Here is a 115,343-nt window from a genome sequence, read left to right on the forward strand (position 1 = left end):
GCAGGTTGCTTACGCGTTACGCACCCGTTTGCCACTGGCCTTGCGACCCGTTCGACTTGCATGTATTAGGCCTGCCGCTAGCGTTCATCCTGAGCCAGGATCAAACTCTCCATCGTAAATAATTGTGATGAACCGAAGTTCATCTGTCTTGTTCAACCGACGACCGAAGTCGTGAAGTTGAGTTGTCTTGTGCTGACCGTTTGTCAAAGAACTTGGCGCCTGACCCGTTGGTCGAAGCGTGGTTGAGTAGTAGACTAACCGTTGTTAGTGTGTGTCTCGTTGTTTGGGAGTGCAAAGGTACGCCTTATTTCCCGATTGTCAAGTAAAAGTTGAAAAATATTTTTTGTTTGTTTTTCTTCTTTTCCTCGGTAACTGCTTGATGGTAAGTTTGTTACGACTCAGCGATCAAGTTCCCTCATTGTTTGGGAGTGCAAAGGTACGAGACTGTTTTTGGTTTGTCAAGTAAAACTGAAAATAAATTTTGCAATTGATTGTCAGGGTATTGCACGCAATGGGTTGATTGTCAGGGGCTTTCGCTTGTGGTATCAACTCATTCCCGATGTTTGGGAGTGCAAAGGTAGGTGCTTTTTGCCCCCCTGTCAAGCCCTATCCCCAAAATAATTGGCGACTTGCTAAACAGTGATTTGCAAGTCGCCAATTATCAGTGATTTAGCCATTGAAAAATGTTTAAACTTTTTTCAATAGGTGGTTCTTTTTACCCTTCGAAATGAGCACATAGCGGCCCTGTAGCCATTCGAGATCGACTGAAGAGGCAGGATCAGTAATTTTCGTTTTGTTGATACTTACCGCATTTTGTGAGATGGCTCGACGAGCTTCACCTTTCGAAGCATATATTTCGCCCCTGCTGGCGACAGATAACAGGTCTGTGATGTCTTTACTATTCGCTAATTCGTCAGCCGATACCTCCGTTTGAGGAACTCCTTCAAAAATAACGTCAAATTCATCGGTCTGGATAGAGCGCAGCGTTTCGAGCGTTGCTTTCCCAAATAGTACCTCCGACGCTTTAACGGCCAGGTTGTACCCAGCTTGCGAATGAACGCGCGTTGTCACATCTTCTGCAATTGCTTTTTGCAGTAATCTCGAATGTGGTGCTGCGTTATGCTGACGTTCCAGTTCCTCGATCTCCTCTCGTGTGAGCAGGGTGAAGACTCGAATCAGGCGGGGACAGTCGGCGTCGGTAGCGTTTAACCAGAACTGATAGAATTGGTAGGGAGATGTCATGGCAGGATCGAGCCAGACGTTCCCTCCAGCTGATTTACCAAACTTAGTCCCGTCGGCCTTCGTGATTAGCGGAGTGGTCAGTGCGAAAGCGTGGTGCTCCTCCCGAAGATCCGCCTGACCGCCTTCTTTGCGCCGAATCAGTTCCGTTCCTGTTGTAATATTTCCCCACTGATCAGAGCCACCCATTTGCAGGCGTACATTCCGGTTCTTATATAGCCAGTAGAAGTCGTATCCCTGCAGAAGCTGATACGAGAATTCCATAAACGATAAGCCGGTATCCAGCCGCTTTTTTACCGAATCCTTAGCAACCATATAATTGACAGTTATGTGCTGACCCGCTTCCCGTAGAAAATCCAGAAAGGTCATCTCTTTAAACCAGTCATAGTTGTTGACCATCTGCGCAGCGTTCGCCCCAGCGCTGAAGTCGAGGAAACGAGAAAGCTGGGTCCGGATACCTTCCTGATTGTGTCGTAGTGTTTCTTCCGACAAATAATCACGCTCCGTCGAACGCCCTGATGGGTCACCGATCATACCTGTAGCGCCACCAACCAGAGCAAATGGTTTATGGCCGGCCCGTTGCAGATGCACCAGGAGCATGACCGTGGCCAGATTGCCAATATGAAGTGACGCTGCCGTAGGATCGAAGCCAATATAGGCGGAAGTCATTTCTTTCTGAAGTTGTTCTTCAGTGCCGGGTGTCATGTCGTGCAGCATACCACGCCAGCGGAGTTCTTCGATGAAATTCATGTTTGTAAAGAGTGAAAGAGCGAGAGAGTGAAAGAGCGAGAGAGTGGTTTACAGTCATGTTTACGGACCGCTCTATCGCTCTTGCACTCTTTCGCTCTTTGAGTTCGCAAAAGTAAAATTTTATGGCAAAAGCAGGGACGAATCGCCGTAACTCAGGAAACGGTACTTATTTTCCAGCGCTTCGGCGTAGACGCGTTTCCAATCGTCGCCGATGAGGGTAGCAATCAGCAGAATTAGCGTTGAGCCGGGCTGGTGGAAGTTCGTTACAATGCCTCGGCACAACCTGACTTTATAGCCGGGTGTAATATAGATACCCGTCTGTGCTACGACGGACTCTTCGTTTTTAGTACGGAGATACGTCAGGACGGCATCTAGTGAATCGGCCACGCTCGGCTGTTGAGCCACCGGAACCTGGTAAGCATACTGCTGGTCGAGCCGAAAGGGCTCTGCTTCCTTGCGGATCAATCTGGCTCCCATCCAGTACAGACTTTCCAGCGCCCGCATGGAGGTGGTGCCAACAGCAATAATGGTGTCCTTGTGTTCAAGCAAGTGTCGAATGGTTTGCTGCGTGTATACGACCTGCTCCGTGTGCATATGGTGTTGCCTCACGTCGTCCGTTTTGATCGGTTGAAATGTACCCGCCCCCACATGCAATGTCAGGTAGTCATGGCTGATCCCGCGCTTGCTGATTGCCTCGAATACGGCAGGCGTAAAGTGCAGTCCGGCAGTGGGTGCAGCTACGGCTCCCTCCTGCTTTGAATAAATGGTTTGGTACGTATCTCTGTCGGCATCAGTTGCGTCGCGTTTGAGGTAAGGTGGCAACGGAATTTCACCCGCATACTGAACAATCTGAGCAAAGGTAAACGCGATCGGTTGCCAGCTAAGCCGAACAGCCGACTGATCATAATCGTGCCAGGAAGCCGTTAACGTAACCTCGCCGAGGGGTGTCGATAAGGTGGTTTCCAGCGTCTCGCTCGGTCGCCATCGCTTACGGTTGCCAATCATACCCTGCCAGATGGCCGAACCTGTGGCTTCCATAGCCAGTGAAATTGGTTGGTCGGCAGGGAAAGGGTTGAGCAGAAATAATTCAATGACCGCTCCCGTTGGTTTGGTGAAATGCAGTCGGGCCGGAATAACCTTCGTGTTATTGAAAACCAGAAAACTATTCTCGGGTAGCAGTTCCGGCAGATTCGAAAACTGTTGATGGCTGATGTTCCCGCCCTGATACACGAGGAGTTTTGAGGCATCGCGCCGGGCTAATGGAAAGCGCGCAATACGGTCGTCGGGAAGATCGTACTGAAACTGACTCAGCAGCAACGACTCATTCTGTTCAGTCATCTTTATCGGGCTTCATGGACAAACGAACGGGCAGCGAAACCAGCACGATAATAATGAGGGCTGTACTGAGCGGTAGCAACCAGGCATGTTCGATGGCCCGGATAGGGCGGTCAGATCGGTTAAGAAACGAAAGAACCAGCAAACCCAATCCCAGAATTGTATTGACAGAAGCGGTAAGGGCATTGAACCAGTTCTTGAAAACCTTATTCAGCTGAGGACGATCAGCCGCCCAGGCGGCCTGGTTCGGTATAGGAAGCTGGGCCGTCGGCACCTTAACGAATAACCGGGCAATAAGGTCAAGCAGCGTATTATTGACAATAAAAATGCCGATTGCCAGATAAAAAATAAACTCCCGATCGAGTGTTTGAACGGAACGGTTCAGCTCGTCGAAACGAACGGTAACCGCATCCGGATACGAAATATAGCTGCTGAATAAAGCGAATAGGAATCCGGCGATTGACACGATGCGCCAGACACGTACGAAAAAAGTACCTACTTTCATGTAAATGATTAGAATGTGCGATTTAATGGGCCATACCAACTAGCTGCTTAAATCAGGGCGCAAAGGTAAGGCTCGAACGCGGTAAATCCGTTAGCTTAGCCACTTGTTGAGCATTTAGGTTTAAGTACGTACTATGAAGATTTACACAAAAACAGGCGACAAAGGACAAACGGCGTTGATTGGTGGCCGTCGGGTAAGCAAAGCCGATTTACGGATTGATGCGTACGGTACCGTAGATGAACTTAATTCATGGATTGGACTGGTTCGTGATCAGCCCGTTAATCACGGACGAAAGGAGTTATTGAAAGAAATTCAGGACCGGCTGTTTACCATCGGGGCTGAACTGGCCACCGATCCCGAAAAAGCACCGAAGCGGGCTATGCCCGCCATTACGCCATCTGATGTCTATTTACTGGAAGAGGCCATGGACGCTATGGACGCCGAACTGCCCGAATTAAGGGCCTTCATTTTGCCCGGTGGCCATCAGGCCGTATCGTTCTGTCACCTCGCCCGAACGGTTTGCCGCCGGGCCGAACGCCTGATCATTGCCCTCAATGATACCACTGCACAAGCGGGTACCGGCGTCGACGAGTTCGTCTTGCAGTACATAAATCGCCTGTCTGACTACCTCTTCGTTCTGGGCCGTAAAATGGCACAAGAGTTGAGCACAGAAGAGGTTACCTGGCTGCCGAGAACCTAGTGTTGAGCCCGTTGCAAACCTAATTCTGTCGGACAAAGTAGTCACTAAAAAAAAGTTGTCTTGACAATTAACTTACTCAATCTAATTTTTTAGCTTTGCCACAGCCAGTTCAAAAGCGGGCTAATGTATTAACCACAAGCTGTTATGACGACGGACGTATTGCAAATTGAACTACGGAAGGCGGAACGCTCCCGTATTCAGGAGGTAGATTTTAATCACCTGCCTTTCGGAAAACATTTCTCGGATCACATGTTTGTGGCCGATTTCATAGATGGTCAGTGGCAAAATCAGACGATTGTACCGTTTGACAATTTCACGCTAAGCCCCGCTCTGTCGTCGCTGCATTATGGTCAGTCTATTTTTGAAGGCATGAAAGCGTTTAAAAACGAGGCCAACGAAGTATTTCTGTTCCGTCCTTACGCCAACTTCGAACGGATCAATGAGTCGGCCCGCCGTATGTGCATGGCTACACTGCCCGAAGAGGTGTTTATTGGTGGTCTTGAAGCGCTGCTGCGCGTGGATGCCGACTGGGTACCGGGTACACCGGACAGTTCACTGTATGTGCGTCCGTATATGTTTGCGACAGATACGTACCTGGGTGTAGCTCCGTCGAAAACGTATCGTTTCTGCATTTTTACTTGCCCCGTAGGTGCCTATTATACAAACCCACCAAAACTTAAAGTCGAGACGGAATACATTCGCTCGGCACCCGGTGGCGTTGGCTATGCCAAATGTGCGGGTAATTATGGTGGCTCGCTGTACCCGACGATGCTGGCTCAGCAACAGGGATACGACCAGCTGATCTGGACGGATGCCCGCGAGCATAAATACATTGAGGAATCGGGTACCATGAACATCATGTTCGTCATTGATGGCAAGCTGGTGACCCCGGCCACCTCCGATTCAATTCTGAAAGGTGTTACCCGGGATTCGATCTTGCAGGTTGCCCGGAGCTGGGGCATGGAGGTTGAAGAACGCCTTGTCTCTATCGACGAAATTATTGGTGCTATTGAGTCCGGTCGATTAACCGAAGCGTTCGGAGCCGGAACCGCGGTAGGGTCCTCCCCTTATTCGCTTATTGGTTACCATGGTAAAGATTACATGCTTCCTGAGTTCGCTCCCGAAGAGTCTTTTGCTGCTCGTATCAAGGATTATCTGTCCGACCTGCGCACGGGTAAAGTAGAAGACACGTTTGGCTGGATGCACCAGGTATAGATTGTACGTAACCCTTACGCAAAAGCCCCGACCAGATGGCCGGGGCTTTTGCGTTTTCAGGATTTTCCAGCTAAAAAATCCTTTTACGAAATTATCTTATTTTATGATATTATTGATTTAATACGTTATTTAGCCATACATATTCTACCTTCTTTTGCGATCAATTTTCTGCTATGTCTCGGTTCTATGTACTGATCTTTGCCTTGGCGATGTTTTACCTGACCAGTCAGGGTCAGATTCTCGTCTATCAGGAAAAGGACGGGCACATCTTTACCACCATGGACACATACGGTGCGTCCAGCGCGAATGCTACACATCACAAAATCACACAGTTGGGTAGCCCTTTTCTGACCTATCCCGTCTGGCAGGCAGGACAAGTCAGGCTAGATAGGTCCGGCAAAGTGCTTCCCTGCCAGTTGGCCTATAATCTGAATACAAACGAGGTGTTATGTCGGTTTGCCGGAGATTCGACCGTACACACCATCACTCCGGAAATGTTTACTATTGATGGCACCGAGTTTATACGAAAACGAGGTGAAATTGCCGGGATGGCTTATCAAACGTATTATTCGATCATTCATAACGGCCCAACGAAACTTCTTCGAAGTGTAAGCAGTCAATTAGATGTGTTGAATAGTGCCGAATCAATCAGCATCAGGCAGTACAAGGATCTGAATGTTAGAGACAAGTATCGGGTCATAACAAAGTACTTTATTCAGAAAGGAGAAGCCGCACCCACTCTTGTTACCCTGTCAAGAAAGTCACTTTTAGAGGCTCTTGCTGATCAGTCGGCTGGTCTGGACGCAGAAATTCCTGCCCGGCAACTGACAACAAGTGATGTTATTGATGTCCTGAATACTTATGATTCTTTGGTCGCCGTAGCCCGCAAAAACCCTCTCCACCTGAGTAAAGAGGAGGTTTTCAAACAAATTCTTCGAAATAAGATCACTTATCCAGTCTGGGCCGGCAATCAGGGAATTTACGGGCGAGTCTATGCTGGATTCGATGTCGACTCCCTGGGCCTGATCAAAAATGTGTCGATCCTCAGCCCGGATAATATTGGCTTCGGCTTTATCGCTGAAGTTAAACGGGCACTGGAAACACTGCCCAATGTCGATCCCAACTTTTGCGGCACGTATGCCCTCCCGATCGCCTTTACACTAACGAATTCTAAAGAAAACTCGGGGCCACACGCTCCCACCAATCACTTAGTCGATAACCGTCTTCAGCATCGAACCATGCTGGAAGAGGTCATCGTTCCCTTCATTATCGCTAAATCGTCGGTTATTCCCAGAGAGGTTTGGGGTTATTATAAATGAAGAGCTGCCTCGCAGCGAATCAACGCCCAGGCGGCCAAATCCATCCGTAAAAGGATAGCGCATAACTTTATCCGCCTGGGTATTGTGCGAATTCTATTTCGACGAGGCCGTTATTGCGCCTTGCGTCGGAGCGATCTTGATCGTTAAGCCGAAATCTTTACCCTTCGAAACGTCTTTTAACCGAACGGTTTCGCCTTTTTTTCCCGTCCATCCGGTGCCGCCTGCCATGGGTTTGGAAACGCCGTAGCGACTTGAAAAATAAGCGCTCAACTCCTTTTGTAGGGCCGTCACTGACTGCCGAGTGTTCAGGAACAAATCGACATCAATAGCCGACACTCTCTTATCCGTTTGATAGTAGAGTACATCAGCGGATTCGAGGTTAGTTAGTTCGACTGTGTAGCCCGTGTGCTTGGCATCGCTCTCAAACGGCTCTCCTTTTTCGGTAGCTTTGACCTTTGTAAAATCGTCGCCGAGGTTAATCCCCCGCCAATCACTATCAGGCGTCAACCCAAGCTCAGCCAGATGACCCGTTATGACCGGCGTTGAAACTGTTTCAGAACTGGTCTCCCTACTTGTTGAATCAGCCGTTTGCGCGGTCGCCTGCTGGCGACTCCGACAAGATTGCTGAACCTGCGAAACGAGTACTAGTATGATCAGTAGAGTTGTTGGCTTCATATAATTTGCAAGTATTAATATGGGAATAAAGGTACAAGTAGCCGATGATTTTACCTCACTTAACCATCTAAGCAGAAACCCTCATTCCCGTAAGCGAATTAGCCAATAGAAGCACGACCTTCTATCTGTCAACCTGTTTAGCTACGTGACGGTACGTTATCCGGCTTACTTTTTTTTGCCTGGCCGGCGGCTGTTTTTTTATCTGTTCCAGTAACTGTAATCCCGTCAGGCCATTTCCGCCCCCCCAGTGCTGTTACCTGCGTGCGTCTGCACTAACATAAGAAAAGGCAGGTCGAGTGAACGGTCAACTGTAGACGGCACCGTGTGTCATCGAACCGGATCAGGATAATTGATTACCTAGCGGCTACTTTGTGCACGAAATTTAATGAGTGGAAGACTACAACTCCTGCGCTAAATTGAAAAAGAAACCGGCTTTCCCCTGGGCGTTGATTGTTCCACTGAACCGCATCACCAGGTTGTAGAACGTTACCACATCCAGGCTCATACCCGTACCAGCCAATACTTTATTGGCCAACAGGCTTTGGTACTGTTCGGCGTAGGTACTGCTCACGTAGCCCGCATCGCCGAAAACCGTTAGGTAAGCTGAAATAGGAACTGTATTGAATTGGCGCACGTGGAGCCAGTTAAGCTGTTTTCGAACGTTAAAAAGCTGATAGCGAAGACTGTTACGCCAGATAAACGTTCGTTGCCCATCGATCACGTAAAGCTCATAACCGCGCACCATATCGGCCGAACTTCCCAACCCCCGCAGATTAAAATAGGGTTGCCGGGTAGGCCAGGTGGAACGGGCACGCAGGTTACCCGCCAGGTAGAAACGTCCGCCCAGTGACCAGTAACGAGTGGCCGATGCGGAGAGGTCCAGAAAATGAAAGTCGTCTTTTGGCAATATGCCTGATACGCCGATACCAGCCGCCACCAGCGTGCCCTGCAACGGGTACACAACATTATCGCGCCGGTCGTATCGGTAGCTGTATGACATTGCCAGAAAATGCTGCTCCGTTCGCCCATTCAGAAAATAATCCGGGTTGAGCCGGGCCAGGGTATCGGCAATGGTATTCCGGGTGTACCGCGTATCGAGCGTGTGGTAGTGGTAAAGTCCACGCCGGTGCGTTAGGGTTACCGCCCCATAAACGCGTTCCCGAAGCACGTCTTCCGATTTCGTATATACCCACTTATCAAACTGCGTCCGGTAGGGAACTTCCTTGTTGGTTACGTAACCAACATCAACGCGCAGACCAATCTTCTGGGCCAGATCAATGTAAGGCTTTGAATAAGAAAGAATTGTTCGCTGCAAAAAGCCCCGCTCAATGATAACCTGAAGTCGGTCGTTGTTGCCTGTAACGTTGCGGTAACTCAAATGAGCGCCGTAAATAACCCGACGCAAATCGCGCCCCCGGTCATACCACCATTCATTGAGATTCCGATCCGCCAGATCGAAAACGGGGTAAGCAATGAAGTACCACCGCTCTTTCATGGTGATGGTCAGATCGACCTGGGCAAGCTGCGTTGAATCGACCAGCGACGTGATCTGGGTGGTTGCATCTACCGTGATAAAGAGGGTTGTGTTGTTGATATTGCGCTGATCCCAGGCTACCCGCCCCGGCAAATCGCCCAGCCGAACGGAGTCTCCCATGCGGAGGGTCATTTCACGGAGAATAATTCGGTCGCGGGTGCGGTAGTTTCCTTTGAGGGTAATAGACCGAATAATGACTTTTCGGGTCGAGTCAGCTGTCCCGGATGCAAGAGCGGTTAAAGACGATAAGGCAAAAAATACAAGCACCGGAATCAGGATCGGCCACCTTTTCGGAATCATGCTCAAAAGTACGGCTTTTCGAAAAAATAAGACAAGAATATCTCCGTATCCTGCAAATCAGTACGTATTATTGTTGGCTCTTGACAAGGATAACCCCCGACTGTTAAATATAATACAATCCATGCAAACTGGAAACATTAAGAAACCCTCCGCTACCGCTAAACCTAATTTAAGTTTCTGGCAAATCTGGAATATGAGCTTCGGCTTTCTAGGCATTCAGTACGGTTTCGGACTGCAGCAGGCCAATATGAGTCCGATTTTTCGGTATCTGCAGGCAGACGAGGCAAACATTCCAATCCTGTGGCTGGCGGGGCCGATAACGGGTCTGATCGTTCAGCCGATTATTGGCTCGATCAGCGACCGCACCTGGTCCAACCGATGGGGGCGCCGGAAACCGTTCTTTCTGATCGGCGCTATTGTTACCAGCCTGGCGTTGTTCCTAATGCCGAATTCATCGGCGCTATGGATGGCCGCCAGTTTGATGTGGATTCTGGACACGGGTCTGAACATTACGCAGGAGCCATTCCGGGCATTTATCGGCGACAAACTCAACGACCAGCAACGTGATCTGGGGTTTGCTGTGCAGAGTTTCTTCGTCGGTTTCGGTCAGACGCTGGCGAACCTGATGCCCACCATTTTCCGGCTTCTGGGCCTGACAACAACGGCGGTAGTAGCCGCCGGCGTTATTCCCAACAGCATCAAATACCCGTTCTACATTGGTGGGCTGGCCGTATTACTTGCCGTGCTCTGGACGATATACACCACGGATGAGTACCCCCCCGACAATCTGGAAGAATTCAAGCGGGCCAAGCAGGAAAGCAGTGGCATCGGCGGAGCATTCCGGGAAATTTTTCAAGCCCTCAAGGAGATGCCTTCTACCATGAAGCAACTGTGGTGGGTTAAATTCTTTACGTGGTTTGCGTTGCCGCTGATGTGGCAGTACTTAACACTAGCAGTAGCCCGTCATGCGTTCAATGCCCCGACACCCGAGTCGCCGGGTTTTCAGGAAGGCACGGAGTGGGGCAACATCTGCTTTGCCATGTTCAATGTGGGTTGCTTCACCATTTCCTTCTTCTTACCAGCCATTGCCAACCGGATTGGCCGACGGGCGACGCACGCTGTTTTCCTGACCATCGGCGGGCTAGGCTTCCTGTCGATGTTGCTGTCGAATGACAAATACGCCTTTTTTATCGGCATGACGATGGTAGGATTGGCCTGGGGTTCTATTCTGTCCATGCCTTATGTGCTGCTCTCCAGTTCCGTTCCCGCCGAGCGGATGGGGGTTTACATGGGTATTTTCAATGGGTTTATCGTGGTGCCGCAGATTATCAATAACCTGACGGTACAGCTATTTTACCCGACGTTGCTGAAGAACGATCCCCGCAATGCACTGGCACTGGCCGGTGTCTGTCTGCTACTGGCAGCTGGTGCCTGCTTTCTGGTGAAAGAAACGAGACAGAGTGAAGAAGCGGCCTTCCCGATTGAACCAGGCGGAAATTAAGTCTAAACTTTTTCCTTTCTTTGGTCCTCTGATTGGTCAGCAGGCCGCAGGGCTATCCATGCCGGATCTTCCTGGTCAGACGATTTCGTAACTATGACGACTCCACCAAGACCTTACGCCCTCCTTGCTGTCGGCGAACTATTAGCCGATTTGATCGGCCACCATGTGTCAACCAGTTTGCTCGACGCACAGGATTTCCGGCGGTACCAGGGCGGCAGCCCGGCGAATATGGCCACAAATATGGCGCGGCTGGGCAATACAACGGCGTTGGTCGCTTGCGTAGGTGACGACAATATTGGTACCTACCTGACCCGTCAGGTTGCAGAATCGGGTGTAGATGTTCAATTCGTCACCGCCGACCCGTTGGAACCGAGCAGCATTGTGCTGGTTTCACGCACAGCGGGCACGCCCGATTTTGTGGCTTACCGCCACGCCGACTGCCAGCTTAAACCGGAACAATTGCCGGATTCCTTACTGGCGCAGGTTCAGCTGTTTCACACGACCTGCTTTGCGTTAAGCCGACAACCGGCGCAGGATACCATTGTTGATGCCGCTAAACGAGCGCGGGCCGCGGGTTGCGAAGTCAGCATTGATGCTAATTACGCACCAAGTATCTGGCCGGATCGCCAGCAGGCCTGGGGGGTTTTAAGGGATTACTGTTCAGCGGGTGCACTGGTAAAAATCAGCGAAGATGACGCCGAACGGCTCTACGGCGAACCCCAGACACCCGAACGCATTCTCAGCGATTTTCACCAGATGGGAGCGTCTATGATTTGCCTGACACTCGGCCCCAATGGTAGTCTGGTATCGTATGACAGGGGCGCCAAACAGGCCCGAATACCGGGTAAGAAGATTGATGTTGTTGATGTTACCGGTGCGGGTGATGCGTATTGGGCTGGCTTTCTGACGGCTTATCTGGATGGCTATGCGCCCGGCAACTGTGCCCACGTCGGGGCTGCGTTAGCCAAAATGAAGCTAACCCGGCAGGGACCTCTACCCGATAGAATTGACCGAAAATTGCTTTATGAACAGTTTGAATAAGCAAACAAACAGGCCACCATATAAAACGGTGGCCTGTTTGTTTGCTTAAGACTTGTTTTGACTTTTGAATGACTCGATACTCATCAACGTCTGCCAACTAGTTTTCCACTCGTTTGCTGAGTACGTAATAGTTGGCATCAATCGTCAGGGTCGTTTCATTTTTTGCAGACAGTTTCTTCCACTGAGCCGTTGGGTTTAATACGTAATAAGGTCCCGATTCACCGGCACACACTCGGACCGGCATGGCAAAACCAGCCACGCAGTTTGTCCAGCGATACTGAAACCCGCCGGCTACCGGACGGTATTCAAGCACCGGAATTTTAGTACTTCGTAAATACTGATCGAACACGGGTTTCAGCGCAAGACCCGTTTGCTGAATCATGTACTGTTCAATCTGGCTGGTCGTAACCGTCTGGTGATAGAAGGTTTTATTCATGCCACGCAGTACCTGCCGCCAGGTAGAATCGTTACCCACCAATTGCCGGATCGTATGCAGCATGTTGCCTCCTTTATAATACATATCCGACGATCCGGAGTGGTTTACGTTATAGATGCCGATAATCGGGCGGTCGTTGCGGATGTTGGCACGGCAGCCTATTACATACTGAGCACCGGCTTCTTTACCATAATAATACTCCGTAAACAGATTCTCCGAATAGTTGGTGAAGCTTTCATGTATCCACATGTCAGCCACATCTTTGTACGTGATGTTGTTGGCAAACCATTCGTGACCCGACTCGTGGATGATAATAAAATCCCAGAGTAGACCCCAGCCCGTTTGGGAAAGGTCACGACCCAGGTAGCCATTCCGAAAATGGTTACCGTACGTCACCGAACTCTGGTGCTCCATGCCGAGGTAGGGCGTTTCAACTAGCTTGTAGCCGTCTTCATAGAACGGGTACGGCCCAAACCAGTATTCAAACGCCTTCAGCATTTTTGGTACCTGCCTGAATTGCGTTCTGGCAGAATCGACATGATCGGCCAGGGCGTAATAATTTAACGCTAACGGGCCCTTCTCGCCCTGGTACTCCTCCGACCAATGCTCGTAATGGCCGATATTCAGATTGACGCCGTAGTTGTTGATCGGGTTGACCACGTACCAGTCAAACGTGCGGGTATGATCGGGATTAGTCGTTACCCGGCGCAGCCGACCGTTCGAAACGTCCATCAGATCTTCAGGAACGGTCACGCTGATAGCCATCGAGTCGGGCTCGTCGTACATATGGTCTTTACAGGGCCACCAGGCGCTGGCTCCCAAACCCTGACAAGCTGTCGCGATGAACCAGTTTCCGCTTTTATCCCGTGACCACACGAACCCACCATCCCAGGGAGGGCGTTTCGCTACGCGTGGTTTCCCGGCATAATGCACCGTTACGGCTTCGGTCTGGCCGGGCTTCTGCGGTTTCGTCAACGTTACGAAATAAGCATTGCCATCCTGCCGAACGGTAAGTGATTTACCGTCCTGCTCCACCCGTAGCACCCGCAACGGGCGCTGCAAATCAACCTGCAGCGTCTGCCCGGGTTTAAGCACCCGATACCGAATGAGGGTCGAACCACTCAGTGTACTATCGGTTGGTTGCACCCGAACCGTCAGGTGATAAAAGGCCAGATCCCACCAGGCTCGTTCGGGCGTAATAGCCCCGCGCAGGGTATCGTCGTGCGTAAATTCGTATTGCTGCGCCTGAGCCAGAACGGGCAGGGCCAGCACTAAAATTAAAGACAGGAGTCGATTCATGGGAGAAACGGCGGTTAGCGTGGACCGGGTGGGCAGTATTTCAGTAAGTAGTTGGTGTAAAGCGTTTGTAGATGCAGCGACGTTCCCGGCCCTTCGCTGATACTATGCGAACGATTCGGGTACGGCATTACCTGAAACTGCTTGTTGTACTTGACCAGTTCGTTGATCAAAACTTCTGCGTTGTCATAATGTACATTATCGTCGCCGGTACCGTGAATATAGAGCAGATTACCCCGCAGGTTCTTGGCATACGTAATTGGCGAACCCGCGATAAAGTCCTCCCGATTTTCCTGCGGCAGTCCCATGTAACGTTCCTGATAGATGTTGTCGTAGAACAGCTGGTTCCCAACGGCAGCAATCGAAATACCCGTTTTGTAGATGTCCGGATACTGGAACAGCAGGTGCAGGGTGGTCGACCCGCCCCCGCTCCATCCCCAGACCGCCACGCGGCTGGTATCGATGTAGGCATGTTGCGCGAACAGTTTTTTGGCCCCCATCGCCTGATCGCGAATGTTGAGCCGACCAATCTGCCGGTAAATTGATTTACGCCAGGCGGCCCCCTTCAGGTTTGGTGTTCCGCGGTTATCGAGCGCGACGTAGATGTACCCCGCTTTTTCCATGCCCCCCTGAAACAGCCGGTTCTGGCCGATGGAGAAATCGTCATTTACCGTGCTTCCAGCGGGCTCGCCGTATACATAGAAAACAATCGGGTATTTCCTGGTGCTATCAAAGTCCGTTGGTTTCGCCATCCAGCCATCGAGCGTTACGCCTTCGTCGGTGGTGAGTTTAAAGAAACTGACGTTCGATTTAGCAACGGGTTTCGTTCGGGCGGCAATGCTTTCCGATTCGTTAACGGCCTTATGATCGGGCAAACTAATCCACTCCCGCGACGGTGGCGTCTGGTAGTTGGTAAAGGTATGCTGGGCAAAGCGGCCATTCGATGAGATGGTGTACCCGTGCGTTCCGGCCAGCCCGGCGGGGGTTACACGCTCGGCTTTGCCTTTCCCGTCCAGACGAGTGCGGTACAGGTACCGCTGGTTGGTGTTGTCGGGTGAAGCAATAAAATAAATTTGATTGGTAGGCTCGTCAATATGGCTGATAGTGGCAATATCATACGCACCGGGTGTGAGGTTTATTTCTTTTTTACCATCTATCCCCATTCGGTACAGATGCCGCCATCCGTCTTTTTCTGATACCCAAACAAACGACTTACCGTTTTCCAGCCATTCCCACTCACTCGGGTCGTCGCGACTCCAGCGGGCTTTGCCATCAATCCAGGCTTTGTCTGTTTCCGTGTAGATAGAGGTCACGGATTGCGTTGCCGGATTGCAGATGAAAAGTTTACTCTCGTTTTGCTTCCGGTTGAGTTGCTGCACAATGACGCTGTTGGCGGCCGGAAGCCATTCCATACGAATCAGGTAATGCTGCTGTGAATCGCCGGGAATGTTGAGCCAGGTCGTCGGTGGTACGGCCTCCCGGCTACCTGATACGGATACTATTCCGATACGGGTGGGCGATGGGCTTTCACCCACTTTCGGGTATTCTACCGGCACCACATGCGAGTAGATGGAATCGGTGGTATTCAGCATCAGATAATCCCGAATCTGGGTGGCATCTACCTGCCAGTAGGCAATCTGCTTACTGTCGGGGCTCCAGCGGAAACCATCCCGGCAACCAAATTCCTCTTCGTACGCCCAGTCGAAGGTGCCATTAATACGTTTGCGTGTTCCATCCGTCGTAAGCTGGGTAATCTTACCCGTGGCAACATCCTCAACGAATAGATTATGTTCGCTCACATAACCGACGCTACGGCCATCCGGCGACAATTTAGCGTACATCAGCGACTGCGACGGGCGCTTGTTTGTGCCCGACTGGCCTAGTTGCCGGACCTGTCCACTCGCCCGGTTGATAAGGTAATAATCGCCTTTGGTATTGTACCGCCAGACGCGGGCCGTATTGGTGAAGATCAGAACCTGGGCGCTGTCGGCGGTAAAGGCGAAATCAGCAACGGGCATTGGCTGATCGCTGCCGGGCCGACGTAGTTGCTCTTTGCTCAGCAGCGTTGTTTTACGGCTGGTGCGGATATCCGTTTTAACAATTTGCCCCTGCTCCACAGCAGCGAGCGCATTGCCGTTGGCAGACCATTGCATCTGGCGGCCGGGTACCTGTGCCTGTACGCTATACGCTACCAGGCCTGCCAGCAGGGCGGGCAGAAATTTACGTGACATAAAAAAAGACGGGCTCACGGAGTGAAGTGTATGGTTGAAGTAAGCGAGCTTCAAAAATACAGCATTTTCCGGGTTCCCGCCTTTTTATAGGCTACATTAACCGTTAAACCTATTAGTTATCGGGCCGTAGAAGCCTTATTCAGATGTCTGCGTTCCTCCGCAAGTTATGTATACCAGTTGTACATCGTCAGGATTCGAGGGTTCTCGATTCTTCGGATGCGGGCAGCACAACAGGTGTGCGGTAACTGCGTACCAGAAAATAGATTCCCATTAGCACGGCCGGGATACTCAGGATTTGCCCTACGTTCAGCGGCAACGTATCTTCAAAAGGAACCTGATTTTCTTTCAGATATTCATAAAAGAAGCGCAGGCCAAAAATCCAGATCAGGAAAATTCCCAGCATACTGCCACGGGGCGTTCTTGCCTTCGCCCGGTTCCAGAACCATAACAGAATAAAAAACAGAACCAGACAGGAGAGGGATTCGTATAACTGTGCCGGATGGCGGGGAATTTTGGCGTATTCACTATTATTCATGAACACAAACGCCCAGGGCACATCGGTAGGCCGACCAACGATCTCGGAATTCATCAGGTTACCGAAACGGATACAGGCTCCGGCCAGAGCAACCACAATAACGATACGGTCTGTTACCCATAAGAACGTCTGGTTCGTTAATTGACTTTCTTTCCGGCGGGAGTATAACCACAGGCCAAGTAAAATACCAATCGCAGCTCCGTGACTAGCCAAACCCGCAAAAGGCGGGGTGATAACGGTTAGCGGATGATGAAGCAGGACTTCCGGTTCATAAAACAAAAAATGACCGATCCGGGCACCCAGAATGGTGGACACAACCATATAGATAAGCAACGTGTCGGTATCGGCAACGGGTTTGTTTTCCTTTTTGAAGATATAGCTCATGATCTGCATTCCAATCAGGAAACCCAGGGCAAAAAGGAGACCATACCAGCGAACCGAGAACGAACCGATGTGAAAAATTTCGGGATTGACTTCCCAAATAACGTATTGAAGCATACAATGAATAAGTTTCAGGTCTACCGTTTTGGGGTTACGGATATCGGATGAGTGCCAGCACATGGTGCCTTTGCCTAGCCTAAACCACAAACCCAAGATCGATGACCGATATTGGGCAAAGATAGGGATTGCGGGAAAGTTTTTGGCCGTTTTCGTGTTGATCGGTTTATGATGAAGTTAATTTTAATTGGCCTCGTTAAAGGGTACCAGGCCATTGTGTCACCTTACTTCCCGAATGCCTGCCGTTATACACCGACCTGCTCCCAATATACGGTGGAGGCCATTCGAAAATATGGTGCTCTGCGGGGTGGCTGGCTGGGACTGAAACGGATCGGTAGCTGCCATCCGTGGGGCGGTCATGGCTATGACCCGGTGCCCTGACCAGAGCCAGTCAGGCATTCTGGCTGACATTTTGGCTTGTACTCCAGATTTGCTCGATTTTTGACGAGTCGCTGACAACTACGGATTAACGACTTACGCCAATGATTGGAATTACTGCCGATAACAAACTGAAACGCCTGATTATTGTAGGCGACCGGGTCCTGATCAAACCGAAGGACCCGTCTGAGCGTACCAACAGTGGCTTGTACCTGCCGCCAACGGTACAGGAAAAAGAGCAGGTTCAATCTGGGTACGTTATAAAGGTTGGCCCGGGTTATCCGATACCGTCCGCGTCGGACGAAGAGCCCTGGAAAGAAACTGAAGAAAAAGTAAAATACATGCCTTTACAGGCACAGGAGGGCGATGTTGCACTGTATTTACAGCGTAACGCCATCGAACTGGATTACGAGGGTGAACGGTATGTTATTGTCCCGCAAGGCTCTATTCTGATGCTGGAGCGGCTGGAAGATCTGTAAACGTAACAGCAAACACTATGAGACGCTATTGGTTGATATCTTTAACAATCCTCCTTATCGGATTTACCCTTACTATGGAAAGTGTAGCGAATCAGCAGAAATCGCTTAAAGCGATATTAACCGAGAAGAAAGATCATCGGCGCGTGTTATTGATTTACGGACGCGACGATGCACAGCATTATACACTTGAACAACAGGAAGCCCTGAACGAAGTACGGGATGGTCTGGCCGAGCGCGATCTGGATGTGATCGTACTGGTATCGTCGCTGGTGATGGAGCCCGACCGCCAGTTTCTCATGCATGACTTCAAGCTGAACCCGGCCAATGGTTTTGTCGGCTGGTTGATTGGAAAAGATGGCGGCATCAAAAAGACGTACTCAAAGCCCGTTACCGCGAAAGACCTGTTCCAGACAATAGACAGCATGCCCATGCGAAAGCAGGAAAGCAAACAGTAAGATAGAAACGATCAGGCTCTATTACGGTAAAATCGACCAACACGCACGATAACTCATATTGTGCGTGTTGGTCGATTTCATTTACTGCATCACTGTTCGCCAAACTTGGCAGCTTCGGTAATACCTTTCCACGTATCCGTACGAAACGGTATAGCCGGAAAATTTTCCTGGTTGTACAAGTTCACATCGCCATTATCGTCAGCCCATCCGTAACGAACGGCAACCGGTGTCGCTACGGAATCCGCGTGAACGACGACCGAGTTACCCTGAATTTCGGCTTTAGCATAATAGAATTTCTGATCCGCGCCGGCTACTTCAAAGCCTCTCAGGTAACCGTATCTATCCTTGGCGATCAACCCGCTGCCTACATTACCGAACGTTAACGTGACCCGATTCCCGGCAACGGTCATTTTGTTGAACTGTGGCCCCCGTGAAGGTTCGTTGCCCTTCTCCCCCTCTTTACCATAAGCCACGCGCATGGCTTCGGCCGCTAAACGATTCCCGACATCCAGCTTGTTTTTGGGATGAATGTCGTTCCGTTCGCCAATATCCGATGTAACAGCCATGCCTGTGTTGGGCAACTGAAGCGTTAATGTCTGCGCTTCGCGAAGCTCGGCCCAGTTACTACCCTGTCTGCTATCGCCGTTGCCAGCATTGAAGCTGGCCAGCTGTACAAACAGGAACGGAAAATCGTACCCCCAATGCCTGCGCCAATCCTGAATCATTAAGGGGAATGTTTTGCGGTACTGATACGCCCGGCCTGCGTTCGACTCACCCTGATACCAGATGGCTCCTTCAACGGCATATGGTATCAGCGGGTTTATCATGGCATTGAACAGTTGCGTAGCGAACGTGTTTGGCCCCGGCTTATACGAGGACGCAAACACGCTGGCAACGCGGTATTTCCATTTGCCTGCCAGCGGAATGGTTAAGTTATCGTTAGCCAGTTTGAGTTGTTCAGGACGGCCCATTAGGCCACCGCTCCCGTCGGTATCCGTAACCCGAATCGCCACCACATTCCGTCCGGACTTCAGTAAGCCATCGGGTATCGCATAAGCGCGGGCTTTCCCGCCTTTTGTACTACCTACCAGCTGACCGTTTATAAATGTTGAGTCATTGTCGGCAACAGAGTCGATGTAAAGTACCATTTTCTGGTGGTTGCTCCCGTCCGGAATAACAATCTCCTGCCTGAACCAGACAACGCCATCCAGCGTCGGTAACCCACCCCATTCCCAGTCTCCAGGCATGTTCATCGTTTTCCACTCGCTGTCATTCAGCGTAGCACTGGCCCAGGTTTGTTCATCGGCGGCTGTTGGCAGACTACCCTGCTGCGCGTTGATCAATGCCTGCGTCCGGGCAGCTCCACGCTGAATAACTTCGTCGCTAGTAGCAGGGAGCTTACTGGCAACCAGCCGAAGTTCGTCGTTCTGGTTCATTGCTTCGCGGCTCGTCCAGGTTTCGGAGTGCGTGCCGCCCCAGGATGTGTTGATCAACCCAATGGGTACGTTGAGTTCTTTCTGTAATTGCTTGGCAAAAAAGTACCCAACCGCGGTAAACTGGGGGGCCGTTTCGGGTGTGCAGATACTCCAGCTTCCGTCGATATTGTCTTTTGGTGTTAAGCTGATAGCCTTCTTAACCAGCAACTGTCGAATGGTGGGATAATTGGCCACCGGAATTTCCGTTTTGGCGTTGGCGGCTGCACTCAGCGGCCACTCCATATTCGATTGCCCGGAACAAATCCATACTTCGCCCGCCAGTACGTCGTCAAATGTGACGGTATTGTTTTTTCCCTTAACCAGCAGTTGGTAAGGTCCACCCGCTTCCATCGCATCGAGGGCAACGCGCCATGTTCCATCTTTCCCCGCTTTTGTCGCTTTCGTCTGGTTATTGAGCGTTACCGTTACCTTCTCACCGGCCTCTGCCCATCCCCACACTGGCACCGGTTTTCGGCGTTGCAAGACCATGTGTGAGCCAAAAACATTGGGCAAACGCACATCAGCAAAGGCTGCCTGACTTGCTACTAGGCTTATCAGCAACGCTCCCCACATAAAGCATTTCATACGTAATCAGTCGTTAGTTGTGTCCAGAGCACAAAAGTCGAAAATTTACATTTATCCTCATGGATTTGGCAAATGTTCCCACAATGAATACATGATAAGGCTAATGAGGCAGGTGGGATCGCAAGGCAAAAAAATACGCTGGATCGACGACGGGTGTCGCTTATGAGCGATGTCAGGCCATGAGCAATGCACGGAATGTTAGTAAACCGATGGCTGTGACGTCGTGTCTTAAAACGGCCCATGGATAAGCTATCTCCTCTCCATGGGCTGTTAAGACGCGGCCTACTTTCACTGACTCGCCAATTTTGGCAACCAACTTCACCATATGGATGGATGGTTCGTGAGGACACAGCCCAACGAGAGGGATGAACCATGAAAGCAGCTCTGACCTAACGATTGTGATGACGTTACCGGATATGGGGCATTTTTCCGCGCACTTCCAGCGCGTTGGACAGATGCCGCCTGGTGGCATAGGTATAGCGCAGGGTAAAGCCATAACTCATACCGCTGCCATCGCCCAGTAACTGGGCTGTTTGCACCGATGTCCGGCTTCCGGCGACCGAATTTCCGAACTGCGTATTGGGGGTGTTTACCGCATACGTCACGTCGGTTGTGAGCGCGTCGCTCAGGCCCCAGAATTTACGGACGGCGAAACCCAAGTCGATGGCGCTGCTGAGTCGGATGTTATACTCAAGCCCCAATTCGGCCAGGGCGGTCATATTGGCGTTGGCGTGCGTTTCGCTGGTCAGACGAAGCGTATCCGGCGTTTCCCGACGACCATCGTACCGATATCCCAACAGAGAAAACCGGCCTTCCCGCTGACCACTATTCGGCACAACCCACATGCCTCCACTTAGCCAGAAACCCGACCGCAGCCAGGGTTTACTGGTTGATACAATAAGCCGTTTGCCGCGTATGACAAACGCATTCTGCTTGCTGTTGTACCGGAATGCCAGCGGGTAACTGGCGTTTATAACAGAGACTTGTGTATGAATTGGCATTCGAGCATATCCCGCTTCGAAGGCCCATCGCTCCCGATACATCCAGCCGACTACGCCCCCCCAACTAGCTTTACCCACAAGATCGCTCTGAATAAGTCCGTCAAACGAATTATCGAGCCTGGCCCGATCCGTCCGAACGAATCCTTCGAGAGACGCGTACCACCGGCTTTTAATGTAGGGGCCTCCGTAGCGGGTGAGTAACCGGTTATACTGCTGACTACGCTCCGGTAGCCGGTAATAGTCCGTAATACCCTGCCCATAAACAGGCAACACGGCGCACCCAAGTAGTACATACAGGAAGTAGCGTTTCATCATCGGGTATCGGTTAGAGCGTTTTACAAATAACGCGATAAGCATTTGTTTGTTAACCACTTACAAACATTTAATTCGTAAACGGCACTGGTTAATGCCTTTATGACTCCAATTCGGCTAATTCCGTTCGAAAAGATAGCCAAATAAGTAGAACTGCCTAGTTTGCCGTTGGCCGTAACAAAAAAAAACCAGCCGGATAGACTGGTTTTTTTGTTACGCTCCGGACCGTATTCTCAGCCGTGTTTCATAACTGGCACCGAAACTGTCATGTTATCCCAGGCAATGGCGATGCTGCTGTTTGCCGGAGTAATCGTTAATTTCTCGATGGGTGACTTGGTCATCGAAACGGGTACCTTGACCATAGCCACATCGGTACCCTTAATTTTTTCGTAATCGTAAGCCCCCCATTGGCCCAGTGTGCTATTCAGAATAACGCTCCATTCCTTATCACCGGGAATGGTGAAAAGCGTATACGTACCTGCCTTAACCATTTTACCCCCGAACATTACGTCGCTTTTGAACGTCACTTCAGTTGCTTCATTGGCGCCCGTCCGCCATACTTTACCGTATTTTTCAAGGCTGTTCGAACCGTCAGCGCCGAAAATAACCCGGCCTTTTTTAGAAGGCTGGCCATACACGACTTTAATGTTTTTGTCGGGACTTTCTACGGTTACTTTCGGGCTGGCCGGTGCTTTACCATCCTGCGCCTGTGCCCCTGATACCATGGCAAAAAGCAATGCGAAAGCAGCAATTAGATTTTTCATGTGTCTATGATTGGATTTGTGTTGAATGTACGTCTGTCTAACACCGCAAAGTAAACGATAGTTTTCCGAGATGGCACCAACAGAACGGGCAACGTCGGGCAATTTTCGCTTGTGCTACCCAATACCTTACCTTTGGTAAATCTTTAGCTTACGCGTTATCTTCCATGGCAGCCACTTATTTTAGCAGACGCAACCTTCAGTTTTTGTTGCATGAGGTCTTTAAAGCCGACGAACTGACCAAATACGAGTATTTCAGTGCTCACGACCGCGAAACTTTTATGCTTGTGCTTGATTCGGCTACTTACATTGCCGACACCCGCATGCACCCGTACCTCAGGGAAGTCGACAGAAACCAGCCGGAGCTCAAAAACGGACACATTGCCGTTCACCCAAGTATAAAAGAATTTCTGAAAGCCATGGGCGACGCGGGCCTGATCGGGGCCGGTTTTTCCGTTGAGCATGGAGGCCAGCAGCTACCGAAACTGATTAGCTCCTGCGTGACCTTTATTCTAATGGCTGCAAACAACGGGATGATGTACACCGGCCTCACCGCCGGGGCTGCCCACCTTATCACCTCCTTTGGTTCACCTGACCTGATAAACATTTACTTACCAGGCCTGCTGGCTGGCACCTGGCAGGGAACGATGGCCCTTACCGAACCACAGGCTGGGTCCTCGCTCTCCGATGTAACGACGTCGGCAACGCCCCTGACCGACAGTCAGTCCGGACCCGGCGCTTACCAGATCAAGGGGCAAAAAGTGTTTATCTCGGCGGGCGACCACGACGCGGCTGACAATATCATTCACCTGATGCTGGCGCGGATGGATGGAGCCCCTCAAGGCACAAAAGGTATTTCGCTGTTTGTCGTACCCAAGCATCGGCCCGATGGGCAGGGCGGCTTTGTCGACAATGACGTTATCTCAACGGGCGTTTACCACAAAATGGGACAGAAAGGCGTGCCAGCCATGCACCTGACCATGGGATCAAACGACAATACCATTGGCTATCTGGTGGGCGAACCCAACCAGGGCCTACGCTACATGTTCCAGATGATGAATGAAGCCCGTATCGGGGTGGGCATGACGGCAACGGGTATTTCTACAGCGGCCTACTATGCGGCTTTACAGTATGCACGGGAGCGGCCACAGAGCCGACGACTGAACACCAAGAATCAGCTCGATACGCCCCAGACGCCCATCATCAACCACCCCGACGTTCGACGGATGCTTTTATTTCAGAAAGCCGTTACGGAGGGCTCTCTCTCGCTGCTTCTGGAAGCAGCCCGGCTGTACGACATCAGCGAAGTAGCCGACGGCGAAGAAAAGGAACATGCGTTTTTGCTACTCGATTTATTGATGCCAGTAGCCAAATCTTACCCGTCCGACATGGGGGTGCAATCCGTCAGCCAAAGTCTTCAGACGTTCGGCGGCTATGGCTATACGGAAGATTTTCCGGTCGAGCAGTTGTATCGGGATATTCGCATCACTCCCATCTACGAAGGCACCTCCGGCATTCAGGCACAGGATCTGCTGGGTCGGAAGATGACCATGAAAGGCGGCAAAGCGCCCCACCTGCTGTTTGCCGAACTAACTAAGTCGATCGCCGAAGCCAGATCGTTCGATGAATTAACCCCTTACGCCGACCAGCTTGCAGCCGAACTGGTACGCATACAGGACGTGATGAGAAGTTTACTGCCCCATATGCAGAAAGGCGATATTGAACGCTATTTATCCGACGCCACGCTGTTTCTGGAGCTATTCGGAATTGTGGTCGTGGCCTGGCAATGGTTGAAACAGGCAGTAGTTGCCAAACAAGCGCTTGTGACCCTGAACCCGCAGGGCGACGACCTGATCTTCTACGAAGGCAAGATTCACACGATGAAATTTTATTTTCATTACGAAGTGCCCAAAACGCTGGGGCTGGCGGTTCGGCTGAAAGACCCCGAAGTACTGACGATTGTATCGGCCAAGGAACTAGCCCTGTAAATAGAGTCTACGGACGACTGACAAAAGACGAACACGCAAACGATCAACTAGCCTCAGGATAACCCGAAGGCGATCAGCCTATTTTTTGAGGTTTTTCAAGCTTCTAAGTTCAGAACCTTTACCTTTGCGGCTTCAATCGCCCGGGTTCGGTAATGCCGCTGATTGCCCCATCAAGTTATAAGCCGCCAATCCAGTTGTGGAACGGCCACCTGCAAACCATTATTCCCTCGCTCTTCCGCAAGGTTGAGGTCTCTTACGTCCGCGAACGCATCGAGACACCGGATGATGACTTTCTGGATCTGGACTGGTGTTATGCGGATGGCTCATCAAGCCCCCTGGTTATTCTTACGCATGGGCTTGAGGGGAGTTCAACCAGCCAATATCTGGCCGGGATGGTTCGGCATCTGGTACGACACGGCTTTACCTGTCTGGCCTGGCATTATCGCTCCTGTAGTGGCGAGATGAACCGGCAAAAGCGGTTTTACCACATTGGCGAAACCGGCGACCTACACTTCATCATTCAACATGCCCTGTCCAGGGGCTATCAAACTATTTACCTCATGGGATTCAGTGCGGGCGGCAACGTTACGCTGAAATACCTCGGAGAACAGGGCGGAGCCACGCTGAGCTCAGCCATCAAAAAAGCCGTCGTTTTTTCGGTGCCGGTCGATTTGATGGGGTCCGCCCGACGGCTCGAACAGTGGGATAGTCTGGTATATAACCACCGGTTCAACCGAACACTGAAACGGAAAGTCCTGGCAAAAGCAGCCACCATGCCGGGTGCCTTTCCAACGCAGGCCGTGCGCAAGGCACGCAGTATCCGGGAATTCGATGACCTGTTTACCGCACCCATGCATGGATTTCGGGACGTAACTGATTACTACACACGGAGTAGTTCGTTGCAGTTCATTCCAAACATTACGATTCCAACATTGATTGTGAATGCGAAGAACGATCCGTTTCTTTCCGCCGAATGTTTTCCGGAGGCTTTGGGCCGGGAACTCCCTGCCGTCTGGATGGAGTTCCCTGAACAGGGTGGCCATTGCGGATTTCCACCCCGAACGGGTGGCATTCAGGGTACGTACTGGTCGGAGGAGCGGGCGCTGGCATTTTTGACGAATCTATACTTGTAAGTGACATGGATGCAGAATACATAAAAACAGTACTAAAGGCCAACAGAGAGCGCCTTTTTACCGACTATCCTCTGGCATCTCTGGCGTTATTTGGTTCTTATGCTGACGGCACGGCAACGGAAAACAGCGATGTAGATATACTGGTGGAATTCAGACAACCCGTTGGTTTCGAGTTCATTGACTTATCTATAGAATTAGAAAGCCTACTCCAAAAGCCGGTTGATCTGGTAACCCGAAAAGCGATAAAGCCAGCTCTAGTGCCTTACGTTACGCAGCAATTGTACTATGTCTAAGCGATCAGCCTACATTTTGTTGACTGATATGATGGAAGCAATTGATGCCATCAAGGAATATACAGCTGGTTTGGACTATGAGTCTTTTCTAAAAAACAGGATGGCTAGAGATGCCGTTGTCCGAAACGTGCAGGTTTTAGGTGAAGCGGCTAACCGGGTTCCCAAACCGTTTCGTGATCAGCACACAACTATTGAATGGATGCGTATCATTCGCACTCGCCATATCTTGGTACATGACTATTTTGGCCTTGATTACGAAATTATGTGGCGCATAATCACTGTTCATCTACCACCTCTTCAGCAGGCAATTAATTCTATTTTAGACAGTAACCCGCTGGAAGATGCGGATGTTGACCAAATCTGAATCATGCTCACCAAACCACTCGAACAAACCTACTACATCATCGATTTCGACAGTACCTTCACGAAGGTTGAAGCACTGGACGTACTGGGTGAAATCTCACTGACGGGCCGCCCCGACCGGGACGACGTACTGGATCAGATTAAGACAATCACCGACCGGGGTATGTCGGGAGAAATCTCCTTCACGGATTCGCTGATTCTGCGGCTTAACCTGCTCAAGGCGCACAAAAGCCAGCTGCCCGCGCTCGTTGACACGCTGATGGGTAAAATCTCCGATTCGTTTCAACGGAACAGGCAGTTTCTGGCCGAAAACGCCGAGACGATCTATATTGTTTCGAACGGTTTCAAGGAATTCATTGTCCCGATTGTTACCTCGCTGGGTATTCGTGAAGACCATGTCTTCGCTAACACTTTTGTGTTCGACGAAACCGGTTCCATTGTTGGATTTGACACCGAGAATCCATTGTCGGCCAACGGCGGCAAATCACAGGTCATTCGAAACCTGCAACTCGATGGGGAAGTATACGTGATTGGTGACGGATACACGGACTACGAAATCAGAGCCTCAGGACTGGCCAACCGGTTCTACGCGTTCACGGAGAACGTATTGCGCCCCCGCGTGGTGGAGAAAGCCGACCACATAGCCCCGTCGCTGGATGAGTTTTTGTATCACAACAACTTAAGCCGCAGCCAGTCGTACCCCAAAAGCCGGATCAAGGTTCTGCTGCTGGAAAATGTACACCCCATAGCCGTTCAACTATTTGAGCAGGAAGGGTTTAATGTGGAGATACGGAAGGGTGCGCTGGATGAAGATGAACTGATCGAAGCCATCCGCGACGTGTCGATCCTGGGTATTCGGTCGAAGACAAACGTGACGGCCCGCGTGCTGGAACATGCCAACAAACTAATGACCGTTGGTGCCTTTTGCATCGGTACCAACCAGATTGATCTGGATGCCTGTACCGAGAAAGGTATTGCCGTCTTTAATGCGCCCTACAGCAATACCCGCTCGGTGGTTGAACTGGCCATTGGCGAGATTATCATGCTGATCCGGAGCATTGTTCCGAAGAGTAATATGATGCACCAGGGCGGTTGGGACAAATCGGCCAAAAACAGCTTTGAGGTACGTGGCAAGAAACTCGGTCTGGTGGGCTACGGCAACATCGGAACCCAGTTATCGGTCGTAGCGGAAGCCCTGGGGATGGAGGTTTACTTTTACGATATCGTGGATAAGCTGGCGCTGGGGAATACCCGGAAATGCAAGACTCTGGACGAACTGCTGGCGATTGCCGATATCATCAGTCTCCACACCGACGGGCGCAAGGAAAACAAAAACCTGATCAGCTACCGCGAATTTGGGTTGATGAAGAACGGCGTTATCTTCCTCAACCTCTCCCGCGGTCACATTGTCGATATTCCGGCGCTGGTAGATGCCATTGAGCGGGGTAAAATTGCGGGTGCCGGTGTTGACGTGTTCCCTCAGGAGCCCAAAACCAATAATGAGGAATTCATGAATGCCCTGCGCAACCAGCCCAATGTCATCCTGACGCCACACATTGGTGGTAGCACCGAAGAAGCCCAGGCCAACATTGGCAACTTTGTGCCGAACAAGCTACTCGAATACATCAACAATGGAAGCACGTACGGTAGTGTAAACTTCCCCGAGCTGCAACTCCCCTTGTTGAAAGGAGCGCACCGGCTGTTACACATTCACGCCAACGTTCCGGGTATTCTGGCCAAGATGAACACTATTTTTGCCAAATACCACATCAACATCCACGGCCAGTACCTCAAAACAAACGAGAAAATTGGCTACGTAATCACCGACGTCGACAAGGAGTACGCTGACGAGGTGGTTGAGGAACTAAAGGACATTGACAATACCATCAAGTTTAGACTATTATATTAAAGGGAGAAAGAGTGAGCGAGTGAAAGAGCGGCTGAACACTCTTTCACTCGCTCACTCTTTCTCCCTTTCTCTCTCTAAAAATGAAAAACACGTACTTTACCCCCGGCCCGGCCGAACTCTACCCGACCTTTTCTCAACATCTGCAACAGGCAATGGATGAGCAGATCGGCTCCATTTCGCACCGGAGCCAGCGGTTTCGGGACATTTACAAATTTGCCGATGAACAGCTGCGAACGCTGTTGAACATTCCCGCTACCCACGGCATTTTCTTTACGGGTTCGGCGTCGGAGGTGTGGGAACGTGTGCTTCTGAACTGTGTAGAACACGAGAGTTTTCACCTTGTGAATGGTTCATTCTCGCAAAAATTCTACGACTACGCCAATTCGCTTCACAAGCATGCCCACGTTCTGGAGAAACCATTCGGGGAAGGTTTCGACGCGGCTGAAATTGAGATACCGGCCTACGCAGAACTGGTTTGCCTTACCCACAACGAGACCTCGTCGGGTGTGCAGATGCGGACGTCTGAAATACATAAGCTCAAACGCAAATACCCTAAAAAGCTGTTTTGCGTCGATATTGTCTCATCGGCTCCCTTTCCGGATCTGGATTTCAGCCTGATTGATTCCGCGTTTTTTTCAGTTCAGAAAGCGTTCGGTATGCCTGCCGGACTGGGGGTCTGGATCGCCAGTCAGACCTGTCTGGCCAAAGCCGAACGGTTGCAAAAGAGCGATGCCCTGACCATTGGCGCGCACAACACGCTGCCGATGCTCTGGAAACACTACAGCACATTTGAGACGCCCGCCACGCCAAACGTAGTGTACATTTATATACTCGGTAAAATTGCCGAAGACTTCAATCGGATCGGCATTGATACCATCCGGAAACAAACCGAAGAAAAAGCCCGGATGCTGTACAAATTCCTGGAGAGCTCCGCTTCTTTTGAGCCCTTTGTCAAACAGGAGCGCCATCGTTCGCAAACGGTTATCGTAGCCAGTGTTGGGTCGGCGGGGCAGCCCCAGTCATCGGCCGACGTCATTTCAGCAGCCAAATCAGCAAACATGATCGTTGGGAGTGGCTACGGTAAATTTAAGGATTCACAAATCCGGATCGCTAATTTTCCGGCGACATCTGCGGAACAGATTGGCTCTTTGATTGATCAATTGCAGAAATAAGGACACTGTCATTTATAGTTTTTGCACACGCCTTTTCACTTTTGAGAAGGCGTTGTTTTTTAGGGCCGTTTCCGCTTAGTCTGACTCATCGACAAACCTTCTCTGGGCTTTGTGGTTAATAGAACGATGTTTTTATGGTATTAACTCAACGACGATGAAGAAATTACTTACAACTGTAACGCTCCTGACTAGCTTAAGTATTTGTGCCATGGCGCAGAACAGGTCAGACTCAAGCAGAACCGGGCGGCCAATGATTGATGAAAAAACAAAACAGGATGTTCGGCAGAAAGCAGAACAGGCTGGCGAAAAAATGGATGAGGAAATCGACAAATCCATTAGCTACCAGCAGGCAAACCAACTGAGCTGGTTTGAGCCAAACAACCTTTTCGTGGGCGGAGGTATCGGTATGGGTGCCACCAGCGGACAAGTTTATCTGGGCTTGAACACTCGTCTTGGCTACTTCTTTCAGCCAGGTTTTGCGGCTGGTTTGCGTTACGATGCCGATCGTCTCGTCGGGAACAAGTACCACTCCCGGCAAGTAGGCGCTTTTGCCCGGTATTATCCTTTCCGTACGCGTATCAGTAGTTTCGTTGGTGCCAGTTTAAATAGTGGCCGTGAATTTTCGGAAAATACACCCGCTGACACTAAATTCAAATACACAAGTGTAGGGTTGGAAATTGGGGTTATGGCGTGGATATTACACCGGTTGGGCGCTGAGGTTTCGTACGAAAGCAGTTTTTACAATAAGATTGACCCAACGGTTAGCCGCGGTAAAGGTGGCCGTCTGAAGGTTGGTGTTAACTACTACTTTGGCCGGGTTGCTGGTAAAGGGGTTAAACTGGCGCGCTAGTGAATACCGACGAAGAAAATTAGTTTGTATTCACGTAACTGATCTTCGACCAGAACTTACCAAGCCCTTGTTGACAATTGCGAGCCATAGTGCTTTGATTGTTAACAAGGGCTAATGCATTTAAAAGAAGAAGGCGTACTACCCGATGCCCGTTTTGTCATCCAAGCACAAGAAGGCTGACAACTAAACCAATATTACACGTTTTGCAAAAGCTGTCGATGGTGCTCCGTGTGTATACTGGTAAAGTAAATCATTTCTCGAACGGTTAGTTTACCTAGAACCGGATGGGGAATGCAGTACTCATCAAGCTCGTCTGTTGACCAGTTTTTAACGGCATCCATAAGTGATTGATAGATAGCATGAAACCGCTCTGACAAATCACCACGGCTTATTTTCATATCTTCTTCGCGGGGCGACATCACGGCGGGCGCTTTGACACCCGTTGCCAGCACAGTTTGGTAGGCAGATCGTATCTCGTGGTACGATCGGGACGGCCTATTGGCCCTGCCCCATTGATCCAACCCCTCGCGGGGGCCAGCCAACAGACGTGCTACCGGCCGGGCCGACAGATACAGATGTTGCATAACTTCCGCAACCGACCATTTACCGTCGGGATGCGCCCAAAACTGCTCATCGGTTAAGTGGTTGGTCCAGTTACTAAACGATTGACTGGCTGTATCCAATTGACGTTGACTATTCATTGGCTCTGTTTCCATTCTTCTACGCTTTAGATTGACGCATTGGTTTTCGTTTGCAAACGTCCTGTATCGATGCAATTATACCATTTTCGTAAAGATTATGGCGCTAAGTATTGCCAATTCTCAGCGGGTATAAGAAGGTGCCTCCTCGGATTCTCCAGTCAGAAACAAGTTATAAATCAGAAATAAACTATTTATCAATCGCTTAATAGACAACAAGTTACGATCAATATCATTTTGTACATAGGGATTCATCTGACGTGATTACGTGTTATACATACAGAGAACAGCTGTTCTTCTCGACTTCATCGCTGTTCTCTTTCTACTCCGTTATGACGACCGACTTATTTGAAAAACCAGTTGCCGAACCCCTCCTTAAATCAGCCCGTCTTTGGTTGCCCAAACGTGTTGTTTTTACGGCCGATGCGTTGAAAGAATCTTTTGGGCAGGCTATGTACGAGCGGATTGCCGCCCTCAATTTACCGATTGAGATTGCCAAAAATAATCGCATCACGGGTTTACGGGGAGCCGATGAGCGGGAAACATACCGCATCGCTAAAAACACGCTGGCGGTAGTCAATGCGCCACCCAGCGCCTTCCGCTTACAACCCATTCCCCCCTCGGCCGACTGGCAAATGAACCTGGCCGAAGGCTGCCCGGCTCACTGTCAATATTGCTATCTGGCAGGCAGCCTGGCTGGTCCGCCGGTTGTACGCGCCTATGCTAACCTCCCCAAGATGCTGGCGAACACGGCCACGTACGAAGGGACTTACCCACCCAACCGCACCTGGCAAAAACAGGCCAATGGGTCGGCTGCTGCTGCTCGGCCCACCACGTTTGAGGTAAGCTGCTACACCGATGTGCTGGGCATCGAGCATCTGACGGGTAGTATGGCCGAGTGTATCCGGTATTATGGCACCCGTTCAATGGGCGAGTTACGCTTTGTAACCAAGTACGATCAGATTGATAGTCTCCTCGATCTACCCCACCAGGGGAACACCCGCGCCCGGATAAGCCTCAATGCTGATACGGTAGCCCGCCGACTCGAAGGGGGCACGGCCTCCGTAGAAGCCCGGTTGCAGGCCATTCGCAAGCTGGCCCTGCCTAAAGACCTGGGCGGGGGCGGCTACCCTGTCGGGCTGGTCATTGCCCCCATTATGGCCATACCCAACTGGCGTGAACACTATACGGCTCTCCTTGACCGGATTTCTGAGGTGCTTGATTTTAGCCCCCTGGACATGAACGTGGAATTCATCACCCACCGCTTTACACCTGGCTCCAAAGATGTGCTGTTGCAGTGGTATCCGAATACCTCGCTTGACCTGGACGAGGCAGGACGCGCCGAAAAGCGGAATAAATTCGGAGGTACCAAGTACGTATATCGCCCTGAAGAAATGAAGGAAATGAAAGCGTTTTTCTATGCCGAATGGACAAAGCGGTTCCCGAGTGCGCCAATACTTTATTGGACTTAGTGACCCGGTCAGAGCCGTACATCGCCAGGCGTATGCTCAAATTGACTTCGCGCAGAATTTTGCCAATGCGCTGAAAATGGTAAATTTGACTGTACGTATCAGACAGTACCTGACACCTGATACGCACCAAACAACCAAACAAGCATCTCTGTCCCTGTTGACTTAAACCATGAAGAACCTACTGCTTACCACCCTGCTCGTTGCGTCGTCATTTGGCGTGTTTGCCCAAACGGATATGAGTTACCACGGCAAAAAAATCACGCCAACGGGGGCCATTCCGGCTACCGAACTAACAGCTAAAATGGCCGACAAAACCGAAATGCCAGCGAAAGTAGAAGGCACGGTTGAGTCGGTTTGTAAAGTGAAAGGCTGCTGGATGAAGGTTAAGACCGGCGATGGTCAGACAATGCGTGTGTCGTTTAAGGATTATGGGTTCTTTGTTCCCAAAGACATAGTGGGTAAAACCGTTGTGGTAGAAGGTACGGCCGAAACTACGACTACACCCGTTGCCGACCTGCGCCATTTTGCCGAAGACGCCGGAAAGTCGAAGGAAGAAATCGCCAGAATTACCAAACCCGAAAAAGCACTCACGTTTGTCGCCGATGGCGTGATTGTGAAACAGTAAACAAGCTATTTTGGGAAAGCCGCATATAAAAAAGAAGAAGCCGTAATGAGGTTATTCCTCCTCATTACGGCTTCTTTTGTATGTTCAGACCGGACTTGCGCTGATGTCTGGCTTTATTCAAACTTATACGTATGAATTTCTTCCTCAAAGCAATTTTTTCATCTTTCGTTTTGCTTTTAGTAACGACGAATCTTCTTTACGGACAGCAGGCGGCTGATGTTCGGACCGTTCGGTGGGGATTTACGCCTAAACAGGTCAGGGAAGCTGAACCGACAAAGCCTACGTCTACCAGGAAGGAGAAACTGGTTTACGCCCGAGTTCCTCTGAACGACCGGCTGATGGGCCTTGAGTACGAGTTCAATGGTGATTCGCTACTGTCTGCATCCTACTACTATTACACAACGGCCTCCGTCACCAAGGATGATGTCCTTACCGCTTCCGGCGATCTTGAAAAACAGATGACGGAGAAATATGGTCGCGGAAAAACAGTTCTTCTGGGCGATACCCGAAACATTATCTGGCTTACCCCGCGAACCCAAATCACGCTTTCGGTTGGCAACGTTGACCGGGGATGGTCTGTGGAGCTTGCCTACTTATGCCGCGTTTGTTCGGGCAAACCCTAAAAAGATTCTAAAAACAACCGTTAACCCAGACGAACAGTTTTCGTGGCTCATGTCCTTACGAGCTACCCTATCCGTGAGCCGTGAGGACACGCATAGGGGAAGTAGAAACAGCCCTTTTCAGAAAAATAGCCCGTCAACCAACCACTGACATCTCTTTCTGACCAGGTAACTGCGCTTCTTTCCGTTCGCCAATCTGCTGACGCCACATGGCATAGTATAATCCCTTTTGGGTCAATAGATCGGTGTGTGTACCCTCTTCGGCTACATGGCCCCGTTCGAGTACGAAGATCCGGTCGGCATGCAGAATTGTACTCAGGCGGTGAGCAATCAGGATGGTTATGTGCTGCCGGGAGCCCGACAACTGGCGCACCGTCCTACCGATCTCCTCTTCAGTAAGGGAATCCAGCGCGGACGTAGCCTCGTCAAACACCAGCAAGGCTGGTTTACGCAACAAAGCCCGGGCAATGCTCAGCCGCTGTTTTTCGCCACCCGAAACCTTTACCCCGCCCTCACCAATGACCGTATCGAGACCCTGTGGAGCGCGATCGAGTAATGTGTTGGCAGCGGCCTGATGGAGGGCTGTCAGGCATTCTTCATCCGTAGCGTTGGGAGCAACAAACCGTAAATTCTCGCGAATAGTACCCGCAAAGAGCTGCGTATCCTGCGTAACGAAGCCAATCTGTTCGCGTAACTCATCGAGGTCAATCTCCGATCCAGGAATACCATTGTACAGTATTTGACCCGCCAACGGTGGATAGAGTCCCACCAGCAACTTCACCAGTGTCGTTTTTCCCGAGCCCGATGGTCCCACAAAGGCAACGGTTTCGCCAAGCTTGGCCGTAAAGGAAATACCATCTAAGGCTGGTGCGCTGGCCGTTAGGTGTTTGAATCGTACTCCATCGAAAGCGAGGGTTTGTATTTTGTTGATCGCCCTGGGATGCGCCGGTTTTATATCCCTCGGCGTATCGAGAATCTGCTGAAAATTGGCCAGCGAGGCTTCCGTTTCCCGGTATACGTTGATGATATTGCCTAGCTCCTGCAATGGGCCAAAAATGGCGAATGAATAAATAAAGAGCGAAAAAAACTCCCCGACGGTGATACGCCCCTCCACAACCAGAAACAGCATGAGCAGCATGATGGCGTTGCGAAGCAGGTTTACAAACGTTCCCTGAATAAACGATAGCGACCGGATGTACCGAACTTTCTTCAGCTCCAGCTTCAGAATTTTACCCGTTGTAGCATTCAGACGCTCGGTTTCCTGCTGGGCCAGCCCCAGACTTTTGACCAACTCGATGTTTCGCAGGCTTTCGGTGGTTGAGCCAGCCAGCGCTGTTGTTTCGGCCACAATGTTTTTCTGCACTACCTTGATTTTCTTACTCAGCAGTGAACTCACAAAACCCAGCAGCGGAATCGTCAGGAAGTAGGCAGGGGCAATAGGCCAGTAAACGGTACTGGCGTACCACATCACGAAAATGATGCCAACGACGGACGTAAAGAGCACATTAACAAACGATTGAATCAGCTTTTCAACGTCGGCCCGTACTTTCTGGAGTTTACCCAGCGTTTCCCCCGACCGCTGATCTTCAAATACCTGATAGGGCAGTTCCAGCGAATGTCGTAGCCCATCGGTATAGAGCCGGGCTCCCAGCCGCTGTGTAATGACATTGACGTAATAATCCTGAAAATTTTTGGCAATGCGACTCACCATCGCAACACCCAGCGCCTGGAGGATCAGCAGACCGGCTCCATCGCTCAGAAAACCCCAGAAATTGATGTCCTGTAGTTTACCACCCGGCTTAACAACGTACTGATCAATAATTTTGCGAAAAATATACGGGTCGAGTAAGGAGAAAATCTGGTTGATAGCCGCCAGGAACAGAGCGAGAATCAATAGCCCCCAGTATTGGCGCAGGTAGGAGTAGAGTAGTTTCATAGACAGATTGAGGAGTGATGCCTAATCCAGTTCATCATTATTTGTAGGCATTCGTTGAAGACAGACGTAATTTCGCGCCAGATAATTCCCGGTTGTCCATACGGGCCGGATTTGGAAACACCCAAAGCAAGCCTCTATATTCACCCGGAAATCTCACAAATGCGTTCCAGATAATTTGGCTATACGTTCGACAGCCCGCTGGCTACGTTTACGTTCAACGTTTTCTCAGATTATTCATGATTCTTCTTGTTGATGACAGGCCAGAGAATATCATTCCGTTAAAGAAAATTCTCGAACTACATCACTTTTCGGTCGATACCGCCGAATCGGGTGAGGAAGCATTGAGAAAGGTGCTGAAAACGGATTATGCCGTCATCATCCTCGATGTACAAATGCCCGGTATGGATGGATTCGAAGTGGCCAATGCCATTGCCGGGTTCAGCAAAACAAAAGATACATCCATCATTTTTTTGTCGGCGGTCAACACCGACAAAAAATTCATTACCAAAGGCTATACATCGGGTGGTGTTGACTATCTGACCAAACCCGTCGATCCGGACATTCTGGTTCTGAAAGTTAAAACGCTTCGGAAGTTATACCGGCAGCAGCAGGAGTTACGGGCCACGCAGGACTCCCTTCGGAAAGAAGTAGAGGTACGAAAACAGGCGCAGGAAGCTTTAACCGAGCAAATGCAGGTGTTGCAGAGTATACTGTCCTCCCTGCCTCAAATGGCCTTTACCATCGAGGCCAGTGGTAAAATCGAGTATGTAAACGAGCACTGGTTTCAATACGCAGCCAGTTCATCAACCTTCCCGGAAACTCACCCCGACGACGATATGTATGATGACTGGGCGCAGGCCTTTGCCGCTGAAGAGGAACTGAACCGCGAGGTACGTCTGAAAAGTCTCAACACGGGCGACTTCCGGCACCATCTGTTACGGATCATTCCAATCAGGCAACAGGGTGTACTGAGCCGGTGGATTGGCACGTTTACGGACATTCATCCGCAGAAACAGGCCGCCGAACTGCTGGAGCAACAAGTGGCATTACGAACAAGTGAACTTACGCTTAAAAACACCGAACTGGAGCAAACCAACCACGAATTGCAGCAATTTACCTGGGTCGTATCGCACGATTTGAAAGAACCCCTCCGGAAAATACAGTTGCTGAACGATACCATCAAGGAAAAGTACCTCAAAGAAAACCCCGACGCCGTTTCGTACCTCGACCGATCCATCCGGTCGTCGGCGCGCATGTCTACCCTTATCAATGACCTGCTCGCTTATTCCCAACTCTCCGTCCCGGAAGCCTTTCAGCCAACGAATCTCAATACGCTACTGGACGAACTCATCCTGGACTTTGACGATGCTCTACAGCGAAAGGGAGCCGTTGTAAACGTTGGGCCATTACCGTTCATTGATGCCATTCCGACGCGTATGCGGCAAATTTTCCAGAACCTGATCAGCAACGCCCTCAAATTTTCGAAAGAATCGGTGCCGCCCGTTATAACCATTCAGGCCGAACGAATTGATACCAAGGCCATTGACGGCAACCCCTGCCCTACGGGACCTTTCTGCCGGATTATCGTTCAGGACAATGGTATTGGCTTCGACGAGAAATTTCTGAGTCGTATTTTCGTCATTTTCCAGCGGCTTCATACCAAAGCGCATTACGAAGGCACCGGCATCGGCCTCGCCATCGCCAAAAAGAATATCGACAAACACCACGGCCTTATTTCAGCCCAGAGCCGGATTGGCGAGGGAGCCCGTTTTATCCTGGTTTTACCGGTCAGTCAAACCAGCCTGGTATCTGCTACCTAGACCGTGATTAATCCATTCCTCATGCCAAAAAAGACGACAAACTCGGTTATACGACAACTACAATCCGTTTTTACCCTTTCGACACTGCTGCTGCTGATCAGCCTTACGGCCTCCTATTACAGCATTCAGCAGCTTATTCGTAACTCCGAACTGGTTAACCACACCAACCAGGTACTAATCGAAGCGGAAAACATTATTTCTACGGCCAAGGATGCCGAAACGGGGCAGCGTGGGTTTTTATTTACGCTCGATCCGCTTTTTTTACAACCCTATATCGGCAGTCTGGAGAAGGTAGAAACCAGTCACGATCGCCTGGTCGAGCTAACCGCCGATAATCCATCTCAGAAAAGACACCTTGCCCAGATAAAGGCGCTGTATAAGGCCAAGTTCACGCAGATGCAGCGAATCATTGATCTGGCCAGACAGAACAAATCGTTTCTGCGCGACACGGTGGCCCGTCATAAAGAAATGGTGCGGGGCAAGCAAATCATGGACGACCTGCGGGTGGTGGTGGCCCAGACAAAGATGGACGAAAATGCCTTGTTGCAGGAGCGTCTCAAGCAGCAGGAACTGTACATCGTCTATACCCCTTTTCTGCTGGTCATTGCCGCCCTCGTCTCCATCCTGATTACGGCATTTACGTACCTTCGGATCAAGAAAGACCTCGAAGACAGGCTGAGACAACAATTGCTGGCCGAAGAAAACTACATTGAAACGACGGGGCGCATTGCCCTCATGGAAGACGTTACCCAGGAAATTGCCGGGGGTGATTATTCGGCGCGGAGTCTGGACACCAGCGACGATGACCTGGGCCGCATTGCGAAGGCACTGAATCAGATGGCCAACGCCCTTCAGCAGACGTTCCGGGATTTGACAGACAGAAACTGGCTTCAGGCCGGTACGGTCAAACTAAGCGAAGCCATTCGGGGGGAAAAAGACGTAAGTCGGCTGGCTACCCGCCTGATCGACACGATTGCCGAGTACACAAGCGCCCCACTGGGCACCCTCTACCTGCTTGATCGGGAAGGTACATTCACGCTGGCGGGTAGTTACGCGGCTCACCAGGTGCCCGTTTCTATTCAGGCTGGCGATGGGCTCATTGGGCAGGCCATTGATCGGAAGAAGACCATTCTTGTGCAGGATATTCCGGCGGAATACAGCCAGATAACGTCTTCGCTGGGACAGGTTCGACCAACGGCGCTGGTTATCGTCCCCCTCATTTACGGCGATATGTGCCTTGGCGTTCTCGAACTTGGGCTCCTTAAAAAGCCGACTACGCTGGAGTTGGACTTCCTGGAGCAGAACCGGGAAATTATGGCGATTGGTCTCAACTCCGCGCTTGACTACCTGCGGTTGCAAAATTTCCTGGAAGAGACACAGGCACAGGCCGAAGAATTGCAGGCTCAGCATGCAGAAATGGAAAACCTGAATGCCGAACTCGAAATGCAGGCCCAGAAACTACAGGCATCAGAAGAAGAATTGCGGGTTCAGCAGGAGGAACTCCAACAAACCAATGCCGAACTTGAAGAGCGGGGCATGCTGCTGGAAGAAAAAAATGACGAGATTCAGAAGAAAGCCGATGAACTGGAGCTGACGACACGGTACAAGTCGGAGTTTCTGGCGAATATGTCCCACGAACTGCGGACGCCCCTCAACTCCATTTTGCTCCTCAGCCGGTTACTGGCCGAAAATCACGAAAACTCGCTTTCCAGGGATCAGGTCGAGTATGCCCGTGTCATCCAGTCGTCAGGGAACGGGTTACTGGGGCTAATTGATGAGATTCTCGATCTGTCGAAGATCGAAGCCGGACAGATGACACTTGACTATCAGAATGTTGCGGTTGCCGAAATTACGGACGAGCTGCAATCGCTGTTCGGAATCATGGCCAGGGAGAAAGGACTGGCGTTCACCATTGATGTAGAAGCAGGCGTTCCTGCCGTCATTCATACCGACCAAATGCGGCTGGGCCAGGTGCTCAAGAATCTGCTCGCCAACGCGCTTAAATTTACGGCAGCGGGCAGCGTTTCGCTCACCGTCAAACGGCAGCAGGGGCAACCGGACGACAAACTCTGTTTCCTTGTTAAGGATACGGGAATTGGCATCGCCCCCGAAAAGCAGCCACTCGTTTTTGAAGCCTTCCAGCAGGCAGATGGGTCTACCAAACGGAAATACGGTGGCACTGGTCTGGGTCTGTCCATCAGCCGCGAACTGGCCAAGCTCCTGGGGGGCGAAATTACACTAACCAGCCAGATAAACGAGGGTTCAGCGTTTACCGTACTCATTCCCATTTCAGGTACGCACCTGGCCCTCGCATCCGGAGTACCTCATAATCAGCAGCCTGTTCCGAATGTTGGCTCTTCACATACCATAGCCATGACGCCTACGTTTAAGCCCCACCCAACGAATTCAGCCACCGCTCAGGCACCGGCTGAATTGCCGGGTGAGAAGTACATCAGCACCACCATTCCGGATGCCATTCCCGACGATCGTGACTCGATAACGGAAAACGACAAGACAATCCTTATCGTAGAAGACGATACAAATTTTGCCAAATCGTTGCTTGACTATACCCGGAAGAAGGGCTACAAGGGTATCGTGGCGGTTCAGGGTGACGAAGGTCTCAGGCTGGCGGCCGCCTACAACCCCCTAGGCATTCTGCTGGATATTCAGCTTCCGGTAATGAGTGGCTGGCAGGTGATGGATGCCCTGAAAGCCAACCCACAGACCAGACCCATTCCTGTGCACATCATGTCATCGCACAAGATGAAAAACGAGAGCCTGTTGAAAGGGGCCATTGACTTTGTCGACAAACCGGTAGCCTTCGAGCAGCTTCACGAAGTCTTCAAGAAGATAGAATATGTCCTGAATCGGGAGGCCAAAAAGGTGCTGATTATTGAAGATAACGCCAAGCACGCCAAGGCCCTTGCCTATTTCCTGGAAACGTTTAACATCACGTCGGAACTGAAAAACAATATTTCCGAGGGCGTCGATGCCCTGAAGAATAAGGAAGTAGACTGCGTGATTCTGGACATGGGCATTCCAAACGCAAATGCCTACGAAGCGCTGGAGGAAGCCAAGAAAAACCCGGGACTGGAATCCGTACCGATCATCATTTTTACCGGCAAAAGCCTGTCGATGTCGGAAGAACTGAAAATCAAGAAGTACGCGGACTCGATCATTGTCAAGACAGCTCATTCTTACCAGCGCATGATCGACGAAGTATCGTTGTTCCTGCATCTTGTTGAGGAAAACAAACAAACGACCGACAAAACCAGCGTTTCGAAAAAACTCGGGGCTTTGGGTCAGGTACTTAATCAAAAAACGGTACTGGTTGCCGACGACGATGTGCGTAATATCTTCTCGCTCTCAAAAGCCCTTGAACAGTACAACATGAAGGTTGTAGCCGCGCTGGACGGGAAAGAAGCGCTGCAAAAACTGGACGAAAACCCCGCCATCGACATTGTGCTGCTCGACATGATGATGCCCCAGATGGATGGTTACGAAACGGCACAGAAAATCAGGGAACATTACCAGTGGAAGAACCTGCCGGTTATTGCCGTAACGGCCAAAGCCATGACTGGCGACCGCGAAAAATGCATTCAGGCTGGTGCGTCCGATTACATCACCAAACCGGTTGATATTGATCAGCTTGTGTCCCTACTGCGCGTTTGGCTCTACGACAGAAAATAAGTAAACAACGGCTGAAACCCGCCAGGGCTTCTTTATATCCGAATACTGGAACAATTAACAAAATGGACAAAAAACGGGTATTAATCATCGACGATGATCCCAGAAATATTTTTGCGCTTAAGGCGACCCTTCAGGCGAAATCATTCGTCTGTATGGCCTGCAATAGCGCCCGGGAAGCCATCGACCTGTTACGAACAGACGAAGTCGTTGACGCGATTCTCATGGATATGATGATGCCCGAAATGGACGGTTATGAAGCCATTCCGCATATTAAAAACCTGGTCAACCGAACCGATACGCCCATTTTTGCCGTAACGGCTCAGGCCATGCCAGGCGATCGGGAAAAGTGCCTGCGGGCAGGCGCAACGGATTACATAGCCAAGCCCATCGACGTGGACCGGCTGGTGTTGCTGCTATCGACTATCTAACAAACCACCATGATTGAGGAGAATGAAGTAGATCTTTTATTAACCGATCTGCTCGACCTGTACGGGTACGACTTCACCCACTATTCGAGGGCGTCTTTAAAGCGCCGGATTAATCGCATAGTACTTTTAGACAAGTTTCCGGGCTTCGCCGAGTTGAGTTACCGGATTCGGTCAGACACAATTTACGTAAAACGCTTCGTTCAGGAAATTACGGTCAACGTAACTGAAATGTTTCGGGATCCGCAGTTCTACAGAATTCTACGAACCGAAGTCTTACCCACATTAGCTGCTAAGCCGTTTATCAGAATCTGGCACGCTGGCTGCTCCACGGGTGAAGAAGTTTTTTCCATGGCGATTTTGCTTCAGGAAGCCAACCTGCTTCACAAATCGTTACTCTACGCAACGGATCTGAATCCGGAAGTGCTGGAAGCGGCCCGAAAAGGCATTTTTACGCTGGCCCCAATGAAACAGTATTCAGAAAGCTACATTCAATCCGGCGGCATTCACGATTTTTCATCCTACTACACGGCCCATTACGGGTACGTTAAGTTTCGCGATGACCTTTCCGAAAAAATGGTTTTTTCAACCCATAATCTGGTATCCGACCGGTCGTTCAATGAGTTTGATCTGATTATTTGCCGGAATGTACTGATCTATTTTGACAAAGCGCTTCAGCAGCGGGTTATGAGCCTGTTCGATGAAAGTCTCGCACCATTGGGCTACCTGGCGCTGGGTGCTAAAGAAACCTTGAAATTCTCGACAATACAGCCACGATTCAAACAAGTAGGGACTGAAAAGATATGGCGGAAAGTAAACTAATTCCTTCATGTGAAGCCGTTGTTATTGGGGGCTCTACCGGTAGTATTGAAGTGCTACTTAGCCTGCTGCCCCAGTTACCGACACCCTTATCGTTTGCACTCATTATTGTGGTGCACCGCAAAAACACGGCCGACTCGACCCTGGCCAATTTATTCGCACTCAAGACAAACAACCCACTTGTCGAAGTAGACGATAAAGATGTCATTAAGCCCGGCAGCATCTACCTGGTCCCCGCCGACTACCACCTGCTGATTGAACAAAACAAAGTAGCCGCGCTCGACGATTCCGAAAAAGTCAACTACAGCCGCCCTTCCATTGACGTCACCTTCGAGTCAGCCGCCGACGTATATGGACCCGCTTTAGTCGGTATCCTGCTATCCGGCGCCAACGCCGATGGTAGTCTGGGCATGAGCGCCATAAAAAGAGCAGGAGGTACGTTAGTAGTGCAGAAACCTGAAACGGCGCTGGTCGGGTTTATGCCGCAACAGGCGATGCTGATGAACGAAGTCGATTACGTGCTGGATGTACCCGGTCTTGCTTCCTTTTTAAATGAATTGAGTGGCAATCACTAAGCAGTGCTTTTCTAACTTTGCGTTATACTATTAACCCCTAAAATCAAGCTAATCAGCTTCCTACGAACTACTGATTCGTCTTCTCTGAAGCCCAATAAAATCACAAAGCGAAATCAATTGGTCATTTCAATAAAAATACAGAACGGGTATCCAAGCAATTATTTTGTTTTTATTTTTTCGTATATGTATCTTTATTATTTATTATAATAAAAAATAGTAAATGATAAAATCTTTAACTGGTCGAATATATCTCAGCACTGGGCTCGCTTTTCTGACGGTACCCGTTATCATTCTACTTTACTTTAGTGCTTTTCGCCGACACGACGCGCTGTTAACTCTCTCTACACAAATTGAGACAATTACGGAACGTCTGGCAAGCCTCGAAGTATCTTTACTGGAGCTAAAGACCACGCCTTTACAGGCAGCAACGGTAATAGCCGCTCCCAAATCACCTTCGTATCTCATAGCCGTATCGACCATTGAGCGGAACCTGAGTGAGCTAAGGCGCTTACTCGCTTCCGAACCGTCGCAGTTTAACCGCTTCAATCAGGTCGAGAAACGGACAAGGGCTTATCTGTCAGGCAATACCAGCCAACTCGATACCATTCGTGAACAGTTGAACCAGATCAACCAGCAGGCACGGCACGGCTTGCTGGTAAGGCAGAAGGAAGAAGCCGATACCGATTACATGGAGGAGTGTGCCATGTGGGTTGCGGTTCTGGTGGCAGTCGTTAACATTGCTATTTTAATCCTGGTCATTTTTGGCGAGTTCAGAAAACGTCGGCGGGCCGAACGCGAGATAAAGGAAAACCTCACGAAGCTGCAAATCTATAACCAGGAGAGTGAAGAACGAAACTGGCAACTCACTGGTTTGTCGGCTATTAGCCAGAGTTTGCAGGATCAGGACAGCCCCCAGGATATAGCCAGAAACATTATCACAACCCTGGCCGATCACCTCGACTTACCGGCAGGGGCCGTTTACCTGTTCAATGCAGGTGAGCGTCGGTTGGAGCGCGTTGCTGCCATCGGACTACCGGCCGATGTGTCGTGCTCGTTCGGGTTGGATGAGGGGCTGGTGGGTCAGGCCAGCCAGGGGCAAAAAATTCTGACGGTCAATCAGGTACCAGCCGAATACTGGGAACTGAAATCGGGTAGCGGAGAAGCACAGCCGGGCCAACTGGTACTGGTTCCGCTCTGGTATCGGAAAAACCGGGAACTGATTGGCGTGCTCGAACTGGCTGCCTTCCGAACGCTGGAGCCCACCGTTATAGCCTTGCTCAAGCGCCTGATGGAGCCATTGGCCGTAGCCATTAACTCGGCGCAAACGCACGTACAGGTACGAGCCCTCCTGGAGAAGGTACAGCAGCAGAACGATCTGGTAGCCAGTCAGCAAGAAGAACTTCGCCAGTCGAACGAATCGCTTATGCGACAGGCTCAAAGCTTACAGGAATCAGAGGAAGAACTGAAAGTACAACAGGAAGAACTCCGGCAGATCAATGCGGAACTGGTTGAGAAAAATGAAACGGTCGAAATTTCCCGGCAGTCACTTTCCCTGAAGGCGCGTGAACTGGAGGTGAGCAGTCAATACAAATCGGCCTTCTTAGCCAACATGTCGCACGAATTGCGAACCCCGCTCAATAGCGTGCTCATTCTGGCGAAACTGCTGGCCGACAATAAATCCAATAACCTGACAACAAAGCAAATCGAGTACGCCAACGTCATTCATAAATCGGGAAATGACTTGCTGGGGCTTATCAACGACATTCTGGATCTGGCTAAAATCGAGGCAGGACATATCGACGTACAGCAGGAATCGGTTTCGGTGAAAAGTGTCGTTCGGGACCTGAGTCAATTATTTACGGTGGTAGCCGAAGAGAAAAAAGTACAGCTCATCACAACCGTTCATGAATCAGTCCCGAAAGAAATAACAACCGATCGGCTGCGGCTTGGGCAAATCCTTAAGAATCTGTTATCTAACGCGTTTAAGTTTACGCCGACCGATGGCCGTGTTACGCTGAACTTCGCCATGGCCTCTAACAGGTCGCTCAGTCGGCAGGAACTTCGCCAGGAAAACGCCCTGCTGGCCATTTCGGTTTCGGATACGGGAATCGGCATTCCAGCCGATAAGCAGCAACTCATTTTCGAAGCTTTTCAACAGGTTGATGGGTCGACAAGTCGTAAATACGGCGGAACGGGTCTGGGTTTATCCATCAGCCGGGAACTAATCAAACGCCTGGGAGGTGAAATTACCGTTCAGAGTGAAGAAGGCGTCGGAAGCACCTTTACAATCTGGTTGCCGCCTTCAGGCACCGATTCGCAGCCCACCGAATCTGCCCAGACCAAAGCGGATAGGGCTTACTGGAGTGCCTCGGCCAGTACGACCAGCCAACCAATGCCCGTCGTGCAGCAAAATGCCGTTGCCGATGACCGAGACAGCATTACCAAAGGCGATAAGGTGATGCTCATTGTCGAAGATGATGTCCGTTTTGCCAGCATCGTCCGCGACTTCTCCCGGTCAAAAGGATACAAGACACTCGTTGCCTTACAGGGCGACGAAGGCCTGATCTACGCCCGTCAGTACGAACCGACGGCCATTATCCTCGACCTGCAATTGCCTGTACTCGACGGCATCAGCATCCTCAGAATTCTGAAAGATGATGTACACCTGAAGCACATTCCGGTTCATGTCATATCAGCCAGCGACGAGCCCAAACAGGCACTGCCGGGGGCCCTGGCGTATCTACAGAAACCGTTGAAAAAGCAGGATCTGGATGATGCCTTTGCCCGGATCAGCGACCGCATTACGGAGCAGATAAAAAACGTGCTGGTTCTCTCCGGCGACTATCTGCCCAACAATTCATTGACCAAACTCATTAACGAACGGCATTTCGACATCACCTGCGATTACGCGGCACTGGACGAAAAAGCGCTTCAGCGCGTGCATGATAAGGGGTATGACTGTGTGATCGCCGATATTGGCAAAAATCTGGAACAGGGCATTCATACATTACGCCAGCTCCAGGATGCCATGGACGATAACCAGATTCCGGTTATTATTTACCTGGATAATGAACTGTCCAGTTTCGATGAATTACAACTAAAAAAACTATCGGATACCGTCGTGCATGACTCCGTTCAGGCAAAGGACCGGCTTATGGATCAGCTGGAACTGTTTCTGTATAAAGTACAGGAGCGAAACGTAGTGGACCCGCTACCTGCGTCCGAAGAACAACCCGCGCCGGTTCAGGCAGACTGGGCAGGGAAAACCGTGTTGCTCGTTGATGATGACATGCGTAACGTATTCTCCATCAGCACCTTGCTGGAAGAACAGCACTTAACGGTCATTACCGCCAGCGATGGTCAGGAAGCCCTCGACACCCTGAACGAGCACCCCCAGCTAGACCTGGTTCTGATGGACATTATGATGCCGGTCATGGATGGTTATGAAGCCACCCGACGGATTCGGATGGATAACCGATTCACCGATTTGCCCATCATTGCGCTCACGGCCAAAGCCATGCCCGGCGACCGCGAAAAGTGCCTGGAAGCCGGCGCGTCCGATTATATCACCAAACCGCTCGACATTAACCAGTTGCTGGAGCGGATGCACAACTGGATACCGGCATGATCACAAAACCTGATTGTCAACTGAGTACGGCTGAGCTGGACGAGATTCTGACACTGGTGCGAGTCGTGTACGGCTATGATTTCACCAATTATGCCCAGGCGTCGCTCAAACGCCGAATCCTGCGCTGTATGAGTCTGGTCAATATTCAAACGGTGTTTGCACTCCGGTTCCAGCTAGCCAACGATGCGGCATTTTTTGCCTGGTTTTTGCAGACAATTATGGTGAACGTAACCGAAATGTTTCGTGATCCACCTTTTTACACTACGCTGCGGGAAAAGGTTTTACCCTTACTGGCTTCGTACCCCATCATCAAAATATGGCACGCGGGCTGCTCCACGGGCGAGGAGGTTTATTCGATGGCAATTCTGCTGAAGGAAGCCAGCCTACTGGAACGCTGCCGGATTTACGCAACCGACCTCAATGGAGCCAATCTGGAAAAGGCCCGGCTGGGCCACATGCCAACGCAAATGATGAGCGAGTATGCCCTCAACTATAAACAGGCCGGTGGCAAAACAGACTTTTCGTCTTATTACACGGTGCACGGTGACCACGTTGTTATGAATAAGAATTTGAGAGACTCAATCCTGTTCGCTCAGCACAACCTGGTGACTGACCGCGTCTTCAATGAGTTTCAGTTGGTTTGTTGCCGCAATGTGCTTATCTACTTCAACAAAGATTTACAGAACCACGCCATCCGACTTTTTCACGACAGCCTGGCTTCACTGGGCTATCTGGCTATCGGATCGAAAGAATCGCTTCTGTTTACAGACCTGCAAAGTCAGTTTGAACCCGTTAGCGCCGAAAACAAAATTTTTCGCCGTACTCGTTAGTACGCACGTAAGCATACCGTTCTCATTATCCGTCCAGACATTCCTCGTTTCGTCCCAAATCATACATGCCTTTTAGTGGTAAAAACCTGATTAGTACTATATGACGTTTCCTTCTACGAAGCAACCTATTCCATTTACAATCCTTCTGGTCGATGATCGCCCCGAAAATCTCCTTGTCCTGGAGGAGCTTCTGGACAATGGCCATCGGCACTTCATTAAAGCAACATCGGGCAACGAAGCCCTGAAATATGCCCTGAAAAACGATCAGATCGGGCTCATCATGCTGGATGTACAAATGCCCGACATGGATGGATTCGAAGTAGCCAAGTTCCTGAAAACCAACCAGAAAACGCGCGACATTTCCATCATTTTTGTGACGGCCATTAATAAAGATGAGCAGTATGTCATGAAAGGGTTTGAGGAAGGCGCAGTTGATTACCTGTCCAAACCGCTGGACAGCAACGTTACGAAAGCGAAAGTAAACGTGTTTGAACAGTTATGGCTCTACCAGCAGGCCCTGAAGCAGTCAGCGGCTGAGATGGCCACCATTAATAAGCAACTTGAGAAGTTCGTCTATATCGTTGCGCATGACCTTAAGTCGCCCCTTACCGGACTAATATCCCTGTTGCACATAGTTGACGGAATGAATGAGATTCAGCCCATCACCCAACCAGACCTGGCAACCTACATTGCTGATCTGAAAGAAGCCGGGTATCACTTGTCTTCGATGATCAGTACGATTCTGGAGTATTCCCGCCAAAGTGCTGGCCAGCAGATTTCTGAAGAAGTCAATGTGGCTGAACTAGTTACGCAGACCGTTCATAGGCTCTTTCCCCCGAAACACATTCAGGTAACCGTTATTGAGCCGATGCCGGTGCTACTCACTAAAAAAGTGAAGCTCCAGCAGGTGTTTCAGAACCTGTTGAGCAACGCCATCAAGTACAACGACAAAGCACAGGGCCGGGTTGAGGTGGGCGGCACAGAGAAAGGGGATTTCGTTGAATTTTTTGTGCGCGACAACGGGCCAGGTATGACCAGTGAGCAACAGACTAAACTCTTTCGACTTTTTCAGCCGGGCGGCCAGTCGCAGCGGGAAAGCAGTACGGGCGTTGGCCTCAACATCCTTAAAATGCTGGTTGACGAACAGGGAGGCACACTCAGGGTAGTTACAGCGCCGGGAGAAGGGTGTACGGTGCTGTTCAACTGGCGAAAATGATAAGCCAATCACCTCCTTGTTTTCACCATACGGGCAGGCCGCAGACTCTCGTTGATTGACGGTGTTCTGCGGCCTGCCCGTATCAATAAATCAGGCAACATCCAAGGTCGAATGAAGTATGGAATCCTGGTTCGATTTAGTGAATGGCAACTGAGTCAGCAGAGCCCAGTCATATTCAGCGATATGCTGCCTGAGGTAATTTTCCATGGTACCGTAGGTATCTCTAGCGTAGTTTGGATGCAGCCCGTAATACTGCCGTACCCAAACAATGATCCGCTTAAGCCGATGGAGTTTGTTGATCTGAGATTCCAGTTCACCGGAGCCAGCACGACCAGAACAGACCAGAATAGCGCACCGGAACAGTACCCCGACCATTATTTTATGTAATTTCCAGACCATTGCTGTAGTAGACTAAATCAGTTCAATTGCTGTTATGAATAGTGGCTGCTCAACTGTATCTGACGAATTCAGAACAGGTTTATTACACAGACAGCGCATTGTTACTTTTAATAAAATTTAGTAATTAATTATATACAAATATACGTATATAACAATAACAGTTAATCTACCAGCGCAAAAGCCAGGCTAAAAAAAATGCCATCAGGCAGAAAATAAATGGCCTGATAGACGGTGTATAAAAAGCTAACTGTCATTTGCAGCCGTATAATATTGTAGGAAATCAAGGTGACTTGCCCAGAGGAGTAACCTGTTTAATTCGTAAAAGATACCTACAAATCAATAAGCTATAATTTATTTACTTATTAATGTTTCAATAAACTATAAGTTAACTATATTTGAATGTAATCCTCGCATTATCTTATAAAGTACAGCCTGATGGAAAACCGGTACCATATATTACATGTTGATGATGATGTCTATATCCGCAAGATCATCCAGCACACATTTAGCGCAGAGTTTGAATTGAGTTCCTGCACAAACGGCATTGAAGCAATGGCGTGGCTGGAAAAAGGAAACCTCCCGGATATTATTCTTACTGATTTGCGGATGCCACATCTAGATGGTCAGGAGCTGATTGGTCTGATCCGGGCTGGTTCTCTGTATCGCAACGTGCCCATCGTTGTCTTATCAAGTATGGAAGATAGCGCCCTGAAGATTACCTGCATCGAACAGGGAGCCGATGATTTTATCGTGAAACCATTCAACCCACTTGAGGTGAAAGCCAAAATTAAAGCCCTGCTGCGTCGGACCGCCGAACGCCAGAACTTCCGCTCCAATTTTGACTCTACGCGCTTAAGCCCACTTCGATAGGCCTTCTTTTCCTAATACTAGTATGTTATCGGAATCCATAACTCAGGAAAGCGATTTCCGCGTCATGTATGTAGAAAGCGATCCGGAACGATCGTTTGACTTTTACCAGGCCTTCGCCAAAATGGTCCGTCTGATCACCGTAACCAGCCGGGCAGAAGCCATTACGCGCTTACAGGCCGGAGAAGCCGTTGATCTGGTCGTCATAAACGATGCCTTAGGCGGACTGAAATTCCTGAACATTATCGATTCGAGCCGAATTCAGTACGAGTTCTCCACAATGCTGCTCAGCGCTGAAGCAGAAACGGATATAAATATTCAGGCCGAGGGCCGGCCAACCATTGATGTGTTTCCGCTTGAGTTCGACGAAGCCGCCCTCCGGAATCGCCTGACGTACCTGATTCGGCGCAAGAATTACAACGAGTTCGGGCATGAACTGAAAAATACCAAAAATCAACGCATCCCCCTAGGCAAACGTCTCTTCGATATTATTCTGTCGTTCGGACTTTTGCTGGCCATATCGCCCCTCCTGATCGTGGTTGCCATTCTGATTCGTCTTGACTCAAAGGGGCCCATTTTTTACAAATCCCGGCGAATTGGTATGGGGTACAAGCTGTTCGATATGTACAAATTCCGAACCATGCGTACCGGAGCCGACAAGCTGATTGCCGGTATGGCCTCGCAGAATATGTACAAATCGGCCCAGCCCGAACAGGCTCCCGACGAACTGTGCGAAACGTGTCGCCTGGCCAACACGGGTTGCCAGCGTCCATTGTTTCAGGACAATATGCAGGTTTGCGAAGTTCAGGTGCAACGCATGCGTCATGCCAAGGCCATGTTCATGAAATTCAAAGAAGACCCCCGGGTAACCCGACTCGGTAAGTTTCTACGCAACACCAGTATCGACGAATTGCCCCAGTTCATTAATATTCTGAAAGGCGATATGTCGTTCGTGGGTAACCGCCCCCTTCCTCCCTACGAAGCCGAAAAGTTGACGACAAAAGGGTATGCCCGTCGTTTTGCCGCACCCGCTGGTCTGACTGGTTTATGGCAGGTAACCAAACGGGGCAAGGCGGGGGTGTCGGATCAGGAGCGGATTCATCTGGATGCACTATACGCGAAAACATATTCGTTCAAGACGGATTTGATCATTTTGATCAGGACAGTTAAGGCCGTTTTTCAGAAAGAGAACGTATAAGACTCGTCCTGTCGCTTTCGCGAATTATCTTTGATCGCATCCAATTGCTACTGATCATGCAGTTATTTCTTCTCCTGTGTTTAGGCATCGTAGCCTATACCTATCTGGGCTACGGCATTCTGATTACGTTACTGGTCAAGATTCGTACCCTGGTGAAGGGACCCCGGCCAACGGTAAATGACGACACCTATGAGCCGATGGTAACGCTGGTCATGGCGGCCTACAACGAGATGGGATGCCTGCCAGCCAAACTTCAGAACTCCCGCGAGCTGGATTATCCAGCCGACAAACTTCAACTTCTGTTTGTTACCGAAGGCTCAAACGATGGGTCTACCGCTTATCTGGAAGCCCTGCGTCTGCGTGGCGACAAGCAGATTGAGGTGCTGGGCGGTGACGAACGCGCGGGCAAAGTAGCCGCCATGAACAGGGCAATCACGCACGTTAAAACCCCCATCGTGATTTTTAGTGATGCCAATACCCAACTCAACAGCCGGGCCATTCGTCATTTGGTGCGGCATTTCCGGCATGATTCGGTGGGTGCAGTGGCGGGCGAAAAACGCATCGAAGTGCTTGACAGCGAATCGGCAGCGGGTTCGGGCGAGGGACTGTACTGGAAATATGAGTCGTATCTGAAACGAAAAGATGCTCAGTTACACACCGTTGTGGGGGCGGCTGGTGAGCTGTTTGCCGTGCGAACCAATTTGTACGAAACCGTTGAGCCCGATACTCTACTGGATGACTTTATTATCTCACTCCGGATTGCCGGAAGAGGCTATCGGGTTGAGTATGAACCCGACGCTTATGCGGTAGAGCGGCCTTCGTTTTCCATTGATGAGGAAAAAAAACGGAAGGTACGCATTGCAGCCGGTGGCTTTCAGTCGATTATGCGGTTGCTGTATTTACTGAATGTTGCTCGTTACGGCTGGCTCACGTTTCAATATGTATCACACCGGGTATTGCGCTGGGCAGTAACTCCCTTCTGCCTACCCCTGATCTGGCTGGCTAATCTGGCACTGCTACTACCCGTTCCGCAAACGATAACGCCGATATACCTGTTCTGGCTGGTCTTTTTCATCGGCCAATGCGTATTCTACGCGGCCGCCTACCTCGGGTATCGTCTGGAACACCGCCGAATACGCGTCAAAGCGTTGTTTGTTCCGTTTTACTTTACCTTCATGAACGTCTGTGCCATTTTAGGTTTTCTACGTTACTGGCGCGGCAACACGTCGGGTATTTGGGAAAAAGCCCGACGCGCGGATGAAGTGGAGTTGAACGTAAATTGACGAACAGGGCTTCCTGTCTATCGAATCTCCATGGTAGTTGCTTCGTTCACCTGTTTATTTGAACGCAGGAATGCCGGTTATCTCAGCGCCTAAAATAAGCAGCTGAATGTCATGAGTGCCCTCGTACGTACTCACGGATTCGAGATTCATCAGATGGCGCATAATCGGGTAATCGCCCGAAATACCCATGGCACCCAGAATCTGGCGGGCTTCGCGAGCTACCCGCAACGCCATTTCGACGTTGTTGCGCTTGGCCATCGAAATCTGGGCCACGGTCGCTCTGTCCTCATTTTTGAGCACGCCCAGTCGCCAGCACAGTAATTGGCCCTGCGTAATATCGGTCAGCATTTCGGCTAGCTTTTTCTGCACCAACTGAAAGCTGGCAATGGGTTTGCCGAATTGAATCCGTTCGAGTGCATACCGGCGGGCCACCTCGTAGCACTCCATGGCTGCTCCCAGAGCACCCCAGCAAATGCCATAACGAGCCTGCTCCAGACACTTCAGCGCACTTTTCAGGCCAAATGCTTCAGGCAGCAAGTTCTCCTTTGGGACCTGTACATCCTGAAACATCAGTTCGCCGGTAGTACTGGCCCGTAGCGACCACTTGTTTTTTATTTCGGCCGTAGTAAAGCCTTCCATCCCCCGTTCTACGATCAGCCCGCGTACTTTGCCCTGGTCATTTCTGGCCCACACAATCGCAATGTCGGCAATATCGGCGTTGGTAATCCAGAGCTTCGAACCGTTGAGCAGATAATAGTCGCTCCGTTCAATGAAGTTACTTTCCATACCGCCCGGATCAGAGCCATGGTTCGCTTCGGTCAGGCCAAAGCAACCAATCAGTTCGCCCGTTGCCAGGCGGGGCAGGTATTTTTGCCGCTGGTCCTCCGATCCAAACGCCCAGATCGGGTACATCACCAGCGAGTTCTGCACCGATACGCAGGAACGCATGCCGGAATCGCCCCGCTCAATCTCCTGCGTCATCAAGCCGTAGGAAATCTGATCCAATCCACCTCCTCCATATTCGGTTGGAATGGTGGCGCCAAAGACACCAATCTGGCCGAATTTCGGTACGATATGCCGGGGAAATTCGGCCCGCTGGGCATAGTCCTCAGCAATGGGTGTAATTTCGCGCTTGACGAACGTGCGTACGGCCGACCGAACCAACTTGTGTTCAGCGGTCAGCAGATCATCAAGACAATAGAAGTCCGGCGACTCAAACATGTCAGCCTTATTTCGGGATGGATTCAGGGAGGTCGATTGCATACTGGGTTAACTCAAAAAGGTAGGGCTTGTTACCAAACTATTGATTTTTATCCAGCAGTTGTCATTGATCAACCTATTGCTTCAGATTGGCACCTACCCTTCCTGGGCTGTCTGATGGTTCGTGAAGATACGAACCTGGAATAAGTCGACGCTCCGATCCGCACAAATTACAACGCACGAACAGCTCTTGGCATGAATCTTACCAGCGTTCTCTTATTGGCGTCCCAGCAGCCAGATCGCTAGTTCCCTGGCAGCTCCAAAGTTTTCGAATTTAGCGGGAATCCGCCGACCATCAACGTACTCATTATAGAGCCACGGATCGCCAACGGCCAGAACACGGCCCTTTCCAACCGAAGCAGTTCCCACGATCACATCTCCTTCATCAGTTACGGCGGCTTTAGCGGGAGACTTAAGGCTGATTGGCGCTAACTCCTTGATGTAAACCGTCCGCGTTTTGGGAAAAATCCCGTTTCCGGCGGGTATCGTTATTTGCCCCTGGTCCCACTGCGTACCCTGAACCATGTTTCGATTTTTCGGCAGAAACTGCATCCCAAACCGGGCAGCCAGCTTATTAAACTGCACGTGCTCGCAGTTCGACGTATCATTGGCCATCAGCACCAGCGTACCACCGGCCGCCACCCAGTTGGTAATGGCGTTTACATCTGTTTCATTCACGTAATTTGGCGTAGCCGTTTCTTTGGGCGTATCGGGGTCAACAATAATGTAAACATCTACGCCTTTCAGCGAAGCCGTGGTTGGCGGCCCCGCTACCGTTACAGTTTTGGCTCCCAGACTCCGGAAGATGGTACCCCACCAGAAAAAGCCGGAATGTTGCCGGTCATCCCAGGTGTAATGAAACGGTTCCGGCTGACCATCGGCCCCTTTGCGAAACTCGTGATTGAAGTAATTATCCACGGCCACGGTTTTACCCTGACCGATTGTCCGTTCATTGGCAATCTCCATCTCAACGCTGGCCATAATAAATGGCCCAACGCCTTTCAGGTCATCCTGACGCAATGGCTCGCTCAGGTAATAGTCGTAACTACCATCACGGTAAGGATTACCGCCCAGACCACCCACCAGTACGGTTTTCTCCAGATGAATCTGGCCACTGGCATCGGTCGAGATAAAGTTTTTCAGCATGCCGTCGTAGCCTTTGCGGGCCGATGTTAACATCGTAGCGGGCAAGTAACCCATCCGAACGCCTTTCGCCAGGGCATACACAAACATACCCGTACCAGATGCTTCGAGGTAGTTTCCCTTATCGCCCATCCGATCCGTAACCTGGTACCAGCAGCCTGATTTCGGGTCCTGATACTTGACAATAGCAGGCAACGTCCGTTGAAGAATGGCAACCAATTCGCCCCGGCGCGGGTACGACGCCGGCACGTAATCCAGCACATCAACCAGCGCCATGGCATACCAGCCCATCGCCCGGCTCCAGAAGTTAGGTGATTTTCCCGTTTGCTTATTGGCCCATTTCTGTTCCCGGCTTTCGTCCCAGCCATGATAAAGCAAGCCCGTCTTTTCGTCGCGGGCGTGTTTTTCCATCCAGACGAACTGATTCACAATATCATCAAAATCGACGGGCTTCCCGTACAAACGGGTGTACTCCGCATAAAACGGCTCGGCCATATACAGACCATCGAGCCACATCTGAGATGGGTATCGTTTCTTGTGCCAGAATCCTCCTTCGTTGGTGCGTGGCTGCTGGGTGAGCTGCTTTCGCAACAGATCGGCGGCCTTGCGGTATTTTTCCTTACCCGGTAGAGTCTGTTGAGAAAGCATCAGCAAGGACCGGCCGGGTGTCACGTAATCAATATTGTACTCATCCATTCTGTAGGTTCGGATATCGCCGGTATCCGTTACATACCGATCCATATTTTTCTGGATGTACTGAAAATAGCGATCGTCGGCGGTGCGATACCAAACCTGTTCGATGGCCTGTAAAATGACGCCCATTTCATACTCCCAGTGGGCATCTTTTCCTTCTTTTACGTAAGCAATGGAATCGGCGTTACTGGCCATGATCGTTGCCACCATGCGCTGCGACCAGGGAAGCCCGCGCCCGGGTTGCGTGGTTGTGGATTGGGCCAGTGCGTAATGACTGAAAAACAGCAGGCAACTGATCAGGCTAGACTTCATCGTCATCTTTTTCTCGTTTGTTACCTTATAATAGATCATTCGGGGCAAATTCTACCCTACCGACCAGCAGGCAATTAACTAAAACGTACTGAGTACTATACTGGGCATGACCAAAGTGTTTACCGCTACCCTGTTTATGCAACTCATCCACCAGGACAAGCTACGACTGAAGGAGCCGGCAAAAAAATAGGGACCTGACTATAAAGCCGATGGTCAAGCGCCTAACCAAGAAGCGACAACGCGGCTCCGGCTGGCTAATACTAAAAAAAGTGCCGGAGTAATCTCCGGCACCTGTCAACGCACCTGCATCTGGTACTTAAAACGAACTCACCCGCAGCCGGTCGCCGGTCGCGCACTTGCCCGACAGTGAGCTGGTAGTAACCCCGGCGTTCAGGATCGCCGATTTGATCTGCGAAGCCGTAGCCGATGGGTTAATCGATTTGTACAAGGCAATTGCGCCTGTCACGTGTGGCGTCGCCATCGATGTACCGCTGTAGGCACCGTAAGCAGGTGTTGTTCCGGTGTACGGCAGCGTCGACTGGATGTTTGATCCGGGTGCACCGATGTCTACTGTTTGCGCGCCGTAGTTCGAGAAACTCGACAGCGCCCCCGACGAGGTGATCGACGCAACGGCAATTACATTGGCATTGGTGTAGTTGGATGGGTAATTTGGTACAGCGTCGTTATCGTCGCCCACGCCATCGCTACCGCCGTTACCAGCAGCCGCGACGAACAGGATACCCGCGTTATTAGCCCGGCCAATCGCGCTTTGCAGCGACTGCGAGTAGCCACCACCACCCCATGAGTTGTTACTAGCCACGATGTTTAGCCCGTGACGTGTTTTCAGATCAGTCAGGTAGTCAATGGCTTTGATAGCCGCCGTTGACGATCCACCACCAGAGCCCAGGAACTTCAGCGAAATCATTTTTACGTTCCAGCAGACACCTGCTACTCCCGCCCCATTGCCGCCACGAGCACCGATCGTACCTGCCACGTGCGTACCGTGGTCGTCGCCCGTACCGTCGTATACGCTGGCGTCGTTGGCGGCAAAGTCCCAGCCATTTACGTCGTCGATGTAGCCGTTGCCGTCATCATCAACACCGTTGGCTGTTTCATACGGATTCACCCAGGCGTTGGCGCTCAGATCAGCGTGCGTTGTCATATACCCTTCATCAATGATACCGACGATGACCGAGCTCGATCCGGTTTTGTTGTTCGCCCAGGCCGTTCCGGCTGCGCTGCCAAACTGATTGGCAGGCGACGTAGACGGGCCGTACATACCCCACAGCGAACCATTGGTATATAAGGGGTCATTAGACGTAGCCTGGTGCGTGTAAATAAAGTTAGGCTCGGCAAATTCCACGCCTGGCACACCATTTAACAGGGTCAGCACCTGCGCGATTTCTTTGCTTGTTTTTACCCGCAGAATGCCATCAGTGATACCGGCGTCCTGCATCGTTTTAGTCAAAATTGTCTCGGCAACGGTACCGCCAATCAGGTTAAGGATAGGCAGGCGGCCAACGGCGCTCAACCCCTTTGTGAACTTGATCAGCACTTCACCTGGCACGTATTGCTCACCCGTTGCCAGACGCGCACCTGCCGTTGTGTTTACCGGCGTTGGCGTCTCGATAGCGAGGTCAGATTTACAGTTGCTAACGAGGAAGCCTGTTGCCAGCACAGCCGTGGCCATTCCCAAACGACTCATTACAAATTTCAGCATAACCATTGATCTTTGAGTTAATTGACTGAATTTAAAATTTGTGTTTACTTTCAAACAATACATCGTTTTACGTATAGTAGATTCCCCATGGTATTTATTAATTTTTTTAAATAATTATACCTTTAATGTATCCTATTGATTCACAATGGAATACATCACCTACCTCTCAATAAATTTTTTGATAGAAATCTTGATACCAAGGTAACTAGTTACCACCGCTCAGGCACGTCGACCGTTTACAGATCGAAGTCTCCTTTACCACCCGGCCGGTTTGCCTGGACAATCATCTGCTGATTAATGAACAGTGGAGAAATACGCAGTAGTAATGGGCGGTACTTGTCTATAGCCGAGTGTGTTGCTGGCCTCCAGTTGTAATGATATTTCTGATTTATAATGGGGAGGAAGAAGCCTCCATAAGAGTAAGCCGGAAATCTGCCCGCCCGGTGGCCCGGCTCTTCGTTTGGTTACTCCCTATACCTGTACTCCGGCGAATCCTGCGGAATTAGTCCGGAAAGAACCCAAATAGATGCGTACCTGTTAGTAAATTGCAGAAATACAGAACAGCTTTTTTCTGATTAGTTGCCGACCCAGCCGTAACGGCCTTTATTGACAATGATTCACCAGATTTCACTTAACCTCCCCCCCGAGCTGGCTTTCGATGAACCAGCCTTTCGGGAACAGGCTTTAGATCATCTTTCACTGCCCGACACCGCCGATGTTGTGGTGCGAAAACGGCGGCAGTCGATTGATGCGCGCAACCGGCAGGTACGCGTAAAAGTTGATGCCGATGTTTTTTCGGGCGAAACCCCGCCCCCGCTCATCCAGTATCGGAAACCGCAAGCCGATGTTAGTCGGGCACCACAGGCTATTGTTGTAGGAGCCGGACCAGCAGGATTGTTTGCGGCCTTGCGGCTCATTGAGCTGGGTATAAAACCCATCGTGCTGGAGCGGGGAAGCGATGTACGCGCCCGCCGACGGGATCTGGCCGCCATCAACAAAGACCATATCGTCAACCCGGAATCAAACTACTGTTTTGGCGAAGGCGGAGCTGGAACGTACTCCGACGGGAAGCTCTACACCCGGTCTACCAAACGGGGCGATGTTCGGCGCATTCTGGAAATCTTCGTGGCTCACGGAGCTACCGAACAGATTCTGGTTGACGCTCATCCACACATTGGCACCAACAAATTACCAAACGTAGTCACCGATCTCCGCGAAACCATACTGAACGCCGGGGGCGACGTTCGATTCGATACGAAAGTTACCGATTTGCTACTGACCGAATCGCCGACGGGACCTACGGCGCTGAAAGGCGTCGTACTGGCCACTGGCGAATCAATAGAGGGAATCGGGGTTATTCTGGCAACGGGGCATTCGGCCCGCGATATTTTTTACCTGCTCCAGGCACGCCGGATTCTCATTGAGGCCAAGCCGTTTGCTATGGGCGTTCGCATTGAACATCAACAGCGTTTGATCGATCAGTTTCAATACCACCGGCCGCAGCGGGGCGATTATTTGCCGGCGGCCTCCTACAGTCTGGTTGCCCAAACCCGATTCAAAGGGGTAGAACGGGGCGTTTTCTCGTTTTGTATGTGTCCGGGCGGGTTTATTGTTCCGGCCGCAACCGCACCGGGCGAACTGGTCGTTAACGGGATGTCGCCATCGCGCCGGGATTCGCAATTTGCCAACTCGGGTTTGGTCGTAGCCATTGCAGATGAAGACCTTCTTCCGTATGCCGACGAAGGGCCACTGGCCGGGCTGGCGCTGCAGCAGGATCTGGAGCGATGGGCCTGCCAAATGGGCGACGGTCGCCAAACCGCCCCCGCGCAACGGGTTGCCGACTTTGTGGACGGCCGGGTATCTACCCAGTTGCTCCCCACCTCTTACCAGCCGGGTCTGGCATCAGTCGACATGAGCGAGGTTCTACCCGATCATATTGCGCAGCCGCTTCGCCAGGGGCTACGGGATTTCGGCAAAAAAATGCGGGGTTACCTCAGCAATGACGGCCAGGTAATTGGCGTTGAAAGCCGTACATCGTCGCCGATACGCATTCCCCGTCATCGCGAGACGTGCGAGCACGTGCAGGTTTCGCGGCTGTTTCCCTGTGGGGAGGGGGCTGGTTATGCAGGGGGCATCGTTTCGGCAGCCATGGATGGTGAACGATGTGCCGAAGAATTAGTTAAGCTGTATAGATAGGGCTTTGGTTTACGGCGGTGTGTCGTTCCGGTGAGCTGGCGCAGGCAGCGCAGCAGCACCGACTTGAACCATAAATCCCGGCGGGGAGCCGCACAAATTGTAAACCAACAATGATCGACACGTCATTCCATACCTTCGCTGACCATCTCCGCCAACGGTTGCAAAACCCCTTGCCGGGTGAAGTTGCTCACAAAAAGATGGCGTCGACAGCGCGGTATCGGCTTGGTGTCAAGCCCAATGAGCGAACGCGCCGGAGTGCCGTGCTGATCTGCTTTTATCCCTATCAACATTCCATTTACCTGCCCCTGATTCTCAGGCCGCAGTACGACGGTGTTCACGCTGGCCAGATGGCTTTCCCAGGTGGGCGCATGGAGCGCATTGACGAAAATCTGACTCGTACCGCCCTGCGGGAAGCCCAGGAAGAGGTGGGCATTCGGGTGTCGGATGTACAAGTGCTGGGTTTGCTGACAGAATTGTACATTCCCCCGAGCAATTTTTACGTGCAGCCTGTGGTGGGTGTGCTCCCCTACCGGCCCGATTTTTATCCCGACCCACGGGAGGTTGAGGCCGTTGTGGAAGTTAGTTTAGATACGCTCCTGGACGAAACAATCGTTGGCGACAGCCAGATCGAGGTTCGAGGCATCACCGTCGACGCGCCATTTTATCAGATTCAGGGGTACCGGGTTTGGGGAGCCACCGCTATGATGATCAGTGAACTGTTAATGGTCATGGACTCGTAAACGCATCTATTTGCAGCGCCCGCCCATCACCAGGCGCTGGATAGCCAGGCGTACTGAAAGGCGGTGTACGGTCGACATTTTTTCTCCCCGGCTACTATAAGTACTTCCTGAAACGTATATGCATTGTCAAAGCATGTTACAGACGAAAGTAATTCTAATAGATAGCTCATTACCAGTATGAAAAATGGCTTTATAGGAGAACAAACAAATAGATTTTCGAATAAAGCGTGAGGATTTCTACGGATAATCAGGTAAGGACAACTCTCCGGTCAGTCCAGATAATTCAGAGAAAAACCATTCAGAATCAGCTATCTGACGATTGATATAGTCATTAACCTTGATAGCTTTGTAGTTAAAGAACAAATGCGATCATTCGGTCGTTGAATCAAGTACCCTTCTACAACCTATTCCTGTGAAAAGATGGATTGCTATCGGTCTCGTCGTTCTGGTACTCGGCGGGATAATTGTGTATAACAAAGTTTTACATCCGGCTCCCGGCGCAGGCGCACCCGGCGCTGGAGGCAAAGGGGCGGCAGATGCCAAAGGGGGAGCCGGTGGAGGCAAAGGAGGCCCTGGTGGTGGCGGACTAGCCAGCGTGAATGGATTCGTGGTTATTTCACAGCAACTTCGGGAAGATATCGTATCCAGCGGCTCGCTGCTGGCTTCAGAACAGGTCGATATCTATCCCGAAATTTCAGCTCGTATCACTCAGCTTAACATCCGGGAAGGCCAGCCCGTCTCGAAAGGCGATTTACTGGTAAAATTGTTTGATACCGACTTGAAAGCCCAATTGCAAAAGCTTCAGGCACAGGCCGATAACGCCCGTCGGACCGAAGAACGCAACAAGCAACTGCTGGAGCGGGGCGGTATCAGTCAGCAGGAATACGACATTGTAACAACGAATCTTCGCTCCTCCTTGGCAGACATAGACCTGGTCAAAGCGAATCTGCAACGAACCGAAATCCGGGCTCCTTTTTCGGGCGTAATCGGTCTGCGAAATGTCAGTTCGGGGGCCGTTGTCTCAACCAACACACTCATTGCCCGCCTTCAGCAGATTTCGTCGCTCAAACTCGACTTTTCCATTCCTGAAAAATACGGTTCGGCAGTCCATACCGGTAGTCGGATTTCGTTTGTTGTAGACGGCAGCAATAAACAAAGCCAGGGAATCGTGTACGCGATCGAACCAGGTGTCGATGAGCAAACGCGTAATCTGCGCATTCGGGCTCGGGTAAACAATGAAACAGCGGGCAATGGTCAACCTTTATTCCGCCCCGGCACGTTTGCCCGCGTAACCCTGACCATTCAGAATGAGCAGAGTTTGGTGGTGCCTACCCAGGCTGTTATCCCGCAAACCCGCACCAATCAGGTCATTCTGGTTAAAAACGGGAAGGCTACCTTCAGAGATGTAAAAACCGGACTTCGGACGGCTGGGACGATTCAGATTCTGTCGGGCCTGCAAAAAGGCGACACCGTTGCCACCACCGGATTGCTGTTTCTTAAGCAGGATGCCCCCGTTAAGATTGGTAAGGTCATAACCATACCCAGTACTGGTCCCAAAGTAGCCCAAAACTAAAAAAAGCAACTGAAATGAGTCTACCCGAGCTTAGTCTGAACCGACCCGTTTTCGCAATGGTGATGTCCATCATCATCGTGCTTTTTGGCGTCATCGGCTTTACCTTTCTGGGCGTTCGCGAATACCCAGCCATTGACCCGCCGGTCATCTCGGTGCGGACGAACTACACCGGTGCCAACCCCGACATTATCGAGTCGCAGATTACAGAGCCCATCGAGAAATCGCTGAACAGTATCGAAGGCATTCGGACGATTTCTTCCAGCAGTGCCCTTGGTGCCAGCACAATCACCATTGAGTTTAACCTGGATGCCAACCTGGAACAGGCTGCTAACGACGTACGGGACAAAGTCGCTCAGGCTCAGCGGCAACTTCCGCAGGATATTGACGCTCCGCCGGTGGTAACGAAGGCCGATGCAAACTCGGAACCGATCATTTTCATGACCGTTCAGAGCACAACCCGCAACCCAACGCAGCTATCCGATTACGCCGAGAACGTACTGCAGGAGCGCGTACAAACCATTCCTGGTGTTAGCCAGGCCAACATCTACGGGCTGAAACGGCAGGCCATGCGGCTGTGGATCGACCCTATCAAACTATCGGCTTACCGGCTTACCTCGCAAGATATTCAGGCGGCTCTCAACGCGCAGAACGTCGAGTTACCCAGTGGTAAAGTCTACGGCAACAACACCGAACTGACGGTTAAAGCCGTAGGACGACTGACGACGGAAGATGACTTCAACAACCTGATTCTGCGCCAGACGAGCAACCAGATCGTGCGTTTCAAAGACGTGGGCTATGCAACCCTGGGAGCCGAGAACGAAGAAACCATCTCAAAGCAGAACGGCGCGGTGGGCGTTATTCTGGTGCTGATTCCTCAACCCGGTGCCAACTACGTAAGCATCGCTGATGAGTTCTATAAACGTTTCGATCAGCTTAAGAAAGACCTGCCCGACGATATTATCGTCAGCATCGGTATTGACCGTAGTATTTTCATCCGGCGGGCCATTGAAGAAGTAGGCGAAACGCTGCTGATCTCGTTTGTGCTGGTTGTGCTGGTTATTTATTTCTTTTTCCGCGACTGGCTCATTGCCTTCCGGCCCCTGATCGATATTCCGGTATCGCTGATCGGTGCGTTCTTCATCATGTACGTGGCCGACTTTAGTATCAACGTCTTGACGTTGCTGGGAATCGTTTTGGCCACCGGCCTTGTGGTGGATGATGGTATTGTCGTAACGGAGAATATTTTCAAGAAGATTGAGCAGGGTATGGACACCAAGCAGGCGGCCAAAGAAGGCTCCAACGAGATTTTCTTTGCGGTACTGGCGACGTCCATCACGCTGGCGATTGTGTTCCTGCCGATTATTTTCCTGGAAGGATTCGTTGGACGTCTGTTCCGCGAGTTTGGTATCGTGGTGGCTGGCGCTGTGTTGATTTCAGCCTTTGTATCGCTGACGCTGACACCCGTATTGAGCGTTAAACTGACCAGTAAGAACCACGGCCGTTCCTGGTTTTACCAGAAAACGGAGCCGTTCTTTGTATGGCTGGACAATTCGTACCGATCGTCGCTCGATAGCTTCATGCGGAAACGGGGCTGGGCATTCGTCATGATTGGAGCCTGTATGCTGCTGATTTTCGGACTGGGCGCGTTACTTAAGTCCGAGTTGGCTCCTCTGGAAGACCGTAGTCGCACCCGAGTTTCCATTACCTCCCCCGAAGGCACCAGTTATGAAGCACAGGCGACGACTACTGACCGGGTTATGCAGCTGGTACTCGACTCCATTCCAGAAACGAAACTTGCCTTTAGCGTTGTAGCGCCTGGTTTTTCGGGGGCGGGGGCCGTCAATTCGTCATTTGTGATGATCAACATGAACGATCCCAGCGAGCGGAAACGATCCCAGCAGGAAATTGTGGATTATCTGAACAAAGGCCTGAAAAAGTTCAGCGAAGCGCGGATGTTTGCCACGCAGGATCAAACGATTCAGGTTGGCCGGGGCGGTGGTTTACCCGTGCAGTTCGTCATTCAGAACCTTAATTTTGAGAAGCTGCGCGAAAAGCTGCCAACCTTCCTCGACGAAGTTCAGAAAGACCCGACATTCCAGAACTCCGACGTCGATCTTAAATTCAACAAGCCTGAACTGAACATCAGTATCGACCGCGAAAAAGCGACGAACCTGGGCATTTCGGTGCAGGATGTGGCCCAGACGCTGCAACTAGCTCTCAGTAACCGACGGTTGGCCTACTTCCTGATGAACGGAAAGCAATACCAGGTTATCGGACAAGTAGACCGGGCCGATCGTGATGCGCCGGTTGATTTGGCCTCGTTTTATGTACGATCCAGTCAGGGACAACTCATTCAGTTAGATAACCTGGTAAAATTTCAGGAAGTGAGTAGCCCGCCCCAGGTATACCACTATAATCGATTTAAATCGGCTACTGTATCGGCGGGGCTGGCACCCGGAAAAACCGTTGGCGATGGCGTAGAAGCGATGCGGGCCATTGCCGCCCGGACGCTCGACGAGAGTTTTCAGACGGCGCTTTCCGGCCCTTCGCGCGATTATGCCGAAAGTTCGTCCAACACGCTGTTTGCCTTTGGCTTGGCGCTGATTCTGGTTTACCTCGTCCTGGCAGCCCAGTTCGACTCATTCATTGATCCGCTGATCATCATGATTACAGTACCACTGGCGCTGGCCGGTGCTGTGTTCTCACTCTGGATGTTCAACCAGACGCTGAATATTTTCAGTCAGATTGGTATTATCATGCTCGTTGGGCTGGTCACGAAAAACGGTATTCTGATTGTGGAATTTGCCAATGAGCAGCGCATGACCGGCAAGAACAAGTTTGAAGCGGCAACCGAATCGGCGGCTCTTCGGCTGCGCCCGATTCTGATGACAACGCTTGTTGCTGCCTTTGGTGCGTTGCCGCTGGCGTTGGCGCTTGGCTCGGCCTCTAAAAGTCGGATTCCACTCGGTATCGTTATCGTGGGGGGGCTGATGTTCTCGCTGGTCCTTACCCTTTATGTCGTTCCGGTTATTTACACCTACATGAGTCGTCGGAAAGACGTCCAGCCGGAAGCCATTAAAACGGATGATAAGGCGAAACCGGAAGAATTAGAAGTGCACGCGTAATAAGCGCAGTACAGCCGGTAAAAAAGGGTGATTTGTTCAGGCAAATCACCCTTTTTTACTAACTATCTCAGCAAAACAAAACACGAATAGATTAAAAATAGCGACGTTTCTGCTTAGTACCAGAACGAGTCTTTACAAACGAACCCCGACCTACTTACCAGTCAAAACACGCATGAAACGCTACCTGCCCATCTGTCTATTCCTATTGGCACGATTCGCCTTTGCGCAAACGCCCATTGACGTCGATAAAGAGTTTGACTTTGCCGCTCGGCAATACGCGCTCATGCTGAAATCTCACCCTGATACTACCCGATTTCCGCAGTCAACTAAACCCGACGGATCACCCGATGACCGTAAATCAGACTGGTGGTGCAGTGGTTTTTTCGGTGGTTCACTCTGGCATATTTACGAACGTACCAAAGCTCCAGTCTGGAAAGAAGCCGCCAATAAGTGGACAATGGCGGTGGCCAAAGAGCAGTACAATACCGGAACGCACGACCTCGGCTTTATGCTCTATTGCCCATTCGGCAATGGTTACCGGCTAACCAAAAATGCAACCTATCCTCCCATTATGCTGACGGGTGCCAAGTCGCTGTCAACCCGTTTCAACCCGAAAGTTGGCGTCATCAAGTCCTGGAATAAATTTCAGACCTATGATTATCCGGTTATCATCGACAATATGATGAACCTGGAATTTCTGTTCTGGGCAGCCCGTACCTCAGGGAACAAGGCGTTTTATAATCTGTCGGTAACGCATGCTGACAACACAATGAAGAATCATTACCGGCCCGACTACAGCAGTTATCACGTGGTATGCTACAATCCGGATGGTAGCGTAGCAGCCAAGAAAACGGCGCAGGGCTATGCCGATAACTCAGCCTGGGCACGGGGTCAGGCGTGGGGCTTATATGGATATACGGTCATGTACCGGGAAACGAAGGACAAAAAATACCTGGAACACGCTCGCCATATCGCCGATTTTTACCTGAATCACCCGAATCTGCCCGCTGACAAAATTCCTTACTGGGATTTCAACGCGCCGGGCATTCCGAATGAAGAACGGGATGCGTCGGCAGGGGCAATCGCCGCAGCGGCTCTGCTGGAGTTGTGTACCTACGGTGGGCCATCGGCCAAAACCTATTATCAATCGGCAGTGAAGATGCTGGAGAGTTTGTCCAGTCCGGCCTACAAAGCCAATCTTGGCGAAAACAACAACTTTATTCTGAAGCATAGCGTGGGGCACAAACCGCAGAAAAGCGAAGTGGACACCCCCATTATTTACGCAGATTACTATTATCTGGAAGCACTGCTTCGCTACGACGCGCTGCGTAAGAAGCCAGCTTTTCGGTCGTAGGAAGGCTGTAGAACTGAAAACTTCTTATACCGAGGTTCTCTCCTATTGGGCGACTGCTTTCATTCCCTGCGGAAAGCCTGGATCGTGACAATGGTTGGTGCCGACTGATAGAAATCGAATAGGGACCGGCCTAATAGTTCATGACTTACGGCATTCAGGTGCTCCATGTCATTGGGCAGGAAATATTCTTCGCGCGGCCGAATCACCGCATCCGTATCGAAAACACTCACCAGTCGTTTATCGGCCTCCCGCAGCAACACCGCCCGACTTCGTCTGCGCAACCACTCGCTGATGGGCACCAGGCTCGAAAAGGGGGTTAACAACAATACATTGTGACGATAGGGCCTTAGCTGGTTGAGCAACACCGAAATCGACGAAGCAGCGCGATTGGGAAAAATAAACGAAAGCAACGAATTCTTCAGGATCGTCACTTGATCGATGATCTTTCTGGCACCTAGCTTACGGCGCAGGGCGTTTGACGCGGGGAAAACAGGAATGGCCACACCCGACGAATGCGTTGCTGGTGCGGTGGCCGTCTGAATAAGTGTATGGTCCAGTTGGAGGATAATCAGGTCATACCGGTTCAATGGTAGCTGAGCCAGCGTTGCTGTCGTTTGTGCCATTGTCAGATGCGCATACGCTTCTACCGATACCGCTCTCCCGGCGCGGCTGATGTTGCGAATAAAATGACCAATATAACTAAGGTTTCCTTCCGGTAGCCCATAGCCGTACGTATGTTCGTCGCCAATCACCAAGACGTTCATTAGCTAACCAAAACGGGATGAATGAACCCGTTTGTTGTCAGTACGTACTGGCTAACCTAAGTGTTGCTTTTGGGGAGAAAAATAGTTAATAACTTGACTATTAGGTGCAACATTATCGGCTAAAAACGCGTACTAGTTCTACAGCCAGGAATGTATACGTAAAAATCCGACCAAACTTTGTTTTTTCGAAAGTCCTCCCCGTTCGCCGAGAATGACCTGATCAGCGTCATCAGGGCCTGCCGTGCCAGCGACCCGCGTGCACAGCGAACGCTTTTCAAGCAATTTTTTGGTTACGCGAAAAGCATCTGCCTGCGCTACACATCGAGCGTTGAAGAAGCAGAAGATGTATTGAACGAAGGATTTCTGAAGGCATTTCAGCATTTGGACAGTTACGACGAAACGTTACCGTTTAAAGCCTGGTTACGCACCATTTTAGTCAACACGGCCATCAGCCATTACCGCAAAAATCATCGTTTTGAGCAGCATGCCTCATTGGAATCAGGCGAGCAGGTGGCTTTTGATGATGATGTAGTCGATCAAATTGCGGCCGAAGAGATACTCGCTCTGGTGCAACAGCTGACGCCCACCTACCGTACGGTATTTATGATGCACGTTGTGGACGGATATAGTCTGCACGAAATTGCGGGGATACTAAGTCATAACGAAGCAACCGTTCGCTCCAACTTTGCCCGGGCCCGGCAAAAATTACAGGTACTCATCAAACAAGCTCATTACAGTAAACCGACTTCTATTCCGTATCATGAAAACTGACCGATTTTCCGATATTATCCGGCGAAAACTGGAAAGTATTCGGCCGGAATTTTCCGATAAAGACTGGGCCAGAATGCAGTCATCGCTGCAAACGGGAATCCCTCAACCGAGTACGCCTTCTCCCACTAGTCCCTTCAGCGGGGGTATATGGATGGCAAAGCCCTGGTTAATGGCGGCTGCTACCGTTAGCGCTGTTGTGCTGGTGGGGTATGGTTTCTGGCAACACAATGAAATTAATCAACTTCGGCAAACGATTGGCCAGCTAAGTAAGCAGGCCAAACAACCAGCGACTACCGGCCAACCAGCCCCGTCTACTTCGGCCAGTGATACAGCAGCAGCAAGGCCATTGGCAGACAATCAATCTCAGGAAGGCAAAAAAGACGTACTTACCTCCGCCGATGCAAAACTCGTTTACCAACGTGAACGGGATACCGTTTACATTACCCGCTATGTAACAGTACCCTCTCGTTCTCCAGTTGTTCCTCCGGAAAACGAACGCCCGGCTGATCGTTCCGAAAAAACAACGGATCAGCGATACGCAGCCACAGAACGCAGCACCCAGACTGCACTCAACCAATCGGACGATTTAACCAATACCCCGAAAACAGACGCGTATGGTGAACCCTCTACATCTTCTTCTGTACTACGTAAAAACACAGGTAATTCATCAGAAATAACCAATAGGCCTACAGTGGCTAAACGCGCCAAAGAGCGTCGATTATCTGATCAGTACGCGTATAACCAGCCGACGAAGGGAAACTATGCATCGCCCGACCAACGCACAATACCGTCAACTTCAGCGACCAATACCGGAATTACGCGGAATAACGGGGTTACCACTACGACGCCTACGTCGACTGAAGCAGCCGCAACTGACCCTGCTGAATCAGTTGTATCGGCTACTTATGAGCTAATCGACCTACCGCCCGTATCAGCACCGACCATTAACTGGACGAGTCATCTTGCTCAACGGGCGAAACGAATCCGTCCTGCACGAACAACAGTCGTTTCCGGGACCACAGAGCAGGCGGCACCGGAAAGTCAGCCAATCAAGCTTATGGCTGGTCGTTTTCGGGCAGGCGTCGGTGGCGAACTGGCGTCTAAAGTTGTAAGCGCCGGTGTCTTTACTGAAGTGTTAGTTGGGCCGAAGAAGAAATGGTCGGTGGGCATTGGGTTAAGTCAGGCTACTTACAGCGGTAAATTCGCAACCGATTATGATTTTGATGAAAGAATGAAGCGGGATTTCCGGAAAGAATTCGCTCGTGCTATTGACCCTCGTCGCGACATTTTTAATATTGATACCCGCACAACCCGTATACAACTTCCTGTCACTATCGGTTACCGAGTACCGCTAAATCGTAGTCTAACGCTCTCTCCAACGATTGGTACATCGCTGAATTTATCAAACACGGAGAATGCAACCTTCTTATGCCCTGTGTTGATTCCCAGAAAGGGCTATGACGAACTTAGCTTCAGCAACCCACAACCAGTCGATTTGATCACCAGCGTGGCATTCGGCGCTGGTATGGAGTGGCAAAGCCGTCACTGGGTTGTTCAGGGTAGCCCTGTGCTAACGTTGCCCTTACAAGCCGATCAGTTGCCTATGCGGCCCGATGTTAACTGGCAGACAAAAGCAACGGTTAGCCTGCGGGCGCGGGTGCTTTATCAGTTCTAGGCTGTTACCCTGGTGAAGCAAAAGAGAGACGTGGCTGACGCAACCTAGTGTTTGCATCAGCCACGTCTCTCTTTTGGCTTATTTATTTTATAATGACGCTACCTGCGACTTGGTGGCCGCTACCCGCCAGATTCGGCCACCAGCATCATCAGCAACGAGTAGTGACCCATCAGGCAGTACAGCTACACCCACCGGACGACCATACGCATCTTTGTCTTTTCCGGTCAGAAAGCCCGTCAGAAAATCTTCCGGCGTTCCTGGCTTTCCGCCCTGAAACGGCACAAAGACTACTTTATAGCCAGAGAATTGAGACCGGTTCCAGGAACCATGCTGACCCACGAAGGCCCCGTTTCGGTACTTCTCGGGGAAGGCCGTTTTGTCGTAAAAAGCTAATCCCAACGATGCCGTATGCGATCCCAGCGCAACTTCAGGAACAACTGATTTTTTCACCAGGTCAGGCCGTTCTCCTTTTCGGCGCGGGTCTTCATGCTGACCGAAGTACGAGTAAGGCCAGCCATAAAAAGCCCCTTCTTTAACGCTTGTCAGGTAATCGGGTACTAGGTCGTCACCCAACTCGTCACGCTCATTTACTGCCGTATAAAGCGTTTTTGTGGTTGGCTCCCAACCCATACCAACTGGATTACGCAAACCGCTGGCAAAAATCCGTTCGCCGGTTCCATCAGGATTAACTTCGAGAATATTTGCCCGACGGACTTCCTTATCGATACCATTTTCGCCTACGTTACTGCCTGACCCGACCGAAATAAATATTTTCTTGCCGTCAGGACCAGCCAGCAGGTTCCGCGTCCAGTGGTTATTGTAGCCACCAGCCGGTAAGCTTAAAATCTTCTTACCGGCTGTAGTGATCTTCGTCTGGCCAGGCTTGTAATCATACTGCATCAATGCATCCGTGTTGGCGGCATAGAATTTATCGCCCAGTACGAGCATACCAAAAGGCTGATTCAAGCCCGTCAGGAATGACTCCCGCAGGTCGGGTTTCCCGTCTTTGTTCGTATCGCGCAAAAGCGTAATGCGGTTGGCACTGGCATCGGTCCGCTCCGACTTATTTTTTCCAGTTACCGCATTGACGACCGCATTTTTGACGCCTTTCCGCTCCGTATTCGATTCGGCAACAAAAATATCGCCATCCGGAGCGACGTAAATCCAGCGCGGACTTTGCAGATCACGGGCGTACTCGGTTACCGTGAAGCCCGCTGGAGCCTGTGGTGTTTTACCGGCGGGCCATTCAACGATTTTACTGAATTTCTGCGTTGATTTTGTGGCGTAGGGAGCAGGCAGCGTAATTGTCGTATCGGCCGTGGCAACCGTTTCGCTCGGCTGATCCGACGTTTTTTTCTGGCTGCATGACCAGGCGCTGACCAATAGGGTTGTGGCCGTAATTAAAAGCGTTGAGGTTTTCATTGTTGAGTTGATTGTACCCTTAGTCAACTCATTACGGACTCGTTTAGTTATGGTTTGTCTTTCTGCCGAATGTTTCCGTTTCCTGATCGGCCAGTGCCAGACTTGTTACGCCTTCAGAGGTGATATACAGGTCAACTTAGTTATGGCGCTTACAGGGTCAGCGAAAATTTCGCGTACGGAATCGGACCTTTGTAAAACACGTCGCTAACGGCAGTCATACCAAAACGCCGATAGAAGTCGGCTGCATCCAGGCGGGCGTCACACCAGAGTACTGTAGCGCCCAAACGCCGGGCTTCGGCGATAACATGATTCAGCAGCAACGTGCCAACACCTTTTCGCTGGTGATCGGGATGGGCCGCGAACTTTCGAAAACGACTCTCCTGCCCATTCACGAATAGGGAAATCACCGCAATCAGCTCCTCGTTGTCAAACGCCCCGAAGTGATGTCCGGCCGCATCGTCGTCAACCTTTACATAGTCGAGAGGCTTATCGGGCCAAAGAACCGAATGGCGCAGTGGATACGTTTGTTCAGCTGTAATGGATTGAATCGTAAACATATCAAAACGGCAGTTTTCCTAAGTCGACGTTTCCGCCGGTTAGTATGATGCCGATCTTCTGCCCGGCAAATTGATCTTTATGTGTCAACACGGCCGCCAGAGGCACCGCGCAGGAGGGTTCAATGATAATCTTCATACGCTCCCAGACTAATCGCATGGCCGCACAGATTTCCGGATCCGATACAGTCAGAATATCGCTGACGTGCGTGCGAATGATGGCTAATGTTCGTTCACTGAGGCCGGTCATCAAGCCATCGGCAATCGTGTTGATGTAAGGTGCTTTCTCCACCCGCCCCGTCTGAAAGGACAGAACGGCGTCGGCGGCCCCCTCGGGTTCTCCGGCAATAACGCGCGTTGTGGGCGATAGGAAATGCGTCGACAGAGCAGTACCGCTCAAAAGCCCTCCCCCACCCACCGGCGCCAGAATCACATCGAATGGACGGCTCTGGCTAGCGTCTTCAATAAGTTCTTTGGCAGCCGTCGCCTGACCCGCGATTACCCGATCATCGTCGAAGGGATGCACCAGTACGGCACCTGTGCGGGCTATCACCTCCCGGACGCCAGCCTCCCGGGCGTCGAGCGTTGGTTCGCACTCAATGACCTCGGCCCCATAATCCCGAACGGCGTCTTTTTTCACCTGCGGAGCCGTGCGGGGCATGACAATATAAGCAGGCATGCCTACTTGTCGGGCGGCAAAGGCTACAGCCTGGGCATGGTTACCGGACGAGTGCGTTGTCAGGGCAGACCCTTCCTTGTTCTGAGCCACCTGCAACACCGCGTTCAGGCCACCTCTGGCCTTAAAAGCACCGATCTTCTGAAAGTTTTCGCATTTAAAATATAGCTCGGCACCAGCTTGGTTATTGATCGTTTGGTTCGTCAGGACGACCGTACGGTGAATAAAAGAACTGATCCGATCGTGGGCCTCCTGTATAGTATCGACTGTGATCATCGGTTACGCGATAGAGATGCGGGCAAATTACGGAAGAAAACATGTCCTTACTACTAAACCATTGGTCAGTCCGCCAATCGAATGAGTAATTTACCCTTGTTTTGTTTCTTTGTCTGATAAGCAGTCGTTTGCTTCTCCAAAACTCATTTTTCGTAAACCCGTTTCGTTATGACCACCGATCGTCGTTCGTTTTTGAAACAAGCTGCTGGCTCTCTGGCTGGTATGGCTATCATGCCGACTGTTTTTGCCGAAGCACCTACCAAAAAGATGTTCTTTGATATTTCGCTGGCCGAATGGTCGCTGCACAAAGCGTTATTCAGCAAGAAAATTACGAATCTGGATTTTCCCGGCATCGCCCGTAAAGAGTTCGATATCAGCATTGTTGAATATGTCAATCAGTTCTTCAAAGATAAAGCGCAGGATAAAACCTACCTCAACGACCTGCTGACCCGCTGCAAAGACAACGGCATTACCAACAACCTCATCATGATTGACGGGGAGGGAAACCTGGGCGCATCGGATGCCGCCGAACGGACGAAAGCTGTTGAAAACCACCACCGCTGGGTAGAATGCGCTAAGTACCTCGGCTGTAAAACCATTCGGGTTAATGCCGCCGGACAAGGCACGGCTGAAGAGGTATCCAAAGCCGCCGTTGACGGCCTCAGCAAACTCGGCGAATTTGCCAAGACCATGAACATCAATGTCATCGTTGAAAACCACGGTGGGTATTCGTCCAACGGGCAGTGGCTCTCGGGCGTTATGAAGCAGGTTGGTATGAAGAACGTAGGTACCCTCCCCGATTTCGGTAATTTCTGCATCAAACGGGGCGATAACCATACCTGCGCTGAAGAGTACGACCGCTATAAAGGAACCGCCGAACTGATGCCCTACGCCAAAGGAGCATCGGCCAAATTCTACGACTTCGATGCCAACGGTAATTGCGTAGAAACTGACTACAACCGCATCATAAAAATTGTGAAGGATAGCGGGTTCAAAGGCATCATCGGCATCGAATACGAAGGCGACAAACTGGAAGAGTTCGACGGTATCCGCAAGTCAAAAGCGATACTGGAGCGGGTTGGCCCAACCGTTTAACGTATGACCGGCGCAGCCGGGTGTGCGTGCCCCGGTCGGGCGTCGCCGTGGAAACCTATATAGCCATATCCTGGTTGTCAAACTCAACAGGCAGCTCTGTACGTTTCCATGCCGATGCCCGACCGGGGCACGCACACCCGGCTGCGCTGTTTTATCTAATTCATTGTTGAAATCTTATGTCAATCACGCAACAATCTATCAACGTCAGCTTTATCGGTAATGAACCGATTTCGGGCGACGGCAACCTGTTCCGCGCTTTTGCCCCCGCCCGTCACGAAAACCTTACGGATGAGTTTGCCAATGTTTCTGCCGAACAGGCCAATCAGGCTGTGGAAAAAGCCGCCGATGCTTTTCCTTTATACGCAAAACTGACGCCCGCCAAACGAGCTGAATTTTTAGATACTATTGCCAGTGAGCTGGAAGCGCTTGGTGACGAACTGGTCGAACGGGCGGTTCTCGAAAGTGGGCTGCCAACGGGTCGAATTTCGGGCGAACGGGGCCGGACAACGGGGCAGTTACGCCTGTTTGCGAACCTATTGCGTGAAGGGTCGTGGGTCGATGCCCGCATCAATCCGGCGCTACCGGACCGCCAGCCCCTGCCGCGCACGGATTTGCGCCAGATGCTGGTACCGCTTGGCCCGGTTGTTGTTTTTGGGGCCAGTAATTTTCCGCTCGCCTTCTCGGTAGCGGGTGGCGATACGGCTTCAGCTCTGGCAGCCGGTTGCCCGGTTGTGGTGAAAGCGCACCCATCGCATCCCGGTACCTCATCGCTGGTGGGGCAGGCCATTGTGGCAGCGGCCGAAAAAACGGGCATGCCGGATGGCGTTTTCTCGCTTCTCCACGCCGATAATGAGGTGGCCCGGCAACTAGTCGCTCACCCGGCCGTAAAAGCGGTAGGCTTTACCGGCTCCCGTGCGGGTGGACTGGCGTTGTTACGCGTAGCGCAGGAGCGGCCCGAGCCCATTCCGGTTTATGCAGAAATGAGCGCCGTTAATCCAGTGGTTATCCTTCCGGGTGCCATCAGCCAGTTAGACGGACCTCATTCGGCCACTTCGGTTGCTGCGGGTTTAGCCGCTTCGGTAACGCTTGGTGTAGGTCAGTTCTGTACCAATCCGGGGCTAACCTTCCTGCTTGACTCACCCAATACGGATACATTTCTGGAAACGGTAGCTGAGAAAATCAGAGCGTCGGCTCCGGCAACAATGCTGAACGCGGGCATTTGCCAGACCTATCAGAAAGGTGTTCAACAGAATAGAATCGTTCCCGGTGTTCATGTGCTGGCCGAAGCAGATACCGACGCCGACAGCAGCCAGACGCAGGGAAGACCCATTATACTCCGTACAACGGCCCCTATTTTTCTGAGCAGTGAGTTCCTGAGCGAAGAGGTATTTGGCCCGTCGTCGCTGATTGTGGTGTGCGAAACAGAAACCGAACTGGCCGACTGTCTGACCGTGCTGGAGGGGCAGCTTACCGCAACGATCCACGCGACTGCCGATGAGTTAAAAGCGTCTTCGATCGACTGGATTACACTTCTGCAGGCAAAAGCCGGACGCGTGTTGTTTGGCGGTTTCCCAACCGGTGTCGAAGTAAGCGAAGCCATGACGCACGGCGGACCTTTCCCGGCTACCTCCGATAGTCGGTCAACGTCGGTCGGCACGGGTGCTATTCTGCGCTTCGTCAGGCCCTTCACGTACCAGAGTTTCCCCGATGAGTTATTACCGGCGGCCTTGCAGAACGCAAACCCCCTCGGCATTTGGCGAAATGTTGATGGTGTACTGAAAAAGTAAGAATGATTGCATAGAAAAGCCAAGCCGTATGGATGTAGTAATTTTCCATACGGCTTGGCTTTTCTATGAACTATGAGAAAATTTCTCTCCTACGCTCTCTTCATTTCAGGCTTCCCATACCGCCATCTACGCCGATAATCTGACCCGTGATCCAGCTGGCCTGATCCGCGAGTAAATAGGCCGCCATACTGGCAATATCCTGGGGAGACCCATATCGATTGAGTGGGTGGCGTTTGTTAGCCGCTTCCCGCTTGGTATCGTCGCCGAGGAGAAACTCCGCCAGGGGTGTATCAGTCAGGGAGGGCGCAATGGCATTCACCCGAACGTTGAAAGGAGCCAGTTCTGCCGCCAGCGACTTAGCCAATCCTTCAACTGCCGACTTTGCCACCGACACCGACGAGTGCATGCCCATACCCAGCTTGGCGGCTACCGTACTGAACAGAACGACACTTGCCGATTTAGATTTCTTAAGGGCGGCATAACTCGCATGAATTGCACTGATAGCCCCTATCACGTTGATATCGAAGTCACGCCGGTAATCATCCAGCGTGAGCCGTTGAAAAGGTTTCAGGTTTATAGTACCGGGGCAATAAACGAGACCGTGCAGAGTGTCGGGCAATTGGTTGAATGCATCAACGGCGGAATTCTGGGTTACATCCCAGGTCATGTGCGTAGACTGAATTCCCTCCGGCTGCGTGCGACCAGCAGTAAATAGGGTTGCGCCCTGTTCCTGAAGTTGTTGAGCCAGCGCGTGGCCAATTCCCGAACTAGCGCCGACGATAAGAATATGTTTGTCCTGCATGAAGAAGTCTGTGATTGATCGTTCGTAGTCGGCTATCGCAAAAGTGGTTGTGTATCAGCCAATGACGACCCACAAACATATACGAGATTAAATACTCACACTCGGTTGGGCAACGTACCGGAGAAGTTCCTGCCTGGTAGCTTCTTCCGAAAACTTGCCGCCATAGGATGCGGTGATGGTTGAACTGTTAATGTCGTGAACGCCCCTGGTCGATACGCACAGATGCTTGGCATCGATGATGACGGCTACATCTTCGGTTTCGAGAACACGTTTGAGTTCTTCGGCAATTTGCACCGTCAGACGTTCCTGCACCTGGGGTCGTTTACTGAAGTACTCGACAACCCGGTTTAGTTTCGACAGGCCAATTACTTTACCACTCGAGATATAGGCAACGTGCGCCCGCCCAATAATGGGGACAAAATGGTGTTCGCAGTACGTCTGCACCGTAATGTCTTTTTCGACCAGCATCTCGTTGTATCGGAACTTGTTGTCGAACAGCGTAGGCTTTGGTTTATTGGCTGGATTCAGACCGCTGAAAATTTCATTTACGTACATTTTGGCGACCCGGCGGGGCGATCCTTTCAGACTATCGTCGGTCAGGTCGAGACCCAGAATCCCCATGATTTCACGAAAATGTTCTTCAATCAGGTCAATCTTAAGATCATCGTCCATGGCGAAGGCATCGGCACGCATGGGTGTATCGATTGAGGATGTGCCATGCGCATCCCCAATTTCGTCGACCAGTTCGTCAACCTCCCAGGCAGACACGTCCGTAGCATCAGTCTGATGACTGCCCGGCGCATGACCGCTCTGATGGCTACCAGTCGTGGGTTGACTAGTAGGCGGGGTATTCGACGAAGTTCCGTTCAGTTTCATACAGTCTGATTTTAAGGTCTAAGCCTTCGCTTAGCTGATTGCGTAAAAGGGTGTAAATGACGATGGCAATGTTCTCAGCCGACGGATTCAGGTCGGCGAATTCTTCCGTATCGAGATTGAGATTTTTGTGGTCGAAGCGATCCGTAACGTGCTCTTTAACGAGGTCACCGAGCACTTTCATGTCGATCACATAACCGGTTTCCGGATCAATTGGGCCGATTACCTGCACAATCAGTTCGTAGTTATGTCCGTGGTAGTTGGGGTTGTTGCACTTGCCATAAACCCGGGTGTTTTTCTCATCCGACCAGTTTGGATTGTTCAGACGGTGAGCAGCGTTAAAATGTTCCTTGCGAAACACCGCCACTCGTGGGGCATCGGCCCGAATAGTACTCATATAAACAAATCGAAATAGGGTTCGATCAACCTGTCGTTACAAAGGTTGTGTACAACACAGGCAGACAGTCGAGCGAGTAGCCAGATCGCTCATTTGTATGCAATGAATTAACCAACGAGCATTTGGTTTATTTTGTTCAACATTTATCGCTAAACGCTAAACAAAACCCGGCTCATTTCAGGTCAATAACATCCGCTTATCCGGTATTGTTCCCGCTTATCGACTAGTCGGTTTATGCGGAACCAGACGATACAGGATAGGGTTTTGCCCCAATGAAACGCCTGCGTAAACCTATGCTATTCATACTACTCATTAGTACCGTACTGATTGCCACCGCCTTTCTGTTCATGCAGCAGCGTACGTTCGGGCGTAATCCGGCAGCCACCCGCCTGGACCGGATTCAACGTTCACCAAACTACAAAAATGGCACCTTTCAGAACCTGGAAAAGACAGATGTAATGCGTGAGAATACCTCTTACCTGGAGATGATGAACGACTTTATTCACAAAGAAAAAGACAATACCCCGCCCAAGCCGCTACCCTCGGTGCGAACTGACCTGAACGCTTTGCCCGACGATAAGCCAACTGTTGTCTGGTTTGGCCATTCGTCTTACCTGATCAAATCGAAGGGCGTCACGATTCTGGCCGATCCGGTTTTTAGCGGTTATGCGTCACCGGTTTCGTTTTTCGGAAAGGCTTACCCCGGCTCCAATGTGTACCGCGTTGAGGATATGCCGACCATCGATCTGCTCATTCTGTCGCATGACCACTACGATCACCTTGATTACGAAACCATTACGAAGCTCATCCCTAAAGTCAAAAAATTCTACACAGCGCTCGGCGTGGGCGCTCACCTCGAACGATGGGGCGTTCCTGCCGACCGGATCGTGGAATTTGACTGGTGGGAAAGCTATCATGCTGACACCGATCTGGACCTTACAGCCGTGCCAGCCCGTCACTTTTCGGGTCGTAGCCTCGCGCGCGGAAAAACCCTGTGGACTGCCTTTGTCATGAAAATCCACGGGTACTCGCTGTATCTGGGTGGCGATTCGGGTTACGGAACTCATTTTAAAGAGATCGGCGATAAATACGGCCCGTTCGATCTGGCCATTCTCGAATGTGGTCAATACGGCAAAGACTGGCCTAACATCCATATGTTTCCGGAAGAGGTCGCTACGGCGGCTCAGGAATTACGGGCAAAAACCGTCTTACCTGTACACTGGGCCAAGTTCTCGCTGGCCAACCACGCCTGGACAGACCCCATTGAGCGATTTACAAAACGGGCCGCCGAACAACAGCTGGCGACCACCACACCGTTAATTGGCGAACCAGTCGTTGTGGGAGACCACTACCCAACGTCGCGGTGGTGGCATTACTAGGAATTGATGGCGCAAGGACCCTGGCTTGACCCGGTCCGCTTTTTGAGCCGGTTTAAAATTGGCATTACGTATGTTTTTTGCGTTGAAACAGCGTTCTTTGGTACGTAAACCCCCACTTTACGTATCGCATTCGCTATGCAGACACCTTCCCGGCGCCAGTTTATTCGTACAGTCGCTCTCACAGGCGCAGCTACATCCATGGCAACAACGTCCGTTTTTCCCGCTATTTTAACCGGTGCTCAACCAGCAGACCCTAAAGTCCGTTTAGCGTTCATTGGTGTGGGTTCACGCGGGCGTAGTCACATTGAGCAGGCGATCTACCGAACCGATGTCGACATTGTGGCCATTTGCGACCCGGCTCCCGAAGCCATTAGCCGTACGACCGCCATGATTGAAAAAGCGGGACGGAAAGCACCGGTAGCCTACGGCAAAGGCGATGAAGCGTTCAAAGACATGCTCAAACGCGACGACATTGATGGTGTCGTCATTGCAACGCCCTGGGAATGGCACGTGCCTATGGCCGTGGCCACCATGAATGCGGGCAAATATGCCGGGATAGAAGTATCGGCAACGGTCACGCTCAAGGAATCGTGGGATCTGGTCAATGCATCGGAGAAATCAGGATCGCCCTGCATGATTCTGGAAAATGTCTGTTACCGACGCGATGTGCTGGCCGTGCTGAATATGATTCGGAAAGGAATGTTTGGCGAGATGACCTACGCGCACTGCGGCTACCAGCACGACCTGCGGAACATTAAGTTCAACGATGGCAAGTCCATTTCGGGAGTTGGCGCCGAATTCGGAGAGAAAGGATACTCAGAAGCGCATTGGCGTACCCAGCACTCGGTAGATCGAAACGGGGATCTGTATCCAACGCACGGACTCGGCCCGGTGGCACACTGGCTCGATATTAACCGGGGGAATCGGTTTACGCACCTGACCTCAACCGCCACCAAAAGCCGGGGATTACACAAATACGTTGTCGACAAAGGTGGTCCGAATCACCCCAATGCGAAAGTAAATTTCAAACTTGGCGATGTCGTAACGACGGTCATTCAGTGCGCTAATGGCGAAAATATTGTTGTTATTCACGACACCAATTCTCCCCGCCCCTACTCGCTTGGGTTCCGGGCCCAGGGAACAAATGGTATCTGGATGGACGACAACGACATGATCTATCTGGAGGGTGATTCGTCGCACGCGGGTTCACCGAAACCGCACAGTTGGGAACCCTTTGCGGCTTACCAGGATAAATACGACCACCCACTCTGGAAACGCCACGCCCAAACGGCCGAAAATGCTGGTCACGGTGGCATTGACTTCTTCGTTCTTCGCGCCTTTATTGAGTCGATAAAGGCCAAAGGGCCCGTACCCATCGATGTATATGATGCAGCCGTCTGGAGCGCCATCAGCCCTCTGTCGGAGCAGAGCATTGCCGGTGGCAGCAAACCCGTTGCCATTCCCGATTTTACGCGGGGCAAATGGAAAACGAACAAACCGATCTTCGGCCTGACTGATGCCTATTGATGGCTAACCCTCCTCACTCATTTGTCTTGAGCAGACCTTGTACGGTTGGTTGCGCTTTCTATTCCTGATTTGTCGCTCATTTATAGAAAAGCACAAATAGTATATGGCTTTATAGAACAAAAACCGATTTCTATTTTTTACTTTGTAAAAAAATTTAAAATCTCTCTGCTTTAATCCTCGAATCAGCTAATGACACCTACCGCTCCGCCTAAAACCCAAAATTACACCGGCCCATTGCTCATCATTGGCGCCCTCTTCTTTGTTTTTGGCTTCGTTACGTGGGTCAATAGCGTGTTAATTGCTTTTTTTAAGCAGGCGTTCAACCTAAGTACCGTTGGGTCCAATCTGGTTGCTTTTGCCTTTTTCATTTCTTACACGTTGATGGCCATCCCGTCGTCAGCACTTCTAAAGCGGACGGGTTTCAAGAATGGCATGTCAATGGGGCTTCTGGTTATGGCTGTCGGTACCATTATTTTCGTACCAGCGGCTAAAGCCCTTTCGTACCCTCTTTTTTTAGTAGGTTTATTCCTGATTGGCATTGGGCTAACCGTCCTGCAAACAGCGTCTAACCCGTACGCAACAATTCTCGGCCCCCGGGAGAGTGCGGCTCAACGCATTAGCTTTCTTGGTGTAGCCAATAAATTAGCGGGCATTTTCAGCCAGTTTATTTTTGGTGGATTATTACTAACGGGTGCCAACGCTGTTTCTGGCACGGCTACTCTAGAGAAAGTAATCACGCCTTATATGATTCTAACGGGTGTATTGGTGGTACTAGCCATCTTGATTCGATTCTCAAATCTTCCGGAGGTATCTGAAGAACAAGACGACGAGCCTGTTGGTACGACTGTACGCACCAGCATCTGGCAGTTTCCAAACTTGGTACTTGGTGTTCTGACGTTGTTCTGCTACGTAGGGGCCGAAGTCATTGCTGGCGATACGATTATCAACTACGGACGCGCCATAGGCTTCTCCAACGACGAAGCCAAGTATTTCACCACCTACACGCTCTATGGCCTGTTGGGTGGCTACATTCTTGGTATTGTAGCTATTCCGCGCTTTATTTCGCAACAAAAGGCACTACGCGTTGGGTCGATTCTCGCCTTGATTCTGACAGTGGGCGCTCTTGTGACAGATGGTTTTCCGTCCATTTTATGCGTGGCCTTACTCGGATTCGCTATCTCGCCCATGTGGCCTGCCGTATGGCCGTTAGCGTTAAATCATCTTGGAAAGTTTACCAAACTTGGGTCGGCGCTGCTCATCATGGGCATCTCGGGGGGTGCTTTGCTACCCTTACTACATGGCTATTTAACTGACGCCATTAGCCCCAAAATGGCTTACGCTTTGCTGCTGCCTTTGTTCAGCTTCATTTTGTACTATGCCGTGGTGGGCCATAAGAAGACAAATTGGTAATTGGATTTCTTATGATCGTTTCCACCCCCGGCCGTATTTGCCTGTTTGGTGAACACCAGGATTATCTGGGCTTGCCCGTTATCGCGGCCGCTATTTCACGCCGGATTCAGGTAGCCGCTCACCAAGCTGATCAACAGGGATTCAGGCTTAATCTGCCCGATATTCACAGCTCGGTGAGCATTCCGTTTACTGGTGAACAACTCCCCTATCCGCAAACTCGGGACTATTTCCGCTCGGCCGTAAACATATTACTGCGCGAGGGATTCACGTTTACCAAGGGCATTGAAGGCGAGGTACGTGGGACTATTCCCATCAACTCGGGCACGTCGAGTTCGTCGGCACTGCTCATTACGTGGCTTACCGTTCTGACCCAATTGGCCGATCAACCCCGTACGCTTTCTGCAGCGCAACTCGCCGAACTCGGTTATAGAGCAGAGGTGCTGGAGTTTGGCGAACCCGGCGGCATGATGGATCACTACTCCACCGCCGTCGGGCATGTCATTTACCTGGAATCGCAGCCAAAGATCCAGCTAGAAACCCTCACCCCTCCGTTAGGCGCGTTTGTACTCGGCGACTCGCAGGAACCCAAAGACACCATTGGCATTCTGCAACGGGTTAAGTTCGGCATGTTATCAATCATTAAGAACCTGAAAACGGTGAATCCGCAATTCTCCCTAGCGACCTCAGTTAGTACGGATGCATCGGAGTTCAAGGATTTCCTGACGAAAGATGAGTACATTCTCCTGAAGGGCAACCTGGCGAATCGGGATATTCTGCGGGATGCCTTGAGTCTGCTACGTTCTTCGTCTGGTTCAACAGATACCTTTGATCACGTTCGGTTCGGCCAGCTACTCAACGAACATCAGGCCAACCTCCGGGATGCCCAACGCATCTCGACGCCCAAAATTGACCGTATGCTCGACGCGGCTCTGTTGGCAGGGGCTTTGGGCGGCAAAATCAATGGGTCGGGCGGGGGCGGGTGTATGTTTGCCTATGCTCCCGAGCAACCCGAAGCAGTGGCCGAAGCCATCGAACGGGCAGGTGGAAAAGCCTACGTTATTCATGTTGCAGAAGGCACAACCATTTCGGATCAGTAGCCGCTATACCACCCGCCTAGTCCCGTACCTACTGAACGTTAGCGGCTCGCTGGGCGGGGAACCAGGATGTTATAATCGTCACGACGATGCTCAGCATTCCGGTCAGCACAATATCGCTGGTGTCTAGGCGCACCGGATACGCATCAACAATTGAGCTGACCATGCCCATTCGGATAAAGCCGTAATTTTCCTGCGCCAGGCAAATAACGACACCCAGAATCAGACCAGCCAGGGCACCGGTAAGGGCGATAATTGCTCCTTCCGTCAGAAAAATCCGGCGTACCGTCTGCCTTGTGGCACCCAACGCGTACAAAATTCTGATGTCCGCTTTTTTCTCGATGACCAGCATCGACAAAGAAAAGAAAATATTGATCGACGCGACTAAAATGATGAACGAGAGGGTCAGCGCCACGAATAGCTTTTCGACGCGGATAGCTCTGTAGAGGTCGACGTTTAAGTCATCCCGACTCTGGACGATCAGGTCTTCTCCAACGATTGTCTGCAATGCCTGTTTGGCTTTCCCTTCATTGGTACCCGGGCGAAGCTGGATTTCCAGACTTGTAACTTCATCGGGTTTATAGCCAAATAGTTTTCGGGCTGCCCGAACGGGTGCCAGAACAAAATTGTCGTATTTTGATTCAATGAAAAAGATTCCGGCCACCGTCAGCGCTTCCCGATTGAACGCACTGGGATTGAGGACGCTGAATGTCTGCCCGCTTTCGGGGTACAGAATCTCCAGAGGTGTCAGAATATCAACGGGTGAGATGGTCAGGTCGTTACGAACGCCATCCGCCACAATGGCGTAGTTCACTCCGTTCTGGCGAAGAAGTAACTTACCTTCGAGCATAGCCGAGTCGAGTTGCTGCCGCTGAACGTAATTATCGTCTACCCCTTTAAGCCGAATCACCGTCTGGGCGTTGCCATAACGGGCCAGCGCATTGTCCTGCGCAATGGACGTCAGTAGGCTTACGCCCGGCGTTTGTCGTAGTTTGGCGAGCAACGCGGGCGGAGCCATAAACCGCTTACCTTGTCTGGGGGCCACGGTCATGTCGGCTTCGAACGTTTTGAAAATCTGCCGATTCAACTCTTCCATCCCGTTAAATACCGACAGCACCACCACGAGCGCCATCGTGCCAACACCCACCCCGAGCATGGACAGGATAGACAGCCAGCTGATGAAACTACGCTTCTTGCGGGAAAAAAAATACCGACGAGCAATCCAGACGGGGAGGTTCATTTTTTTAAAGAGTGAAAGAGCGAAAACGTGAAAGAGCGAAAAGCGGCTCTCCCTATACGCTCTTTCGCTCACTCACTCTTTCACTCGTTGTCGTCATCCTCCTCCGCCGGGGCGGGTGGAATATCAATGCCGGAAAAAAGTTTATCCATTTTGTCAGCGTACTCGGCCGTATCGTCCAGGAAGAAATGCAGTTCGGGCACGATACGAAGCTGGTGCCGGACCCGGTCGCCCAGGTGTTGCCGGAGTACTTTGCCCTTCTCCTGAATCGTTTCCAGTAAAAGGTTCTTGTTCTTGGTCGCCAGAAAACTAAGGTATACGCGGGCGACACTTAAATCGGGGGATACCCGGACACTGGTGACGGTAATAAATGCGCCGTTGAATAAGTGCGGCACCTCCCGCTGAAAGATCTCACTTAAATCTTTCTGTAACTGCCGGGATACTTTTTGCTGTCGTTTCGATTCCATACTATCGGTACTTGGGTACTACCTGAACGGTCCATTCTGCCGAATGGTTTACATTCATCGGGACCTCTGTTCTGCAAATATCCGCCCATTTTTCCGTTCTGCCGAAATTGACTGTAATTTTACCGGGAACAGCGGCCGGGAAGTAGCTTGTTTCTGACCCGAACTACTCCCTAGCAACTGATAACCGTTAACTGCTGAACGACCCTTTGCTACGCTTTTTTCAATCTTATTTTCCTTACCAGTACGTCAGCCTGATGGGCCTGCTCATCCTGATTCGACTGCCTTTGCTGCTCCATCCCTTTCCGCTGCTGATCCCGGAACTGAACTGGATGATTGTTGGCGAGCAAATGAATCAGGGCTATTTGCTGTACCGGGATATCTGGGATAGCGTTAGTCCGTTGTCTGCGCTGGTTTACTGGGGGATACACAGCGTCTTTGGCCGGTCGCCCCTGATGCTTCATGGCGCAGCCACATTGGTGTCGATATTCCAGATCGTTTATTTCAACTACCTGATAAACAACCGGGATGTGTATCCGGACAGGTCGTTCTGGCCCGGCCTGATCTACATGCTGTTCTTGCATCTCTCGTTTGACTGCCTGACGCTGTCGCCCGTGCTGATGTCGACGAGTTTTCTGCTGCTTGCCTTTGGCACCCTCATCAAACAGATGGACCGGCGGGGTGCTACCGACGAAGTTTTTGAGGTAGGCTTTTACATTGGTATTGCGGCCCTCTTCTATCTGCCTTCGGCGCTGTTTATTTTGTGGGCCATTTTATCGCTGCTGTTTTACACGGGAGCTACCTTTCGGCAGTATTCGTTATCGCTGTTCGGTTTTCTGTTTCCCTTTGCCGCTATTGTTCTGATTTATTATCTCTGGGACAGTCTGGACGATTTTAACCGGAACCTTCTGTCGTCGGTATTTCGGGTTCGGCAGTATTCGCTGTCTGATTTCAAATCGCTTATAGCCGCCCTGTTTATTCCCCTGGGTCTGGGCGTACTGGGCTTCCTGAGTCTGTTCAACCGGCCGGGCCGGTACGTCAACTTTCAGCAACGGGTTCAGCAAATTATGGCGCTCTGGTTTGTTGTTGCCGTTTTGACCATTGCCCTAATGCCGTTTCTGGCCCCCATGGTTTTTCTGAGCTTCGTTCCTCCCATGGCTTACTTCGCGTACTATTATTTCGAAAATATCCGAAAAGCCTGGCTGGCCGAAATCATTTTTATAAGTGCTTTTGCGCTGACACTTTTGCTGTTTTATCAGGGCGCACTGGGCCTGATTCCGGGTGCCGACCTGGGGCGTCTGAGCAGTTTGCAGGTACGACCGTCTCCCCTACCAGACAATATCACCAACCGGCATGTGCTGATTATTGGCGAAGATCTGAGTGCTTACCGCCAGAACCAACTGGCAACCCCTTACCTGAACTGGGATCTGGCGAAGTATGACCTTAAAAACCTCGATAATTACGAGTCCGTCATCAATGTGTTCGACCATTTCCGGAAAGACCCACCCGACTACATCATTGATCGGGAAAATGTTATTGACAAACTGTTCCAACGCGCTCCTGCCCTGGCGCTGAAGTATGAAAAAACAGCCACTACGGGTGTGTATAAGCGAAAATAAATAAACGGTTACCGGTTGCCTTTACCCCACAAAAGACAAAACTTCATGGCCTCTTCTTTTACCGATAAACGCACCAATCTTTATATTTTCCTCAGTGCGGTGTTTCTGACCAATGCGCTCATTGCCGAAATTATTGGCGTTAAGATTTTCTCGGTTGAAGCCCTGCTGGGAACCAAACCAGCTCAGATACACCTGTTCAGTGATTTTATTCTTGATTTTAACCTGACGGCGGGCGCTGTTATCTGGCCGTTTGTCTTTATCACCTCCGATATCATCAACGAGTATTTTGGCAAGGCAGGTGTCCGGCGAATTTCCTTTCTGACGGCAGGCTTTGTTGGTTTTAGCTTTCTGATCATTTACGCCGTTACCAACCTGCCCCCGGCCCAATTCTGGCTCGATGTGAACGCCAGCGATTCGGCCGGGAATCCCATTAACATTAACAACGCCTTTCAGATGATCTTCCGGCAGGGGCTGGGCATTATTATTGGCTCACTTACAGCCTTTCTGATCGGGCAAATTCTGGACGTTTACGTGTTCCACTCGCTCCGAAAGATTACCGGCACCCGGCTGATCTGGCTACGTGCCACGGGGTCAACCCTGGTCTCCCAGCTTGTCGACTCGTTCGTTGTGCTGGGTATTGCCTTTTACGTTTTCGGAAACTGGTCACTCACGCAGGTATTGGCCGTTGGAATAATCAATTACATCTACAAGGCCACATCAGCCATTGTGCTGACGCCCCTGCTTTACGTGGCGCATTACTTCATTGATCGGTATTTAGGGAAGGAACATGCCGAAGAACTAGCCAATGAATCAGCCATGAGTTCGTTCATGTAACTACACCTCTATCGGTTTCAAATCGAAGTAGGTTTCGAAAATGGCGCTGCCGATCTCGTTGGTTCTCGTCTGAAAATTATCGAGGTACTGATGCAGACCCGACTGGAAAATATCCGAGGTCTCGGTAAACTCGATTTCTGTCCGGAGTTTGGAGAGCGACCGTTCCGCCGAATTGCCAAAACCACTCGTAATGTTGTTCCCCGAAATCTCGTAGAGCGACAACTCCGCCTGCCGGATGCAGTGCGCTACCGAGCGTGGAAACATTTTGTCCAGAATCAAAAACTCGACAATACTCGACGGTGTCAGCGACCGGTATTGCTGGCGGTGCATGTTATAGGCGCTGACCGACTTGAGCACCGCTGACCAGATCATGAGATCGATCGTGGACCCGACGGCATCAATCTGCGGCAACAGCGTAAAGTATTTTACATCCAGGAAGCGGGAGGTTTTATCGGCGCGTTCCAGGAAGCGACCCAACCGGCCAAAATGCCAGGCTTCGTTTCGGGTGATCGTGGCGTCGATAATGCCGTAGAAAAGCTGAACGCTGTTCCGAATCTCGGTAAAGAAAGTCTGGGTCTGGGTCTCACCCCACGGCTGCTGTGGCGACGTGTCGCGCACCATCAGATAGAACTGGTTTAGGTGTTCCCACATTTCCTTCGAAATAACTTCGCGGATGGTGCGGGCATTTTCCCGGGCGTAGCTCAAACATGTCACAATGGAGTTCGGATTACGCTTATCGAAGGTCATAAACTGAATGACATTCTCCCGGGTGGGTTGCTTGTAATACTTGGTAAACAGATCGTGGTCGGCGGTAGCAATCAGCAGCGGCTCCCATTGCTGGTCTACATTAGGTGGCAAGTCGAGAGCCAGATTGAAATTTACACTCATAAAACGGGCGTAATTTTCGGCCCGCTCAATGTATCGATGCATCCAGTAAACAGAGTTGGCAACACGACTCAGCATAAAGTATAAAATTGGGTAAAAACGATGTATGACCAACAAAAATAAGGCATTTCTTCGGTGTAATAGCAAAATATAGAAAACTATATATTCATAGCCAAATAACTAAGAACACGAACAAGAGTTTTTCTTTACACAAACAGTATCGGTATAGATGAGAATAAAATTCTTTTTACGTTCGTAATGAGGTTAGAAAAACGGTCTCAACCCCTTCTCTGTCTGAAACACTCTTTATTTCCTCGCTGCAATATTATGACAGACAGACTATATTCACTATTTCTGGTTAGCCTACTTTTCTGCACAGCTACCTTCGCGTCGCCTACTAGAAAGTCAGTAATGTTTAAAGAATCTATGTCCGACTTGACTTCGCCCGGTGAATCCGCGCCCAGCTCTAAATTTTATGAAGTTCGTATTTACTACCCGACTCCGGGAAAATACGCGGAAATAGTCGACCGTTTTCGTCAGTATACAACTAAGATTTTTGAGAAACACGGCATGGAAAATATCGGCTACTGGACACCCACCGACACGTCCCGCAAAGAGTTAATTTACATTCTGGCCTATCCAAGCCGGGAAGCCCGTGATGCTTCCTGGAAGGCTTTCGGCAGCGATCCTGAGTGGAAGGCGGTAGTGGCGAAGACCGAAGCAAACGGCAAACTGGTTGACCACGTCGATCAAATCTTCATGACCGAATCCGATATATCGCCCAAGCTCAAGTTGGCGCAAAAATCGCCCGAGCGGACGTTCGAGCTGCGTACCTACACGCCAGCACCCGGCAAACTACCCAACCTATTAACCCGGTTCCGTGATCACACGATCAAGCTGTTCAGTAAACACGGCATGACGAATGTGGCCTATTGGGTTACGGAAGAGAAAGGTGGCAGCGGGCAAGCCTCTGCCGCATCGCCAAAGCTGGTTTACATTCTGGCCCATCCCAGCGAAGCAGAAGGCAAACAGCATTTTGACGAGTTCAGAAAAGACCCTAAATGGGTGGCTGCCAAAGCAGAATCAGAGAAAGATGGCCCATTGACAACCAAAGTGGAGTCTGTTTACATGAAACCGACGGATTATTCGCCGATTAAATAAATAGACTAAACAACCCCTTCCGACAATCGGTTTCTGACGTAAATAAGCGACGTTATGAAATCGATTGATCATTTAGTGACTAACCTGACCGGGAATTCAGCCCTGTCTCGTCAGGACTTCCTGCAATTAACAGGCCGCAGTCTGGCCATTGGTGCCCTGGGAAGTACTCTGGCATCGTGCGACAAAAAGCCGGAAGCGGCCAGCACGACGCAGTCAACAGCCAGCACGCCCAGCGGGCCGGTCCCTAAATTACCCGCCACATCACCACCCGCCGACATACCCGCCGACTCGACCAAGCCCATTGAGCTGGAGCAGATTAAAGCTAAAACGGAACAGCAGGAAGGCCCAACACCGACGCCGATGGCCGAAGACAAGCGAATTGGGTACGCACTTGTCGGGCTGGGTCACTTGACTCTCAACCAGATTTTACCGGCTTTCGGACTATGTACAAAATCGAAAGTCGTGGCTCTGGTGAGTGGTAGCCCCGAAAAAATGCAGAAGGTGGCCACCCAGTATGGTATCAAAAAAGAGAGCTGCTACAGTTACGCCGATTACGACAAACTGCGGGATAACAAAGATGTTCAGGCCATTTATATTGTGTTGCCGAATGGCATGCACGCGGAGTACACCATTCGGGGGGCGCAGGCAGGCAAGCACATTCTCTGCGAAAAACCGATGGCCAATACGGCGCAGGAATGCCAGGCCATGATCGACGCCTGTAAAAAAGCGGACCGTAAGCTAATGATTGCGTACCGGATTCAGTACGAACCGCACAACAAGATGGTGCGCGACATGGTCCGGAAAGAGCAGTTTGGCAAAGTAAAAAGCATCATGGCCAACAATGGTCAGAACTCGGACAATCCTAAACACTGGCGTTTTAACAAAGCACTGGCTGGTGGTGGTGCTTTGCCCGACGTAGGTCTGTATTGCCTGAACACAATCCGGTTTGTGCTCGGCGAGGAGCCCTCGGAAGTAGTGGCTTACGTACACAGTACACCGAACGATCCTCGGTTTAAAGAAGTTGAAGAGCAGGTCAACTGGATGATGAAGTTTCCGAGCGGTGTGCAGGCCAGTTGTGCAACCAGCTACGGCCATCACGACGAAAAGAGTTATAAAGTAATGGCCGATACGGGCTGGATCAAAATGGACCCCGCTTTTCCGTACACAGGTTTGCAATTAGAAACCAGTCGTGCCGAAGGAACAGAAAACCAGATCATCCAACACAAAATTGCCGACAAAGACCATTTCGCTACTGAAATGGATCACTTTTCGGACTGTTTACTGGAAAATAAGGTACCCTTTACGCCAGGCGAAGAAGGTCTACAGGATCAGAAAATTATGGAGGCTATTTATCAGTCGGCACGGGAGGGCAAACCCGTCAAACTACCTGCGGTGGGCAAAAAAGATGCCTTTCGAGGACCTGAACCAACCGCCTGACCGCGCCAGGGATTTGTTACGAACGTACTGATTCCGGCTTAAAATCGCCCAATCAGTACGTTCAACAACCTTCTGTTCAACGCACCGTAAACTCCACGCGCCTATTTTTCCGGCGGTTCTCTTCGGTGTTATTAGGTGCTATCGGATCAATTGGCCCGCGGCCCACCGCTTTTAAGCGTGTTTTTTGAACGCCTTTGGCAACCAGATAATCAACAATTGCCTGGCACCGATCCCGCGAAAGCTTTACGTTCAGATCAAAATCGCCTTGATTATCCGTGTGCCCCCGGATCTCGATTTGCACCGCTGGATCAGCCAGCAGCATGGCGGTTAGTTGGTCCAGTTCAGGAAACGATTCGGGACGCAGAACGGGACTACTTTGATCGAAGTAAATATCGTTTAACCGAACAGGTTTCCCTTTTTCGATCAGGCCAAAGGGTTGTTTTGCCACCAATGCAGATGCCGAAATGGGCGTTTTGATTACCGGTACGGGTATTGGAGCCCTATCAACCGGTGGACCCGGTGGACTCACACTAGCTGCGACCAGTACCTCCGGTAATGATTGCGGCTTAGCCACTTCTGGTTTTGGATTGGCGGTTAAAATAAACCGTGCTTCATTCTGCGCACTATCCAGCTTTATCGGCTTCATGAAGTCAGCGTATCCCTTTGCCTGGCTGCTCACTATGTAGGTTCCCTTACTCGGCAGCTCTACCTTAGATAAACCAGTGGTTGCATCAGGTGTGAGTGTCATGGATGTTACGCCACTACTTTTGCCACTGATCGTGAAACGAACATCGGGGATAATCTTGTTCGTACTCCTATCCACTGCCGACACAGTCAGCCCGATGCCCATCCGATCCAGCTGAGCGTCGAACTCATACCGATTACCCTGAGGAGATAAAGCAATGACCATCGTCCGCTGGGCAGACTTGTACCCGGCCGCACTCACTTCAATAGACAGGTTGTCAGGCTTTTCGAACACACGTGTCAGTTGTCCGTTGGCTATATCAACACGTTCGGTTCGGTTGGTGACCCGTGATGTCATAACGGCAAAAGCCGATGTCAGTGGCTTGCTGATATCCCCCGAAAAGACTTTGATAGTTAATATACTGGGCTTGTTTTTTCGTGCCGTATCGGCTGACCCCATCGGTGCCAGCGCCGGTTTACGAACATTTCCCGAGGCTTTGATGCGCGAGTAATCAATAACCTGACTTCGAACCACACCCGAGCCAGCAAGCAGAACATACACAATTAGTGTCAGCAACGCTTTTTCGTTGTACCGGGTTACAAATTGCCTGCTCATGGGTAGTCTTGCTTTTTACAACGTCTCTCGTTCAACTCACTTTCGCGGTGCCACTTCGACCGTCGACGGTGTGCACCCGATTACCCAATCCAGATTAATGAGCAACCGTGGTCGATACGGGCGGATTGATCATAATGTGTGCCCGGTGCGTACCGGGGTCCATAATCCAGGGCATACCCGGCGCTTCAGGTTTTAGAGGCAAACCCGTACTTTCGGCCGTAGCGTATGGTATATACACAACATAACGCAGGTATCCATCGGTAACGTCGCCGGTCGCCATGTTATAGTTTTCATCCTTTGCGGTATACGAAAACAACGTCGACGGATGCGTTGGCATGACTAACTTTTTTGCCTTTACCTCCTGTTCGCGCATGGCCAGGATTTCGGTGGGCTTCTTACCCGCTTGTTTCAATACCCGCCCCCGTTCCATAAATGGGTCCAAATTGCGGTGGTAGCACGACACGCTCAAGCCTTTTTGAGCCGGATCGTCGGCCAGGCAGACGAGCTCATTCGTTCCCTTTCGCAACACGACAAACTGATTCTTGTCAGAATAGCCATACACCGTAGCCCCATCGCGCTTATCGGCCGGGGCGGCCAGTACAGCCGTCTTTATCTGAATATCGGCGGCTGGTATTATGGGCGTCTGTGCTATACTAGTAACGACTACAGCCTGTAAAGCGAAGAAAATCAAGTGTTTTTTCATAAGTTAAGTTGTGATGTATGAGATGGCGCGAGGCTCCAGCCTCGTGCCCAATATTACCCGGCCTCTGGCCGATATGTTTTTCATGTTTTTACAAACCGGCCAGAGGCCGGATAATACTAAACACGGGGCTGAAGCCTCGCGCCATCTTGATCTGCTAGTAAGGGCTAAGCTTCAACATTGTACCCGGATTGGCACTGCTATAAATATAATTTTGTGGTTCATTGACCAGCCCAGCTTTAACTGGGTTCTGATGAATGTACTCTATTTTCTGGTCAATCCAACGATTCGATTCCAGACCAATCGGGTGATTTCCATGTTGCCAAACCTGAAATTCAGAGTTGTTTATTTTCTGTTTCGCAAAGTACCGGAATAAATACAATAGCCAGTCTCTACGACTCTCTTCGCTCTTTTCCTGAATAAGACGAAGCAACTGCTTGGCGGTATAACTTTTGAAATCACGCATGATCGGACCAACTTCACCCGACTCCACATCACAAACCATGTGTATATGGCTCGGCATGATATAAAAAGCATAGATACGCAAACCCTTCTTAGCGATACAAACGTTCAAATTAAGAATGATCTCATCGCAGTATTCTTTGCGGGTAAACAAATCGATCCAACCCACAATAGTAAGCGTTACAAAGAACAAACCGTCTTTGTAAAATTTGTACTTCTCCGACATAACAAAATTTAAGATGGTGGTGGCATAGATGGCGCAAGGCTCCAGCCTCGTGCCCAATATTACCCGGCCTCTGGCCGGTAGTTGTTTAAATCGGCCGGAGGCCGGATAATAGCAGACACGAGGCTGGAGCCTCGCGCCATCTCATCTTAACTATTGGTACCCTCTGGCCTGCAGGCCAAACAGCTCGGCGTAACGGCCGTCTTTTTCCAAAAGTTCGTAATGGCTTCCAATTTCGAGCAGCGTGCCATTTTCCAGCACCAGAATTCGGTCGGCCATGCGAACGGTGCTGAACCGGTGAGAGATAATGACGGACGATTTACCATCGGTTAAGGTACCAAAACGCTGAAAAACTTCATACTCGGCGCGGGCATCGAGCGCGGCCGTGGGCTCATCGAGTATAATCAGTTGGGCATCCCGCATGTAAGCCCGGCCGAGGGCAACTTTTTGCCACTCCCCGCCCGACAGTTCAACACCCTTACCGAACGAACGACCAAGTTGCTGGTCGTACCCTCCGGCCAGTTTGGCAATGACCGTATCGGCCAGACTCCGTTGCGCCGACATTTCAATGCGTGGCTGGTTCGTTCGTTCATCAATATCACCAACGGCAATGTTAATTCCGGCCGACATTTTGAATCGCGTATAATCCTGAAAAATAACGCCAATATTACGCCGTAACGCCATCAGATCGTACTCCCGCAGATCGTACCCATCGAGCAGTATCCGTCCTTCGGCCGGATCATAGAGTCGGGCCAGTAGCTTGACAAGGGTTGTTTTGCCGGCCCCGTTTTCGCCGACGAGCGCCAGTTTTTCGCCGGCCTGAAGCGTAAACGAGAGGTTTCGCAGTGCCCAACGCTCCGAGTTTGTGTATTTAAAACCTACGTTCTCAAATACGAATCCTTCACGGATCGGGTTTGGAAAAGCGCGCGTCGTGTCGGGTGAATGAATCAGCGGCTTAATGGCGAAATAATCGAACAGATCCTGTAGGTAAATAGCTTCCTGAGTCAGGCTGCTGAACTGAAGTAAAATGCCCTCCAGTGACGCGCGTACCTGCCGAAATGACCCGGCCAGAAATGTCAGATCGCCTAACGAAATCTGACCACTAACCGCCCGCATCACGATCCAGACATAAGCGCCGTAGTAACCCGCCGTGCCCAGCGCCGTCAGGAGTGTTCCCCACCCGGCCCGGCTGATAGCGATGGACCTGTTTTTCATGTAATATTCCCAGGACAGCGACCGGAAGCGATTAATCAGAAAGTCAGACAAGCCAAAGATCTTGACTTCCTTGGCCGTCTCATCACTGGCTCCGATGAAGCGGAGATAGTCGAGTTCGCGCCGTTCGGGTGTCCAGGAACGGGACAGTGAATAACTGCGCTGGTTGAAATAATTATCGCCGATGAAAGATGGGGTAACCGCCACCAGAATCAGCAGCAACAACCACGGGTTATAAACCGCCAGACCAGCCGCCAGGAAACCCACCGAAATCAATTCCTGAACCTGCCCGAACACACCCGACAGCAGCACCGTTCGGCCGGAGGACTGGCGTCGGGCCCGCTCTAGCTTGTCGTAAAACGTAGCGTCTTCGAACTGCTCCAGGTCCAGCGTAGCGGCATGTTCCATCAGCTGGATGGATATCCGGTTGGCAAACAGGTCGCCCAATAGTCCGTCCATAAGAGCAACGGCTCTGGCCAGAGCCGTTGACAGAATAGCTAAACTAAATTCAGCGCCAACAAGCCACCAGATGTAATTCGGGTCATCGGTAGTTTGCCGGGAGAGGCCAACAACCTGATCGATAATTAGTTTGCCGACGTATAAGGTTGCCGCCGGAATGGCCGCCCGAATCAGGCGCAGTGCCGCATTGCCAAGAAACAAGCCAGGAGAAACGGCCCAGACTAACTTAAAAAATGCAGGCAGGTTGCCCAGCGCAGCAAAGCGTTCACGCCAGCTTACCTCTTCCTTCGTATTGGCCGGGGCAGCGTGTGGAATTTCTTTTTTTGCCATATCTAAAAAGACAAGGTCAACGGGGGATTAGTTCATCGTTTTGATGGACAAGTCCCCCGTTGACCCGGGTAAAAGAAATAACTGAAATTGCCCGTTAGCCAACGCTAAACGGACGCACCCCGCTGGTTAGAACGCCACCGATTTAAGGCGTAATCCGGTATCCTCAGGCAATCCGAAAACAAGATTCAAATTTTGAACGGCATGACCCGACGCCCCTTTTGTCAGGTTGTCGATAACGCTCGTAATCAGCAACTGTCCATCATGCACTTCCAGATGAAGCAGGCATTTGTTTGTGTTTACTACCTGTTTTACATCCACCGGTGCATCGCTGAGGTGTGTAAATGGATGCGCTTCGTAATACGTGCGGTACAAAGCCTTTGCCTCATCCAAGGTTCCGGTAAATGGCGTGTACACATTGGCCATGATGCCACGGGTGAAATCGCCCCGGTACGGCACAAAATTAATCGCGTGACTGAACGCCGGATCAAGCTGATTTATACTCTGCCGAATTTCAGCCAGGTGCTGGTGCGAGAAGGCTTTATAGATAGATACGTTGTTGTTCCGCCACGTGAAACCCGTTGTCGGTACCAGCGCCTGCCCCGCACCCGTACTGCCCGTAATGGCACTTACCTGCACATCGGCGGTGAGCGTTCCGGCTTTCGCAAGGGGTAACAGAGCCAGTTGAATGCTACTGGCAAAACAGCCGGGGTTGGCAATGCGCATCGCTTCCTGAATGCGCTCCCGGTTGAGTTCCGGTAGACCATACACAAAATCATCGTGCTCATCCCGAAAATCGGCACTCAGGTCAATGACAGCGATATCGTCGGAGACATCGTGATCGGCCATAAAAGTAGCCGAAGCGCCATGCCCTGAGCAAAGAAAGATAGCATCCAGACCTTCCTGAGCTAATAATTCACCTATTTCCTGACCTGAGAACGTCAAGTCGGTGTCGCCCAGCAGGTCGGTATGCGTTGACCAGACCGGTTTACCCGCCTGGCTGTTGCTGTGCGTAAACGCTACATCGACAAATGGATGATTGATCAGGATACGCAGCAGCTCACCTCCTGTATAACCCGCTCCGCCAATTATACCTACTGAAATTTTATCTGTCATGCTTTCTTGACAACGGTCATTTGCAACCACGTCAGCGCCTGGTTTACTACATCTTCGCTGAACTGCTCAACATAAACACTCGTAAAACCAGGTCGGTCAATGGTCAAATCACGGCTGAATTGGTGGTTATGAAATACTAGTTCTGGGTAGTTTGCCAGAGGAAAAAACTGTAAGCCCGTACCGTTTTTGAAAAAAGAAACGGTTGGACAGAAAATGGAACACAAATGAGCAGGTAACGATTCCAGCGTAAAGGCAATCGTCGCTAGCTCCGATAAAGCCGCTACTTCCGATAAGGACAAACTATTCACTGCTTTATGCAGCCGATCGCGCTGATCGGGGTACTCTTCGACCAGTTCATCCATCAATTGGGCTGTCTGTGGCAGTTGGCCACACCCTACCAGGACGAAATCTGTTTCGTTGAGTAGCTTGCCAGCCAGTTGCCGCCAGAAACTATTGGGCAGAAAACGGCTGGCCTCCCCACTTTCCGGAAAGAGAACCAGCACGGGTCGGCCAGCCAGAAACGGCAATTTCTGACGAACGGTTACGCGGGCAGTTTCCTGGAAATTGAAGTACGGCTGAACGTCCGACAAACTAGCCTGCACGCCAATAGCACGCAGCACGTCCAGAATAACATCCAGGTGGTGAAACTCGCCATCGGGCAGGAAAAATTCTTCGTCCAGTAGACCACCGAATCCTCGGGAGCCAAAACCAACGGCTTTCTGTACCCGGATAGAGGGGATCAGAAAATGCATCGGTGAATCCGAGAACCGCACGTCTATGGATGCCGTATAGGTTTCCTTTTTTAAAAGTTCAATAGCAGCTCTTGTGGTACGGATGTGATCACGCCACTTCGCGAATCTGCTGATCGAACGGCGGTTGGTATTGGCGTGATTGAGGTGAATCAACCGGCGTATGTACGGATTATTGGCCAGAATGGGATCACACCAGTCTCCGGCTACTACGTCGATCTCGCAGGAAGGATAGGCTTGCTGAATCAGCGGGAATAAATAAGACAACGTCAGGGCATCACCCAGATGTCCTGACGTTGTCACTAAAAACCGGGGCGTTTCGGCGCTGACCTCTACAGATTCTCGCCGTTTATGATAGCCACGTGCGTAGGTATCGACAGCTACATCGAGTAACTGCAAGGGATACGACACGCTGCGGGGCGCACAATATTTCCTCGGTTTACCAATCACTGATTGTTAATTTTCTCAAAGATCATTACCTGGTTGGAAGCAACTTTCGAGAAACCACGTACGTCATCACCCGTCCAGGCATTGTTCATTTCGCCATACGAACCAAATGCGGACGACATCAGGTCATGGTCTGACTCGATACCGAGTACCTGGAAGCGGTACGGAGCCAGCAGCACATGTACTTTACCCGATACATGCGCCTGTGTATCAGCCAGGAAGGTTTCGATGTTCCGCATAACGGGATCCATAAACTGCCCTTCGTGCAGCATAGTACCATACCAGTTAGCCAGTTGTTCTTTCCAGTACAGCTGCCACTTACCCAGCACGTGCTTTTCGAGGGTGTGGTGCGCCTTAATCAGGATCAGCGGTGCGGGTGCCTCGAAGCCAACCCGGCCTTTAATGCCGATAATCGTATCACCAACGTGAATGTCGCGGCCAATACCGAATGGGCCAGCCAACTTGGTGATTTTCCGGATTGCATCAACCGAATTGTCAAATTTCTCCCCGGCCACTTCCTTAATTTCTCCGTGTTGGAAAACGAGGGTAATGGTTTCCGGCTCTGTTTTAGTCACCTGAGTTGGCCAGGCCGATTCAGGCAGAAACTGATCCGATGTCAGGGTTTCTTTGCCCCCAACTGATGTTCCCCACAAGCCTTTGTTGATCGAATAAGCTGCTTTGTGCCACTCCTGATCAACGCCTTTGGCTTTGAGGTATTCAATTTCGGCTTCGCGGGATAGACGCAGATCGCGGATGGGTGTGATGACTTCGGCATCAGGCGCGATGATCCGAAACGCCATATCGAAACGCACCTGATCATTGCCTGCGCCCGTACTGCCGTGCGCAATCGCCGACGCGCCAATTTCACGGGCATATTCGGCGGCAGCAATGGCCTGAAAAATCCGTTCAGCACTCACGGAAAGCGGGTACGTGTTGTTTTTCAGTACGTTACCAAACACCAGAAACTTCAGGCATTGCTGATAGTAGTCGTCCGTTTTCGAGATCGTCACGTGGGATTTTACCCCCAGCGAGTACGCCCGTTCCTCAATAGCTTTGAGTTCGGCATCGGAGAAGCCGCCCGTATCGACCAGCACCGAATACACATCCATGCCCCGGTCTTCGGACAAATATTTAACGCAGAAGGAGGTATCGAGACCTCCGCTAAAGGCAAGAACTACTTTTTGAGACATCTGAAGAAAGGACACCCGGCGCTTTTACGCCTGTTGTCAGAATGGTTTTTGCGGGGCAAATATCGGTCTTTCGGCGTTATGTTGCCTATAGAAATACCGTATAATACGCGATTAAGGAATTTTAGTGCTCTGGTATTATAAAATAGGGAGTATATAAAAAAGCTCCTGTTCAGTGTATCTGACAGGAGCTTTAAAAAAGACATCAAACAAACTCAAACCTTAGGCGCCTTTTCCGCCAGCTTATCGGACAGTTCATTCCGTAATCCTTTTAAATTAACTTTCAACTTTGCTGATTTGATGGCTAAGTCATCGAAGAATTCTTCAGCACGGGCTGCTCTTTCATAACCCTGTCTGGCTATTTCTTTTACGTACGCTTTTTTTCTTCAGGTGTCATCTCCATTTGTTTGGTCAAATCAACTGATAAGAAATTGACAATGAGCTATGTCTAAATCTTTGAGAAGAGAATAAATAAATATAGAATCCGTTTAAATTTCTTCGTAAGATTTTCTTGTCATTCTGAGTTGGTTATAGAATATCCAAACAGTCAATGCACAAAAAAGCGTCCTCTTCTACAACAGTACCAGCAAGCTCCCCGGCAAGATCCGCACGTCGGCCCGGCCGGACGCGAGTGTCAGCGGCTCGCCATCCGCGTGAATCAGTAAGGGACCCTCAGCCTGCACCGTTGCTTTCGTAATGGATTGCCCACGCCAGTAGTCTGACTCATTAAGCGATTTATTGAACAGACGCCAGGTAAGCATACCGGCTGCCTGCACAGGAAACGGGCGGATTTCGCATTGCTCCAGCCGACCGTCGGCGATGTTGGCGGTAGGTGCCATCCAGGCATTATTACCAAACTGCCCGGCATTGGCAAACGTCAGCGAAAAGACAGTCCGTTCCTGTTCATTGATCCGGAACGAATGGGCCTTGTACCGGCGGAATGCCTGAAACGCCGTACGAATGTACGTTGGTAACCCCCGTACGGGTTGCTGGGCAAACGCATGGGCTACATAAGCCTCAAAACCCAGTCCAGCCGTACAGAAAAAAGGATGTTCATTAATTTCACCGCTGTCAATTACCACGGGTCGGCCGCTGAGCGCGCGTTCAATGGCTTTGCCAGGAACCAGCGGAATACCCAAATGCCTGGCCAGCCCATTTCCGGAACCAATGGGAACAATACCAAGCGCGGTTGACGAACGCCGGAGCGCCTGGGCCGTTTCATTGATCGTACCATCGCCCCCAATAGCCAGCACCCGATTGACGCCCCGTTCAACGGCGGCTTTTGCCAATTCGGTAGCATGGCCAGGATGAGTCGTAAATACGGCTTCCGGGGCAAAACCAAGGGCCTCCGCCCGACGCATGAAGGCATCCTGAAGCAGGGCTTTCTGGGCAACGGTGGTTGTGCCAGACAGCGGGTTTATGATGGCCAGAACGGCCGAGCGATTCGCCACTCAGGAAAAAAAGATAAACATGATCAGAATAAAAACGACGATAAACACGTAGTACCAACCGTCCGAGAAGATATACGGTTTATAGTCGTCATAGAATTTGCGAACTCTTTTCATCTGTTGTTACGGAAAAACTGCCGCAAAGATAATCAGATTGCCGCTCGTATCGACCAACGCAGCCAGATACACCTGAGTTAACAGCCGGGTGGTCAATACCGACCACCCACTTTCCGGCGATTTAAGTACGTGTTGGCATCAATAATCGGTAGTTGGGCGGGGCGCTGGGTCATTCCCGTTGTGTCCGTCAGGGTTCTCAAAAAAGCGACCAGCGCTTTCTGCTCGCCGGTAGTCAGGTTAAGGGCCGCTTCCGGCAAGGTCTGCCCATCGAGTTGAATACCAATTCCCCGACCGCCACCCCGGTTATAGAAATCAACGACCTGTTCCAGCGTTTGATAAACACCGTTGTGCATGTACGGCGCGGTGAGGGCTACATTCCGAACACTGGGGGTTTTAAAGGCAAACCGATGCAGGTTTTTCTGATACGTGTTGTACTTTCCCGGATCCGTGTCAAGTTCGGCGTGTCGTGTTCGTCGATGAAGCGGTACGCCAATGATTTCGCTCTCCGTTTTTTCGTACTGGGGTGGCACAAAGCCATTATAAATCGGAAAGAAATGGCAGGTGGCGCAACGGGCTTTCCCCAGAAATAAGTTAAAACCCCGTTGCTCACGATCCGTTAATGCCACCGGTTCGCCCCGCAAGTAGCGATCAGGTCGCGCCTGTAACCCCGTCAGGCTACGGATATAACACGCCAGCGCATTGCGCACGTTCGGCGCGGTTAACCCGGCGGGAAAAGCATCGGCGAAGGCCTTTTTATACGCTGTACTGGTCCCAAGCTTCTGCACGACGTCTTCGGGCGATGTACGCATTTCGTGCGCGTTACTGAGTACGTCGTGGGCCTGATCTTCGAGGTAAAGCGCCCGAGAATCATAGAATTGCGCATTTTGTAAACCAGCATTAATAAGCGTAGGTGCGTTGCGGAGCACCCGCTGCCGGCTACTGAATGAGCGGCTTTTGCTTTGTCCATCGGTAAACGCACGTTCGGGTTGGTGGCACGAAGCGCACGTTCGGGCGTTATTTCCCGATAATAATGGCTCGAAGAAGAGCGTTTTACCCAACGCTACTTTCTGCGGGGTGCTGGCAAATGCGCCGAAATTGATGAGAAAGTCGGGCCGAAAAGCGCCCGAATCAGAAAGCGTCGCAACGGTTGGCGACAGAAAGCGGCTAGTGGTCGCGGCCGGAATGCCGAGTGCCTGCCGGGCCTGTTGCAGCGACCGGCAAAGTGGGTAAAGCTGTTGCCGGATAAAGCTGACCCGATCAAATGCATCGAAATCAGACGCCGTTTCCAGTACGTGAATCGCTTCTGCCCAACGCTGATCAAGCTGGGCCGCGCTCGATGCGGACAGGCGTTTGGCATACGGTTTAAAGGTATGCTGAAGTATCCGAATACTTGCGGCTGCTTCCAGCAGACCTGTTTTGGCTTCGGGAGCGTCATAGCCCGTAAGTACCGCTGTCAGCAGCCGAAATAGTTGCTGCCGCATGGCATCCAGCAGGTTTGCATCCGTTAACTGATCGGCGGGAATGCCCTGTTCCAGACGAGACGCGTAGGATAGCAGGACGGTTAATTCGCGGGTTAAATCTTCCTTTCGGGCGGGTTCATACGTCGGGAACAAAAATGGCTCAACCACTTGCAATCCCGTTGGTAGAATAGGCGTTTGGCCCGGTTCTGTTCCGTCAACGTCTACCACCGGGGGGCCATTAACATGACTCGCCAAAAACGGCTCATAATACGCCAGTAGCCATTCGAGACGCTTGTACGCCAGCCGGCTTCGTTTGAAAGCTGTCCGTAGTGAATCGGTAGGCGCATCGGCGGCAACGTACCCGGCTAGCTGACGCACCTGTTGCTGAAACGCTTCGTTATCAGCCTTAAACTGCTGGTAAACAACCGGCCCAACTGATCCTTCGTCAGTTGGCAGGAAAGCCAGACTAGCCGCCAGCAGAAAAAGCAAGCTGATCAGTCGGTACATACACGCAGCCTGTTTGATGCCTTCATGGCGCGAATGGTTATCGTGAAATAGAAACGGGTCTATAGTGATTAAACAGCGCGATTAGCCGAGATTTTCCGTTGCCAGTTATCCAGTAATACAGCCGTAGCAATGCCCACATTGAGCGATTCAGCATCGCCGTAGCGAGGGATCGTAACCCGTTGTGTGATGTACGGCTCTGTTCCGGGCCGGATTCCATTGGATTCATTACCCATGACCAGATAGCCTGATCGGTCAAAGTTCAGTGTATGAACGTCTTCACCATCCAGAAAAGCGCCGTACACAGCCTGCGTCGACTGCTGTAATACCGGTTCGATATCGCCATACCACCAGCTTACGCGCGTAAATGACCCTTTGCTGGCCGAAATGACTTTCGGGTTGTAGACATCGGCAGTCGTTTCGGAACACAGTACCTTACGAACACCGTACCAGTCGGCAATACGAAGAATGGTCCCCAGGTTACCCGGATCACGAATATCATCCAAAATCAGGACAATCTCATCGGGCTCAGCCAATAGGGGGCGGTTCTCCTTCGTTTTGACCACAGCCAGGGCCGCGTTGTTGCTTTCGAGGGTACCGGCCCGCTGGAGGTCGGCCACAGAGGCAATTTCGACGGGCGTTCGTTGGTGGTCTGTCAGGCGAGCGTTTTCTTTGTAAAATTCTTCAGTTGCCACGAGCAGTTCCGTCTGAAAATCGGACTGCAACACTTCCTGAACGCTCTTGGCTCCTTCGACCAAAAACGCGCCATGCTGCTGCCGAAATTTTTTCTGATGCAGCGACTGGATATATTTAAGTCTATTTTTAGAAAGCATGATCAAGATGTATGATATAGGATGTAAGGTGTATGATTGGTTTGCGGGCTATGCATCATCTACCCTACACGCTACATCGCGAATAAGTCTGTTGCTGCTGATCGTTTCCCTGTCAGGCTGTTTGAGCTCCAAACAGCTGAAGACAAACGGATATATTCTCACGGCACAAACGGTACGGGGAAACCGGGGCGTATCCAGTGAAAACTTACTGAGCCTGATTCCACAAAAACCAAACCGGCGACTGCTTGGCCTGCCCATTACAACCCAACTGTGGCTGTACCAACTCGGCCAGCGCCGGTACGACCGGAATGCCGCGTTACGCAACCTACAGGCCAAAACTAACGAATTTGAACAGCAAAGCCAGCTTGCCGCGAATCAACCCCAGGAACTTAAAAAGTTAAACCGGCGCTACGGCCGCCAGTTAAAGCGCCTTCGTCAGAAAGCCGAAGAGGGAAACTGGGTTATGCGAAACCTGGGCGAACCACCTTCCTACTTCTCCGAAAAAGACGCACAGGCCAATGCCGCGAAGATGCAAAAATACCTGTCTGACAAAGGTTTTTTCAACGCAAAAACGGCCTATAAACTTGATACCCTGCGCCGAAGCCAGATTCGGGTTAATTATTTGGTTACGGAAAATGCGGGCTTTTACCTACGAAATATCGTTTACGAAATTGCCGATCCGCGCGTAGACTCTCTCGTTCGGCAATCATTCGATAAATCAAAGCTCCAGGTAGGTGATCGGTTCGATTTCGAAAACATGTCGGGCGAGCGGCTCCGCATCGAAACGTTGCTGCGCGATCAGGGCTATTACACCTTCTCCCGGCAGTACGTCCGGGCAACCGATGTCGATACCGTTCGCCGGGGCAATGACCGCCGTTTCCGTTTGGGTCTCGAACCGGGCGACTCGTTGCGACGCAATGTCGATGTAACGCTTCAGATCATGAATCCGCCGGGTCAGTCGGCCCACCCGATTTACCACATTGGGAAGGTCGATATGCAGATCAGTTCGGCCGAATCCCTTCCCCCGGTTGATCGGCTCGTCGATTCTACAGGAGCCGTAAACATACCCATTGTGCCCGTTACCCAATTCGATACGGTGAACCGCAACGGCGTCAGGTATTTGCTCAGTGGGCGTAATTTATCCGTACGCCTGCTGGATTCGAAAATTCTGCTCCGTCCCAATCAACTGTATAGTCAGACGAATTACCGCGATACCCAGCGGCAGCTCTTCCTGCTGAATCAGTTCAAATTTGTCAATCTCAATTTCGTCGACACCACCAATCGCCGGCTGAAAACGCTGATCACAGCCACGCCACTGGACAAATACGAAGCAACGGCCGAGGGTGGCTTTACGGGCTTGCTTTATCAGGGTGCCGGGTATCCGGGCGGCTTTGGTAGCTTAGTATTCAGGGTTCGCAATATGTTTGGTGGCCTGGAAACATTTGAAACCACGCTCCGGTATGGGCTTGAAGCGCAGACCGGCTTTGTTCCTGACCCGAACAACCCTAAAAATACGGTTTACAGATCTCAGGAATTAGGCATCAGCAGTTCGTTGACATTTACGCAAATTTTATTTCCCGGACGTATTCGCTTTGCATTCCGGCGATTTGCGCCCCGAACCCAGATCAGTTTAAGCTTTAATAACACATTCAGACCCGACTTCCGGCGGTCGCTTCTACGGGCTAGCATGGCTTATACCTGGCAAACGACACCGACCAAACAGTTCAGCTTTCTGATTGCTGATATTAATCTCATCAATGCGGGAAATGGTAGCGTGTCTGTTATTAGTGAAGCGTTTAATCAGCAGCTGAGAGATTTAACCGCGCAGGGCAGTACGGTTTATCTGAGTTTTCGGCGCTCGTTGAGTTCGAGCTTTAGTTTTGCCTATACGTATAACACGAACATTCCGGGGCAAAACCGGCGTGCTAACTTTTTGCGCACGGTTATTGAATCGGGTGGAACAACGCTCAACTTGGTCTCGGATAAAACGGTCTCTCGCTGGAGCGATACATTGACCGGCATCGGATTGCAGTTCTACAAGTTTCTCCGGGGCAATATCGATTTTCGTCACTACATCCCCATTCGGAACCGCACAACCGTGGCGTTTCGCATTAACACGGGCGTAGCCTACGGGTATGGCCCGGATGGCGGACCGGTTCCCTACGAGAAATTCTTTTTCGCGGGAGGCAGCAACAGCGTCCGCGCCTGGTTACCCCGGCGTCTGGGACCAGGTTCTGCATTCCCCTACCAGACCGACCCCTCTGTACCGGCCATCAATTCAGCGAATGGCCAGTTTATTTATCTGTTCGAGCAGCCGGGCAATGTACTCCTCGAAGGGTCTGCTGAACTGCGCGGACGCCTGTTTCACCTGGGGGCCGACATAGATGGGGCTATTTTTGTCGATGCCGGCAACGTCTGGACACTGACCAACAACCCTTCCCGGCCAGGCTCTGTTTTTCGGTTCGATACCTTTTTTCCCCAGATTGCGGTTGGTACGGGCGTCGGACTACGGTTTGATTTCTCCTTTTTCGTCGTTCGTTTCGACGGGGGAATCAAAGTCTGGGACCCCGCCCGACGTTATATTGATCTGACAAAGAACGAGTTGGTAGACAAACGATTTATCCTTCCCGAATTTTCCCTGGGCAAGTTGACCAGTGGTGCCAATCCGCTGGTGATCAACTTCGGGATTGGTTATCCTTTCTAATTAACGTTGTTTCTGTTGGCATTGAGACAATAGATTGTCTGTACAGCTCACGAAGACATGAGCTATAGAGACAGTAGGTTTCAAGAAACTGACTTCACACTAATTAAAAACAGATACCACGCTGGTGCTGCTTTTTCGCACGCGAATCACCTGTTCTTACAGTTAAGGTATTTTAACGTCAAATACTGCCAAAATGACAGCATTATCGGGGCTTTCTTCGTAATTTTACGGCTTCATAAGTAAACAGTGGTTCACGAACCTTGATTATCAACGGCTCAGAATCATCGACTTCAGACTATTATGACGCTCATACCCGAACTGACTATACTGCAACCCGCCGACAAAGAGCAAATTGACCTCCCCCGTACATCGGAAGATGAGTTGGCTATCGGCAAAAAACGGCTGTATATCGAAAGCTACGGTTGCCAGATGAACTTTGCCGATAGCGAAGTCGTCGCGGCTGTTATGCGCAATGCAGGCTACGCAACAACCTCCTCGGCCACCGAAGCCGATGTTATTTTCCTCAATACCTGTGCCATCCGTGACAACGCTGAACAGAAGGTTCGGCACCGGCTCAAGCACATCATAGGCCTGAAACGCCTGAAACCCGAACTCATGGTCGGGATACTTGGCTGTATGGCCGAACGCCTGAAAACCAAACTTCTTGAGGAAGAAAAAGTCGTGGATATTGTGGCGGGTCCGGATGCTTACCGCGACATTCCAAAACTGGTTGAAGAAGCCGAATCAGGCCAAAAGGCCGTCAATGTTTTTCTGTCCCGCGAAGAAACCTACGCCGACATTTCCCCTATCCGATTGAATTCCAACGGCGTAACGGCCTTTGTTTCGATTATGCGTGGCTGCGATAATATGTGCAGTTTCTGCGTTGTGCCCTTTACCCGGGGCCGCGAACGCAGCCGCGATCCTTATAGCATTCTTCGCGAGGCCCAGGATCTTTTCGATCAGGGTTACCGTGAAGTTACGTTGCTGGGGCAAAACGTAGATAGTTACAAATGGATAGCAGAAGCGGGGAGCGAGACGGGAGAACTCATTGATGCGTCAGCAACGTCTACTACGACAACCTTCGCCGGGTTACTCGAGCGGGTAGCTCAAATTCATCCCGACCTTCGGATTCGCTTCTCGACCTCGCATCCGAAAGACATTACCGACGATGTGCTGCACACCATGGCCCGGTACGACAACATTTGCAACTACATCCATTTACCCGCTCAGAGCGGTAATAGCCGGGTGTTGAAGCTGATGAACCGTACCTACGACCGGCCGTGGTACATCGGTAAGATTGACCGTATTCGCGAGATTCTGGGCGAGGATTGTGGTATATCCACCGATGTGATTTCCGGCTTCTGCTCCGAAACGGAAGAGGAACACCAGGAGTCATTGTCGCTCATGGACTATGTGCGCTATGACTACGCCTACATGTTTGCCTACTCGGAGCGGCCGGGTACGCTGGCGGCCAAAAAATACGCCGACGATATTCCGGAAGACGTCAAAAAACGTCGTCTGAACGAAATTATCGCCCGTCAGCTTGGTCATTCTGCCGAACGCAACCAGCGGCATATTAATCAGGTACAACGTGTGCTGATCGAAGGTCCGTCCAAACGGTCCGACGAATTCCTTTGTGGCCGGAATGACCAGAACAAAATGGTCGTTTTCCCAAAAGGAGACCATCAGAAAGGTCAGTATGTCAATGTATTAGTGACCGAGTGTACATCGGCGACATTACGGGGCGAAGTAGTTTGATACGTGGCACCGCGCGGGCGGCCCCGCCGACACTACAGCAACCGTAAACTTTTATGAATCAACAGGAAATTCAAAGCGTTAAACAGCGCTTCGGCATAATTGGTAACGCGCCCGGCCTCAACTACGCCATTAACGTAGCGATGCAGGTAGCCGCCACCGAATTGACCGTACTTATTACAGGCGAAAGTGGTAGTGGTAAAGAATCATTTTCCAAGATCATTCATAGCCTGAGCGCCCGTAAACATGGTCAATTCATTGCCATCAACTGCGGAGCCATTCCGGAAGGCACCATCGACTCAGAACTGTTCGGCCACGAAAAGGGCTCGTTTACCGGTGCGGTCGACTCCCGGAAGGGTTATTTTGAAACGACCAACGGAGGTACTATTTTCCTGGATGAGATCGGCGAAATGCCCCTCGGCACGCAGGCCCGACTGCTTCGTGTGCTCGAAAACGGTGAATTTATTCGGGTTGGGTCATCGAAAACGCAAAAGACGGATGTCCGTGTTGTTGCCGCGACCAACGTCAATTTGATGGATGCGGTAGAGAAAGGGAAGTTTCGGGAAGATCTGTATTATCGACTCAACACGGTACCCATTTTTGTGCCACCCCTGCGCGAACGCGGTATGGATATTGAACTGCTGTTTCGCAAGTTTACAACCGATTTCGCCGAACGGTATCGCATAAAACCCCTTCAACTGACCGATGCGGCCAAACAGGTGCTGGTTCAGTACCCGTTTCCGGGAAATATCCGGCAGCTAAAAAATATTGCCGAGCAGGTTTCCATTCTGGAATCGGAACAGAATAAACCCATTGATCCCGAAATTTTATCGAAATATCTCCCGCAACAGCAGCAACCGAACCGAACCGTAGCCCTGTTTCCGCAGGCAAACGGCAGTGCGGGTACCGACTTCTCGGAACGGGATCTGCTCTACAAAGTGCTGTTCGATATGCGCCGGGACGTGAATGACCTGAAAAAGCTCGTTCGCGATGTGCTGATGGGCAACGGTCAGGACAGTGGACAGATTCTTCATACGCACAAAGACTTGTTCGATTCAATCTCATCGGATACAGACAACCGGCCATTGGCTGAAACGAACGTAACCCGGCTGCTACCCCCCGTTAACGGTAGCGTCAGACCCGAAACGGCACCACCCAGAGCAACGTCCCCAGCCGCAGAAACGTACGGCAGCCATCCGCCCGTACAGATCTACGATGATGTGGATGGCGACGTGAATGATCTGACAGAAGTAGAAGATGTGACCCATGAAACAGAGGAAGATGATTCGCTTTCGCTGGAACGACAGGAGAAAGAAATGATTTTGAAAGCTCTCCGGCGCAACAACAACAAACGAAAATATGCGGCTCAGGCACTCGGTATATCGGAGCGCACGTTATACCGGAAAATTAAACAGTATGAGATTGATGAAGAATAAATTAGCCATTAACAGCCGACTTATGCGTATTCTGTTATCTTGCCTTATTCTTAGTTCATCGTTCTTTATACAGTCTTGCGGGGTGTACTCATTTACGGGTACGACCCTGTCCCCCGCCATCAAAACGGTTACGGTCAACAACTTCACGCTGGCAACGGCGGGAGGACCGGCTAACCTGCCGCTCACGTTCAACGAGCGACTGAAAGAATATTACCAGCGTTACACAAACCTGAAGGTTGTTCCTAACAATGGGGATATGGTTCTGGAGGGAAACATCACCGGTTACGATCTGCTGGCGGTTGCTCCGACAGCCCAGGACCAGGCGGGTGTTAACCGGCTACAGATTACCGTTCTGGCCCGTTTTTATAACAACAAGGACGAAACGAAAAACTTTGAACAATCCTTTTCGTTCTATCAGGATTTCCCGCAGGGGCAGACATTGAGCCAGAACGAGAGTCGCCTGGTACCCAGAATTCTGGATCAGATTGTCCTGGATATTTTCAACAAGACAGCGGCCGACTGGTAAATTGACCGATGACCTGCCAGCCGTTTTTCGTAGTAATCATTTATCATTCATCCGCGTCGGCAGACCGATTCATCCGTACTTTCGACCATGCTCGCCCTCGACAAAGAAACGTTCTCCTATTGGGTCACTCATCCCAATGACCTTGCCCCTACCGACTTTCTGCAATTGCAGGAAAGTTTGGTTACGTATCCATACTGCCAGACCCTGCACACGCTAACGGCCAAAGCAGCCTCGGTTCATCAGCGGGGGCAGGCCGTCTCTTTTGTGCGCAACGCTGCAGCTCATGCCCTGAGCCGAAATGCGCTGCGGAAACTTATTGAGAATGAGTTTCAATGGTCAGAAAACCTACTGACAAAGCTGAATGAACTCTCGGCCAGGCACGTTCCGGTTCCCGACGATTACCAGCAGGAGAGTTACGCTTTGTTTAAATCAAAGGCGGGCCTCAGCAACGGCTTTCCCAAGTTACCACTGCTGAAGCTACCGGGGCAGACAGATCAACCCGCCGTTGTGGTCACGACGCCAACCCCCGAAGACCCGACGCTGATCGAAACAAATCTGCAAAATGATCTCGAGCAGATTGCGGAAGCAGCGCCCCCTCCGCCAGCGCTTTCCCCCGCCGACGTTGAGCGCCAGCGCCAGTTAGACCTGATCGATAGCTTCATCAAGAAAGAACCCCGTATCCCACCCGTGCGGTCCAAGCTGGGGGAACCCAACACGCAGGAAGACTTAACCAAACGCACAAAGCCCGTTGGGGGTGGTTTGGTAACCGAAAGTTTTGCCAAGATTCTGGAAAAGCAGGGAAAATTTGATAAAGCCCAGGAAATCTATGAAAAACTGATGGTGAAAAACCCAGAAAAAAAGGCGTACTTTGCGGCAAAAATTAGCGAATTATCGAGTGCGGACGGGAGATCGACTGAATCGTGAAACCACTCCTATTCGCTGTTACCTATTTGTCTTACCTGTTTAACGCACCGGCGATCCGGTAGCTACTGATTTCATGATAACGGCAACTATTGTCATCATTTGTATTCTCACCGTTCTTCTGATTCTAATTGTACTTGTTCAGAACTCAAAAGGCGGAGGCCTGGCTGGCGAATTTGGCGGCTTAGGTTCCAATCAGTTAATGGGTGTAAAGAAGACGACGGATTTGCTCGAGCAAATTACGTGGGGCCTTGGCATCGGCGTAATGGTCCTGTCGCTGGCTTCTTACATCATGATAGACCGGACGCAGGTAGGCGGTATCAACAGCGCCAACGTCGATCGGGCACAAACCCAGACGTTACCCGGCGCGGCAGCCCCCACACCGGTTCCTAGCGCGGCCAACGGCGCTGCCCCTAGCCAGGCGGCTCCCGGCGCACAAACACCTGGTGCATCGACGTCAGCGTTGACACCGCAGAAGTAAGCCTAGCCGTTACAACAAAAAAAGCCGTGCTCTTTTGAACACGGCTTTTTTTGTTGTAACGGCTAGGCCACCGCCTGAACCAGTAATTGCCGCGCAATGGGCAACAACGTTTCCTGAATCGGGTAGTTTTTCTGACTCTCCAGCGTAAATGTGGCCGGATTAGGCAGGTATCGGTGCCGCCGGATCAAATCGAGTTTAATATTCTCGACGGTGTTGGCCAAGCTTTTCCGAACCGCTTCAATAAACCGCATTTGTACCAATCGTCCACCCGGTTCCTGATCCGAATACAAAGTCAGGCAGAAATAATAAACGTGCGTCTCAGTCTGATCGGTTGTGTGCAGCAGTAAATAACCCTCTTCCGGTCGTAGGGGCAGCAGGCCCACCGGAGCCAGAATCAACGAGTTGGCAATGTCGAGCCAGCGTTGCTGCCCTTCGGCCAACAGCGTCTGAAAGCGGGGCAAGGCAAATTCCATGATCGCATCCATCTCCGTCATGAACGATGGGTCCGTTACCTCGGATTTGTATTCGATTCGGGGTGGCGGGCCCGTAACTCGACTAACCCGCTTGGGGAAAGCCGCATTTAACGTACCTTTGCCCCTCGAAAAACGAATACCTGCGTCGTAATGACTTCGCAGTTCAGGCAGGTCCGGACAGAGTTTGTGCTCAACGAAATTTTTCTGAACCGCCTGTAAGTATGCCATCACGACATACTTCTGATATTCGGCGTCAAGCCAATTTTGCGTAAACCAGTCAGGTTGTAATTTTTTCATAAACCAGAATACTTACTTGTTTAGGTATATGATCCTGTTAAACTAACCAACGATTGGGAAACTGCCAAATTCTGTTTGCTGAAAATGCACCATTTGCCGAAGGAAGTTAATTGAATCAACGCAATGGCAGTATGGCAGACTTTAACCGGAAAATATGGCAGTTTACCGTATTGGCACAGTAATTGGCGATCGAGAAATGTCGTGTAAGTAAAAACACAAACAGTAAAAAACCTTAATCAACTCATTATCATGGTAGCAGAAACGGAAAGCGTTAAAGTGAACGTGAAACCGCTGGCCGACCGGGTGCTGGTAGAAGCCGCACCGGCCGAAGAGAAAACGTCGTTTGGTATCATCATTCCAGACACCGCCAAAGAAAAACCCCAGCGTGGTACGGTCGTTGCCGTTGGTGCAGGTAAGAAAGATGAACCCCTAACGGTTCAAGTGGGTGACACGGTACTGTATGGCAAATACGCCGGTACAGAAATCACCGTTGATGGCAAAGAGTACCTCATCATGCGTGAATCTGACATTTTCGCAATCCTTTAATTCAGTTCGTCGTTCGTTGTTTGTGGTTCGCGCAAGTCCCGGCGGGGAACCGCAACTACAAACTGTAGACTACAAACTTTTCAAACTCTAAGAAACAATGGCTAAGAAAATATTTTTTGATACCGAAGCGCGGGAGCGCATCAAGAAGGGTGTTGATACCCTTGCCGATGCCGTTAAAGTAACCCTCGGACCTAAAGGCCGGAACGTAATTCTGGATAAAAAATTCGGCTCACCTGTTATCACCAAAGATGGTGTAACGGTAGCGAAAGAGATTGAACTGAAAGACGCCATGGAGAACATGGGGGCTCAGTTGGTGAAAGAAGTAGCTTCGAAAACGGCTGATTCAGCGGGTGATGGTACAACGACAGCCACCGTATTGGCGCAGGCGATCTACTCGATCGGTGCGAAAAACGTAGCGGCTGGAGCAAACCCAATGGATCTGAAGCGTGGTATTGAGAAAGCGGTTATTGCCGTTGTCAAAAACCTGGCTGAACAGGCACAAACCATCGGTGACGATTTCGGTAAAATCGAACAGGTAGCGACCATCTCGGCTAACCATGACGAAGAAATCGGTACGATGATCGCTGAAGCCATGAAAAAAGTGGGCAAAGAAGGCGTCATCACGGTTGAAGAAGCGCGCGGTACTGAAACGGAAGTTAAGACCGTTGAAGGTATGCAGTTCGACCGGGGTTACCTGTCTCCTTATTTCGTAACGAACACCGAGAAAATGGAAGTTGAACTGGAGCGCCCGTTCATCCTGATCTCGGAAAAGAAAGTTTCGTCGATGAAAGAGTTGCTGCCCGTGCTGGAGCAAGTTGCTCAAACAGGCCGCCCGCTGCTGATCATCGCTGAAGATGTAGATGGCGAGGCCCTGGCTACGCTGGTTGTCAATAAAATCCGGGGTGCCCTGAAAGTAGCTGCCGTTAAAGCACCTGGTTTCGGCGATCGTCGGAAAGCGATGCTGGAAGACATTGCTATCCTAACGGGTGGTCAGGTGATCAGCGAAGAGCGTGGTTTCAAACTGGAGAACGCATCGATCGAATACCTGGGTCAGGCTGAAAAAATCCTGATCGATAAAGACAATACAACTATTGTCAACGGTGTTGGTGAGAAAGAAAACATCACGGGTCGCGTAAACCAGATCAAAGCCCAAATCGAAAACACGACGTCAGATTACGATCGCGAGAAATTGCAGGAGCGTCTGGCCAAACTGTCGGGTGGTGTGGCTATCCTCTACATCGGTGCAGCCACCGAAGTAGAAATGAAAGAAAAGAAAGACCGCGTTGACGACGCGCTGCACGCAACCCGCGCGGCCGTTGAAGAAGGCATCGTAACCGGTGGTGGTATTGCGCTGATCCGCGCTATCTCTTCGCTGGACGCGATCAATGCGATCAACGAAGACGAAAAAACCGGTATCAACATCATCCGTGTTGCCCTCGAATCACCGCTGCGCACAATCGTAGCCAACGCCGGTGGCGAAGGTTCGGTTATCGTGAACAAGGTGAAAGACGGTCAGGGTGGTTTTGGCTACAACGCGAAGAACGATACGTTCGAAGACTTGTTTGCCGCCGGTGTCATTGACCCGAAAAAAGTAACCCGTCTGGCTCTGGAAAACGCAGCGTCTATCGCTGGTCTGTTGCTGACGACGGAATGTGTTATTGCCGACGAGCCAGAAGAAGCTCCAGCCGGTGGTGGCCATGGTCACCCAGGCGGTGGCGGCATGGGCGGTATGATGTAATCCATCAACCTCTTGTAAATAAAAACTCTCCGGTCAAATTGACCGGAGAGTTTTTATTTATATATGCATCGATTGATAAGGCCCCTTCCCGACAATCGCCAATTTTTAGCGATCAAATCTCAACTTTTGACAAACAAAAAAGCCAAGCGAGACACTCTCTTGGCTTTCTGATTTACTCAACGTTATGAAAAACTTTTCTTTTCGACACAATAGTAAAACAAAAATACGGAAAATTGATTCTTTTTCTCAATTATTTTTTCGAACATAAAAGGCAATTTGTTGGTATACAGCCTTTTAAACAAAAAAAAGTACTCAAAAATTGTTTAAAAATTAAGTACATTTACTTAATAGACTTAACAAAACGACCATGTAGTCACACGGATTAGGTAAATAAAAGACCATCGCGGATGGTTACTGTTCGGTCAGCTAAAGCCGCCAGGCCTTCGTTGTGCGTTACAATGATAAACGTTTGGCCCAACTCATCCCGAAGTCGAAAAAATAGTTGATGAAGTTCTTCCGCATTGCGTGAATCTAGATTTCCGCTGGGCTCATCAGCAAAAACGATAGCGGGCTCGTTAATCAACGCCCGGGCAACGGCGGCCCGTTGTTGCTCTCCACCCGACAGCTGCGAGGGAAGATTGGTAAGGCGGTGTTTCAGGCCCAGTGTCGTCAGCAACGATTCGGCACGCTGCCGAACGGCACGTTCGTCTTTACCAGCAATGAAACCAGGCAGGCATACATTTTCGATGGCCGTAAACTCGGGTAGTAGGTTGTTGAATTGAAACACAAACCCAATGCGCTCGTTTCGAAACTGCGCCAGCTGACGATCATTGAGCGTGAACACATTCTGCCCCGCAATGTGCAACTCACCCGAGTCGGGCCGGTCGAGTGTGCCGAGAATTTGCAGCAGCGTGGTTTTACCGGCTCCCGAAGCGCCCACAATAGATACAACCTCGCCCGGTTCGATGCTTAGGTTGATACCTTTGAGAACGGGCAGTTCACCGTAGTTCCGGCGAATATCTGTTGTGCGAAGGATTGGTTGCATTAGAGAACAATGAATGAGGGATACGAAATGATGATGGGGCACTGGCGGGCTGATAAATGGTGAATAGCCTACGTAGGCTTTCATTCATCATTTATCATTCATAATTCATCATTTCCAATTAACTTGCCGCACAAAAATACGATTTCCAATCCTCCTTGTTGCAGTTGTCATGAATATACACGAGTATCAGGGCAAAGAAATTCTCAAAAAGTACGGTGTCCGCATTCAGGAGGGCATTGTTGCTGAGTCGCCCGAGA

94 protein-coding genes and 1 rRNA gene (1 of these 95 running past the window's edge) are annotated in these 115,343 nt (G+C 50.8%); 55 read left to right on the forward strand and 40 right to left on the reverse strand.

The window, feature by feature from the left end; genetic code table 11:
• From ACYU87_RS17445 to ACYU87_RS17460, 4 genes are all read right to left on the reverse strand, one after another.
• Positions 1-116: ribosomal RNA gene (locus ACYU87_RS17445) — 16S ribosomal RNA — on the reverse strand; the annotation flags it as partial.
• Positions 117-687: 571 nt separating this feature from the next.
• The gene (gene tyrS, locus ACYU87_RS17450) at positions 688-1,989 is read right to left on the reverse strand and encodes a tyrosine--tRNA ligase (RefSeq protein ID WP_461135365.1); all 1,302 of its coding nucleotides are present in this window, start codon (positions 1,987-1,989) and stop codon (positions 688-690) included.
• Between the two features lie 120 nt (positions 1,990-2,109).
• Positions 2,110-3,327: an S-adenosylmethionine:tRNA ribosyltransferase-isomerase gene (locus ACYU87_RS17455; protein ID WP_461135366.1), complete on the reverse strand. Its 1,218-nt coding sequence runs from the start codon at positions 3,325-3,327 to the stop codon at positions 2,110-2,112.
• Positions 3,320-3,829 carry a hypothetical protein gene (locus ACYU87_RS17460; RefSeq protein ID WP_461135367.1) on the reverse strand — a complete coding sequence of 170 codons (510 nt, stop codon included), beginning with the start codon at positions 3,827-3,829 and terminating at the stop codon, positions 3,320-3,322. The genes ACYU87_RS17455 and ACYU87_RS17460 overlap by 8 nt, the downstream gene beginning before the upstream one ends.
• 133 nt (positions 3,830-3,962) lie before the next feature.
• Between ACYU87_RS17460 and ACYU87_RS17465 the strand changes: the two genes are divergently transcribed.
• The 3 genes from ACYU87_RS17465 (at position 3,963) to ACYU87_RS17475 (ending at position 7,063) form a co-directional block, all read left to right on the forward strand.
• Positions 3,963-4,529 carry a cob(I)yrinic acid a,c-diamide adenosyltransferase gene (locus ACYU87_RS17465; protein ID WP_461135368.1) on the forward strand — a complete coding sequence of 189 codons (567 nt, stop codon included), beginning with the start codon at positions 3,963-3,965 and terminating at the stop codon, positions 4,527-4,529.
• 144 nt (positions 4,530-4,673) lie between these two features.
• On the forward strand, positions 4,674-5,744 hold the full coding sequence (locus ACYU87_RS17470; protein WP_461135369.1) for a branched-chain amino acid aminotransferase: 1,071 nt from the start codon (positions 4,674-4,676) through the stop codon (positions 5,742-5,744).
• A 173-nt stretch (positions 5,745-5,917) separates the two neighbouring features.
• The gene (locus tag ACYU87_RS17475) at positions 5,918-7,063 is read left to right on the forward strand and encodes a hypothetical protein (RefSeq protein ID WP_461135370.1); all 1,146 of its coding nucleotides are present in this window, start codon (positions 5,918-5,920) and stop codon (positions 7,061-7,063) included.
• A gap of 93 nt (positions 7,064-7,156) precedes the next feature.
• On the opposite strand, the gene ACYU87_RS17480 is transcribed toward ACYU87_RS17475, so the two are convergent.
• Both ACYU87_RS17480 and ACYU87_RS17485 read right to left on the reverse strand, forming a co-directional pair.
• On the reverse strand, positions 7,157-7,738 hold the full coding sequence (locus ACYU87_RS17480) for a hypothetical protein (protein ID WP_461135371.1): 582 nt from the start codon (positions 7,736-7,738) through the stop codon (positions 7,157-7,159).
• Between the two features lie 397 nt (positions 7,739-8,135).
• The gene (locus ACYU87_RS17485) at positions 8,136-9,572 is read right to left on the reverse strand and encodes a BamA/TamA family outer membrane protein (RefSeq protein WP_461135372.1); all 1,437 of its coding nucleotides are present in this window, start codon (positions 9,570-9,572) and stop codon (positions 8,136-8,138) included.
• Positions 9,573-9,693: 121 nt separating this feature from the next.
• Between ACYU87_RS17485 and ACYU87_RS17490 the strand changes: the two genes are divergently transcribed.
• Together ACYU87_RS17490 and ACYU87_RS17495 are read left to right on the forward strand one after the other, a co-directional pair.
• Positions 9,694-11,073, forward strand: a complete 1,380-nt coding sequence (locus tag ACYU87_RS17490; protein WP_461135373.1) for an MFS transporter — start codon at positions 9,694-9,696, stop codon at positions 11,071-11,073.
• A gap of 93 nt (positions 11,074-11,166) precedes the next feature.
• Complete coding sequence (locus tag ACYU87_RS17495; protein WP_461135374.1) at positions 11,167-12,114, forward strand: carbohydrate kinase family protein; 948 nt, start codon at positions 11,167-11,169, stop codon at positions 12,112-12,114.
• Positions 12,115-12,211: 97 nt separating this feature from the next.
• On the opposite strand, the gene ACYU87_RS17500 is transcribed toward ACYU87_RS17495, so the two are convergent.
• The 3 genes from ACYU87_RS17500 to lgt form a co-directional block, all read right to left on the reverse strand.
• Positions 12,212-13,849, reverse strand: coding sequence for a M1 family metallopeptidase (locus ACYU87_RS17500; RefSeq protein ID WP_461135375.1), 1,638 nt, complete (start codon positions 13,847-13,849; stop codon positions 12,212-12,214).
• Between the two features lie 14 nt (positions 13,850-13,863).
• The gene (locus ACYU87_RS17505; RefSeq protein WP_461135726.1) at positions 13,864-15,999 is read right to left on the reverse strand and encodes a S9 family peptidase; all 2,136 of its coding nucleotides are present in this window, start codon (positions 15,997-15,999) and stop codon (positions 13,864-13,866) included.
• Positions 16,000-16,264: 265 nt separating this feature from the next.
• Entirely contained in the window at positions 16,265-17,110 is an 846-nt protein-coding gene (lgt, locus tag ACYU87_RS17510) for a prolipoprotein diacylglyceryl transferase (RefSeq protein ID WP_461135376.1), read from the reverse strand.
• Positions 17,111-17,281: 171 nt separating this feature from the next.
• On the opposite strand from lgt, the gene yidD reads away from it, so the two are divergent.
• From yidD to ACYU87_RS17525, 3 genes are all read left to right on the forward strand, one after another.
• A complete protein-coding gene (yidD, locus tag ACYU87_RS17515; RefSeq protein ID WP_461135727.1) occupies positions 17,282-17,491 on the forward strand; it encodes a membrane protein insertion efficiency factor YidD in 210 nt (69 codons plus the stop codon).
• Positions 17,492-17,592: 101 nt separating this feature from the next.
• Complete coding sequence (locus tag ACYU87_RS17520) at positions 17,593-17,967, forward strand: co-chaperone GroES (protein ID WP_461135377.1); 375 nt, start codon at positions 17,593-17,595, stop codon at positions 17,965-17,967.
• Positions 17,968-18,041: 74 nt separating this feature from the next.
• Positions 18,042-18,422: a DUF4174 domain-containing protein gene (locus ACYU87_RS17525; RefSeq protein WP_461135378.1), complete on the forward strand. Its 381-nt coding sequence runs from the start codon at positions 18,042-18,044 to the stop codon at positions 18,420-18,422.
• Positions 18,423-18,511: 89 nt separating this feature from the next.
• Here the strand turns inward: ACYU87_RS17525 and ACYU87_RS17530 are convergent, their stop codons facing one another.
• The 3 genes from ACYU87_RS17530 to ACYU87_RS17540 all read right to left on the reverse strand — a co-directional run bounded on the left by ACYU87_RS17530 (position 18,512) and on the right by ACYU87_RS17540 (position 22,559).
• Complete coding sequence (locus ACYU87_RS17530) at positions 18,512-20,482, reverse strand: sialate O-acetylesterase (protein WP_461135379.1); 1,971 nt, start codon at positions 20,480-20,482, stop codon at positions 18,512-18,514.
• 407 nt (positions 20,483-20,889) lie between these two features.
• Entirely contained in the window at positions 20,890-21,798 is a 909-nt protein-coding gene (locus tag ACYU87_RS17535; protein ID WP_461135380.1) for a hypothetical protein, read from the reverse strand.
• A gap of 230 nt (positions 21,799-22,028) precedes the next feature.
• Positions 22,029-22,559, reverse strand: coding sequence for a DUF2911 domain-containing protein (locus tag ACYU87_RS17540; RefSeq protein ID WP_461135381.1), 531 nt, complete (start codon positions 22,557-22,559; stop codon positions 22,029-22,031).
• Positions 22,560-22,723: 164 nt separating this feature from the next.
• Here ACYU87_RS17540 and ACYU87_RS17545 point away from each other — a divergent pair, with 164 nt between their 5' ends.
• From ACYU87_RS17545 to ACYU87_RS17575, 7 genes are all read left to right on the forward strand, one after another.
• The gene (locus tag ACYU87_RS17545) at positions 22,724-24,544 is read left to right on the forward strand and encodes an acyl-CoA dehydrogenase (protein ID WP_461135382.1); all 1,821 of its coding nucleotides are present in this window, start codon (positions 22,724-22,726) and stop codon (positions 24,542-24,544) included.
• 152 nt (positions 24,545-24,696) lie between these two features.
• Positions 24,697-25,677: a YheT family hydrolase gene (locus ACYU87_RS17550; RefSeq protein WP_461135383.1), complete on the forward strand. Its 981-nt coding sequence runs from the start codon at positions 24,697-24,699 to the stop codon at positions 25,675-25,677.
• Positions 25,678-25,682: 5 nt separating this feature from the next.
• Positions 25,683-25,970 carry a nucleotidyltransferase family protein gene (locus ACYU87_RS17555; RefSeq protein WP_461135384.1) on the forward strand — a complete coding sequence of 96 codons (288 nt, stop codon included), beginning with the start codon at positions 25,683-25,685 and terminating at the stop codon, positions 25,968-25,970.
• Positions 25,963-26,334: a HepT-like ribonuclease domain-containing protein gene (locus tag ACYU87_RS17560; RefSeq protein ID WP_461135385.1), complete on the forward strand. Its 372-nt coding sequence runs from the start codon at positions 25,963-25,965 to the stop codon at positions 26,332-26,334. Before ACYU87_RS17555 ends, ACYU87_RS17560 begins: the two co-directional genes overlap by 8 nt.
• Before the next feature lie 3 nt (positions 26,335-26,337).
• A complete protein-coding gene (serA, locus tag ACYU87_RS17565) occupies positions 26,338-28,242 on the forward strand; it encodes a phosphoglycerate dehydrogenase (RefSeq protein ID WP_461135386.1) in 1,905 nt (634 codons plus the stop codon).
• 80 nt (positions 28,243-28,322) lie between these two features.
• A complete protein-coding gene (locus ACYU87_RS17570) occupies positions 28,323-29,414 on the forward strand; it encodes an aminotransferase class V-fold PLP-dependent enzyme (RefSeq protein ID WP_461135387.1) in 1,092 nt (363 codons plus the stop codon).
• Positions 29,415-29,568: 154 nt separating this feature from the next.
• Positions 29,569-30,264, forward strand: a complete 696-nt coding sequence (locus tag ACYU87_RS17575; RefSeq protein WP_461135388.1) for a hypothetical protein — start codon at positions 29,569-29,571, stop codon at positions 30,262-30,264.
• 194 nt (positions 30,265-30,458) lie between these two features.
• Here the strand turns inward: ACYU87_RS17575 and ACYU87_RS17580 are convergent, their stop codons facing one another.
• On the reverse strand, positions 30,459-30,980 hold the full coding sequence (locus ACYU87_RS17580) for a DinB family protein (protein WP_461135389.1): 522 nt from the start codon (positions 30,978-30,980) through the stop codon (positions 30,459-30,461).
• A 377-nt stretch (positions 30,981-31,357) separates the two neighbouring features.
• On the opposite strand from ACYU87_RS17580, the gene ACYU87_RS17585 reads away from it, so the two are divergent.
• The 3 genes from ACYU87_RS17585 to ACYU87_RS17595 all read left to right on the forward strand — a co-directional run bounded on the left by ACYU87_RS17585 (position 31,358) and on the right by ACYU87_RS17595 (position 33,682).
• The gene (locus ACYU87_RS17585; RefSeq protein ID WP_461135728.1) at positions 31,358-32,434 is read left to right on the forward strand and encodes a spore photoproduct lyase family protein; all 1,077 of its coding nucleotides are present in this window, start codon (positions 31,358-31,360) and stop codon (positions 32,432-32,434) included.
• 169 nt (positions 32,435-32,603) lie between these two features.
• The gene (locus tag ACYU87_RS17590; protein WP_461135390.1) at positions 32,604-33,059 is read left to right on the forward strand and encodes a DUF4920 domain-containing protein; all 456 of its coding nucleotides are present in this window, start codon (positions 32,604-32,606) and stop codon (positions 33,057-33,059) included.
• Positions 33,060-33,190: 131 nt separating this feature from the next.
• Entirely contained in the window at positions 33,191-33,682 is a 492-nt protein-coding gene (locus tag ACYU87_RS17595; RefSeq protein WP_461135391.1) for a hypothetical protein, read from the forward strand.
• A 133-nt stretch (positions 33,683-33,815) separates the two neighbouring features.
• Here the strand turns inward: ACYU87_RS17595 and ACYU87_RS17600 are convergent, their stop codons facing one another.
• A complete protein-coding gene (locus ACYU87_RS17600) occupies positions 33,816-35,615 on the reverse strand; it encodes an ABC transporter ATP-binding protein (RefSeq protein ID WP_461135392.1) in 1,800 nt (599 codons plus the stop codon).
• 236 nt (positions 35,616-35,851) lie between these two features.
• On the opposite strand from ACYU87_RS17600, the gene ACYU87_RS17605 reads away from it, so the two are divergent.
• The 8 genes from ACYU87_RS17605 (at position 35,852) to ACYU87_RS17640 (ending at position 48,618) form a co-directional block, all read left to right on the forward strand.
• A complete protein-coding gene (locus ACYU87_RS17605) occupies positions 35,852-37,435 on the forward strand; it encodes a hybrid sensor histidine kinase/response regulator (protein ID WP_461135393.1) in 1,584 nt (527 codons plus the stop codon).
• 21 nt (positions 37,436-37,456) lie between these two features.
• Positions 37,457-41,125, forward strand: a complete 3,669-nt coding sequence (locus ACYU87_RS17610) for a response regulator (protein ID WP_461135394.1) — start codon at positions 37,457-37,459, stop codon at positions 41,123-41,125.
• A 62-nt stretch (positions 41,126-41,187) separates the two neighbouring features.
• Complete coding sequence (locus ACYU87_RS17615; RefSeq protein WP_461135395.1) at positions 41,188-41,553, forward strand: response regulator; 366 nt, start codon at positions 41,188-41,190, stop codon at positions 41,551-41,553.
• A 9-nt stretch (positions 41,554-41,562) separates the two neighbouring features.
• On the forward strand, positions 41,563-42,372 hold the full coding sequence (locus ACYU87_RS17620) for a CheR family methyltransferase (RefSeq protein WP_461135396.1): 810 nt from the start codon (positions 41,563-41,565) through the stop codon (positions 42,370-42,372).
• Positions 42,354-42,944: a chemotaxis protein CheB gene (locus ACYU87_RS17625; RefSeq protein WP_461135397.1), complete on the forward strand. Its 591-nt coding sequence runs from the start codon at positions 42,354-42,356 to the stop codon at positions 42,942-42,944. Before ACYU87_RS17620 ends, ACYU87_RS17625 begins: the two co-directional genes overlap by 19 nt.
• Positions 42,945-43,164: 220 nt before the next feature.
• Entirely contained in the window at positions 43,165-46,572 is a 3,408-nt protein-coding gene (locus ACYU87_RS17630; protein ID WP_461135398.1) for a GAF domain-containing hybrid sensor histidine kinase/response regulator, read from the forward strand.
• Positions 46,569-47,402, forward strand: a complete 834-nt coding sequence (locus tag ACYU87_RS17635) for a CheR family methyltransferase (RefSeq protein WP_461135399.1) — start codon at positions 46,569-46,571, stop codon at positions 47,400-47,402. The genes ACYU87_RS17630 and ACYU87_RS17635 overlap by 4 nt, the downstream gene beginning before the upstream one ends.
• 100 nt (positions 47,403-47,502) lie before the next feature.
• Positions 47,503-48,618 (forward strand): hybrid sensor histidine kinase/response regulator, encoded by a 1,116-nt coding sequence (locus ACYU87_RS17640; protein WP_461135400.1) that lies wholly within the window; start codon positions 47,503-47,505, stop codon positions 48,616-48,618.
• Between the two features lie 90 nt (positions 48,619-48,708).
• On the opposite strand, the gene ACYU87_RS17645 is transcribed toward ACYU87_RS17640, so the two are convergent.
• A complete protein-coding gene (locus tag ACYU87_RS17645; RefSeq protein ID WP_461135401.1) occupies positions 48,709-49,017 on the reverse strand; it encodes a hypothetical protein in 309 nt (102 codons plus the stop codon).
• A 435-nt stretch (positions 49,018-49,452) separates the two neighbouring features.
• Here ACYU87_RS17645 and ACYU87_RS17650 point away from each other — a divergent pair, with 435 nt between their 5' ends.
• The 3 genes from ACYU87_RS17650 to ACYU87_RS17660 are packed head-to-tail and all read left to right on the forward strand — an operon-like array spanning position 49,453 to position 52,365.
• The gene (locus ACYU87_RS17650; protein ID WP_461135402.1) at positions 49,453-49,887 is read left to right on the forward strand and encodes a response regulator transcription factor; all 435 of its coding nucleotides are present in this window, start codon (positions 49,453-49,455) and stop codon (positions 49,885-49,887) included.
• A 22-nt stretch (positions 49,888-49,909) separates the two neighbouring features.
• Positions 49,910-51,082, forward strand: coding sequence for a sugar transferase (locus ACYU87_RS17655; RefSeq protein ID WP_461135403.1), 1,173 nt, complete (start codon positions 49,910-49,912; stop codon positions 51,080-51,082).
• Positions 51,083-51,138: 56 nt separating this feature from the next.
• Positions 51,139-52,365: a glycosyltransferase family 2 protein gene (locus tag ACYU87_RS17660; protein ID WP_461135404.1), complete on the forward strand. Its 1,227-nt coding sequence runs from the start codon at positions 51,139-51,141 to the stop codon at positions 52,363-52,365.
• Between the two features lie 54 nt (positions 52,366-52,419).
• On the opposite strand, the gene ACYU87_RS17665 is transcribed toward ACYU87_RS17660, so the two are convergent.
• From ACYU87_RS17665 to ACYU87_RS17675, 3 genes are all read right to left on the reverse strand, one after another.
• Positions 52,420-53,628, reverse strand: coding sequence for an acyl-CoA dehydrogenase family protein (locus tag ACYU87_RS17665; RefSeq protein WP_461135405.1), 1,209 nt, complete (start codon positions 53,626-53,628; stop codon positions 52,420-52,422).
• 213 nt (positions 53,629-53,841) lie between these two features.
• Entirely contained in the window at positions 53,842-55,773 is a 1,932-nt protein-coding gene (locus ACYU87_RS17670; RefSeq protein WP_461135729.1) for a glycoside hydrolase family 88 protein, read from the reverse strand.
• Positions 55,774-56,089: 316 nt separating this feature from the next.
• A complete protein-coding gene (locus ACYU87_RS17675) occupies positions 56,090-57,493 on the reverse strand; it encodes a S8 family peptidase (RefSeq protein ID WP_461135406.1) in 1,404 nt (467 codons plus the stop codon).
• 612 nt (positions 57,494-58,105) lie between these two features.
• Between ACYU87_RS17675 and ACYU87_RS17680 the strand changes: the two genes are divergently transcribed.
• The 5 genes from ACYU87_RS17680 to ACYU87_RS17700 all read left to right on the forward strand — a co-directional run bounded on the left by ACYU87_RS17680 (position 58,106) and on the right by ACYU87_RS17700 (position 66,481).
• The gene (locus tag ACYU87_RS17680) at positions 58,106-59,689 is read left to right on the forward strand and encodes an NAD(P)/FAD-dependent oxidoreductase (RefSeq protein WP_461135407.1); all 1,584 of its coding nucleotides are present in this window, start codon (positions 58,106-58,108) and stop codon (positions 59,687-59,689) included.
• A 110-nt stretch (positions 59,690-59,799) separates the two neighbouring features.
• Positions 59,800-60,429, forward strand: coding sequence for an NUDIX hydrolase (locus ACYU87_RS17685; protein WP_461135408.1), 630 nt, complete (start codon positions 59,800-59,802; stop codon positions 60,427-60,429).
• 412 nt (positions 60,430-60,841) lie between these two features.
• The gene (locus ACYU87_RS17690) at positions 60,842-62,002 is read left to right on the forward strand and encodes an efflux RND transporter periplasmic adaptor subunit (RefSeq protein ID WP_461135409.1); all 1,161 of its coding nucleotides are present in this window, start codon (positions 60,842-60,844) and stop codon (positions 62,000-62,002) included.
• A gap of 14 nt (positions 62,003-62,016) precedes the next feature.
• Positions 62,017-65,127 (forward strand): efflux RND transporter permease subunit, encoded by a 3,111-nt coding sequence (locus ACYU87_RS17695; RefSeq protein ID WP_461135410.1) that lies wholly within the window; start codon positions 62,017-62,019, stop codon positions 65,125-65,127.
• Between the two features lie 172 nt (positions 65,128-65,299).
• Positions 65,300-66,481, forward strand: coding sequence for a glycoside hydrolase family 88 protein (locus ACYU87_RS17700; RefSeq protein WP_461135411.1), 1,182 nt, complete (start codon positions 65,300-65,302; stop codon positions 66,479-66,481).
• Between the two features lie 59 nt (positions 66,482-66,540).
• Here ACYU87_RS17700 and ACYU87_RS17705 read toward each other — a convergent pair whose 3' ends face one another.
• Positions 66,541-67,245 carry an SGNH/GDSL hydrolase family protein gene (locus ACYU87_RS17705; protein WP_461135412.1) on the reverse strand — a complete coding sequence of 235 codons (705 nt, stop codon included), beginning with the start codon at positions 67,243-67,245 and terminating at the stop codon, positions 66,541-66,543.
• A gap of 177 nt (positions 67,246-67,422) precedes the next feature.
• Between ACYU87_RS17705 and ACYU87_RS17710 the strand changes: the two genes are divergently transcribed.
• The gene (locus ACYU87_RS17710; RefSeq protein ID WP_461135413.1) at positions 67,423-68,016 is read left to right on the forward strand and encodes an RNA polymerase sigma factor; all 594 of its coding nucleotides are present in this window, start codon (positions 67,423-67,425) and stop codon (positions 68,014-68,016) included.
• Entirely contained in the window at positions 68,006-69,691 is a 1,686-nt protein-coding gene (locus ACYU87_RS17715; protein WP_461135414.1) for a hypothetical protein, read from the forward strand. Before ACYU87_RS17710 ends, ACYU87_RS17715 begins: the two co-directional genes overlap by 11 nt.
• Before the next feature lie 87 nt (positions 69,692-69,778).
• Here the strand turns inward: ACYU87_RS17715 and ACYU87_RS17720 are convergent, their stop codons facing one another.
• From ACYU87_RS17720 to ACYU87_RS17730, 3 genes are all read right to left on the reverse strand, one after another.
• Positions 69,779-71,113 carry a PQQ-dependent sugar dehydrogenase gene (locus ACYU87_RS17720; RefSeq protein ID WP_461135415.1) on the reverse strand — a complete coding sequence of 445 codons (1,335 nt, stop codon included), beginning with the start codon at positions 71,111-71,113 and terminating at the stop codon, positions 69,779-69,781.
• A gap of 149 nt (positions 71,114-71,262) precedes the next feature.
• Complete coding sequence (locus ACYU87_RS17725) at positions 71,263-71,670, reverse strand: GNAT family N-acetyltransferase (protein ID WP_461135416.1); 408 nt, start codon at positions 71,668-71,670, stop codon at positions 71,263-71,265.
• Between the two features lies 1 nt (position 71,671).
• Positions 71,672-72,619, reverse strand: coding sequence for a threonine ammonia-lyase (locus ACYU87_RS17730; protein ID WP_461135417.1), 948 nt, complete (start codon positions 72,617-72,619; stop codon positions 71,672-71,674).
• A 168-nt stretch (positions 72,620-72,787) separates the two neighbouring features.
• Between ACYU87_RS17730 and ACYU87_RS17735 the strand changes: the two genes are divergently transcribed.
• A complete protein-coding gene (locus ACYU87_RS17735) occupies positions 72,788-73,714 on the forward strand; it encodes a sugar phosphate isomerase/epimerase family protein (RefSeq protein WP_461135418.1) in 927 nt (308 codons plus the stop codon).
• A 176-nt stretch (positions 73,715-73,890) separates the two neighbouring features.
• A complete protein-coding gene (locus ACYU87_RS17740; protein ID WP_461135419.1) occupies positions 73,891-75,501 on the forward strand; it encodes an aldehyde dehydrogenase (NADP(+)) in 1,611 nt (536 codons plus the stop codon).
• Positions 75,502-75,601: 100 nt separating this feature from the next.
• Here ACYU87_RS17740 and ACYU87_RS17745 read toward each other — a convergent pair whose 3' ends face one another.
• The 3 genes from ACYU87_RS17745 to ACYU87_RS17755 all read right to left on the reverse strand — a co-directional run bounded on the left by ACYU87_RS17745 (position 75,602) and on the right by ACYU87_RS17755 (position 77,573).
• Positions 75,602-76,303, reverse strand: a complete 702-nt coding sequence (locus tag ACYU87_RS17745; RefSeq protein WP_461135420.1) for an SDR family NAD(P)-dependent oxidoreductase — start codon at positions 76,301-76,303, stop codon at positions 75,602-75,604.
• A gap of 87 nt (positions 76,304-76,390) precedes the next feature.
• Entirely contained in the window at positions 76,391-77,179 is a 789-nt protein-coding gene (gene folE / locus ACYU87_RS17750) for a GTP cyclohydrolase I FolE (RefSeq protein ID WP_461135421.1), read from the reverse strand.
• On the reverse strand, positions 77,139-77,573 hold the full coding sequence (locus ACYU87_RS17755) for a 6-pyruvoyl trahydropterin synthase family protein (protein ID WP_461135422.1): 435 nt from the start codon (positions 77,571-77,573) through the stop codon (positions 77,139-77,141). Before ACYU87_RS17755 ends, folE begins: the two co-directional genes overlap by 41 nt.
• Before the next feature lie 293 nt (positions 77,574-77,866).
• On the opposite strand from ACYU87_RS17755, the gene ACYU87_RS17760 reads away from it, so the two are divergent.
• The 4 genes from ACYU87_RS17760 (at position 77,867) to ACYU87_RS17775 (ending at position 82,986) form a co-directional block, all read left to right on the forward strand.
• The gene (locus ACYU87_RS17760; protein WP_461135423.1) at positions 77,867-78,952 is read left to right on the forward strand and encodes an MBL fold metallo-hydrolase; all 1,086 of its coding nucleotides are present in this window, start codon (positions 77,867-77,869) and stop codon (positions 78,950-78,952) included.
• A gap of 135 nt (positions 78,953-79,087) precedes the next feature.
• Positions 79,088-80,479, forward strand: coding sequence for a Gfo/Idh/MocA family protein (locus tag ACYU87_RS17765; RefSeq protein WP_461135424.1), 1,392 nt, complete (start codon positions 79,088-79,090; stop codon positions 80,477-80,479).
• A 189-nt stretch (positions 80,480-80,668) separates the two neighbouring features.
• Complete coding sequence (locus ACYU87_RS17770; protein ID WP_461135425.1) at positions 80,669-81,889, forward strand: sugar MFS transporter; 1,221 nt, start codon at positions 80,669-80,671, stop codon at positions 81,887-81,889.
• Between the two features lie 11 nt (positions 81,890-81,900).
• Positions 81,901-82,986, forward strand: coding sequence for a GHMP family kinase ATP-binding protein (locus tag ACYU87_RS17775; RefSeq protein ID WP_461135426.1), 1,086 nt, complete (start codon positions 81,901-81,903; stop codon positions 82,984-82,986).
• A gap of 28 nt (positions 82,987-83,014) precedes the next feature.
• On the opposite strand, the gene ACYU87_RS17780 is transcribed toward ACYU87_RS17775, so the two are convergent.
• Complete coding sequence (locus tag ACYU87_RS17780) at positions 83,015-84,223, reverse strand: ABC transporter permease (RefSeq protein WP_461135427.1); 1,209 nt, start codon at positions 84,221-84,223, stop codon at positions 83,015-83,017.
• 80 nt (positions 84,224-84,303) lie between these two features.
• Positions 84,304-84,687: a 30S ribosome-binding factor RbfA gene (rbfA, locus tag ACYU87_RS17785; RefSeq protein ID WP_461135428.1), complete on the reverse strand. Its 384-nt coding sequence runs from the start codon at positions 84,685-84,687 to the stop codon at positions 84,304-84,306.
• Between the two features lie 206 nt (positions 84,688-84,893).
• On the opposite strand from rbfA, the gene ACYU87_RS17790 reads away from it, so the two are divergent.
• Both ACYU87_RS17790 and ACYU87_RS17795 read left to right on the forward strand, forming a co-directional pair.
• A complete protein-coding gene (locus tag ACYU87_RS17790; RefSeq protein ID WP_461135429.1) occupies positions 84,894-86,303 on the forward strand; it encodes a hypothetical protein in 1,410 nt (469 codons plus the stop codon).
• A gap of 45 nt (positions 86,304-86,348) precedes the next feature.
• Positions 86,349-87,137 carry a queuosine precursor transporter gene (locus ACYU87_RS17795; protein ID WP_461135430.1) on the forward strand — a complete coding sequence of 263 codons (789 nt, stop codon included), beginning with the start codon at positions 86,349-86,351 and terminating at the stop codon, positions 87,135-87,137.
• On the opposite strand, the gene ACYU87_RS17800 is transcribed toward ACYU87_RS17795, so the two are convergent.
• Complete coding sequence (locus ACYU87_RS17800) at positions 87,138-88,100, reverse strand: alpha-E domain-containing protein (protein ID WP_461135431.1); 963 nt, start codon at positions 88,098-88,100, stop codon at positions 87,138-87,140.
• 249 nt (positions 88,101-88,349) lie between these two features.
• On the opposite strand from ACYU87_RS17800, the gene ACYU87_RS17805 reads away from it, so the two are divergent.
• Both ACYU87_RS17805 and ACYU87_RS17810 read left to right on the forward strand, forming a co-directional pair.
• Positions 88,350-89,183 carry an NIPSNAP family protein gene (locus ACYU87_RS17805; protein ID WP_461135432.1) on the forward strand — a complete coding sequence of 278 codons (834 nt, stop codon included), beginning with the start codon at positions 88,350-88,352 and terminating at the stop codon, positions 89,181-89,183.
• 54 nt (positions 89,184-89,237) lie between these two features.
• Positions 89,238-90,620, forward strand: a complete 1,383-nt coding sequence (locus tag ACYU87_RS17810) for a Gfo/Idh/MocA family protein (protein ID WP_461135433.1) — start codon at positions 89,238-89,240, stop codon at positions 90,618-90,620.
• A gap of 76 nt (positions 90,621-90,696) precedes the next feature.
• On the opposite strand, the gene ACYU87_RS17815 is transcribed toward ACYU87_RS17810, so the two are convergent.
• The 10 genes from ACYU87_RS17815 to ACYU87_RS17860 all read right to left on the reverse strand — a co-directional run bounded on the left by ACYU87_RS17815 (position 90,697) and on the right by ACYU87_RS17860 (position 103,164).
• On the reverse strand, positions 90,697-91,920 hold the full coding sequence (locus ACYU87_RS17815) for an OmpA family protein (RefSeq protein WP_461135434.1): 1,224 nt from the start codon (positions 91,918-91,920) through the stop codon (positions 90,697-90,699).
• Between the two features lie 94 nt (positions 91,921-92,014).
• Entirely contained in the window at positions 92,015-92,623 is a 609-nt protein-coding gene (locus tag ACYU87_RS17820; protein WP_461135435.1) for a hypothetical protein, read from the reverse strand.
• 154 nt (positions 92,624-92,777) lie between these two features.
• Positions 92,778-93,308 (reverse strand): REP-associated tyrosine transposase, encoded by a 531-nt coding sequence (locus ACYU87_RS17825; protein WP_461135436.1) that lies wholly within the window; start codon positions 93,306-93,308, stop codon positions 92,778-92,780.
• A gap of 150 nt (positions 93,309-93,458) precedes the next feature.
• Positions 93,459-95,306 carry an ABC transporter ATP-binding protein gene (locus ACYU87_RS17830; RefSeq protein ID WP_461135437.1) on the reverse strand — a complete coding sequence of 616 codons (1,848 nt, stop codon included), beginning with the start codon at positions 95,304-95,306 and terminating at the stop codon, positions 93,459-93,461.
• Positions 95,307-95,432: 126 nt separating this feature from the next.
• A complete protein-coding gene (gene argC, locus ACYU87_RS17835) occupies positions 95,433-96,419 on the reverse strand; it encodes an N-acetyl-gamma-glutamyl-phosphate reductase (RefSeq protein WP_461135438.1) in 987 nt (328 codons plus the stop codon).
• On the reverse strand, positions 96,416-97,618 hold the full coding sequence (locus tag ACYU87_RS17840; protein WP_461135439.1) for a glycosyltransferase family 9 protein: 1,203 nt from the start codon (positions 97,616-97,618) through the stop codon (positions 96,416-96,418). Before ACYU87_RS17840 ends, argC begins: the two co-directional genes overlap by 4 nt.
• Positions 97,615-98,805, reverse strand: a complete 1,191-nt coding sequence (locus ACYU87_RS17845) for an argininosuccinate synthase (protein ID WP_461135440.1) — start codon at positions 98,803-98,805, stop codon at positions 97,615-97,617. The genes ACYU87_RS17840 and ACYU87_RS17845 overlap by 4 nt, the downstream gene beginning before the upstream one ends.
• A 569-nt stretch (positions 98,806-99,374) precedes the next feature.
• Positions 99,375-100,253 carry a diacylglycerol/lipid kinase family protein gene (locus ACYU87_RS17850; protein WP_461135441.1) on the reverse strand — a complete coding sequence of 293 codons (879 nt, stop codon included), beginning with the start codon at positions 100,251-100,253 and terminating at the stop codon, positions 99,375-99,377.
• A 206-nt stretch (positions 100,254-100,459) separates the two neighbouring features.
• The gene (locus tag ACYU87_RS17855) at positions 100,460-102,334 is read right to left on the reverse strand and encodes a cytochrome c peroxidase (protein WP_461135442.1); all 1,875 of its coding nucleotides are present in this window, start codon (positions 102,332-102,334) and stop codon (positions 100,460-100,462) included.
• A gap of 68 nt (positions 102,335-102,402) precedes the next feature.
• Positions 102,403-103,164 carry a TrmH family RNA methyltransferase gene (locus ACYU87_RS17860; RefSeq protein WP_461135443.1) on the reverse strand — a complete coding sequence of 254 codons (762 nt, stop codon included), beginning with the start codon at positions 103,162-103,164 and terminating at the stop codon, positions 102,403-102,405.
• On the opposite strand from ACYU87_RS17860, the gene tamL reads away from it, so the two are divergent.
• From tamL to secG, 6 genes are all read left to right on the forward strand, one after another.
• Positions 103,163-105,868 carry a translocation and assembly module lipoprotein TamL gene (gene tamL, locus ACYU87_RS17865; RefSeq protein ID WP_461135444.1) on the forward strand — a complete coding sequence of 902 codons (2,706 nt, stop codon included), beginning with the start codon at positions 103,163-103,165 and terminating at the stop codon, positions 105,866-105,868. The genes ACYU87_RS17860 and tamL overlap by 2 nt on opposite strands.
• Positions 105,869-106,168: 300 nt before the next feature.
• A complete protein-coding gene (gene miaB / locus ACYU87_RS17870; RefSeq protein WP_461135445.1) occupies positions 106,169-107,626 on the forward strand; it encodes a tRNA (N6-isopentenyl adenosine(37)-C2)-methylthiotransferase MiaB in 1,458 nt (485 codons plus the stop codon).
• 53 nt (positions 107,627-107,679) lie between these two features.
• Complete coding sequence (locus ACYU87_RS17875; protein WP_461135446.1) at positions 107,680-109,059, forward strand: sigma-54 interaction domain-containing protein; 1,380 nt, start codon at positions 107,680-107,682, stop codon at positions 109,057-109,059.
• Positions 109,049-109,585: an LPS assembly lipoprotein LptE gene (gene lptE, locus ACYU87_RS17880; protein WP_461135447.1), complete on the forward strand. Its 537-nt coding sequence runs from the start codon at positions 109,049-109,051 to the stop codon at positions 109,583-109,585. The genes ACYU87_RS17875 and lptE overlap by 11 nt, the downstream gene beginning before the upstream one ends.
• An 87-nt stretch (positions 109,586-109,672) precedes the next feature.
• On the forward strand, positions 109,673-110,509 hold the full coding sequence (locus ACYU87_RS17885; protein ID WP_461135448.1) for a hypothetical protein: 837 nt from the start codon (positions 109,673-109,675) through the stop codon (positions 110,507-110,509).
• A gap of 73 nt (positions 110,510-110,582) precedes the next feature.
• Positions 110,583-110,987 carry a preprotein translocase subunit SecG gene (secG, locus tag ACYU87_RS17890; RefSeq protein WP_461135449.1) on the forward strand — a complete coding sequence of 135 codons (405 nt, stop codon included), beginning with the start codon at positions 110,583-110,585 and terminating at the stop codon, positions 110,985-110,987.
• Between the two features lie 62 nt (positions 110,988-111,049).
• On the opposite strand, the gene ACYU87_RS17895 is transcribed toward secG, so the two are convergent.
• A complete protein-coding gene (locus tag ACYU87_RS17895; protein WP_461135450.1) occupies positions 111,050-111,757 on the reverse strand; it encodes a hypothetical protein in 708 nt (235 codons plus the stop codon).
• A gap of 249 nt (positions 111,758-112,006) precedes the next feature.
• On the opposite strand from ACYU87_RS17895, the gene ACYU87_RS17900 reads away from it, so the two are divergent.
• Positions 112,007-112,303: a co-chaperone GroES gene (locus tag ACYU87_RS17900; protein ID WP_012925587.1), complete on the forward strand. Its 297-nt coding sequence runs from the start codon at positions 112,007-112,009 to the stop codon at positions 112,301-112,303.
• Positions 112,304-112,400: 97 nt separating this feature from the next.
• Positions 112,401-114,041 (forward strand): chaperonin GroEL, encoded by a 1,641-nt coding sequence (gene groL, locus ACYU87_RS17905; RefSeq protein WP_461135451.1) that lies wholly within the window; start codon positions 112,401-112,403, stop codon positions 114,039-114,041.
• A 382-nt stretch (positions 114,042-114,423) separates the two neighbouring features.
• On the opposite strand, the gene ACYU87_RS17910 is transcribed toward groL, so the two are convergent.
• Positions 114,424-115,086 carry an ABC transporter ATP-binding protein gene (locus ACYU87_RS17910; RefSeq protein ID WP_461135452.1) on the reverse strand — a complete coding sequence of 221 codons (663 nt, stop codon included), beginning with the start codon at positions 115,084-115,086 and terminating at the stop codon, positions 114,424-114,426.
• A 169-nt stretch (positions 115,087-115,255) separates the two neighbouring features.
• Here ACYU87_RS17910 and sucC point away from each other — a divergent pair, with 169 nt between their 5' ends.
• Positions 115,256-115,343, forward strand: partial view of an ADP-forming succinate--CoA ligase subunit beta gene (sucC, locus tag ACYU87_RS17915; RefSeq protein WP_461135453.1) — the 5' portion only. 1,130 nt of this gene lie beyond the right edge of the window; only the first 88 of its 1,218 coding nucleotides appear in the window; its start codon is at positions 115,256-115,258; the stop codon falls past the right edge of the window.

Source organism: Spirosoma lituiforme (assembly GCF_054776635.1).

Excerpts from the sequence above, each read along its gene's own strand:
- ACYU87_RS17745 (WP_461135420.1), bottom strand. The coding sequence starts at position 76,303 with ATGCAGGACAAACATATTCTTATCGTCGGCGCTAGTTCGGGAATTGGC.
- ACYU87_RS17755 (WP_461135422.1), bottom strand. The coding sequence starts at position 77,573 with ATGAGTACTATTCGGGCCGATGCCCCACGAGTGGCGGTGTTTCGCAAG.
- ACYU87_RS17595 (WP_461135391.1), top strand. The coding sequence starts at position 33,191 with ATGAATTTCTTCCTCAAAGCAATTTTTTCATCTTTCGTTTTGCTTTTA.
- ACYU87_RS17630 (WP_461135398.1), top strand. The coding sequence starts at position 43,165 with ATGATAAAATCTTTAACTGGTCGAATATATCTCAGCACTGGGCTCGCT.
- ACYU87_RS17680 (WP_461135407.1), top strand. The coding sequence starts at position 58,106 with ATGATTCACCAGATTTCACTTAACCTCCCCCCCGAGCTGGCTTTCGAT.
- ACYU87_RS17615 (WP_461135395.1), top strand. The coding sequence starts at position 41,188 with ATGGACAAAAAACGGGTATTAATCATCGACGATGATCCCAGAAATATT.
- miaB (WP_461135445.1), top strand. The coding sequence starts at position 106,169 with ATGACGCTCATACCCGAACTGACTATACTGCAACCCGCCGACAAAGAG.
- ACYU87_RS17530 (WP_461135379.1), bottom strand. The coding sequence starts at position 20,482 with ATGAAATGCTTTATGTGGGGAGCGTTGCTGATAAGCCTAGTAGCAAGT.
- secG (WP_461135449.1), top strand. The coding sequence starts at position 110,583 with ATGATAACGGCAACTATTGTCATCATTTGTATTCTCACCGTTCTTCTG.
- ACYU87_RS17685 (WP_461135408.1), top strand. The coding sequence starts at position 59,800 with ATGATCGACACGTCATTCCATACCTTCGCTGACCATCTCCGCCAACGG.
- ACYU87_RS17860 (WP_461135443.1), bottom strand. The coding sequence starts at position 103,164 with ATGCTTTCTAAAAATAGACTTAAATATATCCAGTCGCTGCATCAGAAA.
- lptE (WP_461135447.1), top strand. The coding sequence starts at position 109,049 with ATGAAGAATAAATTAGCCATTAACAGCCGACTTATGCGTATTCTGTTA.
- ACYU87_RS17575 (WP_461135388.1), top strand. The coding sequence starts at position 29,569 with ATGAAGAAATTACTTACAACTGTAACGCTCCTGACTAGCTTAAGTATT.
- ACYU87_RS17810 (WP_461135433.1), top strand. The coding sequence starts at position 89,238 with ATGAAATCGATTGATCATTTAGTGACTAACCTGACCGGGAATTCAGCC.
- ACYU87_RS17665 (WP_461135405.1), bottom strand. The coding sequence starts at position 53,628 with ATGCAATCGACCTCCCTGAATCCATCCCGAAATAAGGCTGACATGTTT.
- ACYU87_RS17645 (WP_461135401.1), bottom strand. The coding sequence starts at position 49,017 with ATGGTCTGGAAATTACATAAAATAATGGTCGGGGTACTGTTCCGGTGC.
- ACYU87_RS17825 (WP_461135436.1), bottom strand. The coding sequence starts at position 93,308 with ATGTCGGAGAAGTACAAATTTTACAAAGACGGTTTGTTCTTTGTAACG.
- ACYU87_RS17640 (WP_461135400.1), top strand. The coding sequence starts at position 47,503 with ATGACGTTTCCTTCTACGAAGCAACCTATTCCATTTACAATCCTTCTG.
- tamL (WP_461135444.1), top strand. The coding sequence starts at position 103,163 with ATGATCAAGATGTATGATATAGGATGTAAGGTGTATGATTGGTTTGCG.
- ACYU87_RS17875 (WP_461135446.1), top strand. The coding sequence starts at position 107,680 with ATGAATCAACAGGAAATTCAAAGCGTTAAACAGCGCTTCGGCATAATT.
- ACYU87_RS17655 (WP_461135403.1), top strand. The coding sequence starts at position 49,910 with ATGTTATCGGAATCCATAACTCAGGAAAGCGATTTCCGCGTCATGTAT.
- ACYU87_RS17580 (WP_461135389.1), bottom strand. The coding sequence starts at position 30,980 with ATGGAAACAGAGCCAATGAATAGTCAACGTCAATTGGATACAGCCAGT.
- ACYU87_RS17620 (WP_461135396.1), top strand. The coding sequence starts at position 41,563 with ATGATTGAGGAGAATGAAGTAGATCTTTTATTAACCGATCTGCTCGAC.
- groL (WP_461135451.1), top strand. The coding sequence starts at position 112,401 with ATGGCTAAGAAAATATTTTTTGATACCGAAGCGCGGGAGCGCATCAAG.
- tyrS (WP_461135365.1), bottom strand. The coding sequence starts at position 1,989 with ATGAATTTCATCGAAGAACTCCGCTGGCGTGGTATGCTGCACGACATG.
- ACYU87_RS17650 (WP_461135402.1), top strand. The coding sequence starts at position 49,453 with ATGGAAAACCGGTACCATATATTACATGTTGATGATGATGTCTATATC.
- ACYU87_RS17820 (WP_461135435.1), bottom strand. The coding sequence starts at position 92,623 with ATGAAAAAACACTTGATTTTCTTCGCTTTACAGGCTGTAGTCGTTACT.
- ACYU87_RS17590 (WP_461135390.1), top strand. The coding sequence starts at position 32,604 with ATGAAGAACCTACTGCTTACCACCCTGCTCGTTGCGTCGTCATTTGGC.
- ACYU87_RS17465 (WP_461135368.1), top strand. The coding sequence starts at position 3,963 with ATGAAGATTTACACAAAAACAGGCGACAAAGGACAAACGGCGTTGATT.
- ACYU87_RS17520 (WP_461135377.1), top strand. The coding sequence starts at position 17,593 with ATGATTGGAATTACTGCCGATAACAAACTGAAACGCCTGATTATTGTA.
- ACYU87_RS17795 (WP_461135430.1), top strand. The coding sequence starts at position 86,349 with ATGGCCTCTTCTTTTACCGATAAACGCACCAATCTTTATATTTTCCTC.
- ACYU87_RS17670 (WP_461135729.1), bottom strand. The coding sequence starts at position 55,773 with ATGAAGTCTAGCCTGATCAGTTGCCTGCTGTTTTTCAGTCATTACGCA.
- ACYU87_RS17660 (WP_461135404.1), top strand. The coding sequence starts at position 51,139 with ATGCAGTTATTTCTTCTCCTGTGTTTAGGCATCGTAGCCTATACCTAT.
- ACYU87_RS17705 (WP_461135412.1), bottom strand. The coding sequence starts at position 67,245 with ATGAACGTCTTGGTGATTGGCGACGAACATACGTACGGCTATGGGCTA.
- ACYU87_RS17535 (WP_461135380.1), bottom strand. The coding sequence starts at position 21,798 with ATGATGAAACGCTACTTCCTGTATGTACTACTTGGGTGCGCCGTGTTG.
- ACYU87_RS17605 (WP_461135393.1), top strand. The coding sequence starts at position 35,852 with ATGATTCTTCTTGTTGATGACAGGCCAGAGAATATCATTCCGTTAAAG.
- lgt (WP_461135376.1), bottom strand. The coding sequence starts at position 17,110 with ATGCTTCAATACGTTATTTGGGAAGTCAATCCCGAAATTTTTCACATC.
- ACYU87_RS17815 (WP_461135434.1), bottom strand. The coding sequence starts at position 91,920 with ATGAGCAGGCAATTTGTAACCCGGTACAACGAAAAAGCGTTGCTGACA.
- ACYU87_RS17610 (WP_461135394.1), top strand. The coding sequence starts at position 37,457 with ATGCCAAAAAAGACGACAAACTCGGTTATACGACAACTACAATCCGTT.
- ACYU87_RS17800 (WP_461135431.1), bottom strand. The coding sequence starts at position 88,100 with ATGCTGAGTCGTGTTGCCAACTCTGTTTACTGGATGCATCGATACATT.
- ACYU87_RS17900 (WP_012925587.1), top strand. The coding sequence starts at position 112,007 with ATGGTAGCAGAAACGGAAAGCGTTAAAGTGAACGTGAAACCGCTGGCC.
- ACYU87_RS17910 (WP_461135452.1), bottom strand. The coding sequence starts at position 115,086 with ATGCAACCAATCCTTCGCACAACAGATATTCGCCGGAACTACGGTGAA.
- ACYU87_RS17730 (WP_461135417.1), bottom strand. The coding sequence starts at position 72,619 with ATGATCACAGTCGATACTATACAGGAGGCCCACGATCGGATCAGTTCT.
- ACYU87_RS17555 (WP_461135384.1), top strand. The coding sequence starts at position 25,683 with ATGGATGCAGAATACATAAAAACAGTACTAAAGGCCAACAGAGAGCGC.
- ACYU87_RS17720 (WP_461135415.1), bottom strand. The coding sequence starts at position 71,113 with ATGAAAACCTCAACGCTTTTAATTACGGCCACAACCCTATTGGTCAGC.
- ACYU87_RS17765 (WP_461135424.1), top strand. The coding sequence starts at position 79,088 with ATGCAGACACCTTCCCGGCGCCAGTTTATTCGTACAGTCGCTCTCACA.
- ACYU87_RS17485 (WP_461135372.1), bottom strand. The coding sequence starts at position 9,572 with ATGATTCCGAAAAGGTGGCCGATCCTGATTCCGGTGCTTGTATTTTTT.
- ACYU87_RS17770 (WP_461135425.1), top strand. The coding sequence starts at position 80,669 with ATGACACCTACCGCTCCGCCTAAAACCCAAAATTACACCGGCCCATTG.
- ACYU87_RS17460 (WP_461135367.1), bottom strand. The coding sequence starts at position 3,829 with ATGAAAGTAGGTACTTTTTTCGTACGTGTCTGGCGCATCGTGTCAATC.
- ACYU87_RS17505 (WP_461135726.1), bottom strand. The coding sequence starts at position 15,999 with ATGCAATGGTCTGCCAACGGCAATGCGCTCGCTGCTGTGGAGCAGGGG.
- ACYU87_RS17895 (WP_461135450.1), bottom strand. The coding sequence starts at position 111,757 with ATGAAAAAATTACAACCTGACTGGTTTACGCAAAATTGGCTTGACGCC.
- ACYU87_RS17845 (WP_461135440.1), bottom strand. The coding sequence starts at position 98,805 with ATGTCTCAAAAAGTAGTTCTTGCCTTTAGCGGAGGTCTCGATACCTCC.
- ACYU87_RS17625 (WP_461135397.1), top strand. The coding sequence starts at position 42,354 with ATGGCGGAAAGTAAACTAATTCCTTCATGTGAAGCCGTTGTTATTGGG.
- ACYU87_RS17735 (WP_461135418.1), top strand. The coding sequence starts at position 72,788 with ATGACCACCGATCGTCGTTCGTTTTTGAAACAAGCTGCTGGCTCTCTG.
- ACYU87_RS17480 (WP_461135371.1), bottom strand. The coding sequence starts at position 7,738 with ATGAAGCCAACAACTCTACTGATCATACTAGTACTCGTTTCGCAGGTT.
- ACYU87_RS17805 (WP_461135432.1), top strand. The coding sequence starts at position 88,350 with ATGACAGACAGACTATATTCACTATTTCTGGTTAGCCTACTTTTCTGC.
- ACYU87_RS17545 (WP_461135382.1), top strand. The coding sequence starts at position 22,724 with ATGGCAGCCACTTATTTTAGCAGACGCAACCTTCAGTTTTTGTTGCAT.
- ACYU87_RS17675 (WP_461135406.1), bottom strand. The coding sequence starts at position 57,493 with ATGCTGAAATTTGTAATGAGTCGTTTGGGAATGGCCACGGCTGTGCTG.
- rbfA (WP_461135428.1), bottom strand. The coding sequence starts at position 84,687 with ATGGAATCGAAACGACAGCAAAAAGTATCCCGGCAGTTACAGAAAGAT.
- ACYU87_RS17570 (WP_461135387.1), top strand. The coding sequence starts at position 28,323 with ATGAAAAACACGTACTTTACCCCCGGCCCGGCCGAACTCTACCCGACC.
- ACYU87_RS17725 (WP_461135416.1), bottom strand. The coding sequence starts at position 71,670 with ATGTTTACGATTCAATCCATTACAGCTGAACAAACGTATCCACTGCGC.
- ACYU87_RS17455 (WP_461135366.1), bottom strand. The coding sequence starts at position 3,327 with ATGACTGAACAGAATGAGTCGTTGCTGCTGAGTCAGTTTCAGTACGAT.
- ACYU87_RS17830 (WP_461135437.1), bottom strand. The coding sequence starts at position 95,306 with ATGGCAAAAAAAGAAATTCCACACGCTGCCCCGGCCAATACGAAGGAA.
- ACYU87_RS17495 (WP_461135374.1), top strand. The coding sequence starts at position 11,167 with ATGACGACTCCACCAAGACCTTACGCCCTCCTTGCTGTCGGCGAACTA.
- argC (WP_461135438.1), bottom strand. The coding sequence starts at position 96,419 with ATGACAGATAAAATTTCAGTAGGTATAATTGGCGGAGCGGGTTATACA.
- ACYU87_RS17550 (WP_461135383.1), top strand. The coding sequence starts at position 24,697 with ATGCCGCTGATTGCCCCATCAAGTTATAAGCCGCCAATCCAGTTGTGG.
- ACYU87_RS17775 (WP_461135426.1), top strand. The coding sequence starts at position 81,901 with ATGATCGTTTCCACCCCCGGCCGTATTTGCCTGTTTGGTGAACACCAG.
- ACYU87_RS17695 (WP_461135410.1), top strand. The coding sequence starts at position 62,017 with ATGAGTCTACCCGAGCTTAGTCTGAACCGACCCGTTTTCGCAATGGTG.
- ACYU87_RS17470 (WP_461135369.1), top strand. The coding sequence starts at position 4,674 with ATGACGACGGACGTATTGCAAATTGAACTACGGAAGGCGGAACGCTCC.
- serA (WP_461135386.1), top strand. The coding sequence starts at position 26,338 with ATGCTCACCAAACCACTCGAACAAACCTACTACATCATCGATTTCGAC.
- ACYU87_RS17560 (WP_461135385.1), top strand. The coding sequence starts at position 25,963 with ATGTCTAAGCGATCAGCCTACATTTTGTTGACTGATATGATGGAAGCA.
- ACYU87_RS17490 (WP_461135373.1), top strand. The coding sequence starts at position 9,694 with ATGCAAACTGGAAACATTAAGAAACCCTCCGCTACCGCTAAACCTAAT.
- ACYU87_RS17500 (WP_461135375.1), bottom strand. The coding sequence starts at position 13,849 with ATGAATCGACTCCTGTCTTTAATTTTAGTGCTGGCCCTGCCCGTTCTG.
- ACYU87_RS17600 (WP_461135392.1), bottom strand. The coding sequence starts at position 35,615 with ATGAAACTACTCTACTCCTACCTGCGCCAATACTGGGGGCTATTGATT.
- ACYU87_RS17525 (WP_461135378.1), top strand. The coding sequence starts at position 18,042 with ATGGAAAGTGTAGCGAATCAGCAGAAATCGCTTAAAGCGATATTAACC.
- ACYU87_RS17635 (WP_461135399.1), top strand. The coding sequence starts at position 46,569 with ATGATCACAAAACCTGATTGTCAACTGAGTACGGCTGAGCTGGACGAG.
- yidD (WP_461135727.1), top strand. The coding sequence starts at position 17,282 with ATGAAGTTAATTTTAATTGGCCTCGTTAAAGGGTACCAGGCCATTGTG.
- ACYU87_RS17475 (WP_461135370.1), top strand. The coding sequence starts at position 5,918 with ATGTCTCGGTTCTATGTACTGATCTTTGCCTTGGCGATGTTTTACCTG.
- ACYU87_RS17780 (WP_461135427.1), bottom strand. The coding sequence starts at position 84,223 with ATGAACCTCCCCGTCTGGATTGCTCGTCGGTATTTTTTTTCCCGCAAG.
- ACYU87_RS17700 (WP_461135411.1), top strand. The coding sequence starts at position 65,300 with ATGAAACGCTACCTGCCCATCTGTCTATTCCTATTGGCACGATTCGCC.
- ACYU87_RS17715 (WP_461135414.1), top strand. The coding sequence starts at position 68,006 with ATGAAAACTGACCGATTTTCCGATATTATCCGGCGAAAACTGGAAAGT.
- ACYU87_RS17540 (WP_461135381.1), bottom strand. The coding sequence starts at position 22,559 with ATGAAAAATCTAATTGCTGCTTTCGCATTGCTTTTTGCCATGGTATCA.
- folE (WP_461135421.1), bottom strand. The coding sequence starts at position 77,179 with ATGAAACTGAACGGAACTTCGTCGAATACCCCGCCTACTAGTCAACCC.
- ACYU87_RS17885 (WP_461135448.1), top strand. The coding sequence starts at position 109,673 with ATGCTCGCCCTCGACAAAGAAACGTTCTCCTATTGGGTCACTCATCCC.
- ACYU87_RS17740 (WP_461135419.1), top strand. The coding sequence starts at position 73,891 with ATGTCAATCACGCAACAATCTATCAACGTCAGCTTTATCGGTAATGAA.
- ACYU87_RS17855 (WP_461135442.1), bottom strand. The coding sequence starts at position 102,334 with ATGTACCGACTGATCAGCTTGCTTTTTCTGCTGGCGGCTAGTCTGGCT.
- ACYU87_RS17760 (WP_461135423.1), top strand. The coding sequence starts at position 77,867 with ATGCTATTCATACTACTCATTAGTACCGTACTGATTGCCACCGCCTTT.